Source organism: Bradyrhizobium sp. UFLA05-125 (assembly GCF_059803515.1).
Window position 1 is genome coordinate 1 of record NZ_JBANBJ010000029.1, and the last position, 93,427, is coordinate 93,427.

Here is a 93,427-nt window from a genome sequence, read left to right on the forward strand (position 1 = left end):
ACCATCTCTTCTCATCCGACCCTTTCGCAAGGGAGCGGACATCTTGAACGGTGATCCAAAGCTGGAGCGGATTGCAAAGGGCAACGCGCTGGCGCTTTGCGCCACGGGAACGTGGACCGCGAGCTTCGCGCCGGCGCTCGAGCGGATGGTGGCTGATGCCGAGAAGCTCGCCGGCAGCCGGCCGAACATCTTCATCGACGTCTCCGAAGTCGCCAAGCTCGACACCTTCGGCGCCTGGCTGATCGAGCGGCTGCGCCGCAGCCTGACGCAAGGCGCAGTCGAGACCCAGATCGCGGGCCTGTCGGCAAATTATTCGAGCCTCGTCGACGAGGTGCGGAGGGTCAAGGCGACGCCGGTCGTCGAGGCCGGTGCCATCACCATCACCGGCATGCTGGAGCAGATCGGCCGCGCCGTCGCCGGCCTCACCGGGACCGTGACCGATCTCGTCGACATGCTCGGTGCGGTGCTCGCGGCCAGCGGTCGCGTGCTGATCCGTCCGCGCTCGTTCCGCCTGACCTCGACCGTGCATCATCTCGAGCAGGTCTGCTGGCGCGCGGTGCCTATCATCGTGCTGATCACCTTCCTGATCGGCTGCATCATCGCCCAGCAGGGCATCTTCCATTTCCGCAGGTTCGGCGCCGACATCTTCGTCGTCGACATGCTGGGCGTGCTGGTGCTGCGCGAGATCGGCGTGCTCCTCGTCGCGATCATGATCGCCGGACGCTCCGGCAGTGCCTACACCGCCGAGCTCGGCTCGATGAAGATGCGCGAGGAGATCGACGCGCTGCGTACCATGGGCTTCGATCCGATCGAGGTCCTGGTGCTGCCGCGCATGCTGGCGCTGGTGCTGGCGCTGCCGATCCTCGCCTTCCTCGGCGCGATGGCCGCGCTCTACGGCGGCGGGCTCGTCGCCTGGCTCTATGGCGGCGTCGATCCCGAAGCCTTCCTGCTGCGCTTACGCGATGCGATCTCGATCGATCATTTCATCGTCGGCATTGTCAAGGCGCCGGTGATGGCAGCGGTGATCGGCATCGTCGCCTGCGTCGAAGGCCTTGCGGTGCAGGGCAGCGCGGAATCGCTCGGACAGCACACGACCTCGTCGGTCGTGAAGGGCATCTTCTTCGTGATCGTCATGGATGGCGTGTTCGCGATCTTCTTTGCATCGATCGGGATGTGATGATGGCGCAAGAGAATCAAGACAAGATTCAAGACCCCATCATCCGCGTCCGCGACATCACCGTGCAGTTCGGTGCGACGCGCGTGCTCGACGGGCTGAACCTCGACGTCAAGCGCGGCGAGATCCTCGGCTTCGTCGGCCCCTCCGGTGCCGGCAAGTCGGTGCTGACGCGCACCATCATCGGCCTCGTCTCGAAGGTCGCCGGCCGCATCGAAGTGTTCGGCGTGGATCTGGATTCGTCGAATAGCTCGCAGCGCCGCGGCGTCGAACGGCGCTGGGGTGTGCTGTTTCAGCAGGGGGCGCTGTTCTCCTCGCTGACGGTGCGGCAGAACATCCAATTTCCGATGCGGGAATATCTGAAGGTCTCGCAGCGCCTGATGGACGAGATCACCATGGCCAAGCTCGCCATGGTGGGCCTGAAGCCGGAGGTCGCCGAGCGCTTCCCGTCGGAGCTGTCGGGCGGCATGATCAAGCGTGTCGCGCTGGCCCGTGCGCTGGCGCTCGACCCCGAACTCGTCTTCCTGGACGAGCCGACCTCGGGCCTCGACCCGATCGGTGCCGGCGATTTCGATGAGCTGGTCAGGACGCTCCAGCGCACTTTGGGCCTGACCGTTTTCATGGTAACGCACGACCTCGACAGCCTTTATACGGCGTGCGACCGCATCGCCGTTTTAGGGAACGGTAAGATCATTGCTGCAGGGTCGATCGCCGACATGCAGGCCTCGCAGCATCCCTGGCTGAGGCAATATTTCCATGGCAAGCGCGCCCGCGCGGTCATGAGCTGAGTATCCGGAGCACTTGATGGAAACGCGGGCGAATTACGTGCTGATCGGGTCGTTCACGCTGGCGGTGATCGCCGCGGCAATCGGCTTCGTGCTGTGGTTCCAGTCGCTGCACACCACCAAGCAGCGCAGCCCGCTGCGCGTCGTCTTCGAGGGGCCGGCGGCGGGCCTGCGCAACGGCGGCAGCGTCAATTTCAATGGTATCCGGGTAGGTGAAGTGGTCTCGGTGAAGCTGGACAACCCGCGTCGGGTTGTCGCACTCGCCATGGTCGAGAACAATGCTCCGATCCGCAAGGACACCCTGGTCGGCCTCGAATTCCAGGGCCTGACCGGCGTCGCCGCGATCTCGCTGAAGGGCGGCGATGAGGCGGCCCCGGCGCCGCCGCTCGACGAGGACGGTATCCCGACGCTCACCGCCGACCCGAACAAGCTTCAGGACGTCACGGAAGCGATCCGCGGCACGCTCCAGAACATCAACAAGCTCGTCGCCGACAACCAGGAGTCGGTAAAGAACTCGCTCAAGAATCTCGAAACGTTCACCAACTCGCTCGCGCGCAATTCCGAGCGCGTCGATGCGGTCATGGCCAAGGTCGACGGCGTCATGCTGAAGGCCGACAACCTCATGCTCGGCCTCAACACGCTCGCCGGCGGCAAGGATGGTGGTGAGCTCTTCCAGGCCGTGAAGTCGATCCGCGAACTTGCGGATGATTTCGACAAGCGCTCCGGCGCGCTGATGACCGACGGCCGCCGTACCCTCGGCGACATCAGCCGCGCCGTGAACAATTTCGATCGCAACCCGACCCGCGTCCTGTTCGGCGCCAGCAACAGCGGCGCGCAACAGGCCCCGCCGCCGGCCGAGCCGCCGAAGCCCGCACCAGCACCTACGAATGCGCGCGCCACAGCGCCAGCGCAGGCTGCGCAGGGGCAGAAGCGGCAGTAGCGGCCTCTTTCCGCCAACTCATCACCGGTCGCACCACGACGACCAGCGTCGCGCCGCCTCGCCGTCGCGCGCGCTCGTGCATTCCCGGCACCTGTGAAGTTAGTCCCGCGATACGAAAGTACGGGGGTCTGGCCGCGCCAAGGTAGGGGGAGGGCCGGCGGCCGATCTCAGCTATATCGCGCTCAAGTCGCGCTCAAGCAAAGCGCGTCGTTGTCACTCACAGGGGAGGAGAGAGCGTGATACGCCTGTTGCTGCTGTTGCCGTTCATCGGGCTGATGATCGTGCCGTTCTACAATATCCGGGAGCCCTATCTGTTCGGCTTCCCGTTCTTCTACTGGTACCAGCTCGCCTGGGTGCCGCTGACCTCGCTCCTCACCTTCATCGTCTACAGGAGCGTGCGCCATGTTGACTGATGTCGATAGCGCGGCGTTCGCCGTCTTCCTCGCATTGTTCGTCCTCGTCACCGGCATGGGCTTCGTCGCCTCGCGCTGGCGCAAGCCCGAGACGCTCGCCCATCTCGACGAGTGGGGCCTCGGCGGCCGCAAGTTCGGGACCTGGATCACCTGGTTCCTGGTCGGCGGCGACTTCTACACCGCCTACACGGTGATCGCCGTTCCGGCGCTGGTCTACGCGGTCGGCGCCTACGGCTTCTTCGCGCTGCCCTACACCATCATCGTCTATCCTTTCGTCTTCGCGGTGATGCCGGTGCTGTGGAAGGTCGCCAAGGATCGCGGCTACGTCACCGCGGGCGACGTGGTGCGCGGCGCTTACGGATCGCGCGGGCTCGAGCTTGCCGTCGCGGCAACGGGCGTGCTGGCGACGATGCCCTACATCGCGCTTCAGCTCATCGGCATGGAGGTGGCGATCAAGGCGCTGGGGCTGCATGGCGAGGTGCCGCTCGTGCTCGCCTTCCTGGTGCTCGCGCTCTACACCTATTCGTCGGGCTTGCGCGCACCGGCGCTGATCGCCTTCGTCAAGGACATCATGATCTACATCGTGGTGATCGCCGCGATCGCGATCGTGCCGTCGAAGCTTGGCGGTTACGGCGCGATCTTCACCGCGGCTGATGCGGCCTTTGCGGCAAAGGGCTCGGGCGGCGTCCTGTTGTCGCCGGCGCAGATCGTGCCTTATGCCTCGCTGGCGCTGGGCTCGGCGCTTGCTGCTTTCATGTACCCGCACACGCTGACCGGCATCTTCGCGTCGTCCGGCGGCAACACCATTCGCAAGAATGCGATGCTGCTACCTGCCTACACGCTGCTGCTCGGCCTGCTTGCGTTGCTCGGCTATATGGGGCACGCCGCAGGCCTCAAGCTTGCGAGCAACAACGACGTCGTGCCGGCGCTGTTCAAGACGCTGTTTCCGAGCTGGTTCGCCGGCTTTGCCTTCGCAGCCATCGCGATCGGAGCACTCGTGCCGGCGGCCGTCATGAGCATCGGCGCGGCCAACCTGTTCACCCGCAACTTCTGGAAGGTCTGGGTCGATCCGAAGGTGACGCCGGCGGGTGAAGCGAAGGTCGCCAAGATCACCTCCATGCTGGTGAAGGTCGGGGCGCTGCTCGCCATCCTCCTGATGCCGACGCAGTTCGCGCTGGATTTGCAACTGCTCGGCGGCCTGTGGATCCTTCAGACGCTGCCGGCGCTGATCTTCGGGCTCTACCTGAACTGGTTCTCGAGCACGGCGCTCCTGACCGGTTGGGCCGTTGGCCTTGCCGGTGGATCGTGGCTCGCCTGGTCGGACGGACTGAAGCCGCTGCACGGCATCGATTTCGGCGCCGGCACCGTCGCGATCTACACCGGGCTGCTCGCGCTCGCCCTCAACATCGTGGTCTCGGTTGTGGTGAACCTCGCGCTCAAGGGCCTGCCGCAGGGGCGGCTGTCCCGGGAAGCTGCCTGACACGCCCTCTGATCGGCGGCCGGTCGCCCGGCCGCCGATCCTCTGGCAGGGCTTAGCCGGTCTTTCTCCGGAGTTGAAAAAACCTTCCATGCGATTGAAAACGCTCTAGTATCCGCCCGCTCTCCGGACCCGCCTGTCGCGGGCGGATCCGACTGTCTCGAGTGAGGATTCCTTGCAGGCGTGGTTCGTTCTCACGGTCGCAGCCGGCTATGTAACCACGCTGTTTCTGATTGCCTGGTGGGGCGATCGGCGGAGCGCAGGTGGGCCGCTGGTTTCGCCCAAATCCTGGGCCGCTGCAGTCAGCTACTGCCTGACGCTTGCGGTCTACAACACCTCGTGGAGCTTCTACGGCTCGGTCGGTCGTGCCGCGACGACGGGACTGGACTTCGTCACCATCTATGTCGGCCCCACGCTGGTGCTGCTGTTCGGCCAGAGGCTGCTCGCCAAGGTGATCGGCATTGCCAAGGCGCAGAACGTCACCTCGATCTCCGACTTCATCGCCGCGCGCTACGGCAAGAGCCAGGCGCTTGCGGCCTTCGTGACGCTCGCGTCTCTGCTGGGCGTGCTCCCTTACATCGCGCTTCAGCTCAAAGCCGTCGGCAAGAGCTTTGATTATCTGATCCTCCAGCCGGAGCGGGCCGGCGGCGAGGCGCTGCGCTTCTGGCAGGACTCGGCGTTCGGGGTCGCGGCGTCGATGGCGCTGTTTGCGATCGTGTTCGGCGTCCGGCATGTCCACGCCAGCGAGCATCATCGCGGCTTGATGCTTGCGATCGCCTTCGAGAGCGTCGTCAAGCTGGTCGCGTTCCTGATCGTCGCGCTGTTCGTGCTGTTCGGCCTGTCAGGCGGGCCTGGCGGACTGCTGTCGCAATTTCAGTCGGAGCCGCAGCTTTCGACAATCCTGACCTTCGACCCGACGGAGCCGGTGTGGCCCTCGACGATCATCATCTCGGCGATCGCCTTTTTGTGCCTGCCACAGGCGTTTCACGTCGCGGTCGTCGAGAACGAGGCGCCCGGCCACTCGCGCACGGCGGCGTGGCTCTATCCGGCCTATCTCGCGCTGTTCAGCCTGCTGATCCTGCCGATCGCGGCCGCCGGCCTCGGCAGGTTCGGCGCGATGATGGACCCCGACACCTACGTGATCTCGCTGCCGATCGCGGCGGGCGCGAACGCCGTCAGTCTGATCGCTTTCCTGGGCGGGCTGTCGGCGGCCACCGGCATGGTGATCATGACCTCCGTCGCGCTCAGCACCATGCTGTGCAACGACGTCATCATGCCGATGCTGCTGCGCTCTCGGTTCTTTGGCCTGCGCGCGCAGAGCCGGCCGGTCGCTTCCGTGCTGGTGGCGGTACGCCGGCTCTCGATCCTCGGCATCCTGCTGCTCGCCTATCTCATGCATCGCCTGGTCAACCAGGCCTACCCGCTGACCGTGATCGGTCTTCTGTCTTTCGTCGCGGTCGCGCAATTCGGGCCGGCCTTCGTTGGAGGACTGTTCTGGCCACGCGCCAACAAGGCCGGCGCGTCGATCGGGATCGCGGTCGGATTTTGCATCTGGGCCTATACGCTGCTGCTTCCCTCGGCTGCGCCGCTTTGGCCCGCGGTCGAGGAGATCATTCGCCAAGGACCGTGGCAGATCGCTACGCTGAGGCCCAATGCGCTGTTTGGTCTTGAAGGGCTTGATCCGATCTCGCATGCCACGCTCTGGAGCCTCGGGGCCAACCTCGTCTGCTTCCTGCTGTTCTCTGCGCTCGGACGGCAATCCACCGTCGAGCGCAACCAGGCGGCGGCGTTTGCCGACGGCGTGGTCCGCGAGTCCATTCCAAAACTGTCCTCCCGCGTAGTGGTCCGCCTCGATGATCTCCGTGCACTTGCGCTGCGCTTCGTCGGTGCCGAGCGCGGCGCGTCCGCCTTCGACGGCTATTTCGCGGCGCGCGGATCGGGCCGTGGACCACGCCTCGATCCGTCGGGCCTCGTCGATCTCGATTCGATCCGCTTCACCGAGAACCTGCTTGCCGGCGCAATCGGCGCGGCCTCCGCGCGCGTGGTGATCGCGGCCTCGCTGGAGGGGCACTCGCTGTCGCGCCGCGCAGCGATGGCGATGCTGGATGAGGCTTCGGAGGCCTTGCGCTTCAACCGCAGCCTGTTGCAGAGCACGCTGGAAAGCGTGCCGCAGGGAATCTGCGCGTTCGATGCCGACTTCAACATCACGGCCTGGAACGGCCGCTTCATCGAGCTCTTGGACCTGCCGCCGGATCTCGTGCGCGTCGGCCTGCCGCTGGCGGACCTGATCGGCTTCAACGTCGACCGCGGCGAATATGCCGCCTCCGAATTCGCCGCGCTGCTGGTCAATCGCGACGTCTCGGCGCAGACATGGCCCTATCTCTACGAGCGCACGCGGCCCGACGGCACGGTGCTCGAGATCGTCTACGATCGCATCGCCGAGGGCGGCTATGTCTCGACCTATACCGACGTCACCGAGCGACACCGCGCAGCGGAAGCCCTGCGCCGCGCCAACGAGGATCTCGAGCTGCGTGTCCGCGAACGGACCGAGGCGCTCGAACAGGCCAAGGCGGAGGCCGAGCAGGCCAATCTCGGCAAGACGCGCTTCCTCGCGGCCGCGAGCCACGATCTGCTGCAACCGCTGAATGCGGCCCGGCTGTTCCTGTCAGCGCTCGACGATAGTCTGCAATCCGGCACAGGCGACAAGGAACGCGTCCTTGCCGGCAGTGCGATCACCGCATTGCGCTCGACCGAGCACGTGCTCGATACGCTGCTCGATATCTCCTCCTATGATTCCCGTGCCGTTCGCGCCGAGCCGACGGAGTTCCCGATCGCCGATCTTCTCGTGCAGCTCAATGTGGAGTTCTCGGCCCTAGCGCGCGAACGCGGCCTCGCTCTGCGCGTCGTCGATTGCAAGCTTGCCGTGCGCAGCGATCCGCATCTGCTGCGCCGGATCCTGCAGAACCTGCTGTCGAACGCGCTGCGCTATACGCCGAAAGGGCGCATTCTCCTCGGCTGCCGGCGGTGCGGCGCTGATCTGCGCATCGAGGTGTGGGATACCGGTGTCGGCATCGCTTCGGAGGACCAGAAGCGCATCTTTGAGGAGTTCCAGCGGCTCGCGCCTGGATCGGAGAAAGGCTTGGGCCTTGGTCTTGCAATCGTCGACCGCGTCTCGCGCCTTCTTGGCCATGCGGTCGAGGTCCGCTCGCGTCCGGGACATGGCTCCTGCTTCGCCGTCACCGTGCCGCTTGCGCGCGGGCCGGGGATGCCGCTTCAGCGCGAGCCTGCGGACGTTGCGCCGCCGATGACGGTGCGATCGCTGACGATCCTGTGTCTCGATAACGATGCGACCATTCTCGACGGTCTTGCAGCGCTGCTGACCGGCTGGGGTCATCGCGTGGTCGTCGCGGCCGACGCCGCAAGAGCGATGGGCGCCGCGATGAATTGCAGGCCGGATGTCGTGCTGCTCGACTACCATCTCGATGAATCCCGCAGCGGCTTGGACTTTCTCGACGATCTCAGGCAGAAGGCGGATCTCGATTTCCGCGCGCTGGTCGTCACCGGGGATCGCAGCGAGGCGGTGCGCAAGGAGGCGAGGGCGCGTGGCTGCGAGCTCCTCCTCAAGCCGGTGAAGCCCGCCGCGCTCCGGCGCTTCCTCGGAGGTGAGGTGCTGAGCCGGCAGTTCGCGACCAGACAGGGATCTTCCTCGGCATGACCACGCGCATCCTTATCGGCGACGATCATCCGCTGGTGCAGGCCGCGCTGCGCAGCGCGCTGTCGACCGTTCTGCCTGATCTCGACATCATCGCGAGCCAGTCGCTCGACGAAGCGCTCGGCGTGCTGTCGGCCCAGTCGGAGGAGATCGACCTGATTCTCTGGGATTTGACGATGCCGGGCATTCAGGGATTTGCTGCGTTGTTCATCCTGTCGGCGCAGTTCCCGACGGTGCCGGTCGCGATCATCTCGGCGCGGCAGGACGCCGCCACGATCCGCCGCGCCATCGCCTATGGCGCATCCGGCTACATCCCGAAATCGCTCAGCCTGCCGGAGATGGCCGAGGCGATCACCAGGATCCTCGCCGGTGAGATCTGGATGCCGCCCAATGTCGGAGGAAGAGGCTCGATCCAGAGCGCCGATATCGAGCTCGCTGCACGGATGGCCTCGCTCTCGGCGCAGCAGCTGCGGATTCTGGCGATGATCGTCGAGGGCAAGCTCAACAAGCAGATCGCCGGGGAGCTCGACATCGCCGAGCAGACCGTGAAGGGCCATGTCTCGACCATTTTGCGCAAGCTCGGGGTTGGCTCGCGCACCCAGGCGGCCGTGCTGGCCGAGCGGCTGTCGTTCGGGCAGCCGGGCTAAAACAAAAACGGAGGCTGTGAGGCCTCCGTTTTCATTTTGCTATTCCCGAGTATGACCGCTTACCCCAGCCGTCCTGCCGAGTGAGCGAGCAGGGTGTAGACGAGGCCCGTCTCCGAGGTCAGGTGGCTGCGCAGCTCCTGCGGGCCGCGGCCGTCGCGGGCGACTTCGTCGAGGAGGCGTTCGAACTCCGCGATGTAGCGGTCGACCGTGCCCTTGAAGTTGCGGTCGGCGCGATACTTGCGGGCGACCTCGTCAAAAGCCTTCTGGCCGGCGGGCGTGTAGAGGCGCTTGGTGAAGGCCTTGTTCTCACCGCGCTGGTAGCGGTCCCACATCTCGGCGGCGAGATTGCGGTCCATCAGCCGGCTGATGTCGAGTGACAGCGACTCCAGCGGATTGCCGCCATTCTGCGGGGCTTGCGGCGGCTGTTGCGGACGGCCGCGCGGCGCCTCACGGCCCGTCGGAGCTGCCGGGCCGGTATCGGCGCGGTTCAACAGATCCGACAGCCAGCCGTCGCGGCCCTGGTCGTTGCCGGCCGGTGCGACCGGAGGGGCTTCGGTGCGGCGCGAGGCGGGCACGCCGAGGTCCGGCGGCGGCAGGGTCGACGCGCTGCCGGTGTCGCGGATGCGCGTTTCGGTGCCGCGGCTGACGGCGGTCGCCAGCATCGGTTCTTCCTGACGCGCAACCGAGGCGCGGCCCGCGGTCGTGACGTCGAGGCCACGGCCGTGCTGGGCGACGATGCGGTTGAGCTCGGCGAGCGCCTCGATCTGGTCGACGATCACCTTGCGCATCTGCGCGGTGCTCTCGGCGGCCTCCTGCGGCATCTCGAGCACGCCGCGGCGCAGCTCGTTGCGCGTAGCCTCGAGCTCGTTGTGCATCTCGAACGCCATCTGCTTCATGCTGGCGACGAGGTTGCCGAACTTCTCGGCCGACTGCTTGAACATCGTGTCCGCCTCGTCGGTGGTCTGGCGGTAGATGTCGTGCATGGCGTCGATGGTCTGGCGGTGCTCCTCTTCGGAAGCCACGCGCACTGCCTCGAACTGGCGGGTAATCGCGGCAGATCCCGCACCGGCGGTTTCCGCCACGACGCGCGCGATGTCGCGGGCGCGCTCTTCGGCCGCGGCAAGCGATTCATCGAGCAGGCCGGTGAAGCGCGACAGCCGCTGGTCGAGGTCGGCGGTACGCAGGTCGATCGTGGTGACCAGCGATTCCAGCGCCTGCTTGCGCTCGGCGAGCGAGGCGGTGGTGTTCTTGTTGCTGTGCTCGACGACGGCAGCGGCATCGACCAGCGCCTTGCCGTGCGCGTCGAACTGGGTCGAGAGCTCGCCGAGGTCGACCAGCGCCTTCGTGGTCTTGGTATTGAAGACGCTGAGCTGCTCTTCGAGGTTCTGCGTCGCCGCGCCATTGCGTGCGGTGACGTCGTTCATCGCCGAGACGAAGTCGGCGACGCGGGTCACCAGCGCACGCTCGAGCGAGTTGAGGTTGTCGTGGGCACCGGTCAGCACCTCCTGAAGGAGGATGTTGCCTTCGCGCAGGCGCTCGAACAGGGCGACGGTGTCGGTGCGCAGGATCTTGCTGGTTTCCTGCATCTCGGTGACCGCCGCGATCGAAACCTGGCGCGACTGGTCGATCGCCGCGCGCGAGGTCTGCTCGAGGTCCCTGAGCGACTTGTTGACCGCTCCGGTCGCGACTTCGCTCGCCGCGTTGATGGTGCGCGCAACCTCGTTGCCGTTGCCCGACATCGACTGCGAGAACGCCTGGCCGCGCGTCTCGATCGACTTCAGCGCGTCGGAGGTGACGCGGTCGATGTCGAGCGTGAGCTGGCTGGTCTTCGAGCCGATCGCGTCCACCAGCGTGCCGCGCTTGGCGTCGATCAAGTTCGCCAGCCGGTCGGCCTGCTGCTGCACATAGGTCACGATCTCGTCGGTCTTGGCCGTCATGGCTTGGCCGAACGAGCCGCTGGCGGCGAGCACCGAGCGCTCGACGTCGGCGGAGCTCGACTTGACCCGTGAGCTCGCCTCGTTCGAGGCTGATATCAGCGCGTTCTGCGCATTGAGCGCGCTGGTCTGGATGTCGTTGGTGGCGTTCGAGGTCGCCGTGCCAAGCGCCCGCTCGATGTCGGTCGAGATCGCGCGAATCTGGCTTGCCGCATCCGCCGACGTCGCGGTCAGCGACGACTGCGCCTCGCGTGCGCTGTTGAGGATCGCCGCCGCGGTGTCGGCGCCGACCGCGGTGAGCGTCCGCTCGATGTCGGACGAGAGCGACTTGATCTGGCTCGCCGCATCCGAGGAGGCGGTGACGAGCGTTCCTTGCGCGTCGCGGACGCCGGCCGTGAGCGCCTCGATGGTGGCGCCGCCGGCCATGGCCAGCGAACGCTGCATCTCGGCCGCGAGCGATTTGACCTGGCCGGTCTGCTCGGCCGAGACCGCGAGCAGGGTGCTCTGCGCGTCACGGGCGCTGGTCGTGATCGTCTCCGCGGTGGACTGGCCAGCCTGCGACAGCGAGCGCTGAACTTCGGCCGCGAGCGACTTCACCTGGCTCGCCGCATCCGAGGACGCGGTGACGAGGGTGTTTTGCGCCTCGCGCGCGCCGGCCGTGATCGACTCGGCCGTCGAGGTGCCGGCCATCGAGAGCGAGCGCTGCACGTCGGAGGACAGCGCCTTGATCTGGTTCGACGTCTCGGTCGAGGCCGCGATCAGCGTGCTCTGCGCGTCGCGTGCGCCGGCGGTGATGGCTTCAGCCGTCGAGTTGCCCGCCAGCGACAGCGAGCGCTGCACGTCGGCCGTGAGCGTCTTGACGTGGTTGGCGGCATCCGAGGAGGCGGTGATGAGGGACGTCTGCACCTCGCGCGCGCCGGCCAGGATCGAAGCTGCGGTGGCCGAGCCCGCCGCCGACAGGGTGCGTTCGACGTCGGCCGACAGGGACCTGATCTGGTTGGCGGCTTCGCCCGATGCGGACACCAGGGTCGACTGCGCCTCGCGGGCGCTGGTCAGGATCGAGTTCGCAGCGCCCGTGCCGACGGCGGTCAGCGCGCGCTCGACCTCGGACGAGGTCATCTTCAGCTGTGCATTGACGTCGGACGACACCGTCATCAGCGACTGCTGCGCCGTCCGGGCACCGGTCTGGATGGTCTCGCTGGTGTTGACCACGAGGTTGGTCAGCGAACGCTCGGCGTCCTCGACATGCGAACGGATGGTGGTGGAGATCATCTCCGCGCGCGACATCAGGTCGTCGCTGGCCTGGCGTCCGCTGCTCTCGATGCGGCCGGCCACGGCCTCGACCCGCGAGCCGAGCAGGTCCTCGAACTGGGCAACGCGCACGTCGATATCGTTGGCGACCGAGCCGACCTTGGTCTCGATGGACTGGTGGATTTCCTGGAAGCGCGCAGCGACCGTGCTGGCGAGAAGCGAGCTGCGGCCGTCGATCGTCTCGGTCACGCCGCTGATGCGGCGGTCGACGGCTTCGATCGCCTGGGCCGTACCGTCGGACAGGGTCGAGGTCAGCAGCGTGAGCCGCGAGTCGACCGACTGCACCGCCTGCGCCGCCGTATTGGTCAGCGAGAGCGTGAGTTCGGTGAAGCGCGTATCCATCGACTGCAGCGCTTCCGCCGCGCCGCCCGTGAGGGACGTAGTCAGGTGCGTCAAGCGGGCGTCGATCGACTGGATCGCCTGTGTCGCGCCATCGGTCAGCGACGCCGTGAGGTGGGTGAGGCGCGAGTCGATCGACTGGATCGCTTGCGATGCACCATCGGTCAAGGACGTCGAGAGTACGCCGAGGCGGTTGTCGATCGTCTCGGTGACCGACTTCGCGCGGGTGTCGAACGACTGTTCCAGCGCGACGACCCGGCCGCCGAGCTGATCGTCGAGGGTCTTGATGTGGCCTTCGATCACACCGTCGAAGTTGGCGAGCCTGCTGTTGAGCGAACCATCGAGATTTGTGACGCGTTCGCCGAGCGTGGTTTCGAACTGCACCAGGCGCTGGTCGAGCGCCGCGGTGATCTCGCCGCCGTTCGAGGTGAGGCGGGTGTCGAAATTGTCGACATAGGTCTTCAGCGTCTCGGCGATATCCGTCGTGCGCTGTCCCATGCGCTCGACGATCTCGCCGCCGAAGGTCTTCACCGTGCGGTCGAATTCGGAGATGTGGCGGGTGATCAGCGCGCCCAGCGTGCCGGAGTCGCGAGCGAACCTCTCCACGAGATCGGCGCCCTGGTTCTTCACCAGCTCGTCGAATGCGCTCATCTGCAAGGAGAGAGAATCGTGCGCAGTCTCGGTCTGGCTGACGACCTTGGCGACCAGGGTGTTGACGGTGGCATCGAGCGCCTCGCTCGCCTTGTCGCCGCTCGTCATGATGTGGCCGGCGAGCCTGTGGCCGGCGTCGTCGATCTTGGCCGAGAGGTCGTTGGAGCGCAGCTCGAGCTCGAGCAGGAGCGAGTCGGAGGAGTTCTTCAGGGAGTCGTGGACCTGCTCGGTGCGCTCGGAGATGCCGTCGACGATCGCGGACGAGCGCTGCTCGAACTCGCCGGTGATGCGATCGATGCGCTCGTTCAGCATCTCGTGGACGCGGTCGGCGAGGTCGACGAACTCGTCGTGGACGTGACCGGTCTTGAAGTTGAGGCTGGTGGTCAGCCGCTCGCTGGCGTCGAGCACCGCGCGCGTGGTCTCGTTGCTGGCCTCCTCGAGGCGGTCGAGCAGGTCGCCGCCGCGCTCGCCGAGTGCGAGAATCATGTTGTCGCCGGCATTGCTCAACGCCTGCGTGATGTGCGCGCCGCGCTCTTCCAGTGCGCCGGTGATGGACTTGGCGACCTCGTCGACGCGCGAGGCGATCGCGTCCGAGATCAGCGCGATGTCGTGGCGCAGGTCGATCTGCACGCCGGAAATGGCGCTGCGGACCTGCTCGGCCTGGCCGACCAGGTTGTCGCGCTGATGCGCGATGTCCTGGAGCAGGGCGCGGATGCGGACTTCGTTGTCGCTATAGGCGCGCTCGAGGGCGGCGACTTCGTTCGCGACCAGCGTCTCGAGCTCACCTGCGCGCGCGATCGCGCGCTCGATGCCGTCGCCCATCGCCGCGACCTCGCGGCGGATGGCCTGGCCGACGGTGACCATGGAATCCGAAGCCGACCCCTCCGGCTCGGAGAAGCGGATCGCAACCTGCGCCATGGCCTGCGCGATCATGCGCATTTCCTGGCCGCGCCAAACGAGGCTCGCGAGGAAGTAGAAGAGCATGATGGGCGCGAAGAACATCGCGACGAGGCCGGCGATGACCAGCACGCCACCGCTCTGGCCCATGGCGGCATGGATCGAGGGCAGGAAGCCGACGGTCAGCGCGGCGCAGGCCGCAAGCCAGATGCCGGCGAAGACAGTTGCGAAGGTGTAGACGCTGCGGGCAGGGCGGCCCTTCTGAAGTGCCTGGAGGAGCTGACCGATGGTCTCGCGGTCGTCATTGGCGGCGCGGCGCGGCGTGCGCGGCTCCTCGATCGGGTCGAACACCGGTCGCTCGGTCGCGGCAGGGCGCGCCTCGAAGGTCGGCTCGTCGAAGGAGGGCGGCGTCGGTGGCGGCAGGGGAGGCGCGTTGTCCGTGCGCACCGCGGAGGCGCGACTGGTGTCCGCGGCAGTGTCGCTGATGTTCAGGGCTTCCTGGATTGCAGAAAGCGCGACTTCCGTGGGGTCTTTGACCTTCTTGGGAGTATTCGCCATGTTCAGTCTGAGCCCTCGCTACTAGTACACGTCACCCCGCGCAGCCTGCGTGTTGCGCAAGCCCACAGACCGGTTCATGCCGCTTACGCGGATTCATTGCCGTCCCCCACCCGAGACGGCTTGTCCGCCAATTTCCGCAACATCCTATTGGCAGAGCGCTGCGAATGAAATGGCCGCGATTAAGACAATCTTAATCATCGTTAACAGGATCGGGCCGTAAGGCCTTAGCAATAAATGGAATTTTCCACGGAACTCTAGAGATTGCGGCAACTTTTCGGCAACATGCGGGCGGAATTGGGTAAAACCGGACTAACGTTCCGTTAACCATTTCCATGGTTGGGTGAGGGCCGAAAAGCTTCGCCGCCGGACTGGCGCGTTGCCAGCGATGCCGGGGCCTGCGCCATGACGCCTGATCTGCAACGGATGGACTGGATGCCCTCGCCGCCGCTTGCTCCGCTCGACCATCCCCTCGATCTCGACCATCTCGCGCGCATGACCCTCGGGGATGCAGAGCTCGAATCCGAGGTGCTCGCGATGTTCGCGGAGCAGTCGAACCGGCTGATCGCGGCGATGGCGGCACTCCCCGCAGATGCATCCGCTCTGGCGCACAAGCTGAAGGGCTCGGCACGCGGGATCGGCGCCTTTGTGGTGGCGGATGCTGCCGCTGAGCTCGAATGCGCGATCCGGACCGGCAACAACCCGACCCGCGCCTTCGCCGTGCTGAAGGAGGCCGTGGCCGACGCCCGCGAAGCGATCGAGACGATGCTGCGCCGGGCCTGAGGCCGGCCCTCAATTCCGCAAACTGCCCTTGGGCGACCGCACTAGTGTCCAGTTCTGACGTGGTCAGAACCGGGCTCAAGTCTCTTGTTCTGACGCGTTTTCTTCACGCGAACCGGTCTCCACTTCGCTCGAAAACGCTATGGCGCGGCGCCAAGCGACCCGTTATAGGACAGCCCGGACCCTCCCTCATTCCAAAGACTCCGGCAGCACGAGCACACATGGCCAAAATCCACTATGTCGACCACAAGGGCGAAACCCGCACGGTAGAAGTCGAGAACGGCGCGACCGTGATGGAAGGCGCCATCCGCAATGCCATTCCGGGCATCGAGGCCGAGTGCGGCGGCGCCTGCGCCTGCGCGACTTGCCACGTCTATGTGGACGAAGCCTGGCGCGAGAAGGTCGGCAGCCCGACGCCGATGGAAGAGGACATGCTCGACTTCGGCTTCGACGTGCGCCCGAACTCGCGCCTGTCCTGCCAGATCAAGGTGTCCGACGAGCTCGACGGGCTCGTGGTGTCGACGCCGGAACGGCAAGCCTGACTTCTAAATCTCGAGCTTCGGTGGCGCGACCTCGATGCCGCGCTTGTGCCAGGGCTTGAGCTTCTCGATGACCTCGGCGGTGAGCGGCGTCGGCCGCCGCGAGGCCTCTTCGATGAGGACGCCGACCGACATCGCGGAGGCAATGCATCTGCCTTCGGAGAACACGACCTGCTCGAAGGTCACTGACGTCCGTCCCAGTTTCACGACGCCGAGCCCCAGCTCGATCGTCCCCGGCCAGTGCAGCTCGGCGCGGAAATGGATGTCGAGTCGGACCATGATCCAGGCAAGCCCCGGCGGCGTCAGCCCGATCTTCGGGTCCTTCGTCAGCGTGACGCGGCCGGTCTCGAAATAGGTGGCATAAACCGCGTTGTTGACGTGCTGGTTGGGATCGAGATCGCCGAAGCGCACATTGTCGCTGAGGCGATAGGGGAAATCCGCAAGGCACGGCGCTGAATCCAGGCGGCTTGGTGCGTTCACTGTTGATCTCCCTCATCTCCTCCGCCGTTACAGCCCAGTTATCCTGACCCGGCAAGTAGCCCTGCCAGCAGGCGGCCAATGCTTTTATGCCTTCCCTGGGCCGTCCTCGTTGGCTAGACAGGAACTGCCCTTTTCCGTTGCCTGCCGGGCGCCGTCCAACCGACAACGACCGATAAAGAGACGACATGAGCGACGCGATCAAAACCGATGTGCTGATTATTGGCGCTGGCCCCTGCGGTCTGTTCGCCGCCTTCGAGCTTGGCCTTCTCGACATGAAGGCGCATTTCGTCGACATCCTCGACAAGGTCGGCGGCCAGTGCGCCGAGCTCTACCCGGAGAAGCCGATCTACGACATACCCGGCATTCCGCACGTCTCGGGGCAGGGCCTCACGGACGCGTTGATGGAGCAGATCAAGCCGTTCCATCCGACCTTCCATCTCGGTGAGATGGTGGAGACGTTAGAGAAGATCGGCGATCCCGCGTTTCGCGTTACCACCGATGCCGGCAAGGTGTTCGAATGCAAGGTGGTGGTGATCGCCGCCGGCGGCGGCTCGTTCCAACCCAAGCGTCCGCCGGTGCCGGGGATCGAGGCCTATGAAGGAACCTCGGTGCATTACTCCGTGCGCAAGATGGAGCAGTTTCGCGACAAGGAAATACTGATCGTCGGCGGCGGCGATTCCGCGCTCGACTGGACGCTCAATCTGCATCCGCTGGCCAAACGCATCACGCTGCTCCACCGTCGCGACGAATTCCGCGCCGCCCCCCACAGCGTCGAGCAGATGCGCGCGCTGGTGGCCGCAGGCAAGATGGATTTGAAGCTCGGTCAGGTCACCGCGCTGTCCGGCGCTGACGGCAAGCTCGCCGGCGCGACGATCAAGGGCAATGACAACAGCGTCGCCGAGATCGTCTGCGACACCATGCTGCCGTTCTTCGGGCTCACAATGAAGCTTGGCCCGGTCGCGAACTGGGGCATTGCGCTCGAGAACAATCTGGTGCCGGTCGAGACCAGCGCGTTCGAGACCAACGTGCCCGGCATCTTCGCGATCGGCGACATCAACACCTATCCGGGCAAGATCAAGCTGATCCTGTGCGGTTTCCACGAGGGCGCGTTGATGGCGCAGAAAGCCCATCGTTACGTCTATCCGGAGAAGCGGCTGGTGTTCCAGTACACGACGTCTTCGTCCAGCTTGCAAAAGAAGCTCGGAGTCAACTGATCCGGGCCGGAACGGGGAGGGCACATGCCATGTTCTGGTGCTGGAACCCTTCGCGAAATAGCCTTAGTCTGCGGCCATTCCAGTCGTGGGTAAGCCAGGTGATCATTATGCGGAATATCTTTTCCAGCTTCCGACTGCTCTCGCTCGTCGCGCTCGGCCTCGCGCTATCGACTGCGATGTCACAGCCCGTCGCAGCGCAGGCCCAGCAGCCGACGGCTGCGGGCCTCTGGCAGAAGATCGAGGACGGCAAGCAGGTCGGTTGGTTTCTGTTCATCGACCACAACGGCGTCTTCGAAGGCGTGATCGCAAAGACCTTCCCGCGTCCGACCGATGACCCCAACGAGGCCTGCACCAAATGCACGGATGATCGCAAGAACGCGCCGGTGCTCGGCCTGTCGTTCGTGCGCGACATGAAGCGCGACGGCCTGAAGTACGAAGGCGGTAACGTACTCAATCCGCGCGACGGCAACATCTGGAAGGCGAACATGAAGGTCAGCCCGGATGGTCAGACGCTCACCCTGCGCGGCTACCTCGGCATCTCGTTGCTCGGCAAGGACGAGAGCTGGACGCGCCTGCCGGACACCTACCTCGCGCAGGTCGATCCTGCCATCTTGGCAAAATATCTCCCCGCGCAAGCCGTCGCCGCAAAGCCGCCCGCGCCCGTCGCGAAGAAGGGCGGCGCGATGATGGCGCCGGTGAAGCAGTAGGGGCGCCGACGCGACGCTGGTTTCCGGCCTTTCTCCGCGCATCGCTGTCATCCCCGCCACCGGGTCTCGCCTTCGGCGAGCCCGATGACAGGCTCCGGCGGGGAATCCAGTACGCCGCGGCTTCTCAGTATCCTCGCACTGTCTCTGGAATACTGGATCGCCCGCTTTCGCGGACGATGACAGTTGGAGTCGTGGATAGCACGCGCCCAATCCTGTCGTTGCGAGCGCAGGGAAGCGATCCAGGAATCTATCGGCGGATAAGTCTCTGGATTGCTTCGCGCTCGCAATCACGCAGATCGTGATTTCGGGTTCGCCGCTTCGCGTGCCCCGGAATGACGGTGCGCTGCTTAACGCTGCTCGTTCGTCGCGGTCGCGCTCGCGACCACCTTGACGCGCGGCGACAGCACTGCGATCTGCGCAGGGGAGGCGGGCATGCCTGCGACGGCCAGCACCGGCGTCGCCGCCTGCTCCTGCACGTCGGCAGCGCCGAGCACCTGCACCTGCACAGCCGAAATCGGCAATGACTTCACTTCGTAAGAGGGAAGCTCGCCAGCAAATGCGTTTGCACCGCTTGCAATCATCATGCCGGCGACGGCAATCGTCGAAAGAATCCGCATGTCTAAATCTCCTTGGAAGATTGCAATCGCTGAGTTGGTCGCGACGATGTCGGAATAGGTTCGCAAATCTGCGAAGCATGAGCGGCGATATTTGGTTGCGAGATATCAGCGCGACGAAGCGATCCGGAAATGCCTCGCGCTTGTGTTTCAGGACTATTTCGCGGATCCGGCGCATGCGACTAAGCGTCGCTCGGCGAAGGCCATTACGCGCCCGGAGTGGCCTCTCATCGTGTGGTACCCCGCTCGTGTCTCGCGCGTTGTCTGCAGCCAACTCGGGAGAGCAACATGGCTGTCGAGGCCGAACTGAAGTTCCGCGTGCCCGTGCGCCATTACAAGGTGTTGGCGAACGGGCGCTTGGCTGGCGGCAGAATCGGACCGAGATCCGAGAACGATCTGGTGTCGACCTACTTCGATACCAGAAAATGCAAGCTGAAACGGCATGGCCTCACGCTCCGCGTGCGCGATGACGGTGACAAGCACGTCCAGACGGTCAAGTCGGCCAACGGTGCGCAGTTCGGCCGCGGTGAATGGGAGGCGGAGATCAAGAACGGTGCGCCGAACCTCGGCAAGGCGCAGGGTACTCCGCTCGAGTCGTTTGCATCCGAGAAGTTGCGTCGCAAGCTGAAACCCGTTTTCGAGACATCGGTGCACCGCATCACGCTGCCACTTCGTACCAGAAGAAGTGAGATCGAGCTCGCCATCGATCGCGGACATATCGTCGCCGGGCAACACTCCAGCCCGGTTGAGGAGCTTGAACTGGAACTCAAGAGCGGCCGGCTCGTCGATTTGTTTCGCGTCGCACGGTCGATCGAACGGAAATCGCAAGCCGAGCTCGATCTGCGATCAAAGTCGGACCGGGGTTATGCTCTTGCGCGCGGCGAGGAGCATCCGGTGCTGTTCGCCGAGACGATCGCGTTGACGTCCGAGCTGACGGCGGGCGAGGCCTTCCGGATCATCGCTCGCGCGACCGCGCGCCATTTTTCAGGCAACGCCGATGCGGTACGCAATGGCGATCCGGAAGGAATTCACCAGATGCGGGTAGGATTGCGCCGCCTGCGTGCGGCGATCTCGTTGTTCTCGAATATCCTGTCCGGAACCGGCACGAACAGGATCAAGCGGGAACTGAAGTGGCTTACCAACGAACTCGCACCCGCGCGTGAACTCGACGTCTTCGTGACCGAGAATATCGAGCCCGCTACGCGGGACGTGTTGCTGCGCAGGGGCGGCAAGGCCATCAAGAAGGAGTTCTGTGCCAGGCGCGAGCGCGCGTTCGCGCGCGCGAAAGAGGCCGTCAACGCGCAGCGCTACCGGTCTCTGCTGGTCGACACGCTGCAATGGATCGAGGCTGACCAAACGATTGCGTCAGAAGATGCTAAGGCGCCGATCTGCGAATTCGCCGCCAGGCTGCTGCATCGCCGCATCAAGAAGCTGCGTAAGCAGGGGCGGCATCTCGACGAGATGTCCGCCCGGGAACGGCACAAGCTGCGCATCAGGGCCAAGAAGATCAGATATGCGCTCGAGTTCTTTGAAAGTCTGTTTCCGTCCAGACACGAGCGGAAGGAGATTTCCGGGCTGTCCCGGCATCTGAAGAAGATCCAGAACGCGCTTGGCGCGCTCAGCGACTTTGTCGCGCATCGCGACATGGCTGTTGACGCTGCGCTCAAGACGCCGGCCCGGAATGGGCGAGCTAGGGCCTTTGCGTCCGGCGTGGTGCTGGGTCGGGAGGATCAGGCCGTGAAGCCGCTGGTGAAGGTTGCAGAAAAGGAGGTGCGACGGCTCGAGGCATTTTAGGTCTTCGCATGCGGCGCGGCGCCTTGGTGCGGCTTGGCTGGACCACGCCGAAGCGGCTGCTTGCGCCCGACTTGTTGTCGGGCGTGGACAGGCGACGGTCGCGAGCCGGTTACGCGCCGAGTTTGGACTCGCGTACCGTCGCGTCCGGCCTCCCGCGCAAGTCCGGATTGAGCGCGAGCCCGAGGCCGGGACGGCGCGGCGCCGACACCATGCCGTCGCGGACGGCGGGAAGCTCCGTCACGAGATCGCGATACCAGGTGGACAGGGTCGCGCGTACGACCTCCTGGAAGATCGCGGTCGGCGCATGGAGGGCGAGATGCAGACCGGCCATCAGCGCAACCGGGCCGGTGCAATCGTGCGGCGCGACCGGCTTGTTGTAGGCCTCTGCAAGTGCTGCGATCTTGCGCGCCTCGCTCAAGCCCCCGCACCAGGCGATGTCGAGCATCACCACGTCGAGCGCATCCGCGGCAAGCAGGTTGCGGAAGCTTGCAGCACCCGCAAGCGTCTCGCTGCCGCATATCGGCGTCTTCACCCGGCGCCTCAGATCGGCGAGCCCCTGCGAGTCGTCCATCTTGCAGAGGGGATCCTCAACCCAGAACACGCCATAATCTTCGAGACCGCGGCAGATGCGCTCCGCCGCCTGCATGCCCCACAGGCTGTGCAGCTCGCACATGATGTCGATGCGGTCGCTGACGGCAGCGCGGATTTTCCGAAACGGCTCGAGGCCGGTCTTGAGGTCGCTCAGCGTGATCGAATGGCCACCATTCGCGGCAAAGGGATCGAACGGCCAGATCTTCATGGCGCCGTAGCCTTCACTCACGAGGCTCTCGGCAAGCGCGCCGGCGTCGCGCATGAAGGCGATCTGGTCGTCATAGGGGCCAAGCGCAGTATCCTCAGTGCCGATCTCTCGGCGCTTGGCGCTCTTGGTGTTGTAGGCATAGCCGGCGCAGGTGTTGTATGCACGGATCTCGAGCCGGCTCGCGCCGCCGAGCGCTTCGTGCACGGGAATGCCGTGGCGCTGACCCTTGATGTCCCACAGCGCGATGTCGATGGCGCTCGCCGCGCGAACCTCTGCGCTGACGCTGTGAAAGCCGAGATAGGGCGTCAGCAACTGGCGGGAGATCGCCTCGATCCGCCGGGAGTCCTGGCCGAGCACCAGGGGCGCCGCAAGCTCATGCACGGCGCCCTCGACTGCCTGCGCGCCGCGAAAGCTCTCACCGAGGCCGGTTAGCCCTTCATCGGTCTCGACCTCGACCCAGATCAGGTTCGGCCGCTCGTCGATGCGGATGGTGCGCAAGGTGGTGATACGGGACATTGAGAGTCCTCTTGATCGTTGCTGTCCTGTCGCCGGCGTGACGTGGCGGTGTCACGTCACGGGCGCAGGATTGAACAGCGTGAGATCGTTGTGGATGCCCCAGCGATCCGACCAAGGCTTGGTGCGGCCGCTGGCGACATCGAGGATCAGGCGGAACAGGTCCCAGCCGGTTTCCTCGATGGTCTTCTCGCCGGTCGCGATGCGGCCTGCGTCGAAGTCGATCAGGTCCTTCCAGCGCCGTGCAAGCTCGCTGCGCGTTGCAACCTTGATCACGGGGGCTGCGGCGAGGCCGTAGGGCGTGCCGCGGCCGGTGGTGAATACTTGCAGCGTCATCCCGGAGGCGAGCTGAAGCGTGCCGCAGATGAAGTCGGAGGCCGGCGTCGCCGCGAACAGCATGCCCTTCTGCGTCGCCTTCTCACCGGGCGACAGCACGCCGGTGATGGCGGACGAGCCGGACTTGACGATCGAACCGAGCGACTTCTCGACGATGTTGGCAAGGCCGCCCTTCTTGTTGCCGGGCGTGGTGTTGGCGCTGCGGTCGGCGCCGCCGCGGGCGAGGTAAGAGTCGTACCAGGCCATCTCGCGCACAAGCGCGCGGCCGACGTCCTCGTTGATGGCGCGGCGGGTGAGCAGCTGGATGGCGTCGCGCACCTCGGTGACTTCCGAGAACATCACTGTGGCGCCAGCGCGGACCAGCAGATCCGCGGCGTAGCCGACGGCTGGATTTGCAGTGACGCCGGAGAAGGCGTCGCTGCCGCCGCATTGCAGGCCGATGACGAGATCGGAGGCCGGGCAGGTCTCGCGCTTGCGCGCGTTGAGGATCTTCAGGCGCGCCTCGGCCTGCGTCATGATCGCATCGACGATCGCACCGAAGCCGTCGAAGGCCTCGTCCTGCATGCGAACGATGGCATCATTCACGCCTTCGGGCACGAGCCGCTCGGGCGCGAGCTTCTCGCAGCCGAGGCCGACGACGAGGATCTCGCCGCCGAAGTTGGGGTTGAGCGCGAGGTTTTGCAGCGTGCGGATCGGCACGACGGCGTCGGGCGCGGTGATCGCGACGCCACAACCATAGGCGTGGGTAAGGGGAACAACGTCGTCGACGTTCGGATATTTCGGCAACAGCTCGGTGCGGATGCGCTTCACCGCATATTCCATCGTGCCCTTGACGCATTGCACGGAAGAGGAGATGCCGAGGATGTTTTTGGTGCCGACCGAGCCGTCCGGATTGCGATAGCCTTCGAAGGTAAAGCCTTCGAGCGGCGGCAGCGGAGCGGGGACGGCGGTGGCGATTTCGAGCTTGTCGAGCGCGGGCGCCTCCGGCATGCGGATGCGCGCTTCGTCGACCCATTCGCCGGCCAGGATCGGCGAGAGCGCATAGCCGATCACCTCGCCATAGCGGATGATCGGCGCATCTTGCGCGATATCGACCAGTGCCGTCTTGTGTCCTTGCGGCACGAAGGCGCGCAGCGTCAGCCCGCAGGCAAAGCGGGAGCCGGCGGGAAGCCCGAAATCATTGACCACGATCGCGACATTGTCGCGCTCGTTGAGCTTGATGTAGAGGGGCTGCTCTTTCGCTGCGACTGACTGGTCCATGCGGGCTCCAGCATTTGTAGGGTGGGTTAGCGAAGCGTAACCCACCACTTCTCTCGGCTCGGGATAGTAAAGAGGTGGGTTACGCTGACGCTAACCCACCCTACAATGATCGGCCTATCAGCCAGGGAACGTGTAGCCGGTCTTCACCGTGGTGTAGAACTCGCGGGCGTACGAACCCTGCTCGCGGGCTCCGTAGCTCGAGCCCTTCCGGCCGCCGAAGGGCACGTGATAGTCGACGCCGGCGGTCGGCAGGTTGACCATCACCATGCCGGACTCGCTGTTGCGCTTGTAATGCGTGGCGTACTTCAGGCTGGTGGTGCAGATGCCGGAGGCGAGGCCGAACTCGGTGTCGTTGGAGATCGCCAGTGCCTCCTCGTAGTTCTTGGCGCGGATGACTGCGGCGACCGGTCCGAAGATTTCCTCACGCGCGATGCGCATGTTGTTGTTGGCCTCCGTGAACAGCGCCGGCTGGAGGTAGTGGCCCGGGGTCTCGCGCTTGAGCAACTCGCCACCCCAGGCGAGCTTGGCGCCTTCGTCCTGGCCGATCTTGATGTAGCGCAGGTCCTGGTCGAGCTGGCTTTGATCGACCACGGGGCCGATATGCACTCCGGCCTTGAGCGCGTCGTCCACCGACAGGCCCTTCAGGCGCTCGGCCATCGCCGCGACGAAGCGGTCGTGGATGCCTTCGGTGACGATCAGGCGCGAGGACGCCGTGCAGCGCTGGCCGGTCGAGAAATAGGCGCCGTTGACGGCGACCTCGACGGCGGTCTTGAGGTCCGCATCATCGAGCACGACCAGCGGATTCTTGCCGCCCATCTCGAGCTGGAACTTCTTCATGGGGTTCGAGAGCACGCAGGCCTGCGCGATCTTGCGCCCGGTCTGCACCGAGCCTGTGAACGAGATCGCGGCGACGTCGGGATGATCGAGCAGGGTCTGGCCGACCACGGAGCCGGAGCCGACGACGAGGTTGAACACGCCGGCCGGAATGCCGGAGCGGGTGATGATCTCGGACAATGCATGGCCCGAGCCCGGCACGAGCTCAGCCGGCTTGAACACCACGGTGTTGCCGTAGCAGAGAGCGGGCGCGATCTTCCAGGCCGGGATCGCGATCGGGAAGTTCCAGGGCGTGATCATGCCGATGACGCCGACCGGCTCGCGAGTGATCTCGACCTCGAGGCCGGGACGCACGGAGGCGCCCTTCTCGCCGATCAGGCGAAGCGCTTCGCCGGCGAAAAACGCGAAGATCTGGCCGGCGCGGGCGACCTCGCCAATGCCCTCGGGCAGGGTCTTGCCTTCCTCGCGGGCGAGCAGGCGGCCGAGCTCTTCCTTGCGGGCGAGGATTTCGGTCGAGATCTTGGTCAGCGCGTCAAAGCGCTCCTGCGGCGTCGAGCGCGCCCAGGCCGGGAACGCGGCCTTGGCAGCCGCGATCGCCTTTTCGGTCTGCGCCTTGTCGGCCTTGGCATATTCGCCGACGACGTCGTTGGTGTTGGAGGGGTTGATGTTCCTGGTGATGCCGGAGCCGTCGACCCATTCACCACCAATGAAATTCTTCAGGATCGCAGTCATCTTTTTCCTCCAGGGAAGTTTTTAGCGCACGAGGCAAGGACGCTTGTCGTCGAAGGTCCAGCCGGGGATCAGGTACTGCATGGCAATAGCGTCATCCCGGGCACCAAGTCCATGCTGCTTGTAAAGGCCATGCGCGGCTTCGATGGCTGCCCGGTCGATTTCGATGCCCAGGCCCGGTTTGTCGGGTATCGCGATCTTGCCGCCCTTGATCTGGAGCGGCTCCTTGGTGAGCGCCTGGCCGTCCTGCCAGATCCAGTGGGTGTCGATCGCGGTGACTTTGCCGGGGGCCGCGGCGCCGACATGGGTGAACATGGCGAGCGAGATGTCAAAATGGTTGTTGGAGTGCGAGCCCCAGGTCAGGCCGTTGTCGCGGCAGGTCTGGGCGACGCGCACCGAGCCTTGCATGGTCCAGAAGTGGGGGTCGGCGAGGGGAATGTCGACCGCGCCGAGTCTCAATGCGTGAGACAGCTGGCGCCAGTCGGTGGCGATCATGTTGGTCGCGGTCGGCAGCCCGGTGGCGCGGCGGAACTCGGCCATGATCTCGCGGCCGGAGAAGCCGGCTTCGGCGCCGCAGGGGTCCTCGGCATAGGCGAGGATGCCGTGCATGTCCTTGCAGAGGCTGACAGCCTCATCGAGCGACCAGGCGCCGTTCGGATCGAGCGTGACGCGCGCATTGGGAAAACGCTTGGCGATCGCAGTGACGGCCTCGATCTCCTGCTCGCCGCGCAAGACGCCGCCCTTCAGCTTGAAATCGGCAAAGCCATAGTGATCGTGGGTCGCTTCCGCGAGGCGAACGACGGTCTCCGGCGTCATCGCTTCCTGATGGCGCAGGTTGAACCATTCCGGTTTGCCGGTCTCGCCCTCGACATAAGCGAGACTCGTCTTGCGGCGGTCGCCGACGAAGAAGAGATAGCCGAGCGTCTCGACGCTCTTGCGCTGCTGGCCGTCACCGAGCAGGGCTGCGACGGGCAAGCCGAGGTGCTGGCCGAGCAGATCGAGCAGCGCGGATTCCACCGCGGTCACAGCGTGGATCATCACACGCAGGTCAAATGTCTGCTTGCCGCGGCCGCCGGCATCGCGGTCGGCAAAGGCGGTGCGGATGTCGGCGAGGATGTTGTTCAGCGCGCCAACGGTCTTGCCGATCACCAGGTCGCGGGCGTCTTCAAGCGTCTTGCGGATCTTCTCGCCGCCCGGCACCTCGCCGACGCCGGTGTGACCGGAGTTGTCGGTGAGGATGACGATGTTGCGGGTAAAGAACGGCGCGTGCGCGCCGCTCAAGTTGAGGAGCATGCCGTCGCGGCCGGCGACCGGGATCACCTGCATCGACGTGACGATTGGTGCGCCGGCGACTGACGCGCTGGCGACTGGCGCGCCGGAAACTTCGACCATCGGCAGCTCCTCCCTTTTTTCGTTTCGTTATTCTGCCGCCTGTCGTGCCGATTGCGCGGCGGGCAGCTTTTGCACGAGCGCAGTGAGTTCCGCGATCTCCTGCTCAGTGAGGTCGGTGAGCGGCGGGCGGACAGGACCGGAGTCGCGGCCGATCACCTTCATGCCCGCCTTGATGATCGAGACTGCATAGCCTTTCTTGCGGTTGCGGATCGTGATCAGCGGCAGGATGAAGTTCTTCAGGCCCGCGTGAATGGCCTCGTGATCGCGCTTGCGCACGGCGGCGTAGAACTTGGTTGCGAACTCCGGCACGAAGTTGAACACGGCCGACGAGTAGGTCGTCACGCCCATGTCGAGATAGGGCAGGGCAAAGGTCTCGGCCGTGGGCAGGCCGCCGATATAGGTCAGGCGATCGCCGAGCTTGGTGTAGACGCGGGTCATCAGCTCGATGTCGCCGATGCCGTCCTTGTAGCCGACGAGGTTCGGGCAGCGCTCGGCGAGGCGCGCGAGCGTGTCGGGCTGGAGGATGGCGTTGTCGCGGTTGTAGACGATGACGCCGATCTTCACGGCGGCGCAGACCGCCTCGACGTGGGCGGCGAGGCCCTCCTGCTCGGAATGGGTGAGATAGGGCGGCAGCAGGAGCAGGCCGTCGGCGCCGGCCTTTTCAGCGCCGATCGCGATCTCGCGCGCGGTCGCAGTGCCATAGCCGGTGCCAGCCAGCACGGGCACGCGGCCCTTGGTCTCGTCGACGGCGACCTTGACCACTTGCGGAACCTCGGTCGGCGTCAGCGAGAAGAATTCGCCGGTGCCGCCGGCAGCGAACAGGCCGGCGACGTCATAGCCGCACAGCCAGTCCATGTTGGCTCGGTAGGTTGCCTCGTCGAAGGAGTAGTCAGCCTTGAACGGCGTGACGGGGAAGGACAGGAGGCCGGAGCCGATCTTCTGGGCCATCTCCTGCGGGGTCATCTTGCTCACGGGCGCTGCTCCCTCTGGGTTTTGAATGCGGCGCGCGGGCCTGCGCACCGGATGTTCTGGGGGGACGCGCGATGTGGCGTCCGATGTCCTGGAGGATGCGCGACAAGCGCGCGTCCATGGGCCAATACTTAAGAGACCGTTCGATGCGCGTCCAAGCCAAAGCCTATATCGAATGATGCGTATTCAGCATCAATCTTCCATGGTCTCCGCAGCGGCCAATTCGCCCGCGATTTTCACCAGCGCGGACAGCAGCGGGTTCTCGTCCTCGCGCCGCCAGACCATGAAGAGCTCGACCGGAACGCGCGTGCGCAGTTTGAGCGGCCGCAGGCGGACGTCGGAGATCTTCAGGCTCGCGGCCGCCGCCGGCACGATGGCAAGCCCGAGCCCGCCGCGCACCATGGCGAGGATCGAGTGGATCTGGCTCAAATGCTGGACATAACGCGGCAGCACGTCGGCGCGGGTGAAGAGCGCGACCAGAAGGTCGTGGAAGTAACGGCTCTCATAGGGCGAATACATTACGAAGGGCTGGTCGTCGAAATCCTTGATGGTGACGGACTCGGCGTTCGCCAGCGGGTGCTTTTTCGGGATCGCGGCGAGCAGGGGCTCGGCAACGACGCGGCGGCTGGCAAGCTCCGGCCGCGCGATCGGCGGCCGCAACAGGCCGGCATCGATCTGGCCCGAAGCGAGCGCCTCGAACTGGTCGCCAGAGACCATCTCCTTCAGCGAGAAATCGACCTCGGGCAGTTTTGCGCGGCAGGCGGCGACGAGTTCGGGCAGGAAGCCGTAAGCGGCCGCGGCCGTGAAACCGATCTTGAGCGAGCCGGTCTTGCCGAGCGCGATGCGGCGTGCGACCTGCGAGGCGCTCTCTGCGAGCTTCAGGATGCGGCGGGCTTCGGGCAGGAAGCTGCGCCCGGCCGGCGTCAGCCGCACCGAGCGGCTGGTGCGCTCCAGCAGCGGCGCATCGATGATGTGCTCCAGAACCTGGATCTGCCGGGACAGCGGAGGCTGGGTCATGTTGAGCCGCGCGGCGGCGCGGCCGAAATGCAATTCCTCCGCCACGGTCACGAAGCAGCGGAGCTGGTTGAGGTCGAACATCGATACTTGCCTTGGATGGATAAGGCGTTTCCTTGGCACTTCTAGCATCGATGACCTCCGAAACAAAGACGGCGGCCATGAAGCCGCCGCAAGTTGCCTGGTCCGCTCCGATTTTGCCGGAGCGCTCAGGAGGAACGCTTGAGCACCACCCGCTGGATCTGGCCGACGACGACGAGGTAGGCGATCGCGGCGACCAGCGCGTTGACGCCGACGAAGACGAGGGCGCCGTTGAACGAGCCGGTCGCGGCCACGATGTAGCCGATCACGATCGGGGTGGTGATCGAGGAGAGGTTGCCGAAGGTGTTGAAAAGGCCGCCGGAGACGCCGCCGGCTTCCTTGGGCGAGGTGTCGGAGACGACCGCCCAGCCGAGCGCGCCGATGCCCTTGCCGAAGAAGGCGAGCGCCATGAAGCCGACCACTAGCGCCTGCCCGTCGACATAGTTGCAGCCGATGATCGCCATCGACAGCAGCATGCCGCCGACGATCGGGATCTTGCGGGCCATGGTCAGCGAGCCCGTCTTGCGCAGGATCGCGTCCGAGATGATGCCGCCGAGCACGCCGCCGACGAAGCCGCACAAGGCCGGAAGGGTCGCGACGAAGCCCGCCTGCAGGATCGACAGGCCGCGCTCCTTGACGAGGTACACGGGGAACCAGGTCAGGAAGAAATAGGTCAGCGTGTTGATGCAGTACTGGCCGAGATACACGCCGAGCATCATGCGGTTGGAGAGAAGCTGGCGGATGTGGTCCCATTTCGGGCCTGAGTCCGGCGCGCGCTCATCCTTCAGGTCGTCCTTGGGCGCGTCGAGATCGACCAGCGCGCCGCCTTCCTTGATGTAGTCGAACTCGGCCTCGTTGATCGAGGGGTGTTCCTTTGGACCGTAGATGGTCTTGATCCAAACGAGGCCCATGATGACGCCGAGCGCGCCCATCACGAAGAACACGTAGCGCCAGCCGTAATCATGGGCGATCCAGCCCATCAGCGGCGCGAAGATCACGGTCGCAAAGTACTGCCCGGAATTGAAGAAGGCCGACGCGGTGCCGCGCTCATTGCCCGGGAACCAGGCCGCGACGATGCGGGCGTTGGCGGGGAAGGAGGGCGCCTCCGCAATGCCGACCAGGAAGCGCAGCGCGAACAGCATGGTGACCGCGGTGCCGGCGCCGAGGAAGCCGACCCAGCCTTGCATCAGCGTGAACAGCGACCAGACGATGATGCTGAAGGCATAGACGATGCGCGAGCCGTAGCGGTCGAGCAGCCAGCCGCCCGGCACCTGGGCGATCACATAGGACCATCCGAAGGCCGAGAAGATGTAGCCCATGGCGATGGGATCGAGATGCAGTTCCTTGGCAAGCGCGGGGCCGGCGATCGATAGCGTGGCACGGTCGGCATAATTGACCGTGGTGACTAGGAACAGCATGGTCACGATAAACAGCCTGACGCGAGACCTCTTCACGTCCGCTGCGGACACCACTGCGCTCATGCGCGCGCCTCCTCAGAATAAATGTTTCCTCAGGGAGGACTCCTAGAGGGGCGCGCAGGAAAGTGTCCAAGTTGAAGGGAGTATCGATTGATACCGTTTTTGGATTGATGGAACGGCAGGGGGAAGAACGTCACTTTCGCGGGCCGCTGTCATTCCCCCCGGAAGCGGGGAATCCAGTGCGCCGCGGCCTCTAGAATACTGGATCGTCCGCTTCCGCGGACGATGACACCGAGAGTGTGCTTGCAGCGCGGTCTACTGGCGCAGGCCCGGCAGCAGCGGTGCCAGCAGGCCGCGGGTGAAGCCGGGCGGCACGGCGTCGAGGCCGAGCACCGTGCTTGCGGCAGGCAGGGCCGCGTCCGCCATCGCGGCGTGGCCTTCGGCAGACGGGTGTACGGCGCCGCCATAGACGGCGGAGAGCACGCCCCAGGCGGCGTCGTGAATGTCGTTCGGCTGGCTCGCGGCGGGCAATCCTTGCGGATAGGTCATCGCCGCGAAATAGCTGTCATTGGCGTCGCGGATCCAGCGGGCACGCGGCAGATAGGCGCGATATTCGGAGGCGCCGCGGCCGCAGAGCATCGGTTGGCTCGCGGCGGTGACGATGTCGGGGTTAAAACTCTGGCCGTTCTCCGCAAAGCAGGTGCGGTCGAATTCGGGATCGGTGCCGGCATGCGCGCAGAAACCGTGGTCGGCGAACACTCCCTGATGCGTATCGACGAAGGTCATGCGGTCGGATTCGGGATCGCGGCACAGCGCGCCTTGCGTGCAGGTCGCGAGCCCCTTGAGCTGCGGCAGGAATTCGGTGTCGACATAGGTCGAGACCCGGGCAAGCCGCTGCGGATCGGCGTTGAAGGCCGGATGGATGTCGAAGCCGGCGCGGCCGCCGCGACAGGGTACGCCGCCGTCTGCGAGCGCCGGATTGGCGTAGGAGACATAGACGACGTGCGAGAGGTCGCCGTCGACCAGCGGCTTCAGGGCCTCGCGCAACCTGACGAAATTCCTGGGCAGCTCGCGCGCGAGCGCATCGCGTGAGTCGTCGACGCTAGCCATCACGCCGGAGCGGGTGAACAGCGCGCGTTCGGTTGCGGTGTCCACGATCACGTCAGCGACGAGCCCGGAGAAATAGACGTCGTTGGCGCCGATCGAAAGCAGCACGAGGTCGAGCTTGCGGTCCGGCTGGCGTTTTTTGGCCGCAGCGACCGCCTCGCGCAGCTCGGCCACTTGCGCATTGACGCTGGTCTGGCAGGTGCCGCTTTTGCCGGGCGGGCATTCGCGCGCACGCTGCGAGCCGAGCAGCCCGTCACTGATGCTCGCGCCGGTGCAGGCGAGCGGCAGATAGGTCACGGCGATGTGTGGATAGCGGACCGCAAGCGCGAGCGCGGTGCGGCTCTGGTAGCTGTAGAGCGAGCGATGGCAGGCGGCGTTGAACCAGAGTGCGTTGTAGCGCTGCCAGTTGGCGAGCGTGTCCGGCGCCTCGCAGGCTCGCCCGCCCTTGAAACCGGCGCGGCTCGGCCGGTAGTACTGTCCGCCGGAGGTGCCGAGATAGGAGCGGAAGCAGAAACCGTCGTCGGACAGCGCGATGGGGCGGTCCGGATTGCCTTCGCCGGAGGCGATGCTGTCTCCTAAACCCGCAATGAAGATGTCGCGGACCTGGATCTCGGTCTGGATGCGCTGGGTCGGGTCGGAGCCCGAGGAGACGTCGACGGTCGCCACCGTCTGCCTGCCATAGCGAACGCGCAGGTTCACCGGTTCGGCGCAGTCGAAGGTCGAGGCCTGCGGCCCGTCGCCGTCGTCGAACGACCAGGCGCAGGTGGCCCCGACCGGCACGGCGCCGGTCAGGCGCACGGTCACCGGGTGGTCGATCGGGGTGATGTAGTTCTCTTTGACGTTGTCGCGGGTGCAGGGCTGGTTGACCCGGCCCTGGAGGTCGATGCAGAGGCGGTTGACCATGTTGCGGGCCCAGCCGCGGCCCTCGCTTTGCATCTCCAGCGACTGCTCGGTCGCGAGAATGCTGCGGTTGCGAGCGTTCTCGACATGGAGCAGGAAGTCGCGCTCCTCGCGGAACAGCCGGAAGCGGTTGCGCACCTCCCAGGTGATCTGCAAGCTGCCGTCCTGTGCGGCAGCGCGTTCAGGCGGCAGAGCGCCGAATATCCCGACAAGCAGGGCGCCGGCGAGGAAGGTGCGGAGATTGGCTCGGATCATGGCCCGCGCTTTCAACGTCAAAGTTGAGGCGGAAATAAGAGAGGCTTTCTCGACCTACCTTCGACGTTTGTCTGACCAGTTTAGCTCTTGCCGTCCGGGGGTGCCGCCGCCCACCGTCTCAGCGCTTGCTGGCCTGCCGCAGCGACCGTTCGCGCTCCATCTGCGTCACCTGCTTGGGCAGGTTGGCCTGCGCGCAGGCTTCCGCCAGCCTGCGGCGTTCCTGCCAGGGCTCCACGACGTTCATCCAAAGCTCGCGCGCTCCCATGATGGAAATGGCGAGGCCGAACGGGATCATGAAATAGAGGATGCGGAAGACCAGGAGGGTCGCCAGGAGCTGCTCGCGGCCGAACTCGGGGAGCGCCAGCAGCATGGCGGCGTCGAACACGCCGATGCTCCCGGGGGCGTGGCTGGCAAAGCCGAGCAGCGTCGCCAGGATGAACACCACAGCCAGCGACATGAAATCGATCGGCGGGGTGGACGGCACCAGGAGGTACATCGCCATCGCGCAGAAGCCGAGATCGACCACGCCGATCAGGATCTGTACCAGCGTCAGCGGCGCCGACGGCAGCACGACCTTCCAGCCCTTCTGACCGAGCTCCCGGCGCTTCTCTCCCATTGATAGCCAAACGAGATAGGCGGCGATCGAGGCAAGGCCGCCAAGGGCGATCAGGCGGTTGATCGCTGAGGGGAGCTGGTCCATCGCAGAGGCGGCATCGGGGTGGATCGCCATGCCGATCGAGAGCACGAAGATGTTACCGAGCCAGAAGGTGAGGCCAGAGAGGAAGCAGATTTTTGCGACGTCAATCGCGTTGAGCCCGTAGTCCGAATAGATCCGGAAGCGGATCGCCCCGCCGGTGAACACGGTCGCGCCGATGTTGTGGCCGATCGAATAGGAGGTGAAGCTGGACAGCGCTGCGATGCGGTAGGGGACGTGTTTCTTGCCAATCGTTCGCAGTGCAAAGAAGTCGTAGAAGGTCAGCGTACAGAAGGCGAAAAAGACGCAGAGCGCCGCAAGGCCGATATTGCCGCGGGGAATCTCGGTTAACGCGGTCAGAATGACGCCGGTGTCGATGCCCTTGAGGGTGCGCACCAGCGTGGTGATCGCGAAGGCGATGATCATGACGCTCGCGGCAATGCCGAGCCGTCGCCAGCCGATCCATCTCTTGAAGCCGCGTTTCAGCGCGGGCAGCACGTCCTGCATTCATCCTCCCGGCGGGGCACACTTAACCATACAGCCTACCCAATTGAGCTGCGAGCCAATTGAGCTGCGAGCCAATCGAGTGCGATCGCAGCCTGAAGGTTGGCACTGATCGCAAGGCATATCCTAGTTCCTTAAGGCAAAAACAGCGGTTTGTGCAGCCCTTGACAACGGAAGGTTCTGCGCTGGGACAGCCCTTTTTGTCATACGTCCTACACATTGCGGCGCGTTAAGGATTGCGAGTCGCGGCATTGCCGTATCATTGCCCGTATTTTGCCAAACCGCAGCGCGGTTCGCCTTGTTCCAGCGCAAGGTGTCCGATCTCTTCGGAACGTCCCTCATGCGTGCCGGTTAGCGGTGCATCAGCAACCGAACACCGCGCATAAAGCGGCCTGCACATGCAGGCCGGCGCCGCTCTGTTCCCGAATGTGCAAGGATTGGAACGATGGGACTGTTCACCAAGGACATCAAGACCATGAACGACCTGTTCGTGCATCAATTGCAGGACATCTATTACGCCGAGCAGCAGCTCACCAAGGCGTTGCCGAAAATGGCAAATAAGGCGACCGATCCGCAGTTGAAGCAGGGCTTTTTGACGCACCTCGAGGAAACCAAGCAGCACGTGAAACGGCTGGAGGAGGTGTTCAAGATGCACGGCGTCGAGGTGAAGGCGGTCGATTGCCCGGCGATCGACGGCATCATCGAGGAGGCCGATGACACTGCCGGCGAAGTCGCCGACAAGGCGGTGCTCGATGCGGCCCTCATCAACGCCGCGCAGGCCGCCGAGCACTACGAGATCGTCCGCTACGGCAGTCTGATCGCCTGGGCCAAGCAGCTCGGCCGCAACGATTGCGCGACGGTACTCGCCAAGACGCTCGAGGAGGAGAAGGCGACCGACAAGAAGCTGACCTCGATCGCCGAGACCAAGGTGAACCTGCGCGCTGCGAGCTGAGTGGGGCTTCCTGAGACGCGCGGCGCGATAGTCGTGCGCGCTTTTCTAAGATGTCATCCGCCGCGAAAGCGGGGGATCCAGTACGCCGCGGCCTCTACGTATTCGTCACCGTCTCTGGAATACTGGATCGCCCGCCTTCGCGGGCGATGACACCGGAGAGGTGGCGAGTTCGTTCCTCAAGCGAATAGTTCAGCATCCATAATTCGACTTTTATCGAATCATGCTTGGGGTTGGGCCATGTAGTCTTCGCATGGGGCTGCAATCGGGATGGCAACATGCGCACCAATATCGCCACCAATATCGACTATGGGTCCTCGGGAAGCGCGCCGCGCTCGCGCCTTGCCACCTCGCTGACGCTCGCCGCGATGAGTCTCGGCTATGGCGTGGTGCAGCTCGACGTCACCATCGTCAACACCGCGCTTCATGCGATGGGCACCGCGCTTGGCGGCGGGGTCGCCGAACTGCAATGGGTGGTGAGCGCCTACACCATCGCCTTTGCCGCCTTCATCCTGACCGCTGGCGCGCTCGGTGATCGCATCGGCGCCAAGCGCGTCTTCATGGCGGGTTTCGCCCTCTTCACCGCGGCCTCGCTCGCCTGCGCGCTGTCGCCGAACGCCGTCGTCTTGATCGGCGCGCGTTTGATCCAGGGATTGGCGGCGGCGATCCTGGTGCCGAATTCGCTGGCGCTGCTCAACCACGCTTATCCGGACGAGAAGCAGCGCGGCCGCGCTGTCGCAGTCTGGGCCGCAGGCGCCAGCCTCACCTTGACCGCGGGGCCGTTCGTCGGCGGCGGCCTGATCACGCTGGTTGGCTGGCGGGCGATTTTCCTGGTCAACCTGCCGATAGGCCTTGTCGGCCTCTGGCTGACCTGGCGCTATACCGATGAGACCCCGCGCTCGCTCGCGCGCGAGGTCGATCTGCCCGGCCAGTGCGCGGCGATCGGTGCATTGGGCGCGCTTGCCGGCGCAATCATCGAAGGCGGCGCGATCGGCTGGGCGCATCCTGCCGTGATCGCAGCCTTCGTCGCGGCCACTGTCCTCGCCACGCTGTTCGTCTGGCGGGAGCAGCGCGCGGCGCAGCCGATGCTACCGCTGTCGCTGTTTGGCCACCGCATGTTCGCGCTGACCTCGCTCGTAGGCCTGCTCGTGAACGTTGCGATCTACGGCCTGATCTTCGTGCTCAGCCTCTACTTCCAGGAGGTCAACGGGCTGTCGGCCTGGTGGACCGGGCTTGCCTTCGTCCCGATGATGGGCGCGGTGCTGCCGGTGAACTTGCTGGCGCCGCGCATTTCCGAGCGCATTGGAGCTTGCAGGACCATGATCGTGGGTGCGTGCGTCTCGGCGCTGGGCTGCCTCGGCATGCTCGGCATGGTTCCTGACACGAGCTACTGGGCGATCGCCGTGCAGATGATCGCGATCAGCGGCGGTCTCGGCCTTTTGGTGCCGCCCCTGACCTCGACGCTGCTCGGCAGCGTCGAGAGGGCCCGCTCAGGCATCGCGGCCGGCGTGCTCAATGCGACCCGGCAGACCGGCAGCGTGCTCGGCGTTGCGCTGTTCGGTTCGCTGGTTGCGGGGAACTTCATGACCGGCCTGCACGTGTCGCTGATCATCGCGGCAGCGGTCCTGCTGCTTGCCGCGACGGCGATCTGGCGTAGCGCGCCAGCCGATGGTTAACCCTGAGTATGCTGCCCTGCGCTCACAGCTTTCGTTCACCATGAGCCGAACCTGCATGTAGCCGGTTACCGACTGTCCACCTCTCGTCCCTTTAGTGCAGGTACCGAAAATGGACCTGCATATGTACCAAGTTCTCTATTGCCTGACGGATGAGCATGACTGGGGTTTGGTCGCGCTGGGCGGCGCGGTCTGCCTGCTCGCCAGCGCGGCGGCGATCAGCCTGTTCCATCGGGCGCGCGCCACACAGGGGTCTGCGCGTTTGGTCTGGCTTGCGCTCGATGCCGTCGTCAGCGGTTGCGGCATCTGGGCGACGCATTTCATCGCGATGCTGGCTTACGGTCCAGGCGCCGGTGCGGCCTACAACATTCCGGTGACGGTCCTGTCGCTGGTCTTCGCGATCTCCGTGACCTTCGTGGGCCTGAGCATCGCGGTATCATCGACGCGCAGGCCCTGGATTCTCCTCGGCGGTGCCATCGTCGGCGGCGGCGTCGCGGCCATGCACTATACCGGCATGGCGGCGCTGGAGATGCCCGCGCGCATCGGCTGGGTGAGCGGCACGGTGACGGCTTCGATCCTGTTCGGAATCGTGTTCGGCGCGGCTGCCATCTATGTCGCAGCGCGGCGCGATGACCTTTCGCATGCCGTGACTGCTACCGGCATGCTCACGCTCGCCATCGTCTCGCATCATTTCACGGCGATGGGGGCCGTCGAGCTGACGCCGGATCCGACGCTCGCGATCAGCGGGCTGTCGATCGCGCCGGCGACGCTCTCCCTGCTCACCGCGAGCGCCGCAGCCGCCATCATCGCCATCGCGCTCGTGGCCGCAATCCTCGACCGCCGCGCCAAGGGCCAATTGGGGCGCCAGCAGGTCGTGCTCGACACCGCGCTCGAGAACATGTCGCAGGGGCTGTGCATGTTCGACCGCGACGGCAAGATTCTCCTGTTCAACGAGCGCTACGCCGCGATGTTGCGCCGGACCGACATGCAGCTCTCCGGCCGCCTGCTGCTCGAGGTGCTGCGCGAAGAGCAGGCGCGGGGACACTGGCAGGGCGATCCGGACCAGTTCTTCGCGCAGCTCGTCGCCGACGCTCGCGACAGCCGCACCACGACCACGATCGTCAGCAGGTTCAACCGCTCGATCCGTGTCGTCAACCAGCCGATGCAAGGGGGCGGCTGGGTCGCGACCTTCGAGGACATCACCGAATGGCTGGCGGCTCAGGAGAAGATCTCTCACATGGCGCGTCACGACGCGCTGACGAATCTGCCGAACCGCGTGCTGTTCCACGAGCAGCTCGAGCAGGGCCTGCGCCTCGCCAGGCCCGGCGACCAGCTCGCGGTGTTGTGCCTCGATCTCGATCACTTCAAGGACATCAATGATTCGCTCGGGCATCCGATCGGCGACGCGCTGCTTAAAGAGGTCGGCCGCAGATTAGCTGCCTGTGTCGGAGAGAGAGACACCGTGGCGCGGCTCGGCGGTGACGAGTTCGCCGTGGTCCAGCTCGGTAAGGAGGAGGCGGCGGCCACCGCGCTCGCCGGACGTCTGGTCGAGGTGATTTCCGCGCCCTATGAGATCGCCGACCATCAGATCATCATCGGCGTCTCGATCGGCATCTCGCTGTCGCCGCAGGATGGCAGCAATCCGGACGCGCTGTTGAAGAACGCGGACCTCGCGCTGTACCGCGCCAAGGCCGACGGCCGCGGCACCTATCGGTTCTTCGAGACCGGCATGGATGCCCGCGCGCAGGCGCGGCGGTTGCTCGAAATGGACCTGCGGGCGGCGCTGGGCAGGAGCGAGTTCGAGGTCCACTACCAGCCGATTCGCGACGTTGCCAGGGACCGCGTCGTCGCCTTCGAGGCGCTGAGCCGATGGAATCACCCGCAGCGCGGCCTGATTTCGCCGGCCGCCTTCATTCCGCTTGCGGAAGAGACCGGCCTGATCGTGCAGCTCGGCGAGCAGGTGCTGCGCAACGCCTGCGCCGATGCGGCCACCTGGCCCGAGGAGATCGGCGTCGCCGTCAACCTCTCGCCGGTGCAGTTCAAGAACCCGAACCTGGTCGCCTCGGTGACCGAGGCGCTGGTCGCCTCGGGGCTCGCTGCCGAGCGCCTCGAACTCGAGATCACTGAATCCGTGCTGCTCCAGAACAGCGAGGCGACGCTCGCGATCCTGCACGAGCTGCGCGCGCAGGGCGTGCGGATATCGCTCGACGATTTCGGCACCGGCTATTCCTCGCTCAGCTACTTGCGCAGCTTCCCCTTCGACAAGATCAAGATCGACCGCTCCTTCGTATCCGAGCTCTCGACGCGCGAAGATTCCATGGCAATCGTCCGTGCCGTCACCGGCCTCGGACGCAGCCTCGGGATCGCGACCACGGCGGAGGGGGTCGAGAACGATGCGCAGCTCGAGCTCTTGCGGCGCGAGGGCTGCACCCAGGCGCAAGGCTATCTGTTCAGCGCGCCGCGGCCAGCGTCCGAGGTTGCGATGATGCTGGCAAAGCCCCGCCTGCGCGCCTCTGCCTGAACGTCAGGCCTTGCGAAGTGCGAAATGCGCGCCGCAGAATGCCATCACTGCGCCGAGGCACAGTGCGGCGAGGCCTGCCAGCACGCCGGAGATGGTCGGGATCGGGCTTGGTGCGGCGGCCGCCTGTCCGGCGCCGGCGAGCAAGAGCACGCCGACTGCGATCAGGAATTGCCGCATCCTTCGCGGGATCTGGCCCGAGACGGCGCTCTGCATCAGCGTCGCGGTAAAGTAGCCTCCCGAAAAGCCGACGGTGGCGATCAGCCACCACGCGATCGCCGCACCGGCCGGCATGAACTCACGCGTGTCCGAGCGCCAAAGCCCGCCGAGGTCGAGCCCGTAGCGCGCGCCCAGCATGTGCACCGCGAGCGCTAGCAGCACGCCCGAGATCAGCGCAGCGCCGAGAATCAGGTGACGGGGAAAAAAGATCGTCTCAGCCATGCTTGGTTTGTAGAATGGGTGAGGGCGGTCGTGCAAGCCGATCAGGCAGCGTGCGGAGTTGATAGGGTCGATCGAGATGTCCGAGCTGCAGGAGGCCGCTGCGCAAGCCACGAGCGAGCAGATCACGAGCTACGCCTATAAGGCGTCGCTGATCGGCTCGGCGCACCGCTTCGAGCTGACGGATGAGGGTCTGTCGTGGCGCATCGCCGGCCGTTCCGGCCTGTGGCGCTATGGCGAGATCTCGGCGATCCGGCTGTCTTACCGGCCCGTCTCGATGCAGCAGCACCGGTTTCGCGCCGATATCCGCCATGCGGATGGCGGCCGCATCGCGATCCTGTCGACGACCTGGCAGACCGCGGCACTGATGACGGCGCAGGATCATGGCTTTCGCGATTTCATCGTCGCGCTGCATGAGCACATGGCGAAGGCGGGCAGTCTAGCGAGGCTGACCGCGGGCCTTGGGTGCGCCGCCTACACGGTGGCGCTCGCGCTGCTCGCGCTGCTGGCGGTGGCGATGGCCGGGCTTCTGATCCGCGCGATCACGACCGGCGAATGGACGGGCGCGCTGTTCATCATCGGCTTCGCCGCCCTGTTTACCTGGCAGATCGGCGGCTTCATCCGCCGCAACCAGCCGCGCAGCTACAGCTTTGACCGGTTGCCAGAGGCGCTGCTGCCATAGGGATGGCTGCAACCGGCGGTCATCAAACGTGACTTCGCAGGAGCGCGCCCATGTCGCATCCTTGTCGTCATGGACCGCAGCACCCGCATGCCGACGGTGGATGAGATTGCCGCAATCAATGCCACGCACCTGATCGAGACTCCGCTTCGACCGGCTGACCTGCTGTTCCTGTTCGGTACGCGCGAGGACGTGGCGCTGCGCGCCGATACCGCGGCAAGGCTCTGGCGGGACGGCTATTTCCGCTGGTCGATTGTCAGCGGCGGGGTGACGCCGGGCTCGGAGCAATCCGAGTGCAAGCTCATCAAGGCAGCGATGGTCGAAGCCGGCATTCCGGCGGGCCGCATCCTCGAAGAGCACCGGGCGATGAATACGGGGGAGAACGTCGTCTTCTCGCTGCCGGTCATCGATGCGGCGCTCGGGCTGCAAAACATTCGCAGCGTGATCTGCCTCGGCAATACCTGGACGGCGCGTCGATACCCCATGACGCTGCACCGGCACTGGCCGGACGTGACGAAGATGCTTCTGACGGTCGACAGTTTTGCGACGCCGCGCGGGCTTTGGCACACCGATGCCGAGTTACGCCGCCGCGTGCTGCATGAGTGGGACAAGATCGAGCCGTACAAGGCGAAGGGGTTCATCGCGGAGTGGCCGGTGGCTTGAGGGGCCGGCGCACCTACTCCGTCGAATCGAAATCCTCTTCCTTCGAGCGCAGCATCGCCGAGAGTGTGCGCAGGCCCGCATCGAGCTGTTCGAAAGTCGGTGCGCCGAGCGCAAGGCGGACCGCGTTGGGGGCGTGACCATTGGCGATCGCGAACGTCGTGGACGGCGTCAGCGCGATGTCGCGGCGGCCGGCCGCGGCGACCAGCGTCTGCGAGCGCCAATGCGGCGGCAGCGACAGCCACAGATGATAGGCTTTCGGATCGGCCTGGATGTCGAAGCCGGCGAGCCGCTGCGCCGCCAGGTGCTGGCGCTTGCCCGCATCGATGCGCTTGAGGCGCGACAATTCGGCCGCGGTGCCGTCGGCCATCAGCCGCTGCCCGGCCGCAAAGGCATAGCCGGACGCGGTCCAGCCGCCCGAGCGCACGGAGGCCAGCACGCTTTCGCGCAAGTGGGGCGGGGCGACGATGAAGCCGAGCGCGAGCCCCGGCGCGACCTTCTTCGACAGGCTGTCGAGCACGAGGCAGCGGTCCGGCGCCAGCGCGGCGAGCGGCGCTTCGTCGTTGAGGAAGCCGTAGACGGTGTCCTCGATGATCGGAAGGTCGAGCTTCTCGGCGACGCGCAGCACGTCGTTGCGGCGGCCGAGCGGCATGGTAATGCCGAGCGGGTTCTGCATCGTCGGCTGGAGATAGAGCGCGGCAAGATGCGCCTCGCGATGCGCCTTCTGGATCGCGTCCGGACGCACGCCGTGCTCGTCCATCGCGAGCGGCACCAGCGTGATGCCGAAGCGTGCGGCGATGCCCTTGATGAAGGGATAGGTCAGCGCCTCGACGCCGCAGCGCCCGCCCGCAGGCACGAGCGCGGCGAGCGCGGCGGCAATGCACTGCCGTCCATTCGAGGTGAAGACGAAGTGGTCGGCGCTCGGCGCCCAACCCTTGCGCGCGAGGAATGATGCGGAAATGCTCCGAGCGGCCTGCGTGCCGGTGCTGGTCGCGGGCCGCAGCGCGACCTCCAGCCCCTCGGGGCGCTCGAGACCGGCGAGGCTCTTTGCGATCATCGCCGATTGCTGTGGCAGCAGCGGATAGTTGAACTCGAAGTCGATGCGCGCGCCGCGCGGCTCCGCGGGAGCCGAGACACCGCGCCGCGCCTCGCCGGAAATGAACGTGCCGCGGCCGACCTCGCCGACGACGAGGCCGCGACGCAGCAGCTCCGTATAAACCCGGCTCGCGGTCGAGACTGCAATGCCACGCTCATAGGCGAAATTGCGCTGCGGCGGCAGGCGGTCGCCCGGCTTTAACGTCCCGTTAGTTATGTCTGCGGCAACGGCATCGGCCAGCTTCACGTACTCGAACTTCGACATTATTGCACCGAGAGCAATGTTTCACTTGCACCGAGGATTGTACTGGAGCATTTTGGTTCCATCAAGGTCCGCGATTGAAACCCGGATGCGAGAGCAATCCGAGGGCATTGAAGGTGCAGGCGCTTAAGCGGCGTGTGCGCCAACGGCACCTGCTTCGCCACGTGGACCGATTGCCGGAGAACAAACATGACCACCATCTCGCAAACTGCCGGGCAGTCTCTCAGCCCACCCTCGTCAGGCGGCTTCCTCCGCTCCGTCGTCAACGGCGCCTCGGCGCTGCTCGACTTCCTGGAGCGTCGCGCCGCCGTCAAGACGCTGAGCGAGCTCGATGACCGCGCGTTGCGCGACATCGGGATCACGCGCTCGCAGATCGAGGATGCCGTTTACGGGCAGGTGAAAGCCGAGCTGACGCGCTATCTGTAACCAACTGCGGGGATCAGGCGATTGCGGCGTGTCCCCATGCTCCGCCAAAAGCTCGATCGTCCTCGGAACGATCGGGCTTGCGGCGTGGCCTCGTCGAGGCGCCGTGTTCGCGCCGGTGTCGAAGGCCGAGACGTCGCACGTACGTGGCGACATTGTCGGCGAGTGCTGCGATCCGCGCCGACGCCTGTTTGACGACGAACAGAATCGTCGTGACACGGCTCAGAACGCCGAGCAGGAACAACACCGAGAACACGTCGATATAGGCAAGAAAATCGCCGACCAGCATCAGCTCGGGCGGGATCGGGATCCTGTGATAGTAGGCCAGGACCAGAATGACGACAGGGATGAGGGCGATGACCTGCCGCAGCGTCAGCCTGTCCAGAGCCGCGGCCAATTGCACGACCAGTACCTGCCACAGCGCATCGCCGATCGCGAGAGGGACTTCGTAACTCCATTTGCGCCACCAGTCCCGCATGCAATTGCTCCGAGGTGGTTATCCGAGCAGAAGCTAGTGCCTGACCACCAGCACCGAGCATTTGGCGTAACGCACCACATGCCCGGCGTTTGAGCCCAGGAAATAGGTCCGCATCGCGGGACGGTGCGAGGTCATGACGATGAGGTCGGCCTTCATATGCGCCGCTTCTTCCAGGATCTCGTGATAGATGCCGCCCTGGCGCACCACGCTCGAGATGTGCGGGGCGTCGATGCCGGACTCGCGCGCGACGATTGCGAGCGCCTCCTCCGAGGTCTGGCGCTGCTGCTCGTCGAAATCGGCTGGCACGTATTCAGCCAGCATCACCGGCGTCATCGGCAGCACGTTGAGCAGGCGCACCGTGCCGTTCCAGGTCTGCGACAGCGTCGCAGCCGTCGCGATCGCAGGTTTTGCGAGATCGGTGTCGGAGAGGTCGATGGGCACGAGAATGGACTTGAACATCTGCGCCTCCCTGTCTTTCCACGGCCCAAGATACCATCCTGCGACGGCGTCCTGTCGCCCCTAGACCTGCTTCAACAGCTTGGGGCTGACGAACAGCACCAGCTTGCCATGGCGGTACGCCACGTCACCCCAATCCTTCACGTCAAAGTCGAAGACCGCAAGCCCCGCCGTGGGCAGGTTGTCGTGGAGAGCCTTGCGGCTGGAGTGGTCGCCGCTGCCCATGAGCATCAGTGCAAGCTCGTGCATGCCGGGATTGTGGCCGACCAGCATCAATCGCTTCGGGTTGACGGGGATGGTTGCAGTGCGAATGGTTTCCAGGAGCTGCGCGGGGTTTGCGCCATAGAGTTCCGGGAGGAATTCCACCTCCGGCGCCTCGACGCGGTCCTTCATCGCGTCCCAGGCGATGTCCCAGGTCTGCTTGGCCCGTACGGCCGGTGAGACCAGCACGGTATCGGGGAATGGTGGATGATGGGCGATCCAGTCGCCTATCTGGGCTGCATCCCGATGGCCGCGGTCGTCGAGGCGGCGGTCCTGATCACGGCCGCTCGGTGCGTCAGTCTCGGTCTTGGCGTGACGCAGCAGCATCAAACGGCGCATGGCATTCTCGAATCATCATGGTCGTAATTAATGTACAGGCTCCGGGGGACAAGGTGACAAGCGCCTGACCGGTGCCTTAAGAAAACGACATGAGCGAGACTTACACAAGAGCGTGCCCCCAGGAAGAAGCCGGCTTTCGCGAGCGCGAGCGGCTGTCGTTCGATCTCGACGCCGACATTTGCGTGATCGGCGCCGGACTTGCCGGGCTCACGATCGCGCTGGAGGCGTCTAGGCTCGGCGCCAGCGTTGTGGTGCTGGAGGGCCGGCGTGTCGGCTGGAACGCCTCCGGCAACCAGCTCGGCACCGTGATGCCGGGCTTTGCGCTGCCGCCCGCCGACCTGATCGAGCGCGTCGGTTTCGAGGACGCGCGCGAGCTCTGGGCGCTGTCGAAGGAGGGCGCCGAGTTCGTGCGCGCCAACGCCACCGAACAGACGATGCCGGGGATCGACGTGAGCGACGGGGTGCTCGAGGTCTCCAATGTCGATGCTGGCGACCGGCTGATCAGCCGGCTGCAGATGTTGAACGAGGATTTCGATATCGAGGCTGAAGGCTGGCAGGCCAACCGCGTGCGCGCGGTGCTCAAGACCGATCGCTATTTCCACGGCATCTATTATCCGAGGGCGTTCCAGGTGGACGGCCGGAAATATGTCCACGGGCTCGCGGCCTTGGCCCGGCGGGCGGGCGCGCGCATCTTCGAGGACACGCCGGTCGTCAGTATCGATCATTCCGGCATCCGCAAGCGCATCGTGACGCCGTCGGCGCGGATGCGCGCCACGCACATCGTGCTCGCCGGCAACATCCATCTCGGCACGCCGCTGAAGCGCCTGTCGGACACGCTGCTGCCGGTCTGGCGCTATGCCGGAATCACCGCACCGCTCGGCGAGCGCCTCTCCGAGATCCTCGCCTTCGAGGGATCGGTGATGGATACCGACGGGCTCGATCATTTCCGCGTCGTCGATGGCGACCGCTTGATATGGGAAAGCCCGGAGACGACCTGGGCCGCGAACCCGCAACGCTTCGCCGGCGCCATCAAGCGCCGGATCCGCACGATCTTTCCAGATTTCGGCGAGGTCGAGATCGCCGAGATGTTTGGCGGGGCCACTGGCCAGACCGTGCATGGCATGCCGCAGATCGGGCAGCTCCGCAAAGGCCTGTGGGTGGCGAGCGGCTTTGGCCGCCAGGGCATGAACACCTCGGCCATGGCTGGACAGCTCATCGTTCGCAGCATCCTTCGGGGCGACGAGCGCTGGCGCCTGTTCTCGCCGTTCGAGCTGGTCTGGGCAGGCGGGATCACGGGGCGGGCCGCCGGCCAGGTGATCGGGCTCTGGGGCAGGGCGACCTCAGCCGCCGCCGGCTCGCTCGCCCGTTACCGCGAGCGGGTGCGGGTCAAGGAGAGTGAGCGTGAGGCGAAGCTGGCTGCGGCCAACCGCGCCGCCGGAACCGGGCCGCGGCGCCCGCCGCCCGGGGCGGTGCGCCCGGTCCGGCCGGCGCCGCGGTCGGAACCGGTTCCGCATGCCGAGGAAGCCGTGCCAGAAGAGCAGGGCGTCTCGCAATAATTTGAGAAAAAACTCCGCCTGACCGTGTAACGTTGCGCGTTGAAGCCCGTATCTCAGCGCGTGGACAGGTGAAAAGTCCCCTCGCACGGAGAAAGAGATGTTTGACCGCCGCATCCTGTTGACGTCCGTCGCCGGCCTGTTCGGCCTGACGGCGTTCCGCTGGCTGAGAGCGACCCCGGCCAAGGCTGGAGAGAAGGCCGCGGAGAAATTCGAGATCGAGAAGACGGAGGCCGAGTGGCGCGCCCAGCTCACGCCTCAGCAGTACGAGATTTTGCGCAACCAAGGCACCGAGCGGCCCGGCTCGAGTCCGCTTCTGAAGGAGCATCGCAAGGGCGTCTTCGCTTGCGCCGGCTGCGACCTGCCGCTGTTCGCTTCCGACACCAAGTTCGAGAGCGGCACCGGCTGGCCGAGCTTCTACCAGCCGATCGAGGGTAACGTCGGCAAGACCGAGGATCGGACCTACGGCATGGTTCGCACAGAGGTGCACTGCCGCCGCTGCGGCGGCCATCTCGGCCACGTCTTCGACGACGGTCCGAAGCCCACCGGATTGCGCTACTGCATCGACGGTTTCGGGCTGGTCTTCCACCCCGCGGCGGCGTCCGCGACGTAAGGGTTGCGCCCGGCAATTGTTGCCGGCCCGGCAATTGTGCCCCGGTCTCTCGGCCGGGGCATGTCTATTTAAGTCATTGATTTCCTGAGAATACCCGCATTGGCATAGGCCTTGCGAAGTCTCCTCCGATTGCGGCCATGGGTCGGCCGGCCGCCGAGATCGGATTTGGAGACAAAGTTATGGGTATCTTCGATGCAATGAACACCTCGGTGGGTGGCCTGCAGGCGCAGTCCTACGCGCTTCAGAACATTTCCGGCAATATCGCGAACTCCTCCACCACCGGTTACAAGGGCATCGGGACCAGCTTCGAGGATCTCATTCCCGACGCCTCGGTGCCGAGCAAGCAGGTCGCCGGCGGCGTCACCGCGCATGCACAGGCGACCATCACCACCCAGGGCACGATCTCGTCCTCCAGCGTCGCCACCAACATGGCGATCACCGGCGACGGCTTCTTCTCGGTGCAGAAGGCGACTGGTGTCGTCGACAACGTGCCGGTGTTCGACGGCGTCAACTACTACACCCGCCGCGGCGACTTCCAGGTCAACGCCAACGGTAATCTCGTCAACGGCGCCGGCTACTACCTGATGGGCGTTGCGGTCGACCCGAAGACCGGTAACGCGCTCGGCAACGTGCCGACGGTGCTGCAATTCCAGAACAACTTCGTCCCGGCACAGGCGACCACCTCAATCCAATACGCGGCGAACCTGCCCACCCAGCCGAATACGGTGGCGAGCTCGACGGCGACGAGCGGCTCCCTCGTGGCCTATGGTGGCCTCAATCCGTCCGACTTCGCGTCGAGCCCGTTGCCCTATGCCGATAACACGATCGCCGGCACGGCCGTCAACAACAAGGCTGCTGCTGCCATCACCTCCGCGACGAAGCTGTCGGGCGCCGCGGGTAGCGACTCCTTGACGACGGACTTCGCCGCTGGCGACACCATCGTGGTCGACGGCACCACGATCAACATTACCGCGGCCGGCACCGGCCTGCAGGATTCGACCCATGTCCGCGCGGACGATACCGTCGGCGATCTGCTCTCGGCAATCGGCGGGGTCACCGGCGTGGCACCGACAATCAGCGGCGGCGCCATCACGCTTCACACCGGTGCCATGCAGGACCTCAGCATCACGAGTGCGTCGTCCGCCTTTTCCGCGCTCGGTTTCACGAGCCCGGTATCGCAGGCCCGCGCCACCGGCAGCAGCGCTGTGACCAGCAACGATCTTTCGACCTTCACCAAGGAGTCCATCAGCGGTGGCGCGGTGACCGCGTACAATGCTTCCGGTACGCCGGTGAACCTGCAATTGCGATGGGCCAAAGTCGACAGCGCCTCACTCGGCCAAGGGCACTCCGATACCTGGAACCTGTTCTATCAGTCGGACGCCAGTGCGACCGGCACGCAAACGGCCTGGGTCAACATCGGCACCAATTTCACCTTTGCTAGCGACGGCTCGCTCACCTCGCCGAGCGGTTCGGGCATCACCATCCCCAACGTCACCGTCGACCACCAGCAGCTCGGCTCGGTCGCCTTCAACATCTCCTCGGGCGGGTTGACGCAATATGCAAGCACCAGCGGCGCCGTCACCATCAACACCATCACGCAGAACGGCTACGCCGCCGGCCAGCTCCGCTCAGTCGCCGTCAACAACAACGGCATCGTGGTCGGCACCTTCTCCAACGGCCAGAACCTCGATCTCGCTGCGGTGACGCTGTCACACTTCAACGGCACCAACTACCTGAAGGCGATGGACGGCGGCGCCTACGCGGTGACCGACCAGTCGGGCCCGGCGATCGACGGTGCTTCCGGCACCATCAGCGGCTCGTCGCTGGAGGGGTCGAACACCGACATCGCCGACGAGTTCACCAAGCTGATCGTGACCCAGCAGGCCTATTCGGCCAACACCAAGGTCATCACGACGGCGAACTCGATGGTGCAGGATCTCCTGAACGTGTTGCGCTGATCAGCGCAGACGCAGCGTAACCAGAGGCGGGCAGTAGCATGGGTTTGAGTTCATCCCTCGCCAGCGCAATGAGCGGCCTGCGTGCCAACCAGGCCGCGCTTTCGATCGTCTCCTCGAACGTCGCCAATTCGCAGACGCCAGGTTACGTCGCCCAGTCGCCGAACCAGATCGAGGTCACCACCGGCAACTTCGGCTCGACGGTGATGACGACCGGCGTCAGCCGCGATCTCGATACCTACGTGCAGGGGCAGCTCCGCACCGAGACCGGCGGCGGCGGCTATGCCGACCAGATGGCCAACATCCTGAAGCAGCTTCAGAATGTCTACGGCAACCCCGGCGGCAGCGGCACGCTCGAAACCGCGCTCAACGATTTCACGAGCTCGTTGCAGGCATTGTCGACGAGCGCGGGCTCGTCGTCGGCGCAGACCGTCGCGGTTGCCGCGGCGCAGTCGCTGGCGCAGCAGCTCAATCTCACGACCAAGGGCATCCAGTCGCTGCGCAGCAATGCCGAGCAGGATCTCGGCACCTCGGCGCAGCAGGCCAACGCGGCGATGCAGCAGATCGCCGACATCAATACCAAGTTGCAAGGCCTGAGCTCGAACGATCCGTCGGCGGCGACGCTGATGGATCAACGCGACCAGGCGATCAACACGTTGTCGAAATATGTCGACGTCCGCGTCGTCACCGACGGCTCCAACCAGGCGAACGTCTACACCAACACCGGCATCCAGCTCGTCGGCGCGGGCCTCGCCTCGAAGTTCACCTTCACGTCCGCAGGCGCGCTGACGGCGAACTCGCTCTACGACAGCAATCCGGCCAAATCCGGCGTGGGCGCGTTCAACATCTCGCTGCCGAACGGCTCGTCGATCGACGTCGTCGCCAACAACGTGGTGTCGTCGGGGCAGATCGCCGCCGACCTCAAGCTGCGCGACCAGACGCTGGTGCAGGCGCAGACCCAGGTCGACCAGCTCGCAGCGACGATGGCGAGCGCGATGTCCGACAAGACCACGGCAGGCACGGCCGTCACCGGCCCTCCGTCCGGCTTCACGGTCGACATTTCCAATACGGCACCTGGCAATTCGGTCAATTTGACCTATACCGATACCGCGACCAACACCCAGCGCCAGATCACGATCGTCAATGTGACCGATCCGGCGGCGCTGCCGCTGCAAAACGCCACCAATGCCAATCCCCTGAAAGTCGGCGTCGACTTCTCAGCGCCGATGGCCTCGATCCTATCCACGCTCAACACCGCGCTCGCCGGCAGCGCGCATCTGTCGTTTGCAGGCTCCGGGACGACGCTTCAGATCACGGACGACGGCACCGGTTCGAGCACGGTCAATTCGGCCTCGGTGACGAAGACGATCTCGTCGCTCCAGTCGGGCAATGCACAATTGCCGTTGTTCACCGACGGCAGCGCGCTCTACACCGGCGCGATCACCTCGTCGGGGTCGCAGATGACCGGGCTCGCCGGGCGCATCGGGGTGAACGCGGCGGTAGTGACCGACCCGAGCAAGCTCTCGGTCTACAGCACTTCGCCGGTGACGCCCGCTGGCGATACCACGCGCTCGGACTTCCTTTACACGCAGCTCACCAGCTCGGTGTTCTCCTACTCGCCAACGACGGGGCTGGGCTCGTCGAGCCAGCAGTTCACCGGCACGGTCTCGAGCTATCTACAGCAGTTTCTGAGCATCCAGAGCAACGCCTCGACCCAGGCGACGGCGTTGCAGCAGGGCCAGAGCGTCGTTGTCTCGACGCTCCAGGCAAAGTTCAACTCGACATCCAGCGTCAACATCGACTCGGAGATGTCGAACCTGATCCAGCTCCAGAATGCCTACGCCGCCAATGCCCACGTGATGTCGGTGGTGCAAAGCATGATGAACACGTTGCTCCAGGCTCAAACGTAACCAGTGTAGGGCTCTGAAAGATGTCGATCGCCAGCATCAATTACTCCTCGTCGGTTCTCGGCGCGCAGATCCGCAACATCAATCAGCAGCTCACAGACCTGTCGACGCAGCTCTCGACCGGCAAGCTGTCGCAGAACTATTCCGGCATGGGGACCAACGAAGGCTTCGCGATCGCCTCGCGGGCGCAGCTTTCGAACATCGCCGCCTATACCGACACGATCACCAACGTCAACGTCAGCATCAACCTCGCCAACACCGCGCTCCAGTCGCTGACGACGATCCGCAATACGGTGCAGACGGGCTCCGCCAGCACCGCCCAGGATCTCAACGTCAACGGACAGACCATTGCGCAGAACACTGCCGCCGCCCAGTTCGCCTCGATGGTCGGCGTCCTCAACACGCAGTCGGGCAGCCGCTACCTGTTCTCCGGAACCGCCTTCAACACGCAGTCGGTCGCCGACGCCGGCACCATCATCAACGGCACGACGACGCAGGCTGGCCTGAAGACCGTCATGGCGGAGCGTCAGGCCGCTGACCTCGGCGCCAACGGCATGGGCCGGCTGGTGCAGTCGCAGCCGACGCCGAGCTCGGTGAAGGTATCGGAGGATGTCGCGGGATCGCCGTTCGGCTTGAAGATCGCCGCGGTCTCCTCGACACTGACGGGCGCGACGGTCACGGGTCCGAGCGGTTCGCCGGTGTCGTTCTCGGTCGATCTCAACGGCGTTAACCCGAACGACGGCGACAAGCTGAGCGTTCAGTTCACGCTGCCGGACGGTTCGACCGAGCAGATCGACCTGACAGCGTCCAGCGCGACGCCGACGCCAGCCGGGAGCTTTGCGATCGACGCAAGCACCCCCGTCAATCCAAACAACACGGCGTCGAATCTCAACACCGCGCTGAACACCGCGATCCAGAAGCTTGCCAACACCTCGCTGGTGGCGGCGTCCGCCGTGGTCGCCGGCGACAATTTCTTCAACACCGCGAGCTCGGCGACGGGAACGGCGGCAGTCTCCAATCAGGCCGCGCCGCCGGCTTCGACCACTGCCACGGGCGCGACGGCGCTGTCCGGCACGGCTCCCTCGGACTCGATCTCACCGGGCTTCTCCGTCGGCGATTCCATCACCGTCAACGGGACCACGCTCAGCTTCGTCGCCTCGGGCGCGACCGGCAATCAGCTCAACGTCACCAACAGCATCCAGACCCTGCTCAGCAAGATCGATTCGATCACGGGCACCTCGAAGCCGTCGACCATCCATGGCGGCGTAATCACGATCAACACCGACGATGCGGCGAGCCTGAACATCTCGGGCTCGACTCCGGGCGCCACGGCCGCGCTGAACACGCTGGGGTTCAGCTCGTCCCCGATTACGGCGACGCAGCCGCCGCTGCGCGTCGGCTCGTCGCCGGCGAGCTCGGCGACGACGCTGGTGAACGGCTCGGCCACTACCGTGAAATGGTATCAGGGCAATGACGGGCCCGGCTCGGCGCGCTCGACCGCGGTGGCGCGAGTCGACGATTCCGTCACGGTGCAATACGGCGCGCAGGCCGACGAGGATGCGATCCGCAGCCAGTTGCAGGCGATTGCCGTGTTCGGCACGTTCTCGACCTCGCCGACCGGGCAATATTCCGGGGCGCAGGTTGCAGCGCTGAGCCAGCGCACAACGCAGGCGCTGACGCCGCAGCCCGGGCAACAGAAGATCGAGGACATCCAGACCGATATTGCGATGGCCCAGAATACGATGAAGGACGCGACCACGCGTCAGACCCAGGCCAAGGCGCAGCTTCAGACCATCATCGACCAGGCGGAGTCGGCGTCTCCCGACCAGGTCGCGAGCGAGATCCTGGCGCTCCAGAACGCGCTCCAGGCGTCCTACCAGACCACCGCGAACCTGGCGCAGCTCTCGCTCGTCAAGTTCCTGTAAGGGAGCGTTAAGGCTCCATTAACCATGCCTGTTTACCTCTTGGTGAGGATTTAGGGCGCGCGGGGCCGTTGATGTCGGATCGGATGCAGCTTGTGGTGGCAACGCCGTGCTTCGGCGGGCAGGTGTCGAGCATCTATGCCAGCTCGATCTTCGCGCTCCAACGCGCCGTGCACGGCATGTCCAATCTCGAGCTCAAGGTGCTCTTGCGTGACGGCGACGCGCTGATCACCCGCGCGCGGGCCAATCTGGTCGCGATGTTCCTCGACGATCCCAAGGCAACGCATTTCCTGTTCGTGGACGCCGACATCGGCTTTGCGCCCGAGCAGGTGTTCCGGCTGATCGAGTGCGGGGCCGACGTCGTCGCCGGCTGCTATCCGATCAAGCGCGTCAACTGGGACAAGGCCAAGCGGGCGATCCAGGCCGGCAGGGCCGACCTGCCGGCGGCTTCGCTCGACTACGTACTCGAGATCGAGGATCCCGACCGCATCGTCGTCGTCAACGGATTTACCCGCGTGCGCTATGCGGGCACCGGCTTCCTGATGATCCGCCGTCACGTGCTGGAGGCGATGTGCCGGCATCCGAACTACGTGGGCCTGCAATTTTTCCGCGAGCATTCGCACGACACGCTGGCTGCGAGCCAGAACCGGTTCGCGCTGTTTGAATGCATGATCGACTCGGCAACCGGCACCTATCTTTCCGAAGACTTCGCCTTCTGCAAGCGCTGGACCGATATCGGCGGCGAGATCTGGGCCGACATCCAGAGCTCGCTCGACCATGTCGGGCCGTCAGTGTTCCACGGCGACATCACCTCGCAGTTCGCGACGGCACCCGCCGCCGCAGCAGACGCCGCGTGAGCTTTCCGGATGAGCGTCGGCGTACCCCGACTGCGAGCTGAGGACGGCCCGCGATACGGGCTGCGCGACCTCTTCACGCCGCTGGAGACGCTGCTCGCCTCCGGTGGCGACCAGCGCCTGGCGCTCGACCCGCGTGACGGACTCAACGCCTATGCTTGCGCGCCGCATCCGACGCCAGAGACCTGGAATTTCGCATCCTCGACCGCATCCTCGATCTCGCAAGCGGCCTATGAGCGCGCCGCGCTCGCGCGCGAGGAGCTCGTGCACAAATCGCTGTTCGACGAGGTGGAGATCGCCTTCGACGCCCGCCTCGAGGACATGCGCATGAACTGCGCACCCATCTCCAGCTCTCGCCGCGGGTGGATGTCGTGTTCTCGCCCTCCGGCACCGATGCGCAGCTTCACGCGCTGTTCCTGGCGCGCGCCGCGCTCGGCGCGCCGCCGGTCACCATCGTCGTCGGCTCCGACCAAACGGGAAGCGGAACGGCGTTCACCGCGCGCGGGCGCCATTTCAGCTCTGTGACGGCGAGCGGTGTGTCGGTCCGCAAGGACAGTCCGGTCGCAGGACTCGGCGGCCACAGTATTGGGCTGCCGCTGGTGGCTGAGATGGACGCCGACTCGGCGGTGCTCCGCGCAATCGAGACCACGCTCGCACAAGGCGCGCCCGTGCTTCTCCAGATCATGGACTCCTCGAAGCTCGGCTGGCGGGCGCCGAGCGAGGCCTGTCTCGACGAGATTGCAAGACGCTGGCCGGGCAGGGTTCAGATCGCGGTCGATGCCTGCCAGATGCGGCTGGGGCGGCGACGGCTGCGCTTCTATCTCGATCGTGGCTACATGGTACTGGTCACCGGCTCGAAATTCTTCGGCGGGCCGGCCTTCAGCGGCGCGCTGCTGGTGCCCAAGGGATTTGCGCGCGCGCTCGGGCGCTCGAACGAGATTGCGCCGGGCTTCCTCGATTACGCCAGCTGCTTCGACTGGCCGAAGGGCTGGAGCGGCTTGCGGTCACGTTTCGAGCGCCGGCCGAATTTCGGTCAGTGGCTGCGCTGGGAGGCGGCGCTGGCAGAGATCGCCAGCTACTACGCGCTGCCCGGTGCGTTCCGCGCCAAGGCGTTGAGCGATCTCAGGGCCGGCATCGACGACATGATCGCCTTGACGCCCTCGCTCGGCGCGTTCGCGTCCAGCGCGCGCCGGAGCGGTGTGGACGACGAGGAGTTCGTCCACGACACGATTTTTCCCGTCATGCTCCTGCGCGATGGCCGGCCGGTGTCGATCGCCGACACCAACGCGGTGTATCGCGCGCTCGCGCGCGACCTGAACGACGACGTCTCCGGCGGTGCCGCGGACGGGCAGGTGGCCGCGCAGCGTTTTCTCGTCGGCCAGCCAGTGCGGCTGGAGCGGCCTGACGGCACGCAAGCCGCGCTGCTGCGGCTCTGCATCGGCGCGCAGCTCGTGACCGGCACCTGGTCGGCGGACGCGGCGCAAGCGCAAAGAAATCTCCAGCAGGTCCTCGATCGTCTCACCAACGTGCTGGTGAAGATCGAGCTGCTACTCGGCCGCACGAACAGTGCGGCATCCGCATCCGGAGCCTGAAATGCAGTCTGAAGATTCGCATCCGTTCGGCGTGAGCGCGCCGGAAGTCGCCGATCGTATCGGCTTTGCCCGGTTGACCTACGAGGCGTTCGTCGGCGTCGATCTGCGGCCGCTGCGCGATCAGCTCGTGAGCAAGATCGCCGACGGCACCGTGCAGGCCGGCGAGGGGCTCGACCTGTCGCTGATCGCGCAACTTCTCGGTGACAAGGAGGCGGGTCTTGCGATCCAGGCCGAGGTGCTCGCCTTCCATCAATTGTTCCGGTCGCCTTGCGCCGTTGCAAAGCCCACGCTGCGCGTGCTCGCGCTTGCGGCGGCTATCGACATGGGCGGCAACACCCCGATCGAATTCCTGCTCGAAAGCTCGGACATCGAGCTGTTGACGCTCTACGTCGTCAACGGCGTCGGCCTGCCGGAGCCGCTGCCAGATCACGACGTTGCCATCGTCGTCGCATCCGATTCCGAGGAATGTCGCGAGGCGCTCGCGGCGATCGAAAATGCCTCCTCGCGCTGGCCACGGCCGCTGCTCAATCGCCCGGATCGCATCGCAAATCTCGATCGCGACAAGCTGCATCGCCTCCTCGCTGGCACGGCTGGCCTCGACATTCCTGCGACGGTCTGCGCGACGCGCGCGCAATTGTCGGATTTGTCGCAAGCGCGGATCCGGTGCGAGGACGTCACGAGCGAATTGCACTTCCCGATGATCGTGCGGCCGCGCGGCACGCATGCGGGTGTGGGACTCGCGAAGGTCGATGATGCCGCGGCGCTTGCGGATTATCTGGCCGCGCGGCAGGAGCAGGAATTCTTCGTCGCGCGCTTCGTCGACTATTCCAGCGCCGACGGACTGTTCCGTAAATATCGTCTCGCCATCGTCGACGGCAAGCCTTACGCCTGTCACATGGCGATCGCAGATCGCTGGGACATCTGGTATCTCAACGCTTACATGGCCTTCAGCGAAGAGAAGCGCGCGGAGGAGGCGGCCTTCATGCGCGATTTCGATGCGGCCTTCGCGAGCCGTCATCATGCGGCGCTCGACGAGATGATCAAGCGCGTCGGGCTCGACTATTTCACCATCGATTGCGCGGAGAACAAGAGCGGCGAGCTCCTGATCTTCGAGGCCGACAATACGGCCGTGGTGCACAACATGGATTCGCCGGACGTGTTCCCGTACAAGCAGCCGCAGATGCGCAAGATCTTTGCCGCGTTCACGGCGATGTTGTCGCGTCATGCGAAGACGGGTCTGGGGAGCGCGGCGTGAACGAGATCGTCCGTGAGAATATCCAGAGTGCGCTCACGACCACCTCGCTCGATCCGCAGGATTGGAGCGAGCTCCGCGCGCTGGCTCACCGTATGCTGGACGAAACCATCGACTCCATCGCCAATGTGCGCGAGCGGCCGGTGTGGCAGCCCGCGCCGGACCGTGTTCGCGCTCAACTGAGAGCCGATGTGCCGCGTGCATCGACCGATCTCGGCGAGGTCTATCGCGAATTCTCGGACGTGATTGCTCCTTACGCGACCGGCAACGTCCATCCCGGTTTCATGGGTTGGGTGCATGGCGGCGGAACCGCGGTCGGTGTGCTCGCGGAGATGCTGGCCGCCGGGCTGAACGCCAATCTCGGTGGCCGCAACCACATGCCGATCGAAGTCGAGCGGCAGATCACCGCATGGATGCGCGAGCTGTTCGACTTTCCGCAAGGTGCGAGCGGCATCTTCGTCACGGGGACGTCGATGGCGAACCTGATGGCGGTGCTGGTTGCCCGCACGAGCGCGCTGGGTACGCTTGCGCGTCAGCACGGCATCGGCAATGGCGGCGCGCTGCTCACCGCCTATACCTCGAAGGCTGCGCATGGCTGTATCGCGAAGGCGATGGACATGGCTGGGCTCGGCACCGATGCGCTGCGCCAGATCGATGTCGATGCCGAGCATCGCATCGACATCGCCGCGCTGCGCGCACAGCTCGCCGTCGACCGCGCGGTCGGCTTCAAGCCTTTCCTCGTCGTTGCGTCGGCCGGCACCGTCGATATCGGCGCCATCGATGATCTCGTCGATCTCGCCCGACTGTGCCGCGAGGAGGGGATCTGGTTCCACGTCGACGGTGCGTTCGGTGCGCTGGCGATTCTTTCGCCTGAGCTTGCGCCGCGCCTTGCCGGCATCGAGCTTGCGGATTCCATCGCGCTCGATTTCCACAAATGGGGGCAGGTGCCTTATGACGCCGGCTTCCTGATGGTCCGCGACGGTGAGAAGCATCGGCAGGCCTTTGCGCAGCCTGCGGCGTACTTGCGCCGCGAGGCGAGGGGGCTCGCTGCTGGTTCGCACTGGCCGTGTGATTTCGGTCCCGATCTGTCGCGCGGCTTCCGCGCACTGAAGACCTGGTTCACGCTGAAGACCTTCGGCACCGACAGGCTGGGCGCCATGATCGCGCGCACCTGCGCGCTCGCCAAATATCTGGAGGCGCGGATCATCGCCGAGCCTCGGCTCGAACTCCTGGCACCCGTCAATCTCAACATCGTCTGCTTCCGCTATCGTGCCGACGACGAGGTCAATCGCGAGATCGTTGCCGACATCCAGCTATCAGGCATTGCCGCGCCCTCGAGCACGACGCTGGACGGCAAGTTTGCGATCCGCGCAGCGATCGTCAATCACCGCACGGATGTGGCTGACGTCGATGCGCTGGTTGCCGCGGTGCTGGATTTCGGCGCGCAGCGATCGGGCGATGGCCTGATCGAGATCGACGCGCCGCCGCTCGCGGCGCCGTAATCCTCCACGAGCGTCTGCAAACGAAATTGCCCCGGACCAGGTCCGGGACGATTTCGTCTTGAGATCCGCGAGGCGTTTATGCTGCCGAGTTGACGTCGGCCTTGACCTCGGTCTTGGGATGTGTGGCTTCGAACTGCTCCCGCAGCTTGTCCTCATAGGCGATCAGCTTGCGGGCATCCTTGAGCGCGCGATAGAGATCGCCGCTCATGATGTTGTTGTTGATGCCCTCGATGATCGGCCAGGCGCTCGGCACGGCGGTGACGATGTCGCGCACCAGGTTGAAATAGGTGCCGTGCTGGCTCTGCGGATCCGGCGAGATGTACATGAGCTGCACCGCCAGATAGACGAGCCTCGCCGGCGTGTTGGCGGTCTCGGGCGTGAGGATGTCGCGCTCGCGCAGGATCGGCACATTCTCGCCGTCGATCAAAAGGCGAGCGCGCTGGTCGGTATTGGTGATCACGCAGTTGCCGACGATGATGCGTTCGTGCGGTCTGAGCTCGACTTTGAGAGCCATGCCTGTTCTCCATCAACGCTTTTGTAAATGAGCGACTGGCGCGCCCAGTCAATGACGGCTGTCGGCTCTGGTTGGGCCTAATCCTTGCTGAATGTGGTTAACGCGTCGTAAACGCCGGCGGACGTCGTCGAAAAGCCAATAATTTCAATCGGCTGCGGCCGGCACGCGCCTGGCTTGAACCGTTGCGGGAGGCCGTTTCCGCTCGACGCGGACAAAAGCGGGGGTTCCATTTCACGGATTGTTAGAAGCTTGGACGCACCGTCCGCCGGTCGTTTGATCAATCTCGGTCAAACAGGACGCGTAGCTACTACCAGAAAGGTAACAGTATGTCCGGTATCGTTCTCTCCGCATCGGTTCGTCAGAACCTGCTCTCCCTCCAGTCCACCGCCGACCTCCTCGCCACCACCCAGTCCCGTCTGTCGACTGGCCGGAAGGTGAACTCGGCTCTCGACAATCCGACCAACTACTTCACCGCCCAGGGTCTCGACAACCGCGCCAGCGACATCGGCAACCTGCTCGATGGCATCGGCAACGGCGTCCAGGTGCTGCAGGCCGCCAACACCGGCATCACCTCGCTGCAGAAGCTGGTCGACAGCGCCAAGTCGATCGCCAACCAGGTGCTGCAGAGCCCGACGGGTTATTCGACCAAGTCGACTTTCACCTCGACCGCCATCACCGGTGCGACCGCCAGCAACCTGCTGGGCACGGGCTACACCAACGCCACTTCCACCCCCGGCACCACCGTTCAAAACAACCTGTCCACCCCGGCGAACATCACGGCTGCTACCCAGTTGGTCTCCGCAACCAACTCCGACACGCTGGCAGCCACGTTTACCAACGGTTCGTCCCTGACCGTCGATGGCAAGACCATCACGTTCGACACCTCCAAGACCACCTCCACGACCGACAGCTCCGGCAACGTCACCATCGGCATCGGTACGGGCAGCACGTTGACGGTGGGAACGGTGCTCAGCGCGATCGACAGCATCACTGGCACCGCGACGGCTTCGACCGTCAACGGCAGTGGTCAGCTCGTGCTCTCGACCGGCACGACGCAGGATCTGGTGCTCGGAGGCACAGCCTCGGTCCTTACCGCGCTCGGCCTCACCGCCGGCACCACCGCGCGCACGCCGCCCGCCATCTCGGGCCAGTCGCTGACGATCCAGGCGACCGGCGGCGGTACTGCTACCACCGTCACCTTCGGCACCGGCTCCGGCCAGGTCTCGACGCTGAACGGGCTCAATGCGGCGCTGGCGTCCAACAACCTGCAGGCCTCGATCGACTCCACCGGCGTGATCTCCATCACGACCACGAACGACGCGGCGTCCTCGACGATCGGCGCGCTCAGCGGCACGGCCATTACCAGCGCTGGTCCGTTCCACAGCGCCACCGTGGCGGCTCCGGTCGCCGATCCGACCTCGCAGGCCCAGCGTGCAAGCCTGGTTGCGCAGTACAACAACGTGCTCGCGCAGATCGACACCACGGCGCAGGACGCGTCCTTCAACGGCGTCAACCTGTTGAATGGCGATACGCTGAAGCTGACGTTCAACGAAACCGGCAAGTCGACGCTGAGCATCACCGGTGTTACCTTCAACACCGGCGGCCTCGGTCTGTCGACCCTGGCCTCGGGCACCGACTTCCTGGACAATGCTTCGGCAAACAAGGCGCTGACCGTGCTCAATGCGGCCAGCAGCACGCTGCGCTCGGAGGCATCGACGCTGGGTTCGAACCTGTCGGTCGTGCAGATCCGCCAGGACTTCAACAAGAACCTGATCGACGTCCTGCAGACCGGTTCGTCCAACCTGACGCTGGCCGACACCAACGAGGAAGCGGCCAACAGCCAGGCGCTGTCGACCCGCCAGTCGATCGCGGTCTCGGCGCTGTCGCTGGCCAACCAGTCGCAGCAGAGCGTGTTGCAGCTTCTGCGCTGATACGCGGCGAAAATCGCCAGCCAAAACATCGCGGCGGGGCATTTGCCCCGCCGCTTTTTTTTCGTCTCGCGATACCACTGCTTGGCCAGGGGCGGGGCGTGGGATTAACCAATCGTTAACCTTGCGGCTTAAGCCGCCATTAACCTTAATTTAAAGGACAGCCCCTAAAACTGGACAAAAGCCAATTCTCCAGATCGGCGAGCCCCGATTCGTACCCGGTTTCGCGTCTCAACAGGAAGATCCGCCAATGTCCAACATCGTTCTTTCGGCATCAGTTCGCCAGAACCTGTTGTCGCTCCAGTCGACGGCAGACCTGCTCGCGACGACGCAGGAGCGCCTTGCGACCGGAAAGAAGGTGAATACCGCGCTCGACAACCCCACCAACTTCTTCACTGCCCAGGGGCTCGACAACCGCGCCAGCGACATCAGCAATCTCCTCGACGGCATCAGCAACGGCGTTCAGGTGCTGCAGGCGGCCAACACCGGCATCACCTCGCTGCAGAAGCTGGTCGACAGCGCCAAGTCGATCGCGAGCCAGGTGCTGCAGAGCCCGACAGGCTATTCGCCCAAATCCAACGTCACGTCGGCTGCGATCACCGGTGCAACCCCCAACAACCTGCTCGGCACGGCCTACACCAACAACACGGCCACCGGTGGCACGGTCACCAATGACAACACCACCGCTGCGGCCAACATCACCGCGGCGACCAAGCTGGTCGGTACCGCCGGCGCGGGCTCCGACGACCTCGGTACCGCAATCACCAATGGCTCGGTCCTGACCATCGACAACAAGACCATCACCTTCTCGACCTCGCAGACCAGCTCAACCACCGATTCCTTTGGCAACGTCACCATCGGTATCGGCGCTGGCAGCAACCTGACGGTGCAGACCGTGCTGTCCGCGATCGACAGCATCACCGGCGCCGCGACGGCCTCGACCGTCAACGGTAGCGGTCAGCTTGTGCTGAGCACCGGCACGACGCAGGATCTGACGATCTCCGGCTCAGGCAACGTGCTCACGGCGCTCGGCCTCAGCGCCGGCACCACCACCCGCATCCCGCCCCCGCTGAGCGGCGAGACGCTGACGATCGGTGCAACCGGTGGCGGCACCCCGACCAGCATCACCTTCGGCACCGGCACCGGGCAGATCTCGACGCTCAATCAGCTCAATGCGGCGCTGGCGGCGAACAACCTGCAGGCAACGATCGACACGACGGGCCACCTCAACATCGTGAGTTCCAACGATGCGGCTTCCTCGACGATCGGCACGATCGGCGGCACGGCTGCGGCGAGCGGTCAGCCCTTCTATGGCCTGGTCGCGCCGGCCCCTGTCGCCGATCCGGATTCGCAGGCCACTCGTGCGAATCTGATCTCGCAGTACAACAACGTGCTGGCACAGATCAACACGACCGCGCAGGACTCCTCCTACAATGGTGTGAACCTGCTGAATGGCGACACGCTGAAGCTCGTGTTCAACGAAACCGGAAGATCCACGCTGACCATTCAGGGCGTAACGTTCAACTATGCCGGTCTCAGCCTTGCGCCACTGACCCAGAGCGTCGATTTCCTCGACACCAATTCGGCGAACGCCGTCCTTACGTCGCTCAATTCGGCCAGTACGACACTTCGTGCAGAAGCATCGACGCTCGGTTCGAATTTGTCGATCGTGCAGATTCGCCAGGATTTCAGCAAGAACCTGATCAACGTGCTGCAGACCGGTTCCTCCAGCCTGACTCTCGCCGATACGAACGAGGAGGCAGCGAACAGTCAGGCGCTGTCGACGCGGCAGTCGATCGCGGTCTCCGCGTTGTCGCTGGCCAACCAGTCGCAGCAGAGCGTGCTGCAATTGCTCAAGTAGTCTCGGAGCTCCCGAGCCTGGTTCGAGATATCGCGGCGAGGCTGGTGCCTCGCCGTTCTATTTGAATGAGATCGCTAAGACTCGATTAGCTGAGATCGATGTATGACACGTGCTGTCATTTACAGCGCATGCACTCGCATTTAGCTTTGACGTGAGGGAAGAATCCGCGACCCGTACTTGTCCGGAGTGCTTCCACACTCTCACGTAAGCAAATCTTAAGCGGTGCTGCCTAGGGTTGGGAAACAAATCCTTAAGCCTGTTCAACGGGCTAGGAAGCCTCCAGGGTGATCAATGTCGAATTCTGCTGCTTCGGCCTACGCGCGTGTCGCCACGACCACTGCATCTCCTCGCGATATCGAGGCGCAGACGCTGCTGAAGGCCGCGAACAAGCTGCAGGACGCGATCAATAGCGCCGATCCGCTCAGCGAGCAGACGATGCAGGCGCTGATGTTCAACCGCAAGCTCTGGACGATTTTCCTCAGCGAGGCGATGCGCGACACCAATCCGCAGCCGCTCGATGTGCGGCAGAAGATTGCCAACATCAGCGTGTTCGTGCTGAGCCAGACCGCAGCGTTGCAGGCCAGCCCGCAGTTCGATCACTTCCGTCCGCTGATAGAGATCAACCGTAACATCGCCGCGGGTCTGTCCGGCCGGCCGTAGGAGGTTCTCGTGGCCGACGTGATGAGCATCCTGTCGAGCTCGTATAAATCGGCCGGCATGTCGGTTCCGAGCAAGACCAAGTACGTTGCGGTTGACGCGACGCTCTACCAGGGCACCTGGTCCGGCACATATTCCGACGGCAAGAAGTTCTCGCTCACCATCTCGGAAGTCAGTGGATTCCGCGCACAGGTCAGGTATCAGAGCGGCGGCACGTCGCAATATCAGCAGGTCCTGATCAAGGACTCTTCGTTTCGCTTCGGCAATACGAAGTTCACGCTGACCGGTTCCGGCAAGGCGCAGATCAAGAACGTCGTCACCGATCCCGTGACGGGCTCGAGCTATCTCGACACGGCGCAGGCCACGCTGAGCACCTAGGCGCTGCGGTCGGTCGAGATCGGACGCGGGAGCTCGGATTTGCTCAGATCGAGGGCGTGGAAATAGGCGCGACGGCGCAGCATCGCGTCGTCGGGAAATTGCGTCACCACCGCGTCTGTTTTTTCATTGACGACCTGAAAGACGAACGAAGCCGCGGCCTGGTTGAATACGACCTGGCGCGAGACGTTCTCATTGCCCTGCAAATCATTGCGCGCGGCCGCGCTCGCATCGCTTGCGGCGACCGTCTGGTTTGCCGGCAAATCGGTTTGCACGGCGTCGTTCGCCGCCGTGCTCGACGCCGATATGGGCAACGTAGCGGCCGGTATCCCGACCGGCCTGATACTGAAATCTGTACTCACGGCAGCCTCCTGGCCTTGCCCCCGAGTCAAATCCCACCCCGTCCAATCGCGCAACTATGGGGAACTACTATTAAAGGTCCGGTTACGGAACATGGCTAACGGCGCACCTGATTCGCGGCGCGCATTTTCATCAAATCGGCCCTATCGGGATTCTCAGAGCGAGCGGCTGACCGAGAGTGGCGTGATGTGGCGCGGGCCTGGTGTCGCGCGCCGGCCGGCGGCAGTGTAGGTGTTCGGCACGTTGCGCTTCTGGATCTCGGCGTTGACGCCGCGGATCACGCTTTCCGACACCGCGTGTGCGGTTGCGAGCACGGTGAGGTTGACCTGAAGCATCGCGCGGAAGGCGTCGTGATGGCGATGCAGCGTCGAGAGTAGTTCGGGCGCGGATTTCGCAAGCTGGGTCTGGTTTGCCTTGAGCTGGCTTACGGCGCCGACGTAGCGGCGGGACAATTCCTGCTTCTTCGATTCAAATGCCAGCGCCTCGCGCAGGCGGCCGGCACGCACCAGCTCGGTCTCCCGTTCGATCAGCCCGAGCAACGCGCTCATCGCGTCCATCAGGTCCTCGGCGAGCTTGCGGGCATCGGCGCTGCCCGGTGCGCTCGCGCTGCTGGGTGCAGCGGCAGCGCGAGGGGCGGGCACTGGCTGACGTGACGCGTTGAAATGGTTCATGTCGTTTGGACCTTATGCCGTGCGGACGGTTTTCGCCTGCTGCAGGATGAGGGTGCGGTAGACTTCGCTGGCCACGCCGACACCGCCGGCATTGGCGAAATTCTTCGCGTACTGCTCGGTCAGCATCGAGCGCCACACGCCGGTGCCGACGGTGTCGCCGAACGGGCCTTCGCCCTTCAGACCCGACGTCATCTGCGAGAACATCGCGTTGAGGAACATGCCCTCGAAGTCGGTCGCGGTCTTCTGAGCCTTGGCCTGCTGCTGCGGCGAGACCTTCTGCAGGGCGCTGGCGAGCTCGAAGTCGGGACGGCCGTTGCGGCTCTGCACCGAGAAGGCTGAGGAGGCGATGGCGGGCGTGCTGATCGTGCCGGCCTGCATCACATCACCTCGATGTCGGCTTCGATCGCGCCGGCGGCCTTGATCGCCTGGAGGATACTGATGAGGTCGCGCGGACCGATACCGAGGCCGTTGAGGCCGTCGACGAGCTGTTGGAGCGAGACGCCGTCCTTGACGACCGCGAACTTCTTGCCGTCCTCGGTGACGCTGACGCCGGTGCGTGGGGTAACCACGGTGCGGCCGCGCGACAGCGGATTGGGCTGGCTCACCTGCGGGCTCTCGGAGATCGTGACCGTGAGATTGCCCTGCGCGACAGCGACTGTGGCGACACGGACGTCGCGGCCCATCACGATGATGCCGCTTCGTTCGTCGATGATGATCTTGGCGGCGAGATCGGGATCGACCTGAAGCTGCTCGATCTCGGTGAGGAAGGCGACGACGTTGCCCTTGAACTCCGGCGGGATCGAGAGCTGCACTGTGGAGGGATCAATCGGTTCGGCGCTCTTGACGCCGAGATAGTCGTTGATGGCGGCCGCGATGCGCTTTGACGTGGTGAAGTCGGCGTTGCGCAATGCCAGCCGCACGTTCGGCAGCCGGTTTAGAGCGAACTCGATCTCGCGCTCGATGATGGCGCCGTTGGCGATGCGCCCGACCGTCGGCACGCCGCGGACGATTTTTGCAGCTTCGCCCTCGGCCTGGAAGCCGGAGATCGCGAGCGAGCCCTGGGCGACTGCATAGACGTTGCCGTCGGCACCGAGCAGCGGGGTGACGAGCAGTGTGCCGCCCTGCAAGTTCTTGGCATCGCCGAGCGCGGATACCGTGACGTCCATGCGCGTGCCCTGCGTCGCGAAGGCCGGCAGATTGCCGGTCACCATGACGGCGGCGACGTTGCCGGTGCGAATGGTGGCGCCGCGGATGTTGACGCCCATGCGTTCCAGCATGGCCTGCAGCGACTGCTTGGTGAAAGGGATGTTGTTGAGGGTGTCGCCGGTGCCGTTGAGGCCGACGACGAGGCCGTAGCCGATGAGCTGGTTCTGCCGGACACCTTCGATATTGGCGAGGTCCTTGATGCGCGAGGTCGCGCTTGCAGGCGCGGCCGTGAGCGCCAGCGCTGACAGCGCGGCACATGCCACTCCCAATAACTTTGCCCAACGCACGCCTGGCATCCTCTGCTCCCCGAGGCTCCTTTAGATCCCGGACCTGTTCGACACTCCCATGACGAGCTGGTCCGAACCTCTCTATGCGAGCGTCGTGCCAGCGTGGTGCGGTGAACCTAGATGGTTGAATAGGTTGATTAAATTGCGCGTCATCAGCGCCAGCCGGCGTTCGCCTTACGGAGCGAAACTGCCGCCTGTCGGCAGATTTTGCCGGGCTGTTTACGCCTCATTAACCATAATGCGGCGAAGCTGCCGTCATCGACCACGCGGATTCCTTCGATGCGCATCTACGGACCGAACGGCACCACGCTTGGAGCGCCCGCCAGCCAGGCCAGACGGACGAGCTCCGGCACCTTCGTGCTGCCCGACACCTCTTCGACGCAGGAGACCAAGTCCGCATCCGCGCCGAAGGCAGCCGCCAACATCGATGCGCTGCTCGCGCTGCAGGGCATCGAGGAGGACCCGGTCGAGCGGCGCAAGCGCTCGGTCGCCCGCGGCAAGACCGCACTCGACGTGCTCGACGATCTCAAGATGGGATTGTTGTCGGGCAATCTCGACGCCTCGACGGTTATGCGCCTGCGCGATGCGGCAGCAAACCTCAAATCGTCCTCCGGTGATCCCGGCCTTGATGCCGTGCTCTCCGAGATCGAGCTGCGCGTCGAGGTTGAGCTTGCCAAGGCAGGGCAGGGCTGACGGGTTATCGTCAGTTAGTTATCCGTCACCCTGAGGTGCCGAAGCGAAGCGGAGGCCTCGAAGGGCGACGGCCCGGTTGTTCCCGCAAGGGCATCGAGCACGCTGATCCATCTCAGCCGTTCATCCTTCGAGGCTCCCAGCGCGGTACTGCGCACCGCGCTACTCGCACCTCAGGATGACGGGTCTTCTTACGCCGCTTCCTGCTTCTGCTGCGCATCGTAGCGGCGCTGTGCGGCGAGGACGTCCTTCAGGTTCTGCTCGGCCCAGTCGCGCAAGGGATCGACGGCGGCAGCGAGCGTCAGCCCGAGCTGCGTGATCGAATACTCAACCGTCACCGGAACGGTTGCGATGGCGCGGCGCTTGATCAATCCGTCGCGTTCGAGTGATTTGAGAACCTGGCTCAACATCTTCTGCGAAATGCCTTCAATCGTCCGGCGCAACTGATTGAAACGCATCGCGTCCTCGCGCAGCAGCAACAGGATCAGCACCGCCCATTTGTCGCCGACACGATCGAGGATCTGGCGTGTCGGGCAATTGGCTGCGTAGACGTCGGGCTTCATGTCTCCGTTCCTCGCGATCTGTTCCGGTTACTCCCGCGTAAGCAGGTAAGCCAAAAGTGCTCTCTTAACACCAGCATTCTTTGCGATATCTAGTTTCCACTAGTTACCACAGAAGCAAAGGAGCCTTCCATGAAAATCGCAGTCGCTGGCGCCTCGGGCCGGGCCGGTTCGGAGATCACCAAGGAACTGTCCCGCCGCGGCCATGCCGTCACCGCCATCGCCCGGAACCCGGAGAAGATCGCTCATCTGCCGAACGTCACCCCCACCAAGGGCGACGTGCTCGACCAGGCCGGCCTCGCCAAGCTCTGGGCAGGGCATGACGTCGCGATCAGTTCCGTCCACTTCCTCGCCAGCGACGCGCACAAGCTGATCGGCGCTGCCAAGGACTCGAAGGTTGGTCGCTACCTTGTGGTCGGCGGTGCCGGCAGTCTCGAAGTCGCCCCCGGCGTGAAACTGGTCACAACTCCCGGTTTTCCCGCTCAATACAAGGCCGAAGCGGAGAAGGGTTCCGCATTCCTCGACCTGCTGCGGCAGGAAAAGGAGCTGAATTGGACCTTCATCTCGCCCTCGGCCCTGTTCGTAGAGGGTGAGCGGACCGGCAAGTTCCGGCTTGGGACCGATCAGCTTCTCGCAGATGCGAGCGGAAAGAGCTGGATCACCTTCGCCGACTACGCCATTGCACTCGCCGACGAGATCGAGCGGCCTTCGCATCTGCGGAAGCGTTTCACGGTCGGCTATTAAGTGGATAACCGCCCCCAAGCGCTTGCCGATAAAGCTGCCGGTGCAAGGACTTGGGGGCGGTAACGCCAACATCAGGGAAATATTGTCTGTCACAAGAGGCCGCTATATAAGCCCGGCTCAACGGACCCTGTCCGTTGCGAGTCGTTGCTAAAAAAAGAATAGGCCGCCCTTGGAAAAGTTGAAAAATTACCGACCGACCGAAAAAGAGCCTTTCATGAACGACCGGCAGAAGGAGTACTTCCGTTTGAAGCTCCTCGCCTGGAAGGATGAGATCCTCAAAGAGTCCAAGCTCACCCTGCAAGCCCTGCAGGAGGAGAACGTGAACCACCCCGATCTCGCCGATCGGGCTTCGTCCGAAACCGACCGTGCCATCGAACTCCGCGCCCGCGACCGCCAGCGCAAGTTGATCGCCAAGATCGATGCAGCGCTTCAGCGTATCGAGGACAACACCTACGGCTATTGCGAAGAGACCGGCGAGCCGATCTCGTTGAAGCGGCTGGAAGCCCGCCCGATCGCAACGCTGTCGGTGGAAGCGCAGGAGCGCCACGAGAAGCGCGAGAAGGTCTATCGCGACGAATAGGCCGTAAGGCCGAAGGCGCCCGCCGCTTGAATGCCGCGGATCCCGCGCGTAGATTCGCGCCGCCATGATGATTTGCTCTCTCAACATCGCATCGGTCTTCTTCCTGGGCTGATCCCGCTTCCGCGACGAAGCGCTGATCGCCCCTGTGGGCTGTGGTCCGCGGGATTCCAGTGAACCGAATGAGCCGGCCGGGTTCCGCATGACACGGACCGCCGATGGCTGGCGACAGCTTGAGAGACAATCATGACCGACTTCGACGACGCGCCTGCGCTCAGCGCTGCGCAAATTCAGCAATTCATCGAACAGGGCTTTGTCAGGATCGACAACGCCTTTCCGCGCGAGCTTGCCGAGCAGGGCCGTGTCATCTTGTGGCGCGATCTGCCCTGCACCGAGCACGACCCGTCGACCTGGACACGCCCGGTGATCCGGCTGTCCGGCTATGGCAATCCGCCGTTCCCGGAAATCGCCAACACGCCAGTGCTGCATCGCGCGTTCGACCAGCTGGTCGGTGCGGGCCGCTGGCGTCCGCGCAAGGATATCGGCGGCACTTTCGCGGTGCGCTTCCCGCATCCCGACGATCCCGGTGATGCCGGCTGGCATATCGATCTCAGCTTCCCCGGTGAGGACTGCGACCCCAACGAGCGGCACGATCATTCGGCCTGGCGAGCCAACATTGTCTCGCGCGGCAGAGCTCTGTTGATGCTGTTCCTGTTCTCCGATGTCGGCGAGGATGACGCGCCGACCCGGATCCGGGTCGGCTCGCACTTCCCGATGGCGCGCTATCTGGCGCCGGCAGGCGAGGCGGGGCGGTCGCGCATGGTGCTGGATGAGATGGGCGCCGATTGCGAGATTGCACTCGCTACCGGCGAGGCGGGCACGGTCTATCTCTGCCATCCCTTCCTGGTGCATGCGGCGCGGCAGCATCGTGGAACAACGCCGCGCTTCATGGCACAGCCCGATCTGCCTCCGGCCGAGCCGTACCGGCTCGAACGCGCGGACGGTGACTACTCGCCGGTCGAGATCGCAATCCGCATCGCGCTCGGACGCGCGTGATACAAGCGGTATTGTTTGCTCATGCTGTCGTGGCGCGCGTTCGCGCGCCACAATTATATTGGGCGGCAACGCCGTTCACCGCGAACGGGAAAACTGAATCGCGATCAAGGGGCTAGGCTCAACTCCTTCATGCTTACGTGAGCTCGCATGAGGAACAGCCCTCACTTCAGATGAGGATGCTTTTGCGAGTCGGGGCAACGGGATCGACTCGACTTCTCAAGATGCGATCGGCGGCACGAAGCATCGCCGTCATCACGCGTCCTGCGCGAGCAGGGTGTGCGCGCCGCCATAAAGCTTGGGCCAGCTCAACAACTCCTTAAATGCTGCAGCAGGGTTCGGTGGACAAATTTGCCGACCCGCGGGAGAAGGGTTGCGACATGAGCACTGTTCTGGTCACGGGCGGATCGGGTTTCGTCGGCATCCATACCGTCCTGCAATTGCTGGCTGCCGGTCACGACGTGCGGACCACGGTCCGCCGACCGGACCGGCAGGCCGATGTGCTGGCGATGCTGCGCGAGGGCGGTGTCGATCCGGCCGAGCGGATCGCCTTCTTTACCGCCGACTTGACCGGGGACGAGGGCTGGCGCCAGGCGGTCGCAGGCTGCGACTACGTCCTGCATGTGGCTTCGCCGCTCTCGACCAGTGTCCCCAAGGACGAGAACGAAATGATCATCCCGGCCCGCGACGGCACGCTGCGGGTGCTGTGTGCCGCGCGCGAGGCGGGCGTGAAGCGCGTGGTCATCACCTCGTCGCTGGGCGCGATCGGCTACGGCCATCCGCCGCGCACCACGCCATTCGACGAGACCGATTGGACCAATCTCGACGGCGACGACGTCCAGCCCTACGTCAAATCCAAGGCGTTGGCCGAGCGGGCGGCCTGGGATTTCGTCGCCCGCGAAGGAGGCGGCCTGGAGCTTGCCGTCGTCAATCCCGCCGGCATTTTCGGTCCGGTGCTCGGGCCGGATTTCTCTGGCTCGATCGAGATCGTCAAAATGCTCCTCAACGGCGCCATGCCGGCGGTGCCGCGGATTTATTTCGGCCTGGTCGACGTCCGGGACGTCGTCGACCTTCATTTGCGAGCGATGACCGCGCCCGAGGCCAAGGGCGAGCGCTTCATCGCGGTCGCTGGCGAGACGCTGTCGCTGCTCGACATCGCCAACGTGCTGCGGCGGGAACTGGGGCCAGCGGCGCGACGGGTTCCACGCCTCCAGGCGCCGGACTGGCTGGTGCGCCTCGCCGCGACCGGTGTTCCCGTGCTGCGTTACACCTTGCCGATGCTGGGCAAGGTGCGGCGATCGACCAGCGCCAAGGCGGCGCGGCTGCTGGGTTGGCAGGCGCGCACCAACGACGAGGCGATCCTGAGCTCGGCCGAGAGTCTGATCCGGCTTGGCCTCGTCAAGGCGTGAGAGGCCGGGCGCACCCGCAGCGCTTGTCAGGCGGGGGCGGGAATGCTGAAGTGCTGCCTCGAGTTGCGTAGCGTGGGGAGTCGGCGACGATGGACAGAATTCTCGCAGCCGCAAAGGAGATCGCGCTGGCGCGCCGCAATCATGCCCCGCTCGCGACGCTCGAGGTTCCACCCAGGGATGAGGCGGAGGGTTACCAGATCCAGCGTGCACTGCACGACCTGCTGCTGCCCCATATCGGCGCACTGGTCGGCTACAAGATCGGCTGCACCAGCCAAGTCATGCAGGACTACATGCAGATCGACCATCCCTGCGCCGGCGGCGTGTTCGATAAGGTCGTGTATGACAGCCGCGCAAAGCTGGCCACTTCCGACTATGTCCGCGTCGGCGTCGAATGCGAGATCGCCGTGCGGCTGAAGCGCGACCTTGCCCCTGGCGAAGCGCCGTTCACCGCCGAATGGGTGGGAGAGGCGGTCGATGCTTACGCTCCCGCGATCGAGATCGTCGACGACCGCTATGTGAAGTGGGAGACCATGGGCGCGCCGACGCTGATCGCGGATGATTTCTTCGCCGCCGGCTGCGTGCTTGGTGCCGCAGTCGATCGCGCCAATGTACCCGATCTTCGGGCGGTCGCCGGCCGCGCCCTCGTCAACGGCGAGGAGGTGGGCAAGGGCACCGGTGCCGACGTGCTCGGCCATCCCCACAACGCGCTCGCCTGGCTGGCCAATCATCTCGCCGCCGAAGGCAAGGGTCTGCATGCCGGCCAGCTCGTGCTCACCGGCAGCCTCGTGAAAACGCTGTGGCTGAAGGCCGGCGACAAGGTCCGGATGGAGCTGGACGGGCTCGGCGTGGTGGAGGCGAAGTTTACGTAAGGGCATAACGTCATTCCCCGCCGTCATTGCGAGGAGCGAAGCGACGAAGCAATCCAGAATTCCTCCGCGGAAAGACTCTGGATTGCTTCGCTGCGCTCGCAATGACGGAGTGTGTATCGGCGGCGTCCTCTAATTGCGGAGTCGCAGTCGTGGCCGCCAGCCATCGCGCCGCGACCAAAAATCATGCGGCCCCCGGCAGGGGAGCTGCCGGAGGCCGCGTAGAACATCTCGTTGTGCCTAGGTTCACAACGAGATGTGGGAGCTCTTAAAGAAACTCTTAGAAGGGCAGCAGCACGTCCATCACTTGCTGGCCGTAGCGCGGCTGTTGCACGTCCATGATCTGGCCGCGGCCGCCATAGGCGATGCGGGCCTGGGCGATCTTGGTGGAGTCGATGGTGTTGTCGCTCTGGATGTCTTCGGGGCGGACGATGCCGGCGACGATCAGCTCGCGGATCTCGTAGTTGACGCGGATCTCCTGCTTGCCTTCGACGACCAGGTTGCCGTTCGGCAGCACCTGGGTGACGACGGCGGCGACGTTGGTCTGCAGGGCTTCCTGTCGCGCCACGCTGCCCTTGCCGTCGCTGGAGGCCGTCGAGTCGGCTGTGAGGATGCGGCCGGGCAAAATCTTGTTGGCCTGGGTGATGGTCTTGGAGCCGATGAAGTCGGTGATGCCCGAGTCTTCCTTGTTGGTGCGGCTGCGCTGAGTCTCGTTCTCGATATTGGCCTTGTCGGTGATGTTCACGGTCACCGTCAGGAGGTCGCCGACCTGATGGGCGCGCTGGTCCTTGAAGAAGGCGCGGCTGCCGTTGCGCCACAGCGAGTTCGGATTGTAGGAGGCGACTTCCGGCTTCGGCATCGGCATCTGTACCGGCTTGTAGCCGGGCTGCGTCGTCGGATTGTCGATCGCCGACAGTTTCGGCTGCTCGCCGATCTGCGACAGGCGGTCGATCGAGGAGCACCCGCTCGCAAAGGCGAACGTTGCGAGCAGTGTGCCGGAGAGGGCGATACGACGAAGACGGGCCACGGAACTGAACTTGGACATGATTTACTCTGACTTGGCTTGTGCTTGCGCGATCTGGGTTGGCGAAACCGGGGTCTGGATCAGGCTTTGGGCGAGGGCGGCCGCTGCCGGCGTCTCCTCGTGCTTGAGGGATGAGGTCTGCTCGACCGCGGGCGCGGCCGGCGCGGACTGGCTCGCGCCCTGCACTGTGACCTGGCCACGGCCGGTGACGATGCCCTGGAGCGTGCGCTTGGACTGCATGTTGAGGACCGAGACGGTATCGCCCTCGGAGCCGCTGTCGACCGCCTTGCCGCGGGTGGTGAGGTAGAGGCCCGGCACCTGGTAGATGATGGTGACGTTCTGGTCGCGCTGCACGAGGTCGGGCTTTGCGATGTCGGCGACGCGGATCGGGGTGCCCGCCCGCATCGGATGACGGAGCTGCATGCCGACCGCGCGCTCGCGCGAGGCCGCTTCGCCCTGAACATCCGCCCTCGGGCGGCGCTCCAGGACGACGTCGGACGACTTCAGCATCTCGCTGCGGTCGATGTCGCGGGTCAGCACGGCGACCTCCACGGTCTCGATCGCGGCGCCGGTGAGGCGCAGCCTGGTCGGCGCGAGGCTGTTCTCGTTGTTGATCTCGAAGCTCAGGTCGAAGCGGCCGCTGCGCGCGTCATAGCGTGTGGCGGTCGCCTGGAGCGCGCCGGTGTTGGAGGCGTCCAGCCGCACATCGGAGACGCCGCGATCGAAGCTGACTGTGATGTTCGCGGCGTCGCCAAGTCCGAAGCGGTGCTCGAGCGCGGAGGCGACCGCGAGTTCGAGATCCTTGTTGGCAATCGTGCGCGCGAGCCGCGTGACCGTGACTTCCTTGAGGTCGCCGGTCATCACGCCGATGACCTGTTTTGCGCGCAGCACGCTCAGGACGTTCGCGACCGGCAGCGCGCCGGTGGTGCCGAGATCGGGCGAGCGATAGACCGGGATCTGCGCGGCAGAGCCCGCATTTTCGATGAGATCGCCGACCCGCACCACGTCGGAGGTGACGGTGATGCTGGCGCGCAGCGTCGGCGGCGCGATGCCGTCGTCGGCGGCGCACGCTGGTGCTGACAGCGCGAGCAGGGCGGCGAGAGTGGTGATGGTTTTGCGCATCATCGTTACTCCCTAGCGGAACAGCGCCGTGGTGGATTGCATCATCTGGTCGGCAGCACTGATCACCTTGGCGTTCATTTCGTAGGCGCGCTGGGCCGCGATCAGGTCGCTCATCTCCGAGACGACGTCGACATTGGCCTGTTCGAGGCTGCCCTGCGTGATCGTGCCGTAGCCCTCGGAGCTCGCGGTGCCGTCCTGCGGCGCACCGGAGGAGGGCGTCTCGGTGAACTGGTTGTTGCCGACCGGCTGGAGGCCCGCCTTATTGATGAAGCGCGTCAGCGCGAGCTGGCCGATGATGGACGAGGTCGACGAGCCCGGCAGTGTCACCGAAACCTGGCCCTGCACGTTGACGGTGAGGCCCGAAGCGTTGTTCGGGATCGTAATGGTCGGCTGCACCGGATTGCCCTGCGCGGTGACGATGCGGCCCTGGTTGTCCATCTGAAAGGTGCCATCGCGGGTATACTGGTAGGTCCCGTCAGGCATCAGGATCTTGAAAAAGCCCTCGCCTGAGACCGCCAGATCGAGATCGTTGCCGGTTTGCGACAGCGTGCCTTGCGTCATGCTGCGCGGCGTTCCGACCGTCTTGACGCCGCCGCCGATATCGACGCCGACCGGCAGGATTGTGCCCTGGTCGGACGACTGCGCGCCGACGCGGCGGATGTGCTCGTAGATGAGGTCCTGAAACGCCGCGGTCTGCTTCTTGAAGCCGGTGGTGCGCAGGTTCGCGATGTTGTTGGAAATGACCTGCACGTTGAGTTCCTGTGCCGCCATTCCGGTCGCAGCGGTGTGAAGCGCTTGCATGTCAATCGTCTCCTGATGGCGTTACGCTGGAACGTCGGCGAGCTTCTCGATCGCCGATTTGTGCATGTCGCTCTGCTGCTGGAGCAGGTTGGCGACCTGGGTGTACATCCGCATCACCTCGACCATCCGGCTCATCTCGCCGACCGAATTCACGTTCGACTTCTCGATGTAGCCCTGGCGCACGGTGGACTTGGCGTCGGCCTGCTGGTTCGCCGAACCCTGGGCGTAGAGATTGGCGCCCTGCTTGGCGAGTTTCTGCGGATCGTCGAAGGCGACCATGCGGATCTTGCCGCGGATGGAGTCGACACGGGCCGTGCCCTCGAGCACTGTCACTGTGCCATCGGGCGCGACGTTGATGTCATGGTCGGTCGGCTGGAAGGTGATCGGGCCGGCATTGCCGAGCACGAGATTGCCATCCGATGTGACGAGCTGGCCCTGGTTGTTGAGCGAGAACTTGCCGTCGCGGGTGTAGCGCTCGCCGCCGGCGGTCTGCACCGCGAAATAGGAATTGCCGTCGACCGCGAGGTCGAGCGGGTTCTTGGTCTCCTCCATCGGGCCCTGGCCGACGTCGCGGAAGGTGCCGCGGTCCTGCACATAGGAGACCCGGCGGTCGGAGCCGACGAAATTATCTTCATGCGCGCCGGAGTTGAGGAATTCCTCAAACAGCGTGCGATCGGCCTTGAAGCCGTTGGTGTTGGCATTGGCGACGTTGTTGGCGATGACATCCATCTGCCGTTCCAACGTCATCTGCCGCGATAAACCGACCAGAAGCGCGTTCTGCATCGGATGGTTCTCCCCTGTGGAGGTCCTGCTTCGCCGCTCTCCCAAGCGTCTTGGCCGACCCGTCGATGAGACCTTCGGGCTCTCCCAAACCGTCCGGTCTCGGCCTTTCCTGAGCGAAAGCCGTGCCAACGCAGAAAGGGACGTATTTACAGGTGCTTAGGTGTTTGGAAGGGGTGGGCGAGGGGCGGCAGAAAGGTTCTGTTGACCATGTTTGCCCGGCAGATTTTTCCTAGCGCAGGGGCAATCGAAAGGTTCTGTTAACCATCATTACCTTAGCGTTTGCAGCTATGAGGAGCGCGTTGCGCGCTGGGGCATTTGTATCGCGTCACTGGCCGACCAGAGGCTTCGCTCTCTCAGACCCTTTATAGTGAGCGAGCGCGGCGACCATGGCAGAGAACGAAGCGGAAGGCGGCGCAGCCACTGACGGCACTGAGGCGGCCCCGCCGAAGAACAAGCTCAAGCTCATCATCATCGCTGTCGCCGTGCTCGCCATTCTCGGCGGTGGCGCGGCGACCTGGTTCCTCTTCCTCCGTCACGGCGATGATGAGCACCATGCCGAGGTCGCGCCGCCGCCGAAGCCGCCGGCCTTCGTCGACGTGCCCGACATGATGGTCAACCTCGCCGGCGTGCCCGGCGAGCGCGTGCAATATCTGCGGCTGAAGATCGTGCTCGAATTGAAGGAAGAGAAGCAGATCGAGGCGATCAAGCCGACGATGCCGCGCGTCACCGACATCTTCCAGACTTATGTGCGGGAACTCCGCCCCTCCGACCTCAACGGCTCGGCCGGCATCTTCCGCCTCAAGGAAGAGCTGACCAAGCGTGTCAACGCGGCGGTCGCGCCGATCCAGGTCAGCGCGGTGCTGTTCAAGGAAGTCGTGGTGCAGTGAGGGTAATGGGCTAGCGCCATGGCGGGCAACGATCCAGTCGACCAAGATGCCATAGCCGCCCAATGGGAGGCCTCGCTTGATTCCGAGGATCCCGCGGAGGCCGCGAAGGCTGCTGCCGAGAACGAACTATCCGAGACCATGGCCCTGCAATGGGCGGCCATGGTCGAGGACGGCAGCCGCGATCTCGGCAACGGCAAGAACTCAGGCGAGCGGGTGCTGTCGCAGGAGGAGATTGACAATCTCCTGGGCTTCACCGTCGGCGACGTCACGCTCGACGACCATTCCGGCATTCGCGCGATCATCGATTCGGCGATGGTTTCCTACGAGCGTCTGCCGATGCTCGAAATCGTCTTCGACCGCCTGGTGCGGTTGCTGACGACTTCCTTGCGCAATTTCACCTCCGATAACGTCGAAGTCTCGCTCGATCGCATCACCTCGGTGCGTTTCGGCGACTACATGAACTCGATCCCGCTGCCGGCCGTGCTCTCGGTGTTCAAGGCCGAGGAGTGGGAAAACTTCGGCATGGCGACCGTCGATTCCAGCCTGATCTATTCGATGATCGACGTGCTGCTCGGCGGCCGCCGCGGTACGAGCCAACTCCGCATCGAGGGCCGGCCCTACACCACGATCGAGACCGAACTGGTCAAGCGGCTGGTCGAGGTGGTGCTGGCCGATGCCGAACAGGCATTCCGCCCGCTGTCGCCGGTGACCTTCACGATCGACCGCCTCGAGACCAATCCGCGTTTCGCCGCGATCAGCCGTCCCGCCAACGCCGCGATCCTGGTGCGCCTGCGCATCGACATGGAAGATCGTGGCGGCAACATCGAATTGCTGCTGCCCTACGCGACGATCGAGCCGATCCGGGGCGTCCTGCTCCAGATGTTCATGGGCGAGAAGTTCGGCCGCGACACGATCTGGGAAGGTCATTTCGCGACCGAGATCGTGCAGGCCGAGATCGCGGTCGACGCAGTGCTTTACGAGGCCGACATCCCGCTCAAGCAACTGATGCGGCTCAAGGTCGGCGACACGCTGCCACTGGACATGCGCGCGGATGCCAACGTGACCGTACGCTGCGGCAGCGTCACGCTCACCGAAGGGCGGATGGGACGCGTCGGCGACCGCGTCGCGATCCGTGTGACGAAACCCCTGCGCAAGCCAGGTACGACACTTGCGATGTTCGAGAAGGCCGACGAGCAGAACAAGATGATGGAGGCACCATGAACCACTCCTTAGGCATGGCGATCGAGATGCTGGTCGCAATCCTCCTGATGCTGACGATCGGCTACTGCATCCTGCTCAACAAGCGGCTGACGCGTTTGAAGGCGGACGAGCATTCGCTGAAGGCCGTCATCGCCGAGTTGATCACCGCGACCGAGATCGCCGAGCGCGCGATCGGCGGGCTGAAGCTCGCCGTTCGCGACGTCAACGAAAATCTCGGCAGCCAGCTCGCCGCCGCAACACAGATGTCCGACCAGCTCTACCGCCAGCTCGGCGAGGCCGACAACGTGGTTCGGCGCCTCTCCAAGATCGCCATCGCCGCACGCCCCGTGACGAATCCGGAAGCAGCAGCCCCGGTCGCAAAGCCCTCGGCGGCGAAGGCGGTGGCGGCGGCTGCAGAAGCCTTCACCGAGCGCAGAAGATCCAACGGGATTGCCGCATAAAAGTCGCCGCATGAAATCCTTCCGTAACATCCGCGTCATTCCCGTCGTACTGATCGCAGTCGCCGCCCTCGCCACGCTGAAGGTCGCGGGCCTCGTGATCAACGGCGGCTATGTGTTCGACTATCAGCCGAACACGACCAAGAAATCCTGGGCTCAGGAGAACCTCAACTTCCCGACCGGCCGCGAAGACCCCGACATCACCGGCTCGACGCACGGCGCGCCGAAGGAGGCGTCCAAGGAGGATGCGCCGAAACCGGCCGCGCCCGAGACCAAGCCCGAAGGTCAGGTAATCAAGCCGGAAGAATCCCGCGAGCAGACCTCGCCCGCCGAGCGCGCGATTCTGGAGCGCTTGCAGAACCGCCGCCAGGAGCTCGAAGCGCGCCAGCGCGAGATCGACATTCGCGAGAGCCTGTTGAAGGCGGCCGAGAAGCGCATCGAGTCCAAGGTCGAGGAGATGAAGGCGGTGGAATCCCGCATCTCCGCCACAGCGGCCGAGCAGAAGGCGGCGGAAGCTCAGCGCCTGAAAGGCCTCGTGACCATGTATGAGAGCATGAAGCCCAAGGACGCCGCGCGTGTGTTCGATCGCCTGGAGATGGGTGTGCTGATCGAGATCGCGACGCAGATTGCGCCGCGCAAGATGTCGGACATCATGGGCTTGATGCAGCCCGAGGCTGCCGAGCGGCTGACGGTCGAGATGGCCCGCCGCGCCGGTGGCGGAGGAGACCGCTCTGCCGATGCGGCCGATCTGCCCAAGATCGAGGGACGCCCGACGCAAAAGCCGAATTGACATGGAGGGGCTTCCCGCTCCACCGCGATGGGGCTGGGGGCTGAAGTTCGCGGTGGAGCGGAGCCGGCGAACCTCAATACGCAAGCGAAGCCCCCGGCGAGGCCAATCTGCGTTTGTGATTCGGGCGTGTTGGCGGCTAATCCGAGGCGTTGTTGGTTCGCCCATGACCACCCGCTCAGCGCACCACTCCCCTCCGTCCCGCGTTTCTCTGCAGTGCAACATCGGTCGCTGCGAGAATGGATTAAGGCGCCATTAGCTTCTGCGGCGCATGCTTCTCCGCATGAGAGTTGCAATGGCCGCACTTGTTGCTCTCCTCGCGCTTCATTACGTGGACGAGCAATTATTCGGCGCCCGGTATACCCGAGGCGCAACCGCGATGCTGTCTCAGATCATGAGGTCGTTCGGCTAAGGCGCGTCCAGACCGTTTGTCTAGTTCGCGACCCGCGGCTGACCCCCGCGACCTCCGATTCTGGCAGCCGTCGCGTCGAACCACTTTCCGATAGGAAGCGGCGTCCCGCATCGTTGCTTGATCAGCTCCGCCTTCGTGACACGCGTCACCAGATGCAGAGTGCTATGGCAACAGGAGCATTCGTAGACCTTCAGAGCATATCCTCTGGCGACTGGAACGAGAGCTACGAGTGCTCTTGCCCTGCTGCATATGATGCAATTGGCTTCCCCGCGCATCGATCGAGCCCCCGCCTGATCAATCGAAATCGGATCGTCACGATGCTATTTCATTCTGAGTCGCTCACCGGTAGCAACATCTCAATGGTTGAGCGGGCGCGCTTGGAAAACCTTACCGTGTAGATCGTTCTCACTCAGTGACTGAAGAGCCTGCCGTTGCGGATGCAGTCAGATGGCGCTTCACGTTCTGAACGTGCGATCAGTTGACGCGCACAAATGTGAGATGGACGACAGTCGCACAGCGCACACGGGGACTAGCGTGGGGCCATTCGCTAATCAGCGGCGCGGAGGGAGCGATGAACCACTGCTCATCCATAGCGGAGCGCGCAATTGAGGCCATCAATCGTCTGCTGATCGCGGCGATGACGTCCGCCTGGACATCGACCTTGAGTCATCAGCACGCATTGCCGCCCTCTGAGTCTGAGGGGGATGACAGTGACGATGACGTTTGTTCCCGGCAGCAGAGCTGCTCACCGTCGGATTGGATCGGCAGGCCACATTGAAGGAGCCTTGCCATATAACCAAAGTTCGCGATCAACACACGACGTTGTGAGGCATTGAATGAGCCCCGATGCGGTGCCGGGTCTGGTTTGGGTCAGCGATCTCCGATACGAGCGCGCCAGCGGGCTTCGAAAGTGTCGTAGTCCACGGCCCAAGCTTGCGAGTTCAATGGATTGGTCGGACTTGCTGCCACCGCGCCTGTCGCGTCCGCATCCATAACTGGTCGTGCCGAATTCTGCTTCGGCCACTCCAGCTCCGATTTAGGAAACATCGGCTTGCCCTCGTACCAGCATTTCCGTCCGTCGATGATGCGGTAGGACCACCAGCGTCCCTGCGTCGACGAAGGTATCGCGCTGCTGCATTGCTGCTTCGCCACGACAGCGGGTATGCCGGCTGGCAAAAGCCAGGCCGCGCACGCGGCAAGGGCGACCGATGGGAGCTGGTTCCTCATCGGTCTGTAAAGGAACTGTTTCGCTGCTGTAAGCGATTTACGGCAACGACCAAGTCTGGACGTTCGAGAACTTCGATCAGCTTATCGAGAACACGCTCAGTGCTCTGAGGTCGCGGTTGGAGATATTCTTCGAGGATTGATTGAGCTTCGCTAATCGCATCAAGTGCCAATTGTTGATCGGTCATTATTGCTTACCCATCCACAAATTCACCCCGGATAAGAGGTAGAAAAGATCAAGTCACTTTTGGGGAATATTCACGTTTTCCTCAGGCCTATGATCAAATTTTGTTTCGATCGGAACCTGCGGGAAAGAAGTCCGCCGGTCGAAATTTTTCAAACCATCAGTTCATGATGAAAGGCGGGCAGAGCGGTTGCCTCATGAACGGCAATCGGCGGATCAGCGAAGTCGTGCCCAGGCGCAAGCGGCTCAACTGCTGGGGCTCGGAGAAGTCCCGGGTGTGCTGCGTTTGCATCGACCGACGAAGGGGCAGGGGGCAGCTCTGCGAACCCGATGGCGCCCGGGCCCTTGGCATCGGCCAATTCGACCTTGAAGCGAAAGACCTCTTCAGCGCTGAGCACTGCCAGAGGGTGTGAGTCCGGGAGCGGGGGGGCTGGATCTGACGCTTCAGAATGATCCGCGGCGGTCTGAGTGGGCGCGATGCCTTGCTCACTTCCTGCACTGGAGACCGGATTGGCCGCGAACGAAAAAACAAAATGGTCGCTGTTGGCGAGATGGTCGGCATCAAGTCTGCTGATCGTCTCAGGCTTCGGTTCAGCCTGGCTGATGTTGTCCCCGCTTTTACCGGTCGTCGTCAGGCTGCTGGAACTGCTCGCGGCCACGTCGATTTGGCTGGCGTCGTTCGTTGAGGCTGGACTGGCTGCCGAGTGAAGTGTCTGACTGGCGTCGCTTCCGCCAGCTGTGCCGTCTTGTTTCGATGTCCCGTCGGTTGGTGGCGGATCCGTTTGCGTTGCGGTGGCTGGGTTGTCGAGGTCCCGGAAGCCTGCCCCGTGGATGGTAATCGTCACAACCTGCGGGGTGCCGTCGATCGTGGTCACCGTGAAGGTGTCGGTCAGCGTGTCACATGCCTTGAGCGCCTGGACCGCGCAATTGTCCTCGTCGAGTGTGTAAGTCCAGACGCCCGCCGCCGTCATCGTGAAGGTGCCGTAGCCGTGCGTGCTGCACTTTGGCGCGCAAACCGCCGTGAACAAGTTGGCCGGATTGTCGACGTCGGTGTCGGTGAGCGTGCCGGTGGCCTTCGGTGCCTCCGGCGTCCTGCAGAAGGGCTCGGTTACCGAGCCCGTGGTGGTACCGGAGATGATGGCGGGGTCGTTGGCGCCGTGGATGGTGATCGTGACCACCTGCGGCGTGCCGTCGATCGTCATCACCGTGAAGGTGTCGGTGAGCTTGTCGCAGGCATTGAGCGCCTGCACCGCACTGTTGCTGTTGTCGAGCGTGTAGGTCCAGACGCCCGCCGCCGTCATTGTGAAAGTGCCGTAGCCTTTCGCACTGGCCTCGGGCGAGCACACCGCAGTGAACGTGTTGGCCGGATTGTCGACATCAGTGTCGGTCAGCGTGCCGCACGCGGTCGGCATACCCGGCTTACAGCCGGCCGCTTCGATCACGCATCCGGTCGTCTTGCCGGAGATGATGGCGGGATCGTTGGCCCCATGGATGGTGATCGTCACTACCTGTGGCGTGCCGTCGATGGTGGTCACGGTGAACTTGTCGGTCAATGTGTCGCCGACATTGAGCGCCTGTACTGCACACTTGCTGTTGTCGAGCGTGTAGGTCCAGACGCCGGCCGCCGTCATCGTGAAGGTGCCGTAGTGGCCAGCTTCGGGCGAGACGATCGGCGCAAAGGTGTTGGGCGTATTGTCGACGTCGGTGTCGGTCAGCGTGCCGGTCGCGGTCGGAATTCCCGGATTGCAGCCGGCAGCCTCGGTCACGGAGCCGGTCGTGTCGCCCGAGACGATCGCGGCATCGTTGGCGCCGTGGATGGTGACCGTCACAACCTGCGGCGTACCGTCGATGGTCGTCACGGTGAATGTGTCGGTCAACGTGTCGCCGACATTGAGCGCCTGCACCTTGCTGTTGGCATTGTCGACCGTGTAGGTCCAGACGCCCGCCGCCGTCACCGTAAACGTGCCGTAGCCGCCCGTGCTGGCCTTTGGCGAACTCACGGCTGTGAAGGTGTTGGGCGTATTATCGACGTCTTTATCGGTGAGTGTGCCTGTCGCGCTCGGTGTTCCGGTCGCGGCATTGGCAACGCCGCCCGCTTCGACTGACGAACCGGTCGTGACGCCGGAAATGATGGCGGCGTCATTGACGCCATCGATGCTGATTGTGAAGGTCTGAGAAGTGGACTGGTTGCCGTCCGAGACCGTAATGACAAAAGGATCCGTCGTGGGCGCCGTCAGCGCGTTGATCGCGTCACTGTTTGGTACGAAGGTATAGGCGCCGCTGGCGCTGTTGACATAGAGCGTGCCATAGGGGCTGCCTTTCGACACATCATATGTCACTCCAGCCAGGACCGTATCGCCGACGGTCCCGCCGCTGATACCGAAGACGAGCGGCGCGCCACTGGCGCTGCTCGCGCTGAACGTTCCGCTGGTCGCAGTGAAGTTGTCAAACACCGCCGTATCGAGTTCGACCGGTCCCGACTGAATATTGAACGTCGGCGGCGAATGAAAGATCTCGGGAACGACGATGGTGCTAGGCAGTATGATCGGAAGCGAATGTAGCTGCGCAGGAGCATCGGGCTCTGTGAAATTGATTGGCTCCAACGGCAGCCCCTCCGGGAAGGGAGTCGTGCCGGAGCCCTTTGGCCCGATCTCCCTCGAGAGATTGGCCCACACGTCATGCTCCGCCGCCTGGAGCTCCTCCATGCGAGCCGGGGTATTGGCGACTTGGCTGATGCTGACTGAAGACCCGACCTTGTTGAGTACGACCGTCTCGCCGGGATCCTCGACAATGATGTGTCGCGGGATCGCCTCCTTGGTCACGAGCTCGAACGTGCCGTGCTCGACGTCCTTGTACGTGATGCTGTCATTGTCCAGGAACGTGATGTTCGCGTCTGCGGCCTCGGCACCCTTCAGCATCGAGAACATCAATGCTCCGAGCGTCAGCATTCCGAACCCGCCCGTATGGATCCGGCCGCGAATGCTCCCGACCGGGGTTTCGAGCGTGAGGGCACCGCTCTTGGCCGACCGGCCGGCAACGAAAGCAAAGGTGCCTTTGGATATCGTGAACAGGGCCGAACGCGAGGTGCCGTCGAAATCGCAGACGAATTCGCTCAGCTCCATGCGAGCGTCGCTGGAGAGGTTGAAGATGGTGTCGTCAATGAAGCGGATGCCGACCCGCCCGTCGGCGGCAGTCTCGATCACGTCACCGAGGCAGAGTGGATCGCCAACCACGATCTGGGTGGCGACGCCGCTCGCACGCCTCAGGATGCCGCAACCGATCGCCGTGTGAACGGTGCCGATTATCTTCGGAGGCGCGACCACGGAGGTCACGTCTCCGGCCTCAACGCCGGACGCAACTAACATAGCCTTCGACCTCGTCAGTCGAGGAACTCAGACTCGGCGCGGCGCCTTTTTTCTTTCGTTCTGGTCTGCCCTCGCCACGAGATCAACAAATCATGGCGCCGGCAGCCCAAGGCTTGCCCGCCGAAATCCTGATTGAGATGACCCAAGTCGATTCAAGAAAGAGACGCGTTCAGCGCGAGGTCGCCGTGAACCACTTTCGTCTCGCGGGGAGTCCGGCCCCTTCCATCGAAGCGATTTGCGTTTCCAAATGAGAGGTAGTGCAATTTTCGCGGTATTCCGGATCTGCGGAACAAAAATAGGCCGGCGGGGTGGATTTAACAACAATTAAATTATAGTATAAGGTGTTGTACTTGCGAGTTCGGAAAAGCCGCAGGATTTGAAACGAAGATCTTCTCGATGAAGGGGGAGGTCATGCGTGCACATTCGATATTTGGATTGGTGGTCGCTTTCATTCTCCCGCTCGCCGGCTTTTTGCCCGAAGCTGCGCGTGCGCAGGTCGATTCCGCCAAGCCTGGTCTTCAGAACTTTTCATCGCAGCCAATCGGGAAGGTCGTAACCGCCACGGGCTCCGTCACGATCGAGCACGCGAATGCGGTCGTTGTTCAGGCCAACCTGCCCCCCCAAGCCAATCAGACGAAAGTTGGCGATCTCGTCTATCTGGGGGACGTGGTGCGGACGGCGAATGACGGTCGAATAGGCATCAACTTTACCGACGGCAGCTCGTTCAATCTGTCGAGCAATGCGCACATGACCTTGGACGAGTACGTCTACGACCCAAACGGAAAGTCCAATTCGACTTTCTTCAGCTTGGCCAAAGGGACGTTCACCTTCGTTGCTGGCAAGGTCGCGAAAACTGGTGACATGAAGATCGACACCCCGGTCGCCACAATGGGCATCCGAGGCACCATACCCCATGTCGAGATCTCCGATAACGGGTCGGTGAAGTTTTCTACCCTCATCGAAGAGGGCAAGAGCAAGACGACGAAGAAATCCGCAGCATCCACTGGGCCATCCGAACAGAAAGCCGACCGCAAGCTCAACTTGAACATCTGCCGACGGTGCTAGAAGCCTTCACCACGGATAGAGACTTCCCAATCCGTGATCGGGGATCCTGATATGAGGCCGAGCGCGACAGGAACCATCACCGGCGTCGTGGCGTCTGGTCTCGTCCTGCTATCGCTTGAGCTGCCGGCGGTGGCACAGGCGCCGAAGCAGGAGGGGAGCTATCTCAAGACGATTGAGCAGTGCAACAGCGTCGCGCGTGAATCGCTCGAAGCGCGAATTGATGGTTGTACCGCCTTCATCGACGCGCACGGAAGCGCGACGAAGGCCCTGGCCATCGCCTATAACAATCGTGGCAACGCTTATGCCGAAACGAGAGACTATGATCGCGCTATCCGCGATTTCGATCGATCGATCGAGCTCAATCCGGGCTACGTCAAAGCCTTCAACAACCGCGGTGTGGCCCAGCTGATGAAAGGCGAATACGACCTCGCGATCGGGTCTCTGGATGAGGCCATCAAGCTCAATCCTAACTACGCCGAGGCCTTCGCGAACCGTGCAGAGGCCAACCTGCGAAAGAACGCGTACGATCGTGCGGCGCAGGATTACGACCAGGCCATTCGTGTGCGGCCAGATCTGGCGGGCGCGTGGAGCGGACGCTGTTGGGCCCGAGCCATGCTGGGCGCTCTGCAGGCCGCGCTCGACGACTGTAACAAGGCGCTTCAATCGGTATCGAGCAATGCGGCAACGTACGATTCACGTGCTCTTGTGCACCTGAAGATGCGCCAGCTCGCCGCGGCCATCGATGACTATGGCTCGGCGCTGCGGCTCGAGCCGAAGCTGGCGAGTGCGCTTTATGGTCGCGGCCTCGCCCGGCTCAAACAAGGCGACAAGGCTGGCGGTGATGCCGATATCGTGGCGGCAGAGACAATTCAGCCCAGGATTGGCGACGATTTCGCGCGCTACGGCGTGCGGTAGATGCTGCGGCCCGCGGTCGCGCACATGGACTGACTGTCGAGGTATCAAAATCCTGTATTCAAGCAGGTTCGATGGTGCTTAGACTTCACCTACGTCATGACGTGACGGGCGCTGGCTTACGGACTCCGCCCGCCGCTTTGGAGTAGGCATGCTCTTATGGCCCGCCTCCAACTCTTGAATCTTTCCGTTCTTCCCCACACTCGGGGGCGGGCCTTTGTTTTCAAGACAACCGTGGGTCGCGAACTGTTGACCCTGCGGAAGTCATCGGCTGTCGTGACGACGGCTGCGTGAGGCGAATGGCGGACTTCGATCGGCCGGGCCCCTCACGGACCGCCTGATTGCCGGCGGATGTCTTCGAGCAGGCTGCGCATCGCATCGATCTCCTTGCCGAAGCCTGCCCAATCACCGGACTTCAATCGCTCCATGGCCTGATTGTAGTGGGCTAGCGCCTCCTGCGCGCGTGCTGCCGCGGCTCCTTCGCTGGGCAACTCTGCGGTCGAACCCGGCACTGCCGTTGCGGGACCGCTGTTCGCGAAGAGTGCCGACAAAGCCTCCTCAAGCGTTTCCTTCATGACGACGTGCTCGCCATAGGCGGCAATCACCCGTTTCAGCTCAGGCAAATGCCCTTGCTCGGCCCGCAAATATAGTGGCGACACGTAGAGGATTGAATTCTCGATTGGGATCACGAGGAGGTTTCCTCTGATCACCCGCGATCCCATCTGGTTCCACAGCGAGATCTGCTGGGATATCTCCGTGTTCTGATGAATGCGCGCCTCGATCTGAAATGGTCCGTAGACCAGCTTCTCCTTGGGAAATTCGTACACGATCAGCTTGCCATAGCCGGGCTCGTCGCAGCGCGCAGCGAGCCATGCGATCATGTTGTCGCGGCGGCTCGGTACCATCGGGATCATCAGAAAGAACTCGGCTTGCGCTTCGCCAGGCAGGCGCATGATGATGTAGTAGGGCGCCATCGCGGTCGTGCCGTCCATTGAAGAGATGCCATCGCCGGCCGGCTGGCGCGGGAATTGCCAGAGGTCCTCGCGATTGTAGAAAACATCGGCAGATTCCATGTGATAGGTCTGGAAAAGCCGAGCCTGGATGAGGAACAGGTCCTCGGGATAGCGAATGTGCCTTTGCAGATCGGCCGGCATTGCCGTGAACGGCTTGAAGAGAGCCGGGAAAATTCGACGATAGGTCGCAGCGATCGCGTCTGCCTGGTCCATCAGATAGAAGTCGACGGTGCCGTTATAGGCATCGATGATCACCTTCACCGAATTTCTGATGTAGTTGAGATTGTTGAGGCCGGACGCGCGCTGCGCGTAAGGAAAGTATTCGCTGGTCGTGTAGGCGTCCTGAATCCAGAACAGCCGGCCCTCGCTGACGACGAGGTAAGGATCGCGATCCAGAATCAGGAAGGGGGCAATCGTGCTGACCCGCTCCTGGATGTTGCGTCGGATCATGATCCGGCTGCCGTCGCCGATGTAGTCTGAAAGAAACAGGTTCACGTCGTTGAAATGGTGGGCGAAGATCAGTCGCCGTACTATGCTCGACAGCGGAACGCCGCCGACGCCGTCATAGGACGCATAGACGTTGTTCTTCCCCTTCGGATAGTCGAACTCCGGCACGGTTGCCTTGACGATGACGTAGTCCTCGGTCTGCTGCCCGTAGTAGATGCGCGGCTCGCGTATGTCGGGACCTCCCTGCGCGACCGGAGGAACGTCGTGCAGATAGAGCAGCGGAAGCCCTTCGCTGCTCTTCTGGGTGACCGGACTCATCACCGCACCATTGCCGTGGGTGAACAGGATGTGGCGGTTGACCCATGTTTGCGCATTGGGCGGCAGAAGCTCGGAATTCAGCTCGCGCGCCGAGAGTATCACGCTCTGGTAGGTTCCGCCGAGCCAGTAGCGGTCGACATCGAGATTGCGCAGCTTGTAGTAGGTGCGGATCTCCTGCAATTGCGCGTAAGTGTCGGCCAATGGTTGCCAATCCCACAGCCTTATATTTTCGATCGTAGCCTTGTTGGCCTCGAGCGTGCTGAAGGTCAGTGTCTGGTCCGCAGGGAACGGCTTCGGTGTGATCCGATTGAGATTGTAGGCCTCCCGGGTCAGCGCGATGTTGCGTTCGATGTAGGGACGCTCCCAGTCCAGCTCGTTTGGTTTGACATAGAACCGTTCAAAAACCGCGGGAATGATGCCCGATAGCAGGAATGCGGCGCTGAACAGCAGCGCAATCGCGGCGGTGGGGAGGCGGTAGGTGCGCACCCACAGGTTAGCCCATGCGGCCAAGGCGGCGACGATCGACAACGCGATCAGGATCCACAGGACCGGCAATTCGACGTTGGCGTCGGTATAGCCTGCGCCGACCACCACGCCGTTGTCGCCGAACAGCAGGTGGTAGCGGTCGAGGCCGTAGGACCACGCCTTCAGGCCGAAGAAAAGGCCAAGCAGCGCCGAACCGTGGGAGATCGCCGCCGGCGACATTCGCTGGGCCCGGTCCTCGATGTCGCCATGCACCCAATAGACAAATCCGGCGAACAGTGCGCTCAGGACGAGCGTCAGCATTGCCCAGTTCTTGATGGCGACAAAGGCGGGTAGGGAGAACAGGTAGAAACCGATATCCTTGCCGTACAGGGGATCGTTGCTGCCGTAGGGCACCTGATAGATGAACCTGAGCAGCGTGATCCAGTTGCCGACCTCGCCCCAGGCGACAAGCAAGCCGAAGAGGCCGCTGCTGACGGCGATCACGCCGCGCCACGGCAGTCGCTCGCGCAGGAATTCAAGCGGATCAGGCTGAGCCGCAGAGGCCGCAAGTGTTGGGACAAAGGCCGCAGGCAATCGGGGTCGCCGCCCGGCAAGACCAAGCGCAATCCGCGCGTTCAGCCACAAGATGGTGGCTGTCGCTGCGAAAACGACAAGGAAGCCGGCGGTTTTGGCGCCGATCGTGATCCAGAAGACCTGCCTGTAGCCGACCGAGGCGAACCACATCCAGTCGACCAGGACGTCGCTCACGAGAGCGAGCAGGATCAGACCAATGACGACGGCGATGGCCGCGATAATGAACCCCACCGCAGCACTGCGCCGCGGCGCCTTCTGGCCGGGGCCGGCGATCCCGATCGTCATGTCCGCACTATAGCAGAATGGCGCCGGGGCGGCGCTCCCTCAACGTGCGACCGATGGAGCGAACTGACGATAGGCTGGAGGCCCGGACTGGCCGTTTCGGGAACGATGGTGCGGCGCGGCGAGTGCAGGTCAAATCAATCCGACAGCATTAACAAGTCCTTAATTGGCGAAACCTTAAAGTCGAGGGCACGCGCCGGCCCCCATTGCCGGCAATGAATCGTCGGACCGGATGAAATGCCGCCAATGGCGCGACAGGCTGCCGCTGGATTTTGGTCGCAAGCCCGTGCCTTGGTACTGACCTCGGCGCTGGGCGCGCGCCGCTATGCCAGCTGCGTTGCGGTGCTGGCTGCCTGCCTGCTGATTGGATTGGTATCGCCTGCGCGCGCCGAGCCGGTGCAAGGTGAGGCGACGTTCTCGGCCGGCGGCGGCTTTGCGCGCCTCGTCATCAAGCTCGGCGAGGACGTTTCGTCCGAGGTGACGACTGCGGGATCGATCCTGATCATCCGCTTCGAGCGACCGGTCGATGTACCGGTCGATCGCATTCCGGAAGGCGCACCCGACTACGTCAACTCCGCGCGGCGCGATCCTGACGGCAGCGCGATCCGGCTGTCGCTGGCGCGCCGTGTCACTGTCAACACCATGAACGCCGGTGAGCGGACCTTCGTAGACCTTCTGCCCGAGGGCTGGAAGGGCGCACCGCCGAGCCTGCCGATGGACGTGGTGAAGGAACTCTCCGAGCGCGCGCGCGCTGCCGAGCGTGCGCTGCGCGCCCAACGCGTGGCCGCCGAGACCAAGAAGCGCCCGCCGATCCGCGTTCGCGCGTCGGTGCAGCCGACCTTCGTGCGCTTCGTGTTCGAGATGCCCGACGGTGTCGGCGTGTCCTCGGTGCTCAACGAGCAGAAGCTGACGCTCGCCTTCAACGCCAACCTCAACTTCGATCTCGCTGATGCGGTCGTGGCAGCTCCGCCGAACGTCGCCTCGATCAAGCAGAAGGCCGACATCGACCAGACCAATGTCGAGATCACGTTGATCGGCGAGGCCGACGTGCACTCTTTCCGCGACGACAAGAATTATGTCGTCGACGTCGCCTTCCAGCCGGACAAGAACAAGGCCGCGACGACGGCCGAGCAGGTCCTGGCACCGGCAAAGCCGGCCGCGGCGCAAGGATCGCACGCGGCGGCTGAGAAGAAGGAGATGCCACGCGAGATCGCGCCGCCGACCTCTGAGACCATCGCGCGCGAGGCCAAGATCGTGGTGAAGCCCGAGACTGCCGGCGCGCCGCCGGCTGCCGAGGCGCCGAAGCCCGCGCCGGTGCAGGCCGCGCCCGAGCCTGTCGCGGCTGAAGCTGCGCATCCGGCCGAGGTGCCGAGAGCTGCGCCGCCGGTCGCCGAGGCCGCCGCGCCAAAACCGATGGCCGCCGAAGCGCCGAAGGAGCCGGTCGTGGACGCGCCGAAGGACATGGCGAAGGCCGTCGAGGTGCCGCCTCCGGCCGTCTCGCAGGACACCGCGCCCAGCGTCGACGCCCGCCGCGACAGCGACGGGCTGCGCGTGGCGTTCCCGCTCTCGGTTTCGACACCCGCCGCCGCATTCCGTCGCGGCGACACCGTCTGGCTCGTATTCGATACACAGAAAGCCATCGACGTCGAGCCGATCCGCGCCAAGGGCGGCGCGATGATCGGCGAGGTTAGCCGCACGCCGCTCGACAAGGGCCAGGCCATCCGCATCCGCCTCAACCGGCCGCTGGTCTATTCGCTGTCGAGCGAGGAGAACGGCAAGGAGACCAACTGGCTCCTGACGCTCGCCGACAAGATCCAGGCGACGCCGCTGCCCTTGATGATGATGCGCAACATCACTGACCCCGCGCTCGCCAATATTGCGATCCCCTTCGCCAATCCGGGCCTGCTGCACAAGCTGACCGATCCCGACGCCGGCGACACGCTTTACGTCGTCACCGCGCCGCGGCCGGTGCGCGGCTTCATCAAGCGGCAGGACCTGGTCGATCTCTCGCTGCTCGAATCCGCGCACGGCATCGCCATTCGTCCAAACTCCGACGAGGTCGGCGTCGAGGTTGGCTCCGACAAGGTGATCCTCGGCAAGAAGGGGGGGCTGACGCTCTCGCCGGTCGACGTCTCCGCCGAGCGCGCGCCGACCGCGGTGCGGCCGGTCTTCAACATCGAGGAGTGGCGCAAGGGCCAGTCCGAGCTGTTCATGAACCGCCAGAGCGCGCTGGTCGCAGCGATCGCGGCGGTCGAGCCGGCGCAGCGCTCGATCCCGCGGCTTGACCTCGCGCATTTCTACATGTCGCGCGGCATGTATCACGAGGCCAAGGCGATGACCGACGTCATGCTGGCCGATCCCCTCAACAAGGAGGAATCCTCGGCGCTGATCATGCATGCGATCGCGAGCATCCTGATCGGGCGTCCCGGGCAGGGGCTGAAGGATCTCTCCAATCCCGTGATCGGCAACAGCCATGACTCGCAGCTCTGGAAGGCGCTCGCCTATGCGCGCCAGGGCAAATGGGCGGATGCGCGCGAAAAGTTCAAGAATGTCGAGTTCGCCATCGCCTCGCTGCCGCTCGACGTCCAGCGCATCGTGACGATGGATGCGATGCGGGCCTCGCTCGAAGTGAAGGACTATGCCGGCGCCTCCAAGCGGCGCAGCGAGCTCGAGGTCGTCGGCGTGCCGCCGGACATGGCGCCGTCCTTTGCGGTGCTGCGCGGCAGGCTCGCCGAAGCGCTCGGCCACGACAAGGACGCGCTCGACGACTACAAGTTCGCGGTCGGCTCGGACGACCGGCCGGCCGCCGCCGAAGCCAAGCAGCTCGAGGTCGCGCTGCGGCAGAAGCGCGACGAGATCACCAAGGATGATGCGCTGCGTGAGCTCGAGACGCTCGCGATGACCTGGCGCGGCGACGCCATCGAGGTGAAGACGCTCCAGATGCTGGCGCGGATGTATGCCGACATGGGCCGTTACCGCGATGCGCTCGCCGCGGCCCGCACCGCGACAAAACTCCAGCCGAATGCGGACGCCTCGCGTCAGGCGCAGGATCTTGCGCAGGAGCTGTTCGCGCAGATATTCCTGAGCTCCAAGGGCGACGATCTTCCGCCGATCGAGGCGCTCGGGATGTTCTACGAGTTCCGCGAGCTGACGCCGATCGGCCGGCGCGGCGACGAGCTGATACGCAAGCTTGCCGATCGCCTGGCGTCCATCGACCTGCTCGACCAGGCCGCCGAGCTCCTGCAATACCAGGTTGATCACCGCCTGGAAGGCGCGGCGCGCGCGCAGGTTGCGGCCCGCCTTGCGATGGTCTATCTCGCCAACCGCAAGCCCGACATGGCGATCTCGGCGCTGCGCGCGAGCCGCATCAGCGATCTCTCCGGCGAATTGCGCCAGCAGCGTCTGCTGCTCGAGGCGCGCGCGCAGAGCGACGTCGGCCGCCATGACCTCGCGCTCGACATCGTCTCCAACGTCACCGGCCGCGAGGCCATTCGCCTTCGCTCCGACATCTTCTGGGCGGCGCGGCGCTGGCGCGAATCCGCCGAGCAGATCGAGCTCTACTACGGCGAGCGTTTTCGCGACTTCAAGCCGCTCAATGCGGTCGAGAAGAGCGATGTGATCCGCGCCGCCGTCGGTTACGCGCTTGCCGACGATGCGATCGGGCTGTCTCGGTTCCGCGAGAAATACGCGCCCTTGATGAGCGAGAGCTCCGACCGGCTCGCCTTCGATATTGCGAGTAAGCCGGCGGCCGCCTCCAGCGCCGAATTCGCCGAGATCGCCAAGCTCGCTGCCAGCGTCGACACGCTCGACGGCTTCCTGCGCGAGATGAAGCAGCGCTTCCCCGACGCCACCGCCCGCGCGCCCATGCCGCCGCAGGCCAAGGACGAGACCGAGCACACCGGTTCGCTGCCCGCGATCCCGCCCGTGAGGCAGATCAAGATGACCCGCTAGGCCATCTCCTACCTTCGACCTCTCGACATCCACCCGCCAAGGCGGCAATTTGCGGCTCAAGGCGCGGGTCCACGCCGATGCCGGGAGGGGATTGTATGAGCAAGCCCGTCAAGACCGAAGCCGAACTAATCGCCATGGCGAAAGCCGAATTGAAGGTCCATGCCGATTGTTCGGACGGCATGAAGATCATCGTTCTCCGCGATGGCAATAGCTGGGAGTTCCGCGACGAATCCGACCAGTCGACCATCGACAAGCCCGGCTACCCCGAATGCGTCGCCATGCTCGTGCAGATCGGCGATCACCTCAGCAAGCAATATGACCTGAAGGGGTAGGGGCAGCGCCGTTTCTCGGTTGAACGACGCTGTCTCTGGAATACGGGATCGCCCGGTCGAGCCGGCGATGACGCTGGGTGTATGGCGCGCAGCTTACCCAACGTCGAACAGCTTACCCGCCGTAACTCTGCACCAGGCTTCCCGCTACCAGGGACCAGCCGTCCACCAGCACGAAGAAGATCAGCTTGAACGGCAGTGACACCACCGCTGGCGGCAGCATCATCATGCCCATCGACATCAGGACGGAGGCGACCACGAGGTCGATGATCAGGAAGGGCAGGAACAGGAGGAAGCCGATCTCGAAGGCGCGCTTCAGCTCCGAGATCATGAACGAGGGGATGAGGATGCGGAGCGCGAGCTCGTCGGGGGTTGCCGGCGGCGGCTCGCCCGAGAGGTCCATGAACAGTTTCAGGTCCTTCTCGCGAACGTTCTTCTGCATGAAGCCGCGAAGGGGCACGGAGGCACGCTCGAGTGCGGTCTCGACGCTGATCTGGTTGGCGACCAGCGGCTTGATGCCGTCGTCATAGGATTTCTGGAGGACCGGCCCCATCACGAAGAAGGTGAGGAACATCGCAAGCGCGATGATCACCGAGTTCGGCGGCGCGGTCGCGGTACCCATGGCGGTGCGAAGCAACGACAGCACGACAACGATGCGCGTGAACGACGTCATCATGATCAGGATCGACGGCGCGATCGACAACACCGTGAGCAGCGCAATGAGCTGGATCGCGCGCTCGGTGACGCCCCCGCCACCCTGGCCGCCGAGATTGATGCTGATGTCCTGCGCATGCGCAGGCGCCGCCAGGAGAGCGGCGCCAATCAGGACAGGAACGAAAAAAACTCTACGCGGGAAAGCCGAGTGCCTCACGAAGGCGGCTTCGGACGGCCGAGCAG

At 64.4% G+C, this 93,427-nt stretch carries 75 protein-coding genes and 1 pseudogene; 45 read left to right on the forward strand and 31 right to left on the reverse strand.

Annotated features, from left to right (window positions below; all coding sequences use genetic code 11):
- The first annotated feature begins 43 nt into the window (after positions 1-43).
- From SO156_RS23880 to SO156_RS23910, 7 genes are all read left to right on the forward strand, one after another.
- A complete protein-coding gene (locus SO156_RS23880) occupies positions 44-1,177 on the forward strand; it encodes an MlaE family ABC transporter permease (RefSeq protein WP_458147097.1) in 1,134 nt (377 codons plus the stop codon).
- A gap of 2 nt (positions 1,178-1,179) precedes the next feature.
- Positions 1,180-1,962, forward strand: coding sequence for an ABC transporter ATP-binding protein (locus SO156_RS23885; protein WP_458147096.1), 783 nt, complete (start codon positions 1,180-1,182; stop codon positions 1,960-1,962).
- Positions 1,963-1,978: 16 nt separating this feature from the next.
- Positions 1,979-2,899 (forward strand): MlaD family protein, encoded by a 921-nt coding sequence (locus tag SO156_RS23890; protein WP_498536452.1) that lies wholly within the window; start codon positions 1,979-1,981, stop codon positions 2,897-2,899.
- Between the two features lie 275 nt (positions 2,900-3,174).
- Positions 3,175-3,312, forward strand: a complete 138-nt coding sequence (locus tag SO156_RS23895) for a DUF3311 domain-containing protein (protein WP_254106163.1) — start codon at positions 3,175-3,177, stop codon at positions 3,310-3,312.
- The gene (gene mctP / locus SO156_RS23900) at positions 3,302-4,792 is read left to right on the forward strand and encodes a monocarboxylate uptake permease MctP (RefSeq protein WP_458147093.1); all 1,491 of its coding nucleotides are present in this window, start codon (positions 3,302-3,304) and stop codon (positions 4,790-4,792) included. The genes SO156_RS23895 and mctP overlap by 11 nt, the downstream gene beginning before the upstream one ends.
- 172 nt (positions 4,793-4,964) lie before the next feature.
- Positions 4,965-8,504, forward strand: a complete 3,540-nt coding sequence (locus SO156_RS23905; RefSeq protein ID WP_498536453.1) for a hybrid sensor histidine kinase/response regulator — start codon at positions 4,965-4,967, stop codon at positions 8,502-8,504.
- Positions 8,501-9,148: a response regulator gene (locus SO156_RS23910; protein WP_498536454.1), complete on the forward strand. Its 648-nt coding sequence runs from the start codon at positions 8,501-8,503 to the stop codon at positions 9,146-9,148. Before SO156_RS23905 ends, SO156_RS23910 begins: the two co-directional genes overlap by 4 nt.
- Positions 9,149-9,207: 59 nt before the next feature.
- Here SO156_RS23910 and SO156_RS23915 read toward each other — a convergent pair whose 3' ends face one another.
- A complete protein-coding gene (locus SO156_RS23915) occupies positions 9,208-14,838 on the reverse strand; it encodes an apolipoprotein A-IV repeat region-like domain-containing protein (RefSeq protein WP_498536455.1) in 5,631 nt (1,876 codons plus the stop codon).
- 402 nt (positions 14,839-15,240) lie between these two features.
- Here SO156_RS23915 and SO156_RS23920 point away from each other — a divergent pair, with 402 nt between their 5' ends.
- A complete protein-coding gene (locus tag SO156_RS23920; protein WP_458147089.1) occupies positions 15,241-15,618 on the forward strand; it encodes an Hpt domain-containing protein in 378 nt (125 codons plus the stop codon).
- 218 nt (positions 15,619-15,836) lie between these two features.
- On the forward strand, positions 15,837-16,157 hold the full coding sequence (locus SO156_RS23925) for a 2Fe-2S iron-sulfur cluster-binding protein (RefSeq protein WP_027528626.1): 321 nt from the start codon (positions 15,837-15,839) through the stop codon (positions 16,155-16,157).
- 3 nt (positions 16,158-16,160) lie between these two features.
- On the opposite strand, the gene SO156_RS23930 is transcribed toward SO156_RS23925, so the two are convergent.
- A complete protein-coding gene (locus SO156_RS23930; protein WP_498536456.1) occupies positions 16,161-16,634 on the reverse strand; it encodes an acyl-CoA thioesterase in 474 nt (157 codons plus the stop codon).
- Positions 16,635-16,819: 185 nt separating this feature from the next.
- Here SO156_RS23930 and SO156_RS23935 point away from each other — a divergent pair, with 185 nt between their 5' ends.
- On the forward strand, positions 16,820-17,848 hold the full coding sequence (locus SO156_RS23935; protein WP_498536457.1) for an NAD(P)/FAD-dependent oxidoreductase: 1,029 nt from the start codon (positions 16,820-16,822) through the stop codon (positions 17,846-17,848).
- Between the two features lie 107 nt (positions 17,849-17,955).
- A complete protein-coding gene (locus SO156_RS23940) occupies positions 17,956-18,555 on the forward strand; it encodes a DUF2147 domain-containing protein (RefSeq protein WP_458147086.1) in 600 nt (199 codons plus the stop codon).
- Between the two features lie 347 nt (positions 18,556-18,902).
- On the opposite strand, the gene SO156_RS23945 is transcribed toward SO156_RS23940, so the two are convergent.
- On the reverse strand, positions 18,903-19,172 hold the full coding sequence (locus SO156_RS23945) for a hypothetical protein (protein WP_498536458.1): 270 nt from the start codon (positions 19,170-19,172) through the stop codon (positions 18,903-18,905).
- A 285-nt stretch (positions 19,173-19,457) separates the two neighbouring features.
- Here SO156_RS23945 and SO156_RS23950 point away from each other — a divergent pair, with 285 nt between their 5' ends.
- Positions 19,458-20,963 carry a CYTH and CHAD domain-containing protein gene (locus tag SO156_RS23950; protein WP_498536459.1) on the forward strand — a complete coding sequence of 502 codons (1,506 nt, stop codon included), beginning with the start codon at positions 19,458-19,460 and terminating at the stop codon, positions 20,961-20,963.
- A gap of 109 nt (positions 20,964-21,072) precedes the next feature.
- On the opposite strand, the gene SO156_RS23955 is transcribed toward SO156_RS23950, so the two are convergent.
- From SO156_RS23955 to SO156_RS23995, 9 genes are all read right to left on the reverse strand, one after another.
- A complete protein-coding gene (locus SO156_RS23955) occupies positions 21,073-22,278 on the reverse strand; it encodes a mandelate racemase/muconate lactonizing enzyme family protein (protein WP_498536460.1) in 1,206 nt (401 codons plus the stop codon).
- A gap of 51 nt (positions 22,279-22,329) precedes the next feature.
- The gene (gene garD, locus SO156_RS23960) at positions 22,330-23,871 is read right to left on the reverse strand and encodes a galactarate dehydratase (RefSeq protein ID WP_458147082.1); all 1,542 of its coding nucleotides are present in this window, start codon (positions 23,869-23,871) and stop codon (positions 22,330-22,332) included.
- A 117-nt stretch (positions 23,872-23,988) separates the two neighbouring features.
- Positions 23,989-25,437, reverse strand: coding sequence for an aldehyde dehydrogenase family protein (locus tag SO156_RS23965; RefSeq protein WP_458147081.1), 1,449 nt, complete (start codon positions 25,435-25,437; stop codon positions 23,989-23,991).
- A gap of 21 nt (positions 25,438-25,458) precedes the next feature.
- Complete coding sequence (gene gudD / locus SO156_RS23970; protein WP_498536461.1) at positions 25,459-26,826, reverse strand: glucarate dehydratase; 1,368 nt, start codon at positions 26,824-26,826, stop codon at positions 25,459-25,461.
- A 27-nt stretch (positions 26,827-26,853) separates the two neighbouring features.
- Positions 26,854-27,798 (reverse strand): 5-dehydro-4-deoxyglucarate dehydratase, encoded by a 945-nt coding sequence (gene kdgD, locus SO156_RS23975; protein ID WP_498536462.1) that lies wholly within the window; start codon positions 27,796-27,798, stop codon positions 26,854-26,856.
- A 189-nt stretch (positions 27,799-27,987) separates the two neighbouring features.
- Positions 27,988-28,893 carry a LysR family transcriptional regulator gene (locus SO156_RS23980; protein ID WP_458147078.1) on the reverse strand — a complete coding sequence of 302 codons (906 nt, stop codon included), beginning with the start codon at positions 28,891-28,893 and terminating at the stop codon, positions 27,988-27,990.
- A gap of 125 nt (positions 28,894-29,018) precedes the next feature.
- Complete coding sequence (locus SO156_RS23985; protein ID WP_498536463.1) at positions 29,019-30,371, reverse strand: MFS transporter; 1,353 nt, start codon at positions 30,369-30,371, stop codon at positions 29,019-29,021.
- Positions 30,372-30,623: 252 nt separating this feature from the next.
- Positions 30,624-32,570: an SGNH/GDSL hydrolase family protein gene (locus tag SO156_RS23990; RefSeq protein ID WP_498536464.1), complete on the reverse strand. Its 1,947-nt coding sequence runs from the start codon at positions 32,568-32,570 to the stop codon at positions 30,624-30,626.
- 118 nt (positions 32,571-32,688) lie between these two features.
- The gene (locus tag SO156_RS23995; RefSeq protein ID WP_458147075.1) at positions 32,689-33,771 is read right to left on the reverse strand and encodes a lysylphosphatidylglycerol synthase transmembrane domain-containing protein; all 1,083 of its coding nucleotides are present in this window, start codon (positions 33,769-33,771) and stop codon (positions 32,689-32,691) included.
- A 442-nt stretch (positions 33,772-34,213) separates the two neighbouring features.
- Between SO156_RS23995 and SO156_RS24000 the strand changes: the two genes are divergently transcribed.
- The 3 genes from SO156_RS24000 (at position 34,214) to SO156_RS24010 (ending at position 38,911) form a co-directional block, all read left to right on the forward strand.
- Positions 34,214-34,720, forward strand: a complete 507-nt coding sequence (locus tag SO156_RS24000; RefSeq protein ID WP_458147074.1) for a YciE/YciF ferroxidase family protein — start codon at positions 34,214-34,216, stop codon at positions 34,718-34,720.
- 275 nt (positions 34,721-34,995) lie between these two features.
- Positions 34,996-36,393 (forward strand): MFS transporter, encoded by a 1,398-nt coding sequence (locus SO156_RS24005; RefSeq protein ID WP_498536465.1) that lies wholly within the window; start codon positions 34,996-34,998, stop codon positions 36,391-36,393.
- A gap of 121 nt (positions 36,394-36,514) precedes the next feature.
- Positions 36,515-38,911 (forward strand): putative bifunctional diguanylate cyclase/phosphodiesterase, encoded by a 2,397-nt coding sequence (locus SO156_RS24010; protein WP_498536466.1) that lies wholly within the window; start codon positions 36,515-36,517, stop codon positions 38,909-38,911.
- A gap of 3 nt (positions 38,912-38,914) precedes the next feature.
- Here the strand turns inward: SO156_RS24010 and SO156_RS24015 are convergent, their stop codons facing one another.
- Complete coding sequence (locus SO156_RS24015; RefSeq protein WP_458147071.1) at positions 38,915-39,349, reverse strand: hypothetical protein; 435 nt, start codon at positions 39,347-39,349, stop codon at positions 38,915-38,917.
- Positions 39,350-39,425: 76 nt separating this feature from the next.
- On the opposite strand from SO156_RS24015, the gene SO156_RS24020 reads away from it, so the two are divergent.
- Positions 39,426-40,028 (forward strand): hypothetical protein, encoded by a 603-nt coding sequence (locus tag SO156_RS24020; protein WP_458147070.1) that lies wholly within the window; start codon positions 39,426-39,428, stop codon positions 40,026-40,028.
- An 87-nt stretch (positions 40,029-40,115) separates the two neighbouring features.
- Positions 40,116-40,688 carry a YdcF family protein gene (locus SO156_RS24025; RefSeq protein WP_458147069.1) on the forward strand — a complete coding sequence of 191 codons (573 nt, stop codon included), beginning with the start codon at positions 40,116-40,118 and terminating at the stop codon, positions 40,686-40,688.
- A gap of 13 nt (positions 40,689-40,701) precedes the next feature.
- Here SO156_RS24025 and SO156_RS24030 read toward each other — a convergent pair whose 3' ends face one another.
- Positions 40,702-42,045: an aminotransferase-like domain-containing protein gene (locus SO156_RS24030; protein WP_458147068.1), complete on the reverse strand. Its 1,344-nt coding sequence runs from the start codon at positions 42,043-42,045 to the stop codon at positions 40,702-40,704.
- 186 nt (positions 42,046-42,231) lie between these two features.
- Here SO156_RS24030 and SO156_RS24035 point away from each other — a divergent pair, with 186 nt between their 5' ends.
- The gene (locus SO156_RS24035) at positions 42,232-42,468 is read left to right on the forward strand and encodes a DUF1127 domain-containing protein (RefSeq protein WP_458147067.1); all 237 of its coding nucleotides are present in this window, start codon (positions 42,232-42,234) and stop codon (positions 42,466-42,468) included.
- Between the two features lie 13 nt (positions 42,469-42,481).
- Here SO156_RS24035 and SO156_RS24040 read toward each other — a convergent pair whose 3' ends face one another.
- The 3 genes from SO156_RS24040 to SO156_RS24050 are packed head-to-tail and all read right to left on the reverse strand — an operon-like array spanning position 42,482 to position 43,999.
- Positions 42,482-42,943, reverse strand: coding sequence for a hypothetical protein (locus SO156_RS24040; RefSeq protein WP_458147066.1), 462 nt, complete (start codon positions 42,941-42,943; stop codon positions 42,482-42,484).
- A 33-nt stretch (positions 42,944-42,976) separates the two neighbouring features.
- Positions 42,977-43,402 (reverse strand): universal stress protein, encoded by a 426-nt coding sequence (locus tag SO156_RS24045; protein ID WP_458147065.1) that lies wholly within the window; start codon positions 43,400-43,402, stop codon positions 42,977-42,979.
- Positions 43,403-43,462: 60 nt separating this feature from the next.
- Positions 43,463-43,999: a SixA phosphatase family protein gene (locus tag SO156_RS24050; RefSeq protein WP_458147064.1), complete on the reverse strand. Its 537-nt coding sequence runs from the start codon at positions 43,997-43,999 to the stop codon at positions 43,463-43,465.
- Positions 44,000-44,088: 89 nt separating this feature from the next.
- Between SO156_RS24050 and SO156_RS24055 the strand changes: the two genes are divergently transcribed.
- From SO156_RS24055 to SO156_RS24095, 9 genes and pseudogenes are all read left to right on the forward strand, one after another.
- Entirely contained in the window at positions 44,089-45,555 is a 1,467-nt protein-coding gene (locus SO156_RS24055; protein ID WP_498536467.1) for an NAD(P)/FAD-dependent oxidoreductase, read from the forward strand.
- A gap of 97 nt (positions 45,556-45,652) precedes the next feature.
- The gene (gene msrB, locus SO156_RS24060; RefSeq protein ID WP_458147062.1) at positions 45,653-46,165 is read left to right on the forward strand and encodes a peptide-methionine (R)-S-oxide reductase MsrB; all 513 of its coding nucleotides are present in this window, start codon (positions 45,653-45,655) and stop codon (positions 46,163-46,165) included.
- A 179-nt stretch (positions 46,166-46,344) separates the two neighbouring features.
- The gene (locus SO156_RS24065) at positions 46,345-48,123 is read left to right on the forward strand and encodes a flagellar hook protein FlgE (protein ID WP_458147061.1); all 1,779 of its coding nucleotides are present in this window, start codon (positions 46,345-46,347) and stop codon (positions 48,121-48,123) included.
- Between the two features lie 38 nt (positions 48,124-48,161).
- On the forward strand, positions 48,162-50,030 hold the full coding sequence (gene flgK / locus SO156_RS24070; RefSeq protein WP_498536468.1) for a flagellar hook-associated protein FlgK: 1,869 nt from the start codon (positions 48,162-48,164) through the stop codon (positions 50,028-50,030).
- A gap of 20 nt (positions 50,031-50,050) precedes the next feature.
- Positions 50,051-51,952 (forward strand): flagellar protein, encoded by a 1,902-nt coding sequence (locus SO156_RS24075; RefSeq protein ID WP_498536469.1) that lies wholly within the window; start codon positions 50,051-50,053, stop codon positions 51,950-51,952.
- A gap of 71 nt (positions 51,953-52,023) precedes the next feature.
- On the forward strand, positions 52,024-52,806 hold the full coding sequence (locus SO156_RS24080) for a hypothetical protein (RefSeq protein WP_458147058.1): 783 nt from the start codon (positions 52,024-52,026) through the stop codon (positions 52,804-52,806).
- A gap of 9 nt (positions 52,807-52,815) precedes the next feature.
- A pseudogene (locus tag SO156_RS24085) lies at positions 52,816-54,395 on the forward strand (hypothetical protein).
- A 1-nt stretch (position 54,396) separates the two neighbouring features.
- Complete coding sequence (locus tag SO156_RS24090) at positions 54,397-55,650, forward strand: ATP-grasp domain-containing protein (RefSeq protein WP_498536470.1); 1,254 nt, start codon at positions 54,397-54,399, stop codon at positions 55,648-55,650.
- Positions 55,647-57,149 (forward strand): pyridoxal phosphate-dependent decarboxylase family protein, encoded by a 1,503-nt coding sequence (locus tag SO156_RS24095; protein ID WP_498536471.1) that lies wholly within the window; start codon positions 55,647-55,649, stop codon positions 57,147-57,149. The genes SO156_RS24090 and SO156_RS24095 overlap by 4 nt, the downstream gene beginning before the upstream one ends.
- Positions 57,150-57,225: 76 nt before the next feature.
- On the opposite strand, the gene flbT is transcribed toward SO156_RS24095, so the two are convergent.
- Positions 57,226-57,663: a flagellar biosynthesis repressor FlbT gene (gene flbT / locus SO156_RS24100; protein ID WP_458147054.1), complete on the reverse strand. Its 438-nt coding sequence runs from the start codon at positions 57,661-57,663 to the stop codon at positions 57,226-57,228.
- Between the two features lie 326 nt (positions 57,664-57,989).
- Between flbT and SO156_RS24105 the strand changes: the two genes are divergently transcribed.
- The 4 genes from SO156_RS24105 (at position 57,990) to SO156_RS24120 (ending at position 62,487) form a co-directional block, all read left to right on the forward strand.
- Positions 57,990-59,594, forward strand: coding sequence for a flagellin N-terminal helical domain-containing protein (locus tag SO156_RS24105; protein ID WP_498536472.1), 1,605 nt, complete (start codon positions 57,990-57,992; stop codon positions 59,592-59,594).
- Positions 59,595-59,841: 247 nt separating this feature from the next.
- Positions 59,842-61,452, forward strand: coding sequence for a flagellin N-terminal helical domain-containing protein (locus tag SO156_RS24110; RefSeq protein ID WP_458147052.1), 1,611 nt, complete (start codon positions 59,842-59,844; stop codon positions 61,450-61,452).
- Between the two features lie 291 nt (positions 61,453-61,743).
- Entirely contained in the window at positions 61,744-62,112 is a 369-nt protein-coding gene (flaF, locus tag SO156_RS24115) for a flagellar biosynthesis regulator FlaF (RefSeq protein ID WP_498536473.1), read from the forward strand.
- Positions 62,113-62,121: 9 nt separating this feature from the next.
- On the forward strand, positions 62,122-62,487 hold the full coding sequence (locus tag SO156_RS24120) for a hypothetical protein (RefSeq protein ID WP_458147050.1): 366 nt from the start codon (positions 62,122-62,124) through the stop codon (positions 62,485-62,487).
- Here SO156_RS24120 and SO156_RS24125 read toward each other — a convergent pair.
- The 4 genes from SO156_RS24125 to SO156_RS24140 form a co-directional block, all read right to left on the reverse strand.
- Complete coding sequence (locus SO156_RS24125; RefSeq protein WP_498536474.1) at positions 62,484-62,846, reverse strand: hypothetical protein; 363 nt, start codon at positions 62,844-62,846, stop codon at positions 62,484-62,486. The genes SO156_RS24120 and SO156_RS24125 overlap by 4 nt on opposite strands.
- Before the next feature lie 153 nt (positions 62,847-62,999).
- Positions 63,000-63,515, reverse strand: a complete 516-nt coding sequence (locus tag SO156_RS24130) for a hypothetical protein (protein ID WP_498536475.1) — start codon at positions 63,513-63,515, stop codon at positions 63,000-63,002.
- 12 nt (positions 63,516-63,527) lie between these two features.
- On the reverse strand, positions 63,528-63,893 hold the full coding sequence (gene flgJ / locus SO156_RS24135) for a flagellar assembly peptidoglycan hydrolase FlgJ (RefSeq protein ID WP_458147047.1): 366 nt from the start codon (positions 63,891-63,893) through the stop codon (positions 63,528-63,530).
- Positions 63,893-65,017 (reverse strand): flagellar basal body P-ring protein FlgI, encoded by a 1,125-nt coding sequence (locus SO156_RS24140; protein ID WP_458147046.1) that lies wholly within the window; start codon positions 65,015-65,017, stop codon positions 63,893-63,895. The genes flgJ and SO156_RS24140 overlap by 1 nt, the downstream gene beginning before the upstream one ends.
- A gap of 270 nt (positions 65,018-65,287) precedes the next feature.
- On the opposite strand from SO156_RS24140, the gene SO156_RS24145 reads away from it, so the two are divergent.
- Positions 65,288-65,701, forward strand: coding sequence for a flagellar assembly protein FliX (locus SO156_RS24145; protein WP_458147045.1), 414 nt, complete (start codon positions 65,288-65,290; stop codon positions 65,699-65,701).
- A gap of 188 nt (positions 65,702-65,889) precedes the next feature.
- On the opposite strand, the gene SO156_RS24150 is transcribed toward SO156_RS24145, so the two are convergent.
- Positions 65,890-66,261 carry a winged helix-turn-helix transcriptional regulator gene (locus tag SO156_RS24150; protein ID WP_027526331.1) on the reverse strand — a complete coding sequence of 124 codons (372 nt, stop codon included), beginning with the start codon at positions 66,259-66,261 and terminating at the stop codon, positions 65,890-65,892.
- Positions 66,262-66,390: 129 nt separating this feature from the next.
- On the opposite strand from SO156_RS24150, the gene SO156_RS24155 reads away from it, so the two are divergent.
- The 5 genes from SO156_RS24155 (at position 66,391) to SO156_RS24175 (ending at position 70,910) form a co-directional block, all read left to right on the forward strand.
- Positions 66,391-67,002, forward strand: a complete 612-nt coding sequence (locus tag SO156_RS24155; RefSeq protein ID WP_498536476.1) for an NAD(P)-dependent oxidoreductase — start codon at positions 66,391-66,393, stop codon at positions 67,000-67,002.
- 214 nt (positions 67,003-67,216) lie between these two features.
- Positions 67,217-67,582 (forward strand): RNA polymerase-binding protein DksA, encoded by a 366-nt coding sequence (gene dksA, locus SO156_RS24160; RefSeq protein ID WP_085966600.1) that lies wholly within the window; start codon positions 67,217-67,219, stop codon positions 67,580-67,582.
- Between the two features lie 243 nt (positions 67,583-67,825).
- A complete protein-coding gene (locus SO156_RS24165) occupies positions 67,826-68,635 on the forward strand; it encodes a phytanoyl-CoA dioxygenase family protein (RefSeq protein WP_498536477.1) in 810 nt (269 codons plus the stop codon).
- Positions 68,636-69,012: 377 nt separating this feature from the next.
- Positions 69,013-70,041, forward strand: coding sequence for an SDR family oxidoreductase (locus SO156_RS24170; RefSeq protein ID WP_498536478.1), 1,029 nt, complete (start codon positions 69,013-69,015; stop codon positions 70,039-70,041).
- Positions 70,042-70,130: 89 nt separating this feature from the next.
- Positions 70,131-70,910 carry a 2-keto-4-pentenoate hydratase gene (locus SO156_RS24175; protein ID WP_498536479.1) on the forward strand — a complete coding sequence of 260 codons (780 nt, stop codon included), beginning with the start codon at positions 70,131-70,133 and terminating at the stop codon, positions 70,908-70,910.
- Between the two features lie 277 nt (positions 70,911-71,187).
- Here the strand turns inward: SO156_RS24175 and flgH are convergent, their stop codons facing one another.
- From flgH to flgF, 4 genes are read right to left on the reverse strand one after another with little or no spacing between them, the layout of a single operon-like run.
- A complete protein-coding gene (flgH, locus tag SO156_RS24180; RefSeq protein ID WP_458147040.1) occupies positions 71,188-71,952 on the reverse strand; it encodes a flagellar basal body L-ring protein FlgH in 765 nt (254 codons plus the stop codon).
- 3 nt (positions 71,953-71,955) lie between these two features.
- The gene (flgA, locus tag SO156_RS24185; protein ID WP_498536480.1) at positions 71,956-73,056 is read right to left on the reverse strand and encodes a flagellar basal body P-ring formation chaperone FlgA; all 1,101 of its coding nucleotides are present in this window, start codon (positions 73,054-73,056) and stop codon (positions 71,956-71,958) included.
- 9 nt (positions 73,057-73,065) lie between these two features.
- On the reverse strand, positions 73,066-73,854 hold the full coding sequence (flgG, locus tag SO156_RS24190; protein WP_449377073.1) for a flagellar basal-body rod protein FlgG: 789 nt from the start codon (positions 73,852-73,854) through the stop codon (positions 73,066-73,068).
- A 21-nt stretch (positions 73,855-73,875) separates the two neighbouring features.
- Positions 73,876-74,637 carry a flagellar basal-body rod protein FlgF gene (gene flgF / locus SO156_RS24195; RefSeq protein ID WP_458147038.1) on the reverse strand — a complete coding sequence of 254 codons (762 nt, stop codon included), beginning with the start codon at positions 74,635-74,637 and terminating at the stop codon, positions 73,876-73,878.
- Positions 74,638-75,023: 386 nt separating this feature from the next.
- Here flgF and fliL point away from each other — a divergent pair, with 386 nt between their 5' ends.
- Genes fliL through SO156_RS24215 form a run of 4 tightly spaced genes read left to right on the forward strand, consistent with a single transcriptional unit; the run spans position 75,024 to position 77,972 of the window.
- Positions 75,024-75,524: a flagellar basal body-associated protein FliL gene (fliL, locus tag SO156_RS24200; RefSeq protein ID WP_498536481.1), complete on the forward strand. Its 501-nt coding sequence runs from the start codon at positions 75,024-75,026 to the stop codon at positions 75,522-75,524.
- Between the two features lie 18 nt (positions 75,525-75,542).
- A complete protein-coding gene (gene fliM, locus SO156_RS24205) occupies positions 75,543-76,745 on the forward strand; it encodes a flagellar motor switch protein FliM (protein WP_458147036.1) in 1,203 nt (400 codons plus the stop codon).
- Positions 76,742-77,185 (forward strand): DUF6468 domain-containing protein, encoded by a 444-nt coding sequence (locus SO156_RS24210; protein ID WP_458147035.1) that lies wholly within the window; start codon positions 76,742-76,744, stop codon positions 77,183-77,185. The genes fliM and SO156_RS24210 overlap by 4 nt, the downstream gene beginning before the upstream one ends.
- A 10-nt stretch (positions 77,186-77,195) precedes the next feature.
- Positions 77,196-77,972 carry a MotE family protein gene (locus SO156_RS24215; protein ID WP_458147034.1) on the forward strand — a complete coding sequence of 259 codons (777 nt, stop codon included), beginning with the start codon at positions 77,196-77,198 and terminating at the stop codon, positions 77,970-77,972.
- A gap of 1,632 nt (positions 77,973-79,604) precedes the next feature.
- On the opposite strand, the gene SO156_RS24220 is transcribed toward SO156_RS24215, so the two are convergent.
- Positions 79,605-79,793 carry a hypothetical protein gene (locus SO156_RS24220; RefSeq protein WP_458147033.1) on the reverse strand — a complete coding sequence of 63 codons (189 nt, stop codon included), beginning with the start codon at positions 79,791-79,793 and terminating at the stop codon, positions 79,605-79,607.
- Positions 79,794-79,941: 148 nt separating this feature from the next.
- On the reverse strand, positions 79,942-83,154 hold the full coding sequence (locus SO156_RS24225) for a VCBS domain-containing protein (RefSeq protein ID WP_498536482.1): 3,213 nt from the start codon (positions 83,152-83,154) through the stop codon (positions 79,942-79,944).
- 396 nt (positions 83,155-83,550) lie between these two features.
- Here SO156_RS24225 and SO156_RS24230 point away from each other — a divergent pair, with 396 nt between their 5' ends.
- On the forward strand, positions 83,551-84,219 hold the full coding sequence (locus SO156_RS24230) for a FecR family protein (RefSeq protein WP_498536483.1): 669 nt from the start codon (positions 83,551-83,553) through the stop codon (positions 84,217-84,219).
- A gap of 51 nt (positions 84,220-84,270) precedes the next feature.
- Positions 84,271-85,134, forward strand: a complete 864-nt coding sequence (locus SO156_RS24235) for a tetratricopeptide repeat protein (RefSeq protein ID WP_498536484.1) — start codon at positions 84,271-84,273, stop codon at positions 85,132-85,134.
- 323 nt (positions 85,135-85,457) lie between these two features.
- Here SO156_RS24235 and SO156_RS24240 read toward each other — a convergent pair whose 3' ends face one another.
- The gene (locus tag SO156_RS24240) at positions 85,458-88,253 is read right to left on the reverse strand and encodes a UPF0182 family membrane protein (protein WP_498536485.1); all 2,796 of its coding nucleotides are present in this window, start codon (positions 88,251-88,253) and stop codon (positions 85,458-85,460) included.
- 243 nt (positions 88,254-88,496) lie between these two features.
- Here SO156_RS24240 and SO156_RS24245 point away from each other — a divergent pair, with 243 nt between their 5' ends.
- Together SO156_RS24245 and SO156_RS24250 are read left to right on the forward strand one after the other, a co-directional pair.
- Positions 88,497-92,201: a tetratricopeptide repeat protein gene (locus SO156_RS24245; protein ID WP_498536486.1), complete on the forward strand. Its 3,705-nt coding sequence runs from the start codon at positions 88,497-88,499 to the stop codon at positions 92,199-92,201.
- 95 nt (positions 92,202-92,296) lie between these two features.
- Entirely contained in the window at positions 92,297-92,533 is a 237-nt protein-coding gene (locus SO156_RS24250) for a hypothetical protein (RefSeq protein ID WP_458147026.1), read from the forward strand.
- Positions 92,534-92,645: 112 nt separating this feature from the next.
- On the opposite strand, the gene fliP is transcribed toward SO156_RS24250, so the two are convergent.
- The gene (gene fliP, locus SO156_RS24255) at positions 92,646-93,401 is read right to left on the reverse strand and encodes a flagellar type III secretion system pore protein FliP (RefSeq protein WP_458147025.1); all 756 of its coding nucleotides are present in this window, start codon (positions 93,399-93,401) and stop codon (positions 92,646-92,648) included.
- Positions 93,402-93,427 lie beyond the last annotated feature (26 nt).

Bases quoted from the DNA above. Each gene is read 5' to 3' on its own strand.
- SO156_RS23885 (WP_458147096.1), top strand. From the start codon at position 1,180: ATGGCGCAAGAGAATCAAGACAAGATTCAAGACCCCATCATCCGCGTC.
- SO156_RS23890 (WP_498536452.1), top strand. From the start codon at position 1,979: ATGGAAACGCGGGCGAATTACGTGCTGATCGGGTCGTTCACGCTGGCG.
- SO156_RS23895 (WP_254106163.1), top strand. From the start codon at position 3,175: ATGATCGTGCCGTTCTACAATATCCGGGAGCCCTATCTGTTCGGCTTC.
- mctP (WP_458147093.1), top strand. From the start codon at position 3,302: ATGTTGACTGATGTCGATAGCGCGGCGTTCGCCGTCTTCCTCGCATTG.
- SO156_RS23910 (WP_498536454.1), top strand. From the start codon at position 8,501: ATGACCACGCGCATCCTTATCGGCGACGATCATCCGCTGGTGCAGGCC.
- SO156_RS23915 (WP_498536455.1), bottom strand. From the start codon at position 14,838: ATGGCGAATACTCCCAAGAAGGTCAAAGACCCCACGGAAGTCGCGCTT.
- SO156_RS23920 (WP_458147089.1), top strand. From the start codon at position 15,241: ATGACGCCTGATCTGCAACGGATGGACTGGATGCCCTCGCCGCCGCTT.
- SO156_RS23925 (WP_027528626.1), top strand. From the start codon at position 15,837: ATGGCCAAAATCCACTATGTCGACCACAAGGGCGAAACCCGCACGGTA.
- SO156_RS23935 (WP_498536457.1), top strand. From the start codon at position 16,820: ATGAGCGACGCGATCAAAACCGATGTGCTGATTATTGGCGCTGGCCCC.
- SO156_RS23940 (WP_458147086.1), top strand. From the start codon at position 17,956: ATGCGGAATATCTTTTCCAGCTTCCGACTGCTCTCGCTCGTCGCGCTC.
- SO156_RS23945 (WP_498536458.1), bottom strand. From the start codon at position 19,172: ATGCGGATTCTTTCGACGATTGCCGTCGCCGGCATGATGATTGCAAGC.
- SO156_RS23950 (WP_498536459.1), top strand. From the start codon at position 19,458: ATGGCTGTCGAGGCCGAACTGAAGTTCCGCGTGCCCGTGCGCCATTAC.
- SO156_RS23955 (WP_498536460.1), bottom strand. From the start codon at position 22,278: ATGTCCCGTATCACCACCTTGCGCACCATCCGCATCGACGAGCGGCCG.
- garD (WP_458147082.1), bottom strand. From the start codon at position 23,871: ATGGACCAGTCAGTCGCAGCGAAAGAGCAGCCCCTCTACATCAAGCTC.
- SO156_RS23965 (WP_458147081.1), bottom strand. From the start codon at position 25,437: ATGACTGCGATCCTGAAGAATTTCATTGGTGGTGAATGGGTCGACGGC.
- gudD (WP_498536461.1), bottom strand. From the start codon at position 26,826: ATGGTCGAAGTTTCCGGCGCGCCAGTCGCCAGCGCGTCAGTCGCCGGC.
- SO156_RS23980 (WP_458147078.1), bottom strand. From the start codon at position 28,893: ATGTTCGACCTCAACCAGCTCCGCTGCTTCGTGACCGTGGCGGAGGAA.
- SO156_RS23985 (WP_498536463.1), bottom strand. From the start codon at position 30,371: ATGAGCGCAGTGGTGTCCGCAGCGGACGTGAAGAGGTCTCGCGTCAGG.
- SO156_RS23990 (WP_498536464.1), bottom strand. From the start codon at position 32,570: ATGATCCGAGCCAATCTCCGCACCTTCCTCGCCGGCGCCCTGCTTGTC.
- SO156_RS23995 (WP_458147075.1), bottom strand. From the start codon at position 33,771: ATGCAGGACGTGCTGCCCGCGCTGAAACGCGGCTTCAAGAGATGGATC.
- SO156_RS24000 (WP_458147074.1), top strand. From the start codon at position 34,214: ATGGGACTGTTCACCAAGGACATCAAGACCATGAACGACCTGTTCGTG.
- SO156_RS24005 (WP_498536465.1), top strand. From the start codon at position 34,996: ATGCGCACCAATATCGCCACCAATATCGACTATGGGTCCTCGGGAAGC.
- SO156_RS24010 (WP_498536466.1), top strand. From the start codon at position 36,515: ATGTACCAAGTTCTCTATTGCCTGACGGATGAGCATGACTGGGGTTTG.
- SO156_RS24015 (WP_458147071.1), bottom strand. From the start codon at position 39,349: ATGGCTGAGACGATCTTTTTTCCCCGTCACCTGATTCTCGGCGCTGCG.
- SO156_RS24020 (WP_458147070.1), top strand. From the start codon at position 39,426: ATGTCCGAGCTGCAGGAGGCCGCTGCGCAAGCCACGAGCGAGCAGATC.
- SO156_RS24025 (WP_458147069.1), top strand. From the start codon at position 40,116: ATGCCGACGGTGGATGAGATTGCCGCAATCAATGCCACGCACCTGATC.
- SO156_RS24030 (WP_458147068.1), bottom strand. From the start codon at position 42,045: ATGTCGAAGTTCGAGTACGTGAAGCTGGCCGATGCCGTTGCCGCAGAC.
- SO156_RS24035 (WP_458147067.1), top strand. From the start codon at position 42,232: ATGACCACCATCTCGCAAACTGCCGGGCAGTCTCTCAGCCCACCCTCG.
- SO156_RS24040 (WP_458147066.1), bottom strand. From the start codon at position 42,943: ATGCGGGACTGGTGGCGCAAATGGAGTTACGAAGTCCCTCTCGCGATC.
- SO156_RS24045 (WP_458147065.1), bottom strand. From the start codon at position 43,402: ATGTTCAAGTCCATTCTCGTGCCCATCGACCTCTCCGACACCGATCTC.
- SO156_RS24050 (WP_458147064.1), bottom strand. From the start codon at position 43,999: ATGCGCCGTTTGATGCTGCTGCGTCACGCCAAGACCGAGACTGACGCA.
- SO156_RS24055 (WP_498536467.1), top strand. From the start codon at position 44,089: ATGAGCGAGACTTACACAAGAGCGTGCCCCCAGGAAGAAGCCGGCTTT.
- msrB (WP_458147062.1), top strand. From the start codon at position 45,653: ATGTTTGACCGCCGCATCCTGTTGACGTCCGTCGCCGGCCTGTTCGGC.
- SO156_RS24065 (WP_458147061.1), top strand. From the start codon at position 46,345: ATGGGTATCTTCGATGCAATGAACACCTCGGTGGGTGGCCTGCAGGCG.
- flgK (WP_498536468.1), top strand. From the start codon at position 48,162: ATGGGTTTGAGTTCATCCCTCGCCAGCGCAATGAGCGGCCTGCGTGCC.
- SO156_RS24075 (WP_498536469.1), top strand. From the start codon at position 50,051: ATGTCGATCGCCAGCATCAATTACTCCTCGTCGGTTCTCGGCGCGCAG.
- SO156_RS24080 (WP_458147058.1), top strand. From the start codon at position 52,024: ATGTCGGATCGGATGCAGCTTGTGGTGGCAACGCCGTGCTTCGGCGGG.
- SO156_RS24090 (WP_498536470.1), top strand. From the start codon at position 54,397: ATGCAGTCTGAAGATTCGCATCCGTTCGGCGTGAGCGCGCCGGAAGTC.
- flbT (WP_458147054.1), bottom strand. From the start codon at position 57,663: ATGGCTCTCAAAGTCGAGCTCAGACCGCACGAACGCATCATCGTCGGC.
- SO156_RS24105 (WP_498536472.1), top strand. From the start codon at position 57,990: ATGTCCGGTATCGTTCTCTCCGCATCGGTTCGTCAGAACCTGCTCTCC.
- SO156_RS24110 (WP_458147052.1), top strand. From the start codon at position 59,842: ATGTCCAACATCGTTCTTTCGGCATCAGTTCGCCAGAACCTGTTGTCG.
- flaF (WP_498536473.1), top strand. From the start codon at position 61,744: ATGTCGAATTCTGCTGCTTCGGCCTACGCGCGTGTCGCCACGACCACT.
- SO156_RS24130 (WP_498536475.1), bottom strand. From the start codon at position 63,515: ATGAACCATTTCAACGCGTCACGTCAGCCAGTGCCCGCCCCTCGCGCT.
- flgJ (WP_458147047.1), bottom strand. From the start codon at position 63,893: ATGCAGGCCGGCACGATCAGCACGCCCGCCATCGCCTCCTCAGCCTTC.
- SO156_RS24140 (WP_458147046.1), bottom strand. From the start codon at position 65,017: ATGCCAGGCGTGCGTTGGGCAAAGTTATTGGGAGTGGCATGTGCCGCG.
- SO156_RS24145 (WP_458147045.1), top strand. From the start codon at position 65,288: ATGCGCATCTACGGACCGAACGGCACCACGCTTGGAGCGCCCGCCAGC.
- SO156_RS24150 (WP_027526331.1), bottom strand. From the start codon at position 66,261: ATGAAGCCCGACGTCTACGCAGCCAATTGCCCGACACGCCAGATCCTC.
- SO156_RS24155 (WP_498536476.1), top strand. From the start codon at position 66,391: ATGAAAATCGCAGTCGCTGGCGCCTCGGGCCGGGCCGGTTCGGAGATC.
- dksA (WP_085966600.1), top strand. From the start codon at position 67,217: ATGAACGACCGGCAGAAGGAGTACTTCCGTTTGAAGCTCCTCGCCTGG.
- SO156_RS24165 (WP_498536477.1), top strand. From the start codon at position 67,826: ATGACCGACTTCGACGACGCGCCTGCGCTCAGCGCTGCGCAAATTCAG.
- SO156_RS24170 (WP_498536478.1), top strand. From the start codon at position 69,013: ATGAGCACTGTTCTGGTCACGGGCGGATCGGGTTTCGTCGGCATCCAT.
- SO156_RS24175 (WP_498536479.1), top strand. From the start codon at position 70,131: ATGGACAGAATTCTCGCAGCCGCAAAGGAGATCGCGCTGGCGCGCCGC.
- flgH (WP_458147040.1), bottom strand. From the start codon at position 71,952: ATGTCCAAGTTCAGTTCCGTGGCCCGTCTTCGTCGTATCGCCCTCTCC.
- flgA (WP_498536480.1), bottom strand. From the start codon at position 73,056: ATGATGCGCAAAACCATCACCACTCTCGCCGCCCTGCTCGCGCTGTCA.
- flgG (WP_449377073.1), bottom strand. From the start codon at position 73,854: ATGCAAGCGCTTCACACCGCTGCGACCGGAATGGCGGCACAGGAACTC.
- flgF (WP_458147038.1), bottom strand. From the start codon at position 74,637: ATGCAGAACGCGCTTCTGGTCGGTTTATCGCGGCAGATGACGTTGGAA.
- fliL (WP_498536481.1), top strand. From the start codon at position 75,024: ATGGCAGAGAACGAAGCGGAAGGCGGCGCAGCCACTGACGGCACTGAG.
- fliM (WP_458147036.1), top strand. From the start codon at position 75,543: ATGGCGGGCAACGATCCAGTCGACCAAGATGCCATAGCCGCCCAATGG.
- SO156_RS24210 (WP_458147035.1), top strand. From the start codon at position 76,742: ATGAACCACTCCTTAGGCATGGCGATCGAGATGCTGGTCGCAATCCTC.
- SO156_RS24215 (WP_458147034.1), top strand. From the start codon at position 77,196: ATGAAATCCTTCCGTAACATCCGCGTCATTCCCGTCGTACTGATCGCA.
- SO156_RS24220 (WP_458147033.1), bottom strand. From the start codon at position 79,793: ATGACCGATCAACAATTGGCACTTGATGCGATTAGCGAAGCTCAATCA.
- SO156_RS24225 (WP_498536482.1), bottom strand. From the start codon at position 83,154: ATGTTAGTTGCGTCCGGCGTTGAGGCCGGAGACGTGACCTCCGTGGTC.
- SO156_RS24230 (WP_498536483.1), top strand. From the start codon at position 83,551: ATGAAGGGGGAGGTCATGCGTGCACATTCGATATTTGGATTGGTGGTC.
- SO156_RS24235 (WP_498536484.1), top strand. From the start codon at position 84,271: ATGAGGCCGAGCGCGACAGGAACCATCACCGGCGTCGTGGCGTCTGGT.
- SO156_RS24240 (WP_498536485.1), bottom strand. From the start codon at position 88,253: ATGACGATCGGGATCGCCGGCCCCGGCCAGAAGGCGCCGCGGCGCAGT.
- SO156_RS24245 (WP_498536486.1), top strand. From the start codon at position 88,497: ATGGCGCGACAGGCTGCCGCTGGATTTTGGTCGCAAGCCCGTGCCTTG.
- SO156_RS24250 (WP_458147026.1), top strand. From the start codon at position 92,297: ATGAGCAAGCCCGTCAAGACCGAAGCCGAACTAATCGCCATGGCGAAA.